This is a genomic window from Intrasporangium flavum (assembly GCF_001956915.1).
In the GTDB taxonomy this organism is placed as follows: Bacteria; Actinomycetota; Actinomycetes; order Actinomycetales; family Dermatophilaceae; genus Monashia; species Monashia flava.
Genome location: NZ_MLJO01000005.1, coordinates 1 through 114,527, shown reverse-complemented (window position 1 = coordinate 114,527; position 114,527 = coordinate 1). Strand labels below are relative to the sequence as shown.

At 73.5% G+C, this 114,527-nt stretch carries 109 protein-coding genes and 2 tRNA genes (1 of these 111 running past the window's edge); 85 read left to right on the top strand and 26 right to left on the bottom strand.

Annotated features, from left to right (window positions below):
* The 3 genes from BIV28_RS05260 to ilvC all read left to right on the top strand — a co-directional run.
* Positions 1-256 carry the 3' end of an acetolactate synthase large subunit gene (locus tag BIV28_RS05260; RefSeq protein ID WP_076259912.1) on the top strand. 1,634 nt of this gene lie to the left of the window's left edge, so 256 of the gene's 1,890 nt are visible here — the last part of the coding sequence; the start codon falls outside the window, past its left edge; its stop codon occupies positions 254-256.
* Positions 257-258: 2 nt separating this feature from the next.
* Complete coding sequence (ilvN, locus tag BIV28_RS05255) at positions 259-771, top strand: acetolactate synthase small subunit (protein WP_076259910.1); 513 nt, start codon at positions 259-261, stop codon at positions 769-771.
* A 68-nt stretch (positions 772-839) separates the two neighbouring features.
* Positions 840-1,868 carry a ketol-acid reductoisomerase gene (ilvC, locus tag BIV28_RS05250; protein WP_076259908.1) on the top strand — a complete coding sequence of 343 codons (1,029 nt, stop codon included), beginning with the start codon at positions 840-842 and terminating at the stop codon, positions 1,866-1,868.
* Positions 1,869-1,953: 85 nt separating this feature from the next.
* On the opposite strand, the gene BIV28_RS05245 is transcribed toward ilvC, so the two are convergent.
* Positions 1,954-2,718 (bottom strand): SDR family oxidoreductase, encoded by a 765-nt coding sequence (locus BIV28_RS05245; protein WP_076259907.1) that lies wholly within the window; start codon positions 2,716-2,718, stop codon positions 1,954-1,956.
* Between the two features lie 246 nt (positions 2,719-2,964).
* On the opposite strand from BIV28_RS05245, the gene serA reads away from it, so the two are divergent.
* A complete protein-coding gene (gene serA / locus BIV28_RS05240; protein ID WP_076259905.1) occupies positions 2,965-4,548 on the top strand; it encodes a phosphoglycerate dehydrogenase in 1,584 nt (527 codons plus the stop codon).
* A 15-nt stretch (positions 4,549-4,563) separates the two neighbouring features.
* Here the strand turns inward: serA and BIV28_RS05235 are convergent, their stop codons facing one another.
* Positions 4,564-5,844 (bottom strand): AI-2E family transporter, encoded by a 1,281-nt coding sequence (locus BIV28_RS05235; RefSeq protein ID WP_076259904.1) that lies wholly within the window; start codon positions 5,842-5,844, stop codon positions 4,564-4,566.
* Between the two features lie 328 nt (positions 5,845-6,172).
* Between BIV28_RS05235 and BIV28_RS05230 the strand changes: the two genes are divergently transcribed.
* The 12 genes from BIV28_RS05230 (at position 6,173) to cimA (ending at position 19,014) form a co-directional block, all read left to right on the top strand.
* Positions 6,173-6,253 (top strand): 3-isopropylmalate dehydrogenase, encoded by an 81-nt coding sequence (locus BIV28_RS05230; RefSeq protein ID WP_141821957.1) that lies wholly within the window; start codon positions 6,173-6,175, stop codon positions 6,251-6,253.
* 116 nt (positions 6,254-6,369) lie between these two features.
* A complete protein-coding gene (locus BIV28_RS05225; RefSeq protein WP_076259901.1) occupies positions 6,370-7,434 on the top strand; it encodes a 3-isopropylmalate dehydrogenase in 1,065 nt (354 codons plus the stop codon).
* A gap of 115 nt (positions 7,435-7,549) precedes the next feature.
* Positions 7,550-8,647, top strand: a complete 1,098-nt coding sequence (locus BIV28_RS05220) for a branched-chain amino acid aminotransferase (protein ID WP_076259899.1) — start codon at positions 7,550-7,552, stop codon at positions 8,645-8,647.
* A 13-nt stretch (positions 8,648-8,660) separates the two neighbouring features.
* Positions 8,661-9,515, top strand: coding sequence for an HAD family hydrolase (locus tag BIV28_RS05215; RefSeq protein WP_076259897.1), 855 nt, complete (start codon positions 8,661-8,663; stop codon positions 9,513-9,515).
* A 100-nt stretch (positions 9,516-9,615) separates the two neighbouring features.
* Positions 9,616-11,202 (top strand): amino acid permease, encoded by a 1,587-nt coding sequence (locus tag BIV28_RS05210; RefSeq protein WP_076259895.1) that lies wholly within the window; start codon positions 9,616-9,618, stop codon positions 11,200-11,202.
* Positions 11,203-11,211: 9 nt separating this feature from the next.
* Entirely contained in the window at positions 11,212-11,964 is a 753-nt protein-coding gene (locus BIV28_RS05205) for a FadR/GntR family transcriptional regulator (RefSeq protein WP_076259893.1), read from the top strand.
* 11 nt (positions 11,965-11,975) lie between these two features.
* Positions 11,976-13,343, top strand: a complete 1,368-nt coding sequence (locus BIV28_RS05200; RefSeq protein ID WP_076259891.1) for a glutamine synthetase family protein — start codon at positions 11,976-11,978, stop codon at positions 13,341-13,343.
* A 29-nt stretch (positions 13,344-13,372) separates the two neighbouring features.
* Entirely contained in the window at positions 13,373-14,746 is a 1,374-nt protein-coding gene (locus tag BIV28_RS05195) for an aldehyde dehydrogenase family protein (protein ID WP_076259890.1), read from the top strand.
* 73 nt (positions 14,747-14,819) lie between these two features.
* The gene (locus BIV28_RS05190; RefSeq protein ID WP_076259888.1) at positions 14,820-15,587 is read left to right on the top strand and encodes a 3-oxoacyl-ACP reductase; all 768 of its coding nucleotides are present in this window, start codon (positions 14,820-14,822) and stop codon (positions 15,585-15,587) included.
* A 25-nt stretch (positions 15,588-15,612) separates the two neighbouring features.
* Positions 15,613-16,359: a gamma-glutamyl-gamma-aminobutyrate hydrolase family protein gene (locus BIV28_RS05185; protein ID WP_076259886.1), complete on the top strand. Its 747-nt coding sequence runs from the start codon at positions 15,613-15,615 to the stop codon at positions 16,357-16,359.
* Positions 16,352-17,191, top strand: a complete 840-nt coding sequence (locus BIV28_RS05180) for a gamma-glutamyl-gamma-aminobutyrate hydrolase family protein (RefSeq protein ID WP_076259884.1) — start codon at positions 16,352-16,354, stop codon at positions 17,189-17,191. Before BIV28_RS05185 ends, BIV28_RS05180 begins: the two co-directional genes overlap by 8 nt.
* A 242-nt stretch (positions 17,192-17,433) precedes the next feature.
* Positions 17,434-19,014, top strand: coding sequence for a citramalate synthase (gene cimA / locus BIV28_RS05175; RefSeq protein WP_076259980.1), 1,581 nt, complete (start codon positions 17,434-17,436; stop codon positions 19,012-19,014).
* 52 nt (positions 19,015-19,066) lie between these two features.
* On the opposite strand, the gene bioD is transcribed toward cimA, so the two are convergent.
* The 4 genes from bioD to bioB are packed head-to-tail and all read right to left on the bottom strand — an operon-like array spanning position 19,067 to position 23,499.
* The gene (bioD, locus tag BIV28_RS05170; protein ID WP_076259882.1) at positions 19,067-19,765 is read right to left on the bottom strand and encodes a dethiobiotin synthase; all 699 of its coding nucleotides are present in this window, start codon (positions 19,763-19,765) and stop codon (positions 19,067-19,069) included.
* Entirely contained in the window at positions 19,762-21,027 is a 1,266-nt protein-coding gene (locus tag BIV28_RS05165) for an 8-amino-7-oxononanoate synthase (RefSeq protein ID WP_076259881.1), read from the bottom strand. The genes bioD and BIV28_RS05165 overlap by 4 nt, the downstream gene beginning before the upstream one ends.
* Positions 21,024-22,421, bottom strand: coding sequence for an adenosylmethionine--8-amino-7-oxononanoate transaminase (locus BIV28_RS05160; protein WP_083707057.1), 1,398 nt, complete (start codon positions 22,419-22,421; stop codon positions 21,024-21,026). Before BIV28_RS05160 ends, BIV28_RS05165 begins: the two co-directional genes overlap by 4 nt.
* Positions 22,414-23,499 (bottom strand): biotin synthase BioB, encoded by a 1,086-nt coding sequence (gene bioB, locus BIV28_RS05155; RefSeq protein ID WP_076259879.1) that lies wholly within the window; start codon positions 23,497-23,499, stop codon positions 22,414-22,416. The genes BIV28_RS05160 and bioB overlap by 8 nt, the downstream gene beginning before the upstream one ends.
* Positions 23,500-23,671: 172 nt before the next feature.
* Here bioB and BIV28_RS05150 point away from each other — a divergent pair, with 172 nt between their 5' ends.
* Both BIV28_RS05150 and BIV28_RS05145 read left to right on the top strand, forming a co-directional pair.
* Positions 23,672-24,226 (top strand): TetR/AcrR family transcriptional regulator C-terminal domain-containing protein, encoded by a 555-nt coding sequence (locus tag BIV28_RS05150; protein ID WP_076259877.1) that lies wholly within the window; start codon positions 23,672-23,674, stop codon positions 24,224-24,226.
* 200 nt (positions 24,227-24,426) lie between these two features.
* On the top strand, positions 24,427-24,876 hold the full coding sequence (locus tag BIV28_RS05145) for a VOC family protein (protein WP_207555783.1): 450 nt from the start codon (positions 24,427-24,429) through the stop codon (positions 24,874-24,876).
* Here the strand turns inward: BIV28_RS05145 and BIV28_RS05140 are convergent.
* Entirely contained in the window at positions 24,795-25,739 is a 945-nt protein-coding gene (locus BIV28_RS05140; RefSeq protein WP_076259976.1) for a 3-methyladenine DNA glycosylase, read from the bottom strand. The genes BIV28_RS05145 and BIV28_RS05140 overlap by 82 nt on opposite strands.
* Before the next feature lie 112 nt (positions 25,740-25,851).
* Here BIV28_RS05140 and BIV28_RS05135 point away from each other — a divergent pair, with 112 nt between their 5' ends.
* The 9 genes from BIV28_RS05135 to BIV28_RS05095 all read left to right on the top strand — a co-directional run bounded on the left by BIV28_RS05135 (position 25,852) and on the right by BIV28_RS05095 (position 33,532).
* Positions 25,852-27,345: a nitroreductase family protein gene (locus tag BIV28_RS05135; RefSeq protein WP_076259876.1), complete on the top strand. Its 1,494-nt coding sequence runs from the start codon at positions 25,852-25,854 to the stop codon at positions 27,343-27,345.
* A gap of 41 nt (positions 27,346-27,386) precedes the next feature.
* Positions 27,387-28,931 (top strand): phospholipase D family protein, encoded by a 1,545-nt coding sequence (locus BIV28_RS05130; protein WP_076259874.1) that lies wholly within the window; start codon positions 27,387-27,389, stop codon positions 28,929-28,931.
* Between the two features lie 59 nt (positions 28,932-28,990).
* Positions 28,991-29,770: a fumarylacetoacetate hydrolase family protein gene (locus BIV28_RS05125; protein ID WP_076259975.1), complete on the top strand. Its 780-nt coding sequence runs from the start codon at positions 28,991-28,993 to the stop codon at positions 29,768-29,770.
* A 27-nt stretch (positions 29,771-29,797) separates the two neighbouring features.
* Positions 29,798-29,965 (top strand): hypothetical protein, encoded by a 168-nt coding sequence (locus BIV28_RS19895; RefSeq protein ID WP_207555782.1) that lies wholly within the window; start codon positions 29,798-29,800, stop codon positions 29,963-29,965.
* Positions 29,966-30,258: 293 nt separating this feature from the next.
* Positions 30,259-31,698, top strand: a complete 1,440-nt coding sequence (gene gltX / locus BIV28_RS05120) for a glutamate--tRNA ligase (protein WP_242652783.1) — start codon at positions 30,259-30,261, stop codon at positions 31,696-31,698.
* A 17-nt stretch (positions 31,699-31,715) separates the two neighbouring features.
* The gene (locus tag BIV28_RS05115) at positions 31,716-32,369 is read left to right on the top strand and encodes a GNAT family N-acetyltransferase (RefSeq protein ID WP_076259972.1); all 654 of its coding nucleotides are present in this window, start codon (positions 31,716-31,718) and stop codon (positions 32,367-32,369) included.
* Positions 32,366-33,238 (top strand): HAD family hydrolase, encoded by an 873-nt coding sequence (locus BIV28_RS05105; RefSeq protein WP_242652781.1) that lies wholly within the window; start codon positions 32,366-32,368, stop codon positions 33,236-33,238. The genes BIV28_RS05115 and BIV28_RS05105 overlap by 4 nt, the downstream gene beginning before the upstream one ends.
* 60 nt (positions 33,239-33,298) lie before the next feature.
* Positions 33,299-33,370, top strand: a tRNA-Gln gene (locus BIV28_RS05100).
* Between the two features lie 89 nt (positions 33,371-33,459).
* A tRNA-Glu gene (locus BIV28_RS05095) sits at positions 33,460-33,532 on the top strand.
* A gap of 61 nt (positions 33,533-33,593) precedes the next feature.
* Here the strand turns inward: BIV28_RS05095 and BIV28_RS05090 are convergent.
* The 4 genes from BIV28_RS05090 to BIV28_RS05075 form a co-directional block, all read right to left on the bottom strand.
* Positions 33,594-35,894: a bifunctional lysylphosphatidylglycerol flippase/synthetase MprF gene (locus tag BIV28_RS05090; protein WP_207555781.1), complete on the bottom strand. Its 2,301-nt coding sequence runs from the start codon at positions 35,892-35,894 to the stop codon at positions 33,594-33,596.
* 104 nt (positions 35,895-35,998) lie between these two features.
* A complete protein-coding gene (gene fgd / locus BIV28_RS05085) occupies positions 35,999-37,006 on the bottom strand; it encodes a glucose-6-phosphate dehydrogenase (coenzyme-F420) (protein WP_207555780.1) in 1,008 nt (335 codons plus the stop codon).
* Positions 37,007-37,077: 71 nt separating this feature from the next.
* Entirely contained in the window at positions 37,078-38,064 is a 987-nt protein-coding gene (locus BIV28_RS05080; protein ID WP_083707055.1) for a L,D-transpeptidase family protein, read from the bottom strand.
* Between the two features lie 202 nt (positions 38,065-38,266).
* Complete coding sequence (locus tag BIV28_RS05075) at positions 38,267-39,019, bottom strand: IclR family transcriptional regulator (RefSeq protein ID WP_076259870.1); 753 nt, start codon at positions 39,017-39,019, stop codon at positions 38,267-38,269.
* A 141-nt stretch (positions 39,020-39,160) separates the two neighbouring features.
* Here BIV28_RS05075 and leuC point away from each other — a divergent pair, with 141 nt between their 5' ends.
* From leuC to BIV28_RS05060, 3 genes are all read left to right on the top strand, one after another.
* Positions 39,161-40,624, top strand: a complete 1,464-nt coding sequence (leuC, locus tag BIV28_RS05070; protein WP_076259868.1) for a 3-isopropylmalate dehydratase large subunit — start codon at positions 39,161-39,163, stop codon at positions 40,622-40,624.
* 3 nt (positions 40,625-40,627) lie between these two features.
* Positions 40,628-41,221, top strand: coding sequence for a 3-isopropylmalate dehydratase small subunit (gene leuD, locus BIV28_RS05065; RefSeq protein ID WP_076259866.1), 594 nt, complete (start codon positions 40,628-40,630; stop codon positions 41,219-41,221).
* 285 nt (positions 41,222-41,506) lie between these two features.
* Positions 41,507-42,286, top strand: coding sequence for an HU family DNA-binding protein (locus BIV28_RS05060; protein ID WP_076259865.1), 780 nt, complete (start codon positions 41,507-41,509; stop codon positions 42,284-42,286).
* Between the two features lie 118 nt (positions 42,287-42,404).
* Here the strand turns inward: BIV28_RS05060 and cofC are convergent, their stop codons facing one another.
* The gene (gene cofC, locus BIV28_RS05055; protein WP_083707054.1) at positions 42,405-43,373 is read right to left on the bottom strand and encodes a 2-phospho-L-lactate guanylyltransferase; all 969 of its coding nucleotides are present in this window, start codon (positions 43,371-43,373) and stop codon (positions 42,405-42,407) included.
* 123 nt (positions 43,374-43,496) lie between these two features.
* On the opposite strand from cofC, the gene BIV28_RS05050 reads away from it, so the two are divergent.
* Together BIV28_RS05050 and BIV28_RS05045 are read left to right on the top strand one after the other, a co-directional pair.
* A complete protein-coding gene (locus BIV28_RS05050) occupies positions 43,497-44,294 on the top strand; it encodes a lysophospholipid acyltransferase family protein (protein ID WP_076259863.1) in 798 nt (265 codons plus the stop codon).
* Positions 44,291-45,286, top strand: coding sequence for an NAD(P)H-dependent glycerol-3-phosphate dehydrogenase (locus BIV28_RS05045; protein WP_076259861.1), 996 nt, complete (start codon positions 44,291-44,293; stop codon positions 45,284-45,286). Before BIV28_RS05050 ends, BIV28_RS05045 begins: the two co-directional genes overlap by 4 nt.
* A 51-nt stretch (positions 45,287-45,337) precedes the next feature.
* Here the strand turns inward: BIV28_RS05045 and BIV28_RS05040 are convergent, their stop codons facing one another.
* A complete protein-coding gene (locus tag BIV28_RS05040; protein ID WP_076259859.1) occupies positions 45,338-46,423 on the bottom strand; it encodes a trans-sulfuration enzyme family protein in 1,086 nt (361 codons plus the stop codon).
* A 49-nt stretch (positions 46,424-46,472) separates the two neighbouring features.
* On the opposite strand from BIV28_RS05040, the gene BIV28_RS05035 reads away from it, so the two are divergent.
* On the top strand, positions 46,473-47,612 hold the full coding sequence (locus BIV28_RS05035; RefSeq protein WP_076259857.1) for a D-alanine--D-alanine ligase family protein: 1,140 nt from the start codon (positions 46,473-46,475) through the stop codon (positions 47,610-47,612).
* A gap of 4 nt (positions 47,613-47,616) precedes the next feature.
* On the opposite strand, the gene BIV28_RS05030 is transcribed toward BIV28_RS05035, so the two are convergent.
* The gene (locus BIV28_RS05030) at positions 47,617-48,051 is read right to left on the bottom strand and encodes a DUF3515 family protein (protein WP_076259855.1); all 435 of its coding nucleotides are present in this window, start codon (positions 48,049-48,051) and stop codon (positions 47,617-47,619) included.
* Positions 48,052-48,109: 58 nt separating this feature from the next.
* Complete coding sequence (locus BIV28_RS05025; RefSeq protein ID WP_076259853.1) at positions 48,110-48,343, bottom strand: Lrp/AsnC family transcriptional regulator; 234 nt, start codon at positions 48,341-48,343, stop codon at positions 48,110-48,112.
* Between the two features lie 196 nt (positions 48,344-48,539).
* Between BIV28_RS05025 and thiL the strand changes: the two genes are divergently transcribed.
* The gene (gene thiL / locus BIV28_RS05020) at positions 48,540-49,613 is read left to right on the top strand and encodes a thiamine-phosphate kinase (protein WP_341350191.1); all 1,074 of its coding nucleotides are present in this window, start codon (positions 48,540-48,542) and stop codon (positions 49,611-49,613) included.
* Positions 49,614-49,833: 220 nt separating this feature from the next.
* Here the strand turns inward: thiL and rpmB are convergent, their stop codons facing one another.
* Together rpmB and BIV28_RS05010 are read right to left on the bottom strand one after the other, a co-directional pair.
* On the bottom strand, positions 49,834-50,022 hold the full coding sequence (rpmB, locus tag BIV28_RS05015) for a 50S ribosomal protein L28 (protein WP_076259851.1): 189 nt from the start codon (positions 50,020-50,022) through the stop codon (positions 49,834-49,836).
* A 175-nt stretch (positions 50,023-50,197) separates the two neighbouring features.
* A complete protein-coding gene (locus BIV28_RS05010) occupies positions 50,198-51,004 on the bottom strand; it encodes a fructosamine kinase family protein (protein ID WP_083707052.1) in 807 nt (268 codons plus the stop codon).
* A gap of 68 nt (positions 51,005-51,072) precedes the next feature.
* On the opposite strand from BIV28_RS05010, the gene BIV28_RS05005 reads away from it, so the two are divergent.
* The 8 genes from BIV28_RS05005 (at position 51,073) to mutM (ending at position 58,824) form a co-directional block, all read left to right on the top strand.
* Positions 51,073-52,821 carry a DAK2 domain-containing protein gene (locus tag BIV28_RS05005; RefSeq protein ID WP_076259847.1) on the top strand — a complete coding sequence of 583 codons (1,749 nt, stop codon included), beginning with the start codon at positions 51,073-51,075 and terminating at the stop codon, positions 52,819-52,821.
* Positions 52,818-55,061: an ATP-dependent DNA helicase RecG gene (locus BIV28_RS05000; protein WP_423221531.1), complete on the top strand. Its 2,244-nt coding sequence runs from the start codon at positions 52,818-52,820 to the stop codon at positions 55,059-55,061. Before BIV28_RS05005 ends, BIV28_RS05000 begins: the two co-directional genes overlap by 4 nt.
* Before the next feature lies 1 nt (position 55,062).
* Complete coding sequence (gene rsmD, locus BIV28_RS04995) at positions 55,063-55,641, top strand: 16S rRNA (guanine(966)-N(2))-methyltransferase RsmD (protein WP_076259845.1); 579 nt, start codon at positions 55,063-55,065, stop codon at positions 55,639-55,641.
* 89 nt (positions 55,642-55,730) lie between these two features.
* Positions 55,731-56,231 carry a pantetheine-phosphate adenylyltransferase gene (coaD, locus tag BIV28_RS04990; protein WP_076259843.1) on the top strand — a complete coding sequence of 167 codons (501 nt, stop codon included), beginning with the start codon at positions 55,731-55,733 and terminating at the stop codon, positions 56,229-56,231.
* Positions 56,232-56,319: 88 nt separating this feature from the next.
* Positions 56,320-56,895 carry a YceD family protein gene (locus BIV28_RS04985; RefSeq protein WP_076259841.1) on the top strand — a complete coding sequence of 192 codons (576 nt, stop codon included), beginning with the start codon at positions 56,320-56,322 and terminating at the stop codon, positions 56,893-56,895.
* A 1-nt stretch (position 56,896) separates the two neighbouring features.
* The gene (gene rpmF / locus BIV28_RS04980; protein WP_076259839.1) at positions 56,897-57,091 is read left to right on the top strand and encodes a 50S ribosomal protein L32; all 195 of its coding nucleotides are present in this window, start codon (positions 56,897-56,899) and stop codon (positions 57,089-57,091) included.
* Positions 57,092-57,110: 19 nt separating this feature from the next.
* Positions 57,111-57,935, top strand: coding sequence for a ribonuclease III (rnc, locus tag BIV28_RS04975; RefSeq protein WP_242652779.1), 825 nt, complete (start codon positions 57,111-57,113; stop codon positions 57,933-57,935).
* 28 nt (positions 57,936-57,963) lie between these two features.
* Positions 57,964-58,824: a bifunctional DNA-formamidopyrimidine glycosylase/DNA-(apurinic or apyrimidinic site) lyase gene (gene mutM / locus BIV28_RS04970; protein WP_076259838.1), complete on the top strand. Its 861-nt coding sequence runs from the start codon at positions 57,964-57,966 to the stop codon at positions 58,822-58,824.
* A 69-nt stretch (positions 58,825-58,893) separates the two neighbouring features.
* Here the strand turns inward: mutM and BIV28_RS04965 are convergent, their stop codons facing one another.
* From BIV28_RS04965 to BIV28_RS04955, 3 genes are all read right to left on the bottom strand, one after another.
* Complete coding sequence (locus BIV28_RS04965; protein WP_076259960.1) at positions 58,894-59,229, bottom strand: hypothetical protein; 336 nt, start codon at positions 59,227-59,229, stop codon at positions 58,894-58,896.
* Between the two features lie 22 nt (positions 59,230-59,251).
* Positions 59,252-61,009, bottom strand: a complete 1,758-nt coding sequence (locus BIV28_RS04960; RefSeq protein ID WP_076259836.1) for a sodium:solute symporter family protein — start codon at positions 61,007-61,009, stop codon at positions 59,252-59,254.
* A 63-nt stretch (positions 61,010-61,072) separates the two neighbouring features.
* Complete coding sequence (locus BIV28_RS04955) at positions 61,073-62,359, bottom strand: NAD(P)/FAD-dependent oxidoreductase (protein WP_076259834.1); 1,287 nt, start codon at positions 62,357-62,359, stop codon at positions 61,073-61,075.
* Between the two features lie 23 nt (positions 62,360-62,382).
* On the opposite strand from BIV28_RS04955, the gene BIV28_RS04950 reads away from it, so the two are divergent.
* Genes BIV28_RS04950 through BIV28_RS04940 form a run of 3 tightly spaced genes read left to right on the top strand, consistent with a single transcriptional unit; the run spans position 62,383 to position 66,556 of the window.
* A complete protein-coding gene (locus BIV28_RS04950) occupies positions 62,383-63,681 on the top strand; it encodes a hydroxyacid-oxoacid transhydrogenase (protein WP_076259832.1) in 1,299 nt (432 codons plus the stop codon).
* A gap of 59 nt (positions 63,682-63,740) precedes the next feature.
* The gene (locus BIV28_RS04945; RefSeq protein WP_242652778.1) at positions 63,741-65,699 is read left to right on the top strand and encodes a M3 family metallopeptidase; all 1,959 of its coding nucleotides are present in this window, start codon (positions 63,741-63,743) and stop codon (positions 65,697-65,699) included.
* Positions 65,696-66,556, top strand: a complete 861-nt coding sequence (locus tag BIV28_RS04940) for an MOSC domain-containing protein (RefSeq protein WP_242652777.1) — start codon at positions 65,696-65,698, stop codon at positions 66,554-66,556. Before BIV28_RS04945 ends, BIV28_RS04940 begins: the two co-directional genes overlap by 4 nt.
* Positions 66,557-66,580: 24 nt before the next feature.
* Here the strand turns inward: BIV28_RS04940 and BIV28_RS04935 are convergent, their stop codons facing one another.
* A complete protein-coding gene (locus BIV28_RS04935; RefSeq protein ID WP_242652776.1) occupies positions 66,581-68,626 on the bottom strand; it encodes an acyltransferase family protein in 2,046 nt (681 codons plus the stop codon).
* 168 nt (positions 68,627-68,794) lie between these two features.
* Here BIV28_RS04935 and BIV28_RS04930 point away from each other — a divergent pair, with 168 nt between their 5' ends.
* The gene (locus BIV28_RS04930; RefSeq protein WP_076259829.1) at positions 68,795-69,085 is read left to right on the top strand and encodes an acylphosphatase; all 291 of its coding nucleotides are present in this window, start codon (positions 68,795-68,797) and stop codon (positions 69,083-69,085) included.
* Positions 69,086-69,103: 18 nt separating this feature from the next.
* On the top strand, positions 69,104-69,424 hold the full coding sequence (locus tag BIV28_RS04925) for a chorismate mutase (protein ID WP_076259828.1): 321 nt from the start codon (positions 69,104-69,106) through the stop codon (positions 69,422-69,424).
* 60 nt (positions 69,425-69,484) lie between these two features.
* On the opposite strand, the gene BIV28_RS04920 is transcribed toward BIV28_RS04925, so the two are convergent.
* A complete protein-coding gene (locus BIV28_RS04920) occupies positions 69,485-70,126 on the bottom strand; it encodes an MSMEG_1061 family FMN-dependent PPOX-type flavoprotein (protein ID WP_076259826.1) in 642 nt (213 codons plus the stop codon).
* A 119-nt stretch (positions 70,127-70,245) separates the two neighbouring features.
* On the opposite strand from BIV28_RS04920, the gene smc reads away from it, so the two are divergent.
* From smc to trmD, 16 genes are all read left to right on the top strand, one after another.
* Positions 70,246-73,827 carry a chromosome segregation protein SMC gene (gene smc / locus BIV28_RS04915; RefSeq protein WP_076259824.1) on the top strand — a complete coding sequence of 1,194 codons (3,582 nt, stop codon included), beginning with the start codon at positions 70,246-70,248 and terminating at the stop codon, positions 73,825-73,827.
* Positions 73,828-73,964: 137 nt separating this feature from the next.
* A complete protein-coding gene (locus BIV28_RS04910; protein ID WP_076259823.1) occupies positions 73,965-74,165 on the top strand; it encodes a hypothetical protein in 201 nt (66 codons plus the stop codon).
* A gap of 43 nt (positions 74,166-74,208) precedes the next feature.
* Complete coding sequence (gene ftsY, locus BIV28_RS04905; RefSeq protein WP_076259821.1) at positions 74,209-75,411, top strand: signal recognition particle-docking protein FtsY; 1,203 nt, start codon at positions 74,209-74,211, stop codon at positions 75,409-75,411.
* A 157-nt stretch (positions 75,412-75,568) separates the two neighbouring features.
* Positions 75,569-76,987 carry an ammonium transporter gene (locus BIV28_RS04900; protein ID WP_076259820.1) on the top strand — a complete coding sequence of 473 codons (1,419 nt, stop codon included), beginning with the start codon at positions 75,569-75,571 and terminating at the stop codon, positions 76,985-76,987.
* Positions 76,984-77,322 carry a P-II family nitrogen regulator gene (locus BIV28_RS04895; RefSeq protein ID WP_076259818.1) on the top strand — a complete coding sequence of 113 codons (339 nt, stop codon included), beginning with the start codon at positions 76,984-76,986 and terminating at the stop codon, positions 77,320-77,322. The genes BIV28_RS04900 and BIV28_RS04895 overlap by 4 nt, the downstream gene beginning before the upstream one ends.
* 77 nt (positions 77,323-77,399) lie before the next feature.
* A complete protein-coding gene (locus BIV28_RS04890; RefSeq protein ID WP_076259817.1) occupies positions 77,400-79,763 on the top strand; it encodes a [protein-PII] uridylyltransferase in 2,364 nt (787 codons plus the stop codon).
* A 161-nt stretch (positions 79,764-79,924) separates the two neighbouring features.
* Positions 79,925-81,535: a signal recognition particle protein gene (gene ffh / locus BIV28_RS04885; protein WP_076259815.1), complete on the top strand. Its 1,611-nt coding sequence runs from the start codon at positions 79,925-79,927 to the stop codon at positions 81,533-81,535.
* A 165-nt stretch (positions 81,536-81,700) separates the two neighbouring features.
* Positions 81,701-81,895: a hypothetical protein gene (locus tag BIV28_RS04880; protein WP_076259814.1), complete on the top strand. Its 195-nt coding sequence runs from the start codon at positions 81,701-81,703 to the stop codon at positions 81,893-81,895.
* A 164-nt stretch (positions 81,896-82,059) separates the two neighbouring features.
* Positions 82,060-83,034, top strand: coding sequence for a S1C family serine protease (locus BIV28_RS04875; protein ID WP_242652775.1), 975 nt, complete (start codon positions 82,060-82,062; stop codon positions 83,032-83,034).
* A 61-nt stretch (positions 83,035-83,095) separates the two neighbouring features.
* Entirely contained in the window at positions 83,096-83,923 is an 828-nt protein-coding gene (locus tag BIV28_RS04870) for an alpha/beta fold hydrolase (RefSeq protein ID WP_076259813.1), read from the top strand.
* Positions 83,924-83,959: 36 nt separating this feature from the next.
* Positions 83,960-85,048, top strand: coding sequence for an amidohydrolase family protein (locus tag BIV28_RS04865; protein ID WP_076259811.1), 1,089 nt, complete (start codon positions 83,960-83,962; stop codon positions 85,046-85,048).
* The gene (locus BIV28_RS04860) at positions 85,038-86,009 is read left to right on the top strand and encodes a GNAT family N-acetyltransferase (RefSeq protein ID WP_076259809.1); all 972 of its coding nucleotides are present in this window, start codon (positions 85,038-85,040) and stop codon (positions 86,007-86,009) included. The genes BIV28_RS04865 and BIV28_RS04860 overlap by 11 nt, the downstream gene beginning before the upstream one ends.
* 193 nt (positions 86,010-86,202) lie before the next feature.
* The gene (gene rpsP / locus BIV28_RS04855) at positions 86,203-86,637 is read left to right on the top strand and encodes a 30S ribosomal protein S16 (RefSeq protein ID WP_076259808.1); all 435 of its coding nucleotides are present in this window, start codon (positions 86,203-86,205) and stop codon (positions 86,635-86,637) included.
* A 2-nt stretch (positions 86,638-86,639) separates the two neighbouring features.
* Entirely contained in the window at positions 86,640-86,882 is a 243-nt protein-coding gene (locus BIV28_RS04850) for an RNA-binding protein (protein ID WP_076259953.1), read from the top strand.
* Positions 86,883-87,010: 128 nt separating this feature from the next.
* Positions 87,011-87,538, top strand: a complete 528-nt coding sequence (gene rimM, locus BIV28_RS04845; protein ID WP_076259806.1) for a ribosome maturation factor RimM — start codon at positions 87,011-87,013, stop codon at positions 87,536-87,538.
* A gap of 44 nt (positions 87,539-87,582) precedes the next feature.
* On the top strand, positions 87,583-88,770 hold the full coding sequence (gene trmD, locus BIV28_RS04840; protein WP_076259952.1) for a tRNA (guanosine(37)-N1)-methyltransferase TrmD: 1,188 nt from the start codon (positions 87,583-87,585) through the stop codon (positions 88,768-88,770).
* Positions 88,771-88,852: 82 nt separating this feature from the next.
* Here the strand turns inward: trmD and BIV28_RS04835 are convergent, their stop codons facing one another.
* Positions 88,853-89,611: an ABC transporter permease gene (locus BIV28_RS04835; protein ID WP_076259804.1), complete on the bottom strand. Its 759-nt coding sequence runs from the start codon at positions 89,609-89,611 to the stop codon at positions 88,853-88,855.
* Between the two features lie 210 nt (positions 89,612-89,821).
* Here BIV28_RS04835 and rplS point away from each other — a divergent pair, with 210 nt between their 5' ends.
* From rplS to BIV28_RS04790, 9 genes are all read left to right on the top strand, one after another.
* Entirely contained in the window at positions 89,822-90,196 is a 375-nt protein-coding gene (rplS, locus tag BIV28_RS04830) for a 50S ribosomal protein L19 (protein ID WP_076259803.1), read from the top strand.
* 58 nt (positions 90,197-90,254) lie between these two features.
* Positions 90,255-90,980 (top strand): signal peptidase I, encoded by a 726-nt coding sequence (gene lepB, locus BIV28_RS04825; protein ID WP_076259801.1) that lies wholly within the window; start codon positions 90,255-90,257, stop codon positions 90,978-90,980.
* On the top strand, positions 90,980-91,849 hold the full coding sequence (gene lepB / locus BIV28_RS04820) for a signal peptidase I (RefSeq protein ID WP_076259800.1): 870 nt from the start codon (positions 90,980-90,982) through the stop codon (positions 91,847-91,849). The genes lepB (BIV28_RS04825) and lepB (BIV28_RS04820) overlap by 1 nt, the downstream gene beginning before the upstream one ends.
* A gap of 74 nt (positions 91,850-91,923) precedes the next feature.
* Entirely contained in the window at positions 91,924-92,724 is an 801-nt protein-coding gene (locus BIV28_RS04815; RefSeq protein ID WP_076259798.1) for a ribonuclease HII, read from the top strand.
* Positions 92,721-93,041, top strand: coding sequence for a DUF2469 domain-containing protein (locus BIV28_RS04810; protein WP_076259797.1), 321 nt, complete (start codon positions 92,721-92,723; stop codon positions 93,039-93,041). Before BIV28_RS04815 ends, BIV28_RS04810 begins: the two co-directional genes overlap by 4 nt.
* A gap of 99 nt (positions 93,042-93,140) precedes the next feature.
* A complete protein-coding gene (locus BIV28_RS04805) occupies positions 93,141-93,506 on the top strand; it encodes a YraN family protein (protein ID WP_076259795.1) in 366 nt (121 codons plus the stop codon).
* Positions 93,506-95,065 carry a YifB family Mg chelatase-like AAA ATPase gene (locus tag BIV28_RS04800; protein WP_076259793.1) on the top strand — a complete coding sequence of 520 codons (1,560 nt, stop codon included), beginning with the start codon at positions 93,506-93,508 and terminating at the stop codon, positions 95,063-95,065. Before BIV28_RS04805 ends, BIV28_RS04800 begins: the two co-directional genes overlap by 1 nt.
* Positions 95,066-95,196: 131 nt before the next feature.
* Positions 95,197-96,372, top strand: a complete 1,176-nt coding sequence (gene dprA / locus BIV28_RS04795; RefSeq protein ID WP_076259792.1) for a DNA-processing protein DprA — start codon at positions 95,197-95,199, stop codon at positions 96,370-96,372.
* Positions 96,373-96,552: 180 nt separating this feature from the next.
* Positions 96,553-97,485: a tyrosine recombinase XerC gene (locus BIV28_RS04790; protein ID WP_076259950.1), complete on the top strand. Its 933-nt coding sequence runs from the start codon at positions 96,553-96,555 to the stop codon at positions 97,483-97,485.
* Between the two features lie 20 nt (positions 97,486-97,505).
* On the opposite strand, the gene BIV28_RS04785 is transcribed toward BIV28_RS04790, so the two are convergent.
* The 3 genes from BIV28_RS04785 to BIV28_RS04775 form a co-directional block, all read right to left on the bottom strand.
* Entirely contained in the window at positions 97,506-98,048 is a 543-nt protein-coding gene (locus tag BIV28_RS04785) for a M23 family metallopeptidase (RefSeq protein WP_076259790.1), read from the bottom strand.
* Positions 98,049-98,222: 174 nt separating this feature from the next.
* Positions 98,223-99,395: a pyridoxal phosphate-dependent aminotransferase gene (locus BIV28_RS04780; RefSeq protein ID WP_207555778.1), complete on the bottom strand. Its 1,173-nt coding sequence runs from the start codon at positions 99,393-99,395 to the stop codon at positions 98,223-98,225.
* Between the two features lie 76 nt (positions 99,396-99,471).
* A complete protein-coding gene (locus BIV28_RS04775; RefSeq protein ID WP_242652774.1) occupies positions 99,472-101,418 on the bottom strand; it encodes a DUF6541 family protein in 1,947 nt (648 codons plus the stop codon).
* A gap of 264 nt (positions 101,419-101,682) precedes the next feature.
* Here BIV28_RS04775 and rpsB point away from each other — a divergent pair, with 264 nt between their 5' ends.
* The 13 genes from rpsB to BIV28_RS04710 form a co-directional block, all read left to right on the top strand.
* Positions 101,683-102,579, top strand: a complete 897-nt coding sequence (gene rpsB / locus BIV28_RS04770; protein WP_076259786.1) for a 30S ribosomal protein S2 — start codon at positions 101,683-101,685, stop codon at positions 102,577-102,579.
* 56 nt (positions 102,580-102,635) lie between these two features.
* On the top strand, positions 102,636-103,466 hold the full coding sequence (gene tsf / locus BIV28_RS04765; protein ID WP_076259784.1) for a translation elongation factor Ts: 831 nt from the start codon (positions 102,636-102,638) through the stop codon (positions 103,464-103,466).
* A gap of 109 nt (positions 103,467-103,575) precedes the next feature.
* Complete coding sequence (locus BIV28_RS04760) at positions 103,576-104,178, top strand: antibiotic biosynthesis monooxygenase (RefSeq protein ID WP_076259783.1); 603 nt, start codon at positions 103,576-103,578, stop codon at positions 104,176-104,178.
* 125 nt (positions 104,179-104,303) lie between these two features.
* Complete coding sequence (gene sqr, locus BIV28_RS04755; protein ID WP_207555777.1) at positions 104,304-105,560, top strand: type III sulfide quinone reductase, selenoprotein subtype; 1,257 nt, start codon at positions 104,304-104,306, stop codon at positions 105,558-105,560.
* Positions 105,561-105,573: 13 nt separating this feature from the next.
* A complete protein-coding gene (locus tag BIV28_RS04750; protein ID WP_076259781.1) occupies positions 105,574-105,888 on the top strand; it encodes a TusE/DsrC/DsvC family sulfur relay protein in 315 nt (104 codons plus the stop codon).
* Positions 105,888-106,415, top strand: coding sequence for a DsrE/DsrF/DrsH-like family protein (locus BIV28_RS04745; RefSeq protein WP_076259780.1), 528 nt, complete (start codon positions 105,888-105,890; stop codon positions 106,413-106,415). Before BIV28_RS04750 ends, BIV28_RS04745 begins: the two co-directional genes overlap by 1 nt.
* Before the next feature lie 115 nt (positions 106,416-106,530).
* A complete protein-coding gene (locus tag BIV28_RS04740) occupies positions 106,531-107,247 on the top strand; it encodes a response regulator transcription factor (RefSeq protein ID WP_076259778.1) in 717 nt (238 codons plus the stop codon).
* Positions 107,244-110,084: a DUF4153 domain-containing protein gene (locus BIV28_RS04735; RefSeq protein WP_083707049.1), complete on the top strand. Its 2,841-nt coding sequence runs from the start codon at positions 107,244-107,246 to the stop codon at positions 110,082-110,084. Before BIV28_RS04740 ends, BIV28_RS04735 begins: the two co-directional genes overlap by 4 nt.
* 15 nt (positions 110,085-110,099) lie before the next feature.
* Complete coding sequence (locus BIV28_RS04730; RefSeq protein WP_083707064.1) at positions 110,100-111,236, top strand: aminotransferase class V-fold PLP-dependent enzyme; 1,137 nt, start codon at positions 110,100-110,102, stop codon at positions 111,234-111,236.
* A gap of 142 nt (positions 111,237-111,378) precedes the next feature.
* A complete protein-coding gene (gene pyrH / locus BIV28_RS04725) occupies positions 111,379-112,107 on the top strand; it encodes a UMP kinase (protein WP_076259775.1) in 729 nt (242 codons plus the stop codon).
* Between the two features lie 98 nt (positions 112,108-112,205).
* Complete coding sequence (gene frr / locus BIV28_RS04720) at positions 112,206-112,763, top strand: ribosome recycling factor (RefSeq protein ID WP_076259774.1); 558 nt, start codon at positions 112,206-112,208, stop codon at positions 112,761-112,763.
* Positions 112,764-112,779: 16 nt separating this feature from the next.
* Complete coding sequence (locus BIV28_RS04715; protein ID WP_083707048.1) at positions 112,780-113,745, top strand: phosphatidate cytidylyltransferase; 966 nt, start codon at positions 112,780-112,782, stop codon at positions 113,743-113,745.
* A partial coding sequence (locus BIV28_RS04710; RefSeq protein ID WP_242652773.1) for an SDR family NAD(P)-dependent oxidoreductase occupies positions 113,742-114,527 on the top strand: 786 nt, incomplete at its 3' end. The genes BIV28_RS04715 and BIV28_RS04710, both read left to right, overlap by 4 nt.

Here is a 114,527-nt window from a genome sequence, read left to right as displayed (position 1 = left end):
CCAGCCGCTCGAGCAGCGCGTGCCCGACTTCGTCAAGCTCGCCGACGCCTACGGCTGCCTCGGCCTGCGGGCCGAGACGCCCGAGGAGGTCGACGCGGTCATCAAGCAGGCGCTCGAGACCAACGACCGCCCCGTCGTCATCGACTTCATCGTCCACCGCGACGCCATGGTGTGGCCGATGGTCCCGGCGGGCGTCAGCAACGACATGATCCAGGCCGCGCGGCACGAGGCGCCGGTCTGGGAGCGGGAGGACTGAGCATGAGCAAGCACACCCTGTCCGTGCTCGTCGAGAACAAGCCCGGCGTCCTGACGCGCGTCGCGGCGCTGTTCTCCCGGCGCGGCTTCAACATCGACTCGCTCGCCGTCGGCCCGACCGAGATCCCCGAGATCTCGCGCATGACCGTCGTCGTCGAGGTCGAGGGCGCGGCCCTCGAGCAGGTGACCAAGCAGCTGAACAAGCTCATCGAGGTGCTCAAGGTCGTCGAGCTCGACCCGACCGCCTCGGTCCAGCGCGAGATCATCCTCGTCAAGGTCCGCGCCGACGCCGCCACCCGAAGCCAGATCGTCGACACGATCCACCTGTTCAAGGCCAAGGTCGTCGACGTCACGACCGACGCCGTCGTCGTCGAGGCGACCGGCAACTCCGACAAGCTGCGCGCCCTGCTCGACGTCCTCGAGCCGTTCGGCATCAAGGAGCTCGTCCAGTCCGGGATGGTCGCCGTCGGGCGCGGCGGCCGCTCCATCACCGACCGCAGCCTGCGCAGCGCCTGAGACCCGCCCGACCAGCAGCACCTGCACCGCACACCGCACCGCACACCCAGCAGAAGGAGAAGGCCACCATGGCCGAGATGTTCTACGACGACGACGCCGACCTGTCCGTGATCCAGGGCAAGAAGGTCGCCGTCATCGGCTACGGCAGCCAGGGCCACGCCCACGCGCTCAACCTGCGCGACTCCGGCGTCGACGTCCGCGTCGGCCTCGCCGAGGGCAGCAAGAGCCGGGCCAAGGCCGAGGCCGAGGGCCTGCCGGTCAGCTCGGTGGCCGACGCCGTCAAGGAGGCCGACCTCGTCGTCATCCTGACGCCCGACCAGGTGCAGCGGACCGTCTACGCCAACGACATCAAGCCCAACCTCAAGGACGGCGCCGCGCTGCTCTTCGGCCACGGCTTCAACATCCGCTTCGGCTACATCAAGCCCGAGGCCGACGCCGACGTCCTCATGGTCGCCCCGAAGGGCCCCGGCCACATCGTGCGGCGCGAGTTCGTCGACGGCCGTGGGGTGCCCGTGCTCCTCGCCGTCGAGCAGGACGCGTCGGGCACCGCGTGGGACCTGGCCAAGGCCTACGGCAAGGCGATCGGCGGCCTGCGCGCCGGCGGGATCAAGACGACCTTCACCGAGGAGACCGAGACCGACCTGTTCGGCGAGCAGGCCGTGCTCTGCGGTGGCGCGAGCCAGCTCGTCATGTACGGCTTCGAGACGCTCGTCGAGGCCGGCTACCAGCCCGAGGTGGCCTACTTCGAGTGCCTCCACGAGCTCAAGCTCATCGTCGACCTCATGATCGAGGGCGGTATCGCCAAGCAGCGCTGGTCGGTGTCCGACACCGCCGAGTACGGCGACTACGTGTCGGGCCCGCGCGTCATCGACCCGCACGTCAAGGAGAACATGAAGGCCGTCCTCGGCGACATCCAGAACGGCGCGTTCGCCAAGCGGTTCATCGACGACCAGGACGCCGGCGCGCCGGCGTTCAAGTCCCTGCGCGAGAAGGGCGCCCAGCACCCGATCGAGGCCACCGGCCGCGAGCTGCGCAAGCTCATGGCGTGGGTCAAGCAGACCGACGCCGACTACACCGAGGGCAGCGCCGCCCGCTGAGGCGCGTCCCCGGACCGGACCTGACGGCCGGCCACCCGTTCGTGGGGTGGCCGGCCGTCGTCGTCCGCGCGCTCCCGACGACCGGTCAGCGGCCGGTGAGCACCGCGGGCTGCTCGGCGAGCCACTCGACGAAGGGGCGGCCCGCGAGGTCGGCGGTGCCGGGCGGCGGCACGGTGCGCCCCCGCGCGAAGGCGTGCATCGTCGCCCCGACGGCCGGCAGGTGCACGACGCGGGGTGCCGACGCGCCACGGTGCGCGCGCACGAGCGTCGCCAGCTCGGGCAGGGACAGCACGTCCGGACCGGCGAGGTCGCGGGCCCGGGTCGGTGCGTCCGGGCGCCGGCCGAGCGCCAGCTCGACGAGCCGGGCGGCGACGGCGTCGGTGTCGACCGGCTGGAAGGCCATGTCGCCGATGGTGAACGTGAGAGGTCCCTTGGTGAGGGCGCGCGCGAAGTACGCTGCGAGAGAATGGAACTGGGTGGCTCGCAGGATGGTTGACGCCCCGCCCGCAGCCAGGATGCCCTGCTCGGCGCGCAGCTTGCGGCGGTAGTACGGGAGCGGGTGGTCGTCGATCCCGACGATCGACACGTGCACGAGGTGGATGCCGCGGGTCGCTGCGGCATCGGCGACCCGGCGGGTGCCGTAGACGGTGACGGCGTCGCCCGCGCCCGTGTCGTCGGCGCAGTGGACGACGGCGTCGGTGCCCTCGAGGACGGCATCGAGGCCCCGGCCGGTCGCGAGGTCGACGCCGGTGCGCCGGCTCGCCGACACGACCTCGTGGCCCCGTCCGGCGAGCCCGCGCACGACGCGGGAGCCGAGGTCGCCGGCACCTCCGGTCACGACGAGTCTCATGCGTCCACGCTAGCCCTCGGTCCCGGCCGGGGGAGCCCGACGGCGACGTGACCTGTCCGCGATCCGGGAACGGGCATCCAGTCCGTGGGACGGCGCCGCTCGCGACCTGCCCGGTTCACATTGTGGTTACAACTCGTGCCAACGGACGACGCAGTCCCTAGACTCGCTCGCGGCACACCGGGGTGCCCCGTCGGCCCGCGTCCCGTCCACGGACGCGCCGCCCCGCCACGTCCGAGAGGGTCCCTCGTGAGCAAGCCCGTCGTCCTCATCGCCGAAGACCTGTCGCCCGCCACGATCGAGGCGCTGGGCCCGGACTTCGAGGTGCGCTCGGTCGACGGGGCCGACCGCGACGCGCTGCTGCCCGCGCTCGCCGAGGTCGACGCCGTCCTCATCAGGTCGGCGACGAAGATGGACGCCGAGGCCATCGCGGCGGGGCGGCGCCTCAAGGTCATCGCCCGGGCCGGCGTCGGCCTCGACAACGTCGACGTGCAGACTGCCACGCGCGCCGGCGTCATGGTCGTCAACGCCCCCACCTCGAACATCACGTCCGCCGCCGAGCTCGCCGTCGGGCTGCTGCTCGCGACGGCCCGCAACATCGCGCCGGCCAATGCGGCCCTCAAGGCCGGCGCCTGGAAGCGCAGCGCCTACACCGGCGTCGAGCTGTACGACAAGACCGTCGGCGTCGTCGGGCTCGGTCGCATCGGGGCGCTCGTCGCCGAGCGCCTCAAGGGCTTCGGCATGCGGATCCTCGCCTACGACCCCTACGCCTCACCCGCCAAGGCCGGCCAGCTCGGTGCCCAGCTCGTCGGGCTCGACGAGCTGCTCGAGCACTCCGACTTCATCACGATCCACCTGCCCAAGACGCCCGAGACGCTCGGGCTCATCGGGGAGGAGGCGCTCTCGAAGGTCAAGCCGACGGTGCGCATCGTCAACGCGGCGCGGGGCGGCATCGTCGACGAGGCAGCCCTCGCGCGCGCCCTCGACGAGGGCCGGGTCGCCGGTGCCGGCCTCGACGTCTTCGCCAAGGAGCCGACCACCGAGTCGCCGCTGTTCGCCCACGAGTCGGTCGTCGTCACCCCGCACCTCGGCGCCTCGACCGACGAGGCCCAGGAGAAGGCCGGCATCGCGGTAGCCCGCTCCGTGCGCTTGGCCCTGGGCGGCGAGCTCGTCCCCGACGCCGTCAACGTCAGCAGCGGCTTCATCGCGGAGGAAGTGCGCCCGGGGATCCCGTTGGTGGAGAAGCTCGGTCGCATCTACACGGCGATCGCTGGCAGCGTCCCGGCGCAGCTGGACGTCGAGGTGCGTGGCGAGATCACGGCGCACGACGTCAACGTGTGGAAGCTCGTCGCGCTCAAGGGCCTGTTCACCGACGTCGTCGAGGACCCGGTCACCTACGTCAACGCCCCCGTGTTCGCCGAGCAGCGCGGCTGCGTCGTGCGACTGGTCACCGACCCCGACTCCGGAGACTTCCGGAACGTCACGACGCTGCGCGGCACCCTCGCCGACGGCACGGTCGTGTCGGTGTCGGGGACCCTGACAGGGCCCAAGAAGGTCGAGAAGCTCGTCGGCGTCAACGGCCACGACCTCGAGGTGCCGCTCTCGGACCACATGCTCGTCTTCGAGTACACCGACCGGCCGGGCGTCATCGGCAACGTCGGCCGCATCCTCGGCGACGCGGCGATCAACATCGGCGGCATGCAGGTCTCGCGCCAGGAGGACCGTGCCATCGGCATCCTCAACGTCGACTCCGCCGTGCCGCCGGCGCTCGCCGCCGAGCTGTCGGACGTCGTCGACGCCAAGACGTTCACCGCGATCGACCTGCAGGGCTGAGCCCTTCGGGCCGGGTCAGTCGGCGTCGGCGGACGCGGCCCGCTCGTTGCGCTGGGCCGGCTCGTCGCCCTCGTCGCCGAGGTCGGCGAGCTCGGGCAGCAGCTCGTGGCGCTTGCTGAACGTGTCGAGGATGGCGAGGGCCACGGCGGCGATGGGGATGCCGATGAGCGCCCCGATCGGGCCCCAGATCGCCGCGCCGGCGATGACGGCGCCGAGGGCCACGGCCGGGTGGACGTCCATGGTGCGCTGGCTGATCCGCGGGGTGAAGACGTAGTTCTCGATCTGCTGGTAGACGGTCGCGAAGATGACGATCCACAGCGCGCTGAGGGGGTTGGCGAGGAGCGTGAAGAGCGCCGGCAGGGCCACCCCGATGTAGGTGCCGATCGTCGGGATGAACTGGCCGACGATGCCGGCGAAGATGCCGAGGGGCAGCCAGAACGGCACGTCGACGAACCAGAAGAAGGCGGCGTGGAAGACCGACGAGAGCGTCGCGAGGAGCAGCTTGGACACGACGTAGCCGCCGGTCTTCTCGACGGAGATCGTCCACACCGTGACGAAGACGCGCTGGTAGCGCTGGGGCAGCCAGGACCCGATGGTCTGGCGCAGCCGGGGGCTGTCGGCCGACAGGTAGTAGGCGAACACGAGGATCGTCAGGGCGTCGAAGGCGAAGGTGAGCACCGAGCCGAACACGCCGAGGATGCCGCCGCCGTACTTTCCGGCGAGCTCGCCGAGCTTGTCGGGCGTCAGCGACAGCGCCTGCTGCAGCTGCGAGAGGTCGAAGGTCGTGTGGAACGTCGCGTTGACCCAGTCGAGCGCGGCGGCCGCGGCCTCGGGCAGCCGGGTGCCCAGCTGCGAGAGCTGCGAGGCGAAGACGGCGCCGAAGAGCTCGGCGAGGCCGGCGAACACGAGCACCATCGCCAGCATCGTCAGGCCGGTGGCCAGGCCCCGCTTGACGCCACGGCGGCTGAGCCACAGCACGATCGGCTCCATCGCGATCGACAGCAGCCAGGCCAGCAGGAGCAGGAAGAGGAACGAGCTCATCGACTGGAAGACCGTGACGCCGACCCACAGCAGCACGAGCGCGGCGAGCGCCGTGGCGACGATGCGCCGGGCGTTGGACGGCGTCACGGCGACCCAGCGGGCGCGTTCCTCGAAGCGCTGCTCCGGGTGCACCGCGTGGGCGGCGTGGACGGCGTGCCCCGCGGGCAGCGACTCGTGGTCCGGCTCGTGCGAGGACGGCGCGGCGTGGGCGCGTCGGTCTCCCGACTCGTGCCCCGGCTGGTGGTCAGCGCTCACCCGCCGAGCGTACGGCGGCGGCCGCGTCGAACGGGGGAGGCCGGAGTGCCGGCCGTCCTCGCGTCGCGTGCGTCACACGCCGGAGGATCTCCTGCACACATGCCGGACGCCGTGTCTCATTTGCTGGAAACCCCCTTTACCCCTCGGTAGCCGCGCGTACCGTCGAACCCATGACGCGGCAGCTCGTACTCCTCATTGCCAGCCGCGGCGAGTCCCAGTAGTCAGCGACCTCGCCGCGGAGATCCCGCGCACCCATCGCTGACGGCTCGCCCACCCGGGCTCGAGCACCTGAGACCACACACGAACTGGCACGAAGGAAGTGATCCCCATGAGCGATGACGCCATGGCCGCCCGACAGGCGCTGCAGGAGTCGATGGACCTGCGCGACCAGGGCCACACGGAGGACTGAGGTCCCGCCGAACCACGACGACGAAGGCCCCCGCCCAGTCTTGGGCGGGGGCCTTCGTCATGTTCATTTGATGAGACGCGCGTTCCACATCACAAGACGGGACCTAGGCTGACGACATGGGAGAGACGCAGGTCAAGGACGCCTACTCGATCGCCGTGATCGGCGGTGACGGCATCGGTCCGGAGGTCGTCGGCGAGGCGCTCAAGGTCCTCGACGCCGCCACGGGCTCCAGCGGCCCGAAGTTCGCCACGACCGACTACGACCTCGGTGCCCGCCGCTGGCACGCGACCGGCGAGACGCTGCCCGACTCGGTCCTCGAGGAGCTGCGTGGCCACGACGCCATCCTCCTCGGCGCCATCGGCGACCCCTCCGTCCCGAGCGGCGTCCTCGAGCGCGGCGTCCTGCTGCCGCTGCGCTTCGCCCTCGACCACTACGTCAACCTGCGCCCCGCCAAGCTCTACCCGGGCGTGGCCAGCCCGCTCGACGTCGCCCGCGTCGCACCCGACGGCATCGACTTCGTCGTCGTGCGCGAGGGCACCGAGGGGCCCTACACCGGCAACGGCGGTGCGCTGCGCGTCGGCACGCCGGCCGAGATCGCCACCGAGGTCAGCGTCAACACCCGCTACGGCGTCGAGCGCGTCGTCCGCGACGCCTTCGCCCGCGCCCAGGCCCGCCCCCGCAAGCACCTGACCCTCGTCCACAAGCACAACGTGCTGACCCACGCCGGGCACCTGTGGCGGCGCACCGTCGAGGAGGTCGGCGCGGAGTTCCCCGACGTGCAGACCGCCTACCAGCACGTCGACGCCGCGACGATCTTCATGGCCACCGACCCCGGGCGCTTCGACGTCATCGTCACCGACAACCTCTTCGGCGACATCCTCACCGACATCGCTGCCGCCATCGCCGGCGGCATCGGCCTCGCGGCGTCCGGCAACATCAACCCGGCCCGCACCACCCCGAGCATGTTCGAGCCGGTCCACGGCTCGGCCCCCGACATCGCGGGCCAGGGCAAGGCCGACCCCACCGCCGCGATCCTGTCGGCGGGGATGCTCCTCGCGCACCTCGGCCTCGAGGCCGCCGCCGCCCGCATCGAGGCCGCGGTCGCCGAGGACCTCGCGCAGCGCGGCGACGCCGTACGGTCCACGACCGCCATCGGCGACGCCGTGGCCGCCCGCCTCTGACACCCCTGACGAGCCGGGCCGGTGCGCGAGCACGACCGGCCCGGCTTCGTCGTCTCACCATGTGGGCGATAGCCTGCAAGAGATCACCGCTGATTGGCTCCCCTGGAGGTTCGAGATGTCCCAGCTGTCCTTCGAGGTCACGCGTCGCGACGCCGTCACGTCGCCCGAGCGCGTCGCCGAGATCCTCCAGAACCCCGGGTTCGGCAAGGTCTTCACCGACCACATGGCCGTCATCGACTGGAGCGCGGACGCCGGCTGGGGCAACGCCCGCATCCAGCCCTACGGGCCCTTCCAGCTCGACCCGGCCGCCGCCGTCCTGCACTACGCGCAGGAGATCTTCGAGGGCATGAAGGCCTACCGGCACGCCGACGGCTCGGTCTGGACCTTCCGCCCCGAGGCCAACGCGGCCCGGTTCGCCCGCTCGGCCCGCCGCCTCGCGCTGCCGGTGCTGCCCGAGGCCGACTTCATCGAGTCGCTGCGCCAGCTCGTCTCCGTCGACCAGGAGTGGGTGCCCGCCGGCGACGCGGGGGAGAAGAGCCTCTACCTGCGCCCGTTCATGTTCGCCTCCGAGGCCTTCCTCGGCGTCCGGCCCGCGCAGCAGGTCACCTACGCGGTCATCGCCTCGCCCGCCGGTGCCTACTTCTCCGGCGGCCTCAAGCCGGTGACCCTCTGGATCTCCACCGACTACGCGCGCGCCGGGGAGGGGGGCACCGGCGCCGCCAAGTGCGGCGGCAACTACGCCAGCTCGCTCGCCGGCCAGCTCGAGGGCATCGAGCACGGCTGCGACCAGGCCGTGTTCCTCGACTCCTCGACGCACACCTACATCGAGGAGCTCGGCGGGATGAACCTGTTCCTCGTCACCAAGGACGGGCGCATCATCACCCCCGAGCTCACCGGCACGATCCTCGAGGGTGTCACCCGCAGCTCGATCCTCGAGATCGCCAAGGAGCTCGACCTGTCGCCCGAGGAGCGCCGCATCCCGATCGAGGAGTGGAAGGAGGGCGCTGCCAGCGGCGAGATCGTCGAGATCTTCGCGTGCGGCACGGCCGCCGTCGTCACCCCGGTCGGTGAGCTGCGCTGGGACGGCGGGTCGGTCGACCACCGCCGCGACGGCCATGAGGACCACTACGCCGAGGCCATCCGCAACAAGCTCCTCGACATCCAGTACGGCCGCGCCGAGGACACGCACGGCTGGCTGACGCGCCTCGTCTGAGGCCACGGCGCCGATGGCAGCCGCCGACGGTGAGGGCGACCCGCGCCCTCACCTGCCCGACTCGGGCCCACCGCGCCTCGTCGCGTCCGACCTCGACGGCACGCTGCTGCACACCGACGGGTCGCTGTCCGGGCGCACGGCCGCGGCCTGGTCGGCGGCCGCCGAAGCCGGCATCGAGACCGTCCTCGTCACGGCGCGGCCACCGCGCTGGCTGCACGACCTCGAGCGGGTCGTCGGTCCACGGGGCACGGCCATCTGCGGCAACGGCGCGTTCGTCTACGAGGTCGCGACGCGTCGGGTCCTCGAGACGCACTGCTTCGAGGGGAGCGTCGTCGACGACGTGGTGGCCGACCTGCGTCGCGCCGTGCCCTCGGTGTCGTTCGCGGCCGAGCGGGCCACCGGCCCGTTCGTCGCCGACGACTACCCGGACCCGCACCGCGACCGTGGCGCCGACCGCGCCGTGCACGGGTCCTGGCGCGAGGTCGCGGCCGAACCGGTCGGCAAGCTGCTGGCGCTGGCCCCGGACCTGCCGGTCGAGGAGTTCCTCGCCGTCGTCGAGGAGGTCGTCGGCGAGCGCGGGCACCTGCACTTCTCGGGGGCCCACGGCCTCGCCGAGATCAACGCACCCGGCGTCACGAAGGCCGCCGGGCTGGAGCGCTGGGCCACGCACCTGGGCATCGAGGCCGCCGACGTGTGGGCCTTCGGCGACATGCCCAACGACCTGCCGATGCTCGCGTGGGCGGGCGTCGGGTGGTCCGTGGCCAACGGGCACGAGCAGGTCCGGCGGGCCGCCGACCGGCAGTGCCCGGCCAACGACGACGACGGGGTGGCGCAGGTCCTCGAGGCAGTCCTCGCGCTAAAGGTTTGATCCAGAACCATTGACGGCGCACCCCGTGCGGGTATGTGATGCCACGCATCACATGACGCGGCGGTCAAAGGTCCGTCGCCTGATGTTTGCGAGGTAGTGCATGAGCGTTCCTCCGTCCCCTCCCGTCGACCCGCCGCTCGACCCGCCCGCCCCGTCCACGCTGGAGCACGACGACGAGGGCATGCTCGCCTCGCTCGGCTACAAGCAGGAGCTGCACCGTGGCATGTCGGGTTTCTCGAACTTCGCCGTGTCGTTCTCGATCATCTCGATCCTCGCCGGCTGCATCACGACCTACTACCTCGCGATGGACGCCGGCGGCCCCCTCGCCATCAACACCGGCTGGCTGATCTGCGGGGCCTTCGTGCTCTGCGTCGCCCTCGCGATGGCCGAGATCTGCTCGGTGTACCCGACCGCCGGCGGCCTCTACTGGTGGGCCGGGCGCCTCGCGCGCCGCAACAAGCGCGAGTGGGCCTGGTTCGTCGGCTGGTTCAACTTCCTCGGCGAGGTCGCGGTCACCGCCTCCATCGACTACGGCGCGGCCCTGACGTGGTCGGCCGTGTGGACGCTCGCCACGGGCGACGCGCTGGAGCTGCCGCAGGTGTTCGTCATCTTCGCGGTCATCCTGCTGCTGCACGCCCTGCTCAACACCTTCGGCGTCAACCTCGTCAATCTGCTGTCGTCGGTGAGCGCGTGGTGGCACGTCGTCGGCGTGGCCGTCATCGTCGTCGCCCTCTGGGTCGCCCCGATCCCGCACCAGTCGCTCGGGTGGACGTTCACGCACTACGTCAACAACACCGGGTTCGCCGGCACCGGAGGGCTCTTCGGCCTGCCGATCTACGCGTTCCTCGTCGGCCTGCTCATGGCGCAGTACACGCTCACCGGCTACGACGCGTCGGCGCACGTCGCCGAGGAGACGAGGAACGCGTCCGTCGAGGCGCCCAAGGGCATCGTGCGCAGCGTCTGGGTGTCGATCATCGCCGGCTCGGTGCTGCTCGTGTCGGTGACCGCTGCGATCCAGGACTACGACACCGCCCGCAAGGCCGCCGACGCCAACGGCCTGCCGCCCGCCCAGATCTTCCTCGACGCCCTCGGCGAGCGCGGCGGTCTGGCGCTCGTCGTCATCTGCGGGGTGGCCCAGTTCTTCTGCGGCATGGCCTCGGTCACCGCGAACTCCCGCATGTCGTACGCGTTCTCCCGCGACAACGCCCTTCCGGGCTCGCCGCTGTGGGCCCGGATCAACCCGCGCACCGGCACGCCGACGAACTCGATCTGGCTCTGCGCCGCGCTCTCGTTCGTCCTGACGATCCCGGCGCTGTGGAACCAGGTCGCCTTCTTCGCTGTGACCTCGGTGGCGGTCATCGGCCTCTACATCGCCTACGCGACGCCGATCCTGCTACGCCGCCTCGACCCCGAGTTCCGCCAGGGACGGTGGAACCTCGGGCGCTGGAGCGCGCCGATCGGGTGGGTCGCGGTCGTCTGGGTCGCGTTCATCGTGGTCCTGTTCCTGCTGCCCCAGTACGCCCCGGGCACGTTCGGCGACCCGACGTTCAACTTCGCGCCGATCACCGTGGCCGTCGTGGGGCTCTTCGCCATCGGGTCGTGGTTCCTCGGCGGACGCCGGCACTTCATGCGCGACGTCCCGGAGGGGCACGACACGAAGCCCGCCGACGAGCTGCTGCTCGACTGAACGGTCGGCATGAGCGAGCACAGGGGATCCCACGAGACGGCGGCGACGAGCCTGCCGGACGCGGTGCTGCGCCCCGCGTCCGGCAACGCCTTCGAGCACGCCGTCGAGCAGCTGGCCCGGGCGATCCGCCTCGGCGTGTTCCCGGACGGCGAGCAGCTGCCGCCCGAGCGCGAGCTGGCCGAGCGCCTCGGCATCGGGCGCAACACCCTGCGCGAGGCCATCGCGGCGCTGCGCGAGTCGGGGCTCGTCACGACGCGTCGCGGCCGCGGCGGTGGCACCTGGGTCACCTACGACGGCTCGGTGCGTGCGGCCACGTGGGAGCCCAAGGACTCTCCGGTCCGCAGCGGCGCGGCCATGCTCGACGCGCTGACCTTCCGTCGCGTCGTCGAGCCCGGCGCCGCCTGGCTCGCGGCGTCGCAGGCCCTCGCCGGCGACCAGCGCGCCTGGCTGGTCGACAGCCTCCGCGACGTCGACGAGGCACCCGACGCCGCGGCCCACCGCGTCGCCGACTCGCGGCTGCACCTGGCGATCGCGACCCTGTCGGGCTCGCCGATGCTCGTCGACGCCGTGACGCGCGCCCAGGCGGCCCTGCACGACATGCTGACGGCCATCCCCGTCCTGACCCGCAACATCGAGCACTCGAACAGCCAGCACCACGACGTCGTCGCGGCGATCCTGCGAGGCGACCCGGACCGCGCCCGGGCCGTCATGGAGGAGCACTGCGACGCCACCTCCGCCCTCCTGCGCGGCCTCATCGGATAGGACAGCCCACCATGGCACCAGCACCGAGGTTCACCCTCGACGAGCTCCGGTCGGAGATCGAGGACGGCACGATCGACACGGTCGTCGTGGCCTTCACCGACATGCAGGGCCGGTTGCAGGGCAAGCGCCTGCACGGGCACTACTTCCTCGACCACGTGCTCGAGGACGGCACGGAGGGCTGCAACTACCTGCTCGCCGTCGACGTCGACATGAACACCGTCGAGGGTTACGCGATCTCCTCGTGGGAGCGCGGCTACGGCGACATGTTCTTCGACCTCGACCTCGACACCCTGCGCCGCACCCCGGGCACTCCGCACTCCGCGACCGTGCAGTGCGACCTCACCTGGCTCGACGGCAGCGGTCCCGTGGTGCAGTCGCCCCGGTCGGTGCTCAAGGCCCAGGTCGACCGGGCCGCGGCCATGGGGATGGCGGCGCACTGCGGCACCGAGCTCGAGTTCATCGTGTTCCAGGAGTCCTACGAGCAGGCCTGGGACGCCGGCTACACCGGCCTGACGCCCGCCAACCGGTACAACGTCGACTACTCCATCCTCGGTGGCGACCGCGTCGAGCCGCTGCTGCGCGAGATCCGCAACGAGATGTACGCCGCCGGGGCCGTCGTCGAGAGCGCGAAGGGCGAGTGCAACCTCGGCCAGCACGAGATCGGGTTCCTCTTCGACACGGCCGTGCGCACCTGCGACAACCACGTCGTCTACCGCAACGCCGCCAAGGAGATCGCCGCCCACCACGGGCAGTCGATCACGTTCATGGCCAAGTTCGACCAGCGTGAGGGCAGCTCGTGCCACATCCACCTGTCGCTGCGCGGGCTCGACGGCGAGACGGTCTTCGCCGACGACCAGCGAGAGCACGGGCACAGCGCGATGTTCGAGCACTTCCTCGCCGGCATCCTCGCCACGCAGCGCGAGCTGACCTACTTCTACGCGCCGAACATCAACTCCTACAAGAGGTTCGCGTCGGCGAGCTTCGCCCCGACCGCCGTCGCGTGGGGCCGTGACAACCGCACGTGCGCCCTGCGCGTCGTCGGCCACGGTGCGGCCCTGCGCGTCGAGAACCGCGTCGGGGGCGGTGACCTCAACCCCTACCTCGCCGTGGCGGCCATGCTCGCCGGAGGCCTGCACGGGATCGAGCAGCAGCTCGAGCTCGAGCCCGCCCTCGAGGGCAACGCCTACACCTCCGACAAGCCCCACGTGCCCTCGACGCTGCAGGAGGCGCGCGACCTGCTCGCGGGCTCGGCGGTCGCGCGGGCGGCCTTCGGCGACGAGGTCGTCGACCACTACGTCAACGCGGCCGACGTCGAGATCACGGCCTTCAACGCCGCCGTCACCGACTGGGAGCGCCGCCGCGGCTTCGAGCGCCTGTGACCCCGCCCACCGACACGAGGACGAAAAGCATGACCACGACGCACGACGTCATCAACCCGGCCACCGAGCAGGTGGTGCGCTCCGTCGAGCTGGCCTCCCTGGAGGACGCCGACGCCGCGATCGCCCGTGCGGCAGCGGCCTTCCCGGCCTGGCGCGACGTGGCACCCGGCGACCGGGCGCTGCTGCTGCGCCGGTTCTCCGACCTCGTCGGCGATCACCAGGAGGAGCTGGCGCGGCTCGAGGTGGAGAACGCCGGCCACACGATCGGCGACGCCCGCTGGGAGGCCGGCAACGTCCGCGACGTCCTCGCCTACTACGCCGGGGCCCCGGAGCGGAACCTCGGCCAGCAGATCCCGGTCTCTGGCGGCATCGACGTCACGTTCCGCGAGCCGCTCGGCGTCGTCGGCATCATCGTGCCCTGGAACTTCCCGATGCCGATCGCCGGCTGGGGGTTCGCGCCGGCGCTCGCGGCCGGCAACACCGTCGTGCTCAAGCCCGCGGAGCTGACCCCGCTCACGGCGATGCGCCTCGGCGAGCTCGCCCTCGAGGCAGGGCTGCCCGAGGGCGTCTTCACCGTCGTGCCGGGCAAGGGCTCGGTCGTGGGGGAGCGGTTCGTCACCCACCCGCAGGTGCGGAAGGTCTGCTTCACCGGGTCCACCGAGGTGGGCCAGCGGATCATGCGCGGCGCCGCGGACCAGCTCAAGCGCGTCACCCTCGAGCTCGGCGGCAAGAGCGCCAACGTCGTGTTCGACGACGCCGACCTCGAGCTCGCTGCGGCCCGGGCGCCCTACGGGGTGTTCGACAACGCCGGCCAGGACTGTTGCGCCCGCAGCCGGATCCTCGTGCAGCGCAACGTCTTCGACCGCTTCATGGAGCAGTTCGAGACGGCCGTGCGCGGCGTCGTCGTCACCGACCCGACCGACGAAGCCGCCGAGATGGGACCGCTCATCAGCGCCGACCAGCACGCCCGCGTGCGCTCGTACGTCGAGGACGCGTCGGAGGGCGTCGAGGTCGCCTTCCGCGGCGAGGCCCCCGAAGGGGCCGGGTACTGGTATGCGCCGACGGTGGTGCTGCCGCGGGCCACGAGCGACCGCGTCTGGCAGGAGGAGGTGTTCGGCCCGGTCGTCGCGGTCATGCCGTTCGACGACGAGGCCGACGCGGTGGCCAAGGCCAACGACACCGCCTACGGGCTCTCCGGCTCGATCTGGACCCGCGACGTCGGACGGGCCCTGCGGGTGGCGCGTGGCGTCGAGGCGGGCAACCTCTCGGTCAACTCCCACAGCAGCGTGCGTTACTGGACGCCGTTCGGCGGGTTCAAGCAGAGCGGCATCGGGCGCGAGCTCGGACCGGACGCGCTCGAGCCCTTCACCGAGGTCAAGAACGTCTTCATCTCGACCGACTGAGACCCACGACCCAACCCGCGACACCCCCGACCAATCACGACGACCACGACAGAACGGCAAGGAAAGAGGACTCATGGCAGGCAGGCTCGACGGCAAGGTCGCGGTCATCACGGGCGGGTGCTCCGGCATCGGCCTGGCCACGGTGCGGCGCTTCGCCGAGGAGGGCGCGAAGGTCGTCATCGGCGACCTCGACGAGGCCAACGGCCCCCGCATCGCGCAGGAGGTGGGTGGCACCTTCGTCCGGACCGACGTCGTGAGCAAGGAGGACGTCGACGCGCTCTTCCGCACCGCCAAGGACACCTACGGCTCGGTCGACATCGCCTTCAACAACGCCGGCATCTCCCCGCCCGAGGACGACTCGATCCTCGACACCGACCTCGACGCCTGGCGCAAGGTGCAGGAGGTCAACCTCACCTCGGTCTACCTGTGCTGCAAGGCCGCCCTGCCCTACATGCTCGAGCAGAAGAAGGGCTCGATCATCAACACGGCCTCGTTCGTCGCGGTCATGGGCGCGGCGACGAGCCAGATCTCCTACAGCGCGAGCAAGGGCGGCGTCCTGTCGATGAGCCGCGAGCTCGGCGTGCAGTTCGCCCGCGAGGGTGTGCGCGTCAACGCGCTCTGCCCCGGCCCGGTCAACACGCCGCTGCTGCAGGAGCTCTTCGCCAAGGACGAGGAGCGGGCGGCGCGGCGGCTCGTCCACGTGCCGATGGGCCGGTTCGGCGAGCCCGAGGAGATGGCCAACGCCGTGCTCTTCCTCGCCTCCGACGAGTCGAGCTTCATCACGGCCTCGACGTTCCTCGTCGACGGCGGCATCTCCGGCGCGTACGTCACGCCGCTCTGACCTTCACCGGGAAGGAGGAGGAGCCTTGTCCGACAGACCGGTCCGCCCGATCATCGGCATCACCGCGTACGTCGAGCCGGCGACCCGCGGGGACTGGGTCGACGTGCCCTCGACGCTCGTGCCGCACAGCTACGTGCGCAAGGTCGAGGAGGCCGGCGGCATCGCCCTCGTCGTGCCGCCGCGCCTCGACGGCTCCGAGGGCCTCGCGCGCGAGGTGCTCGAGCGGCTCGACGGCGTCGTCATCGCGGGCGGGGCCGACGTGGCTCCCGAGCTCTACGACGCCGAGCGGCACCCGACGGTCCAGGCCTCGCGTCCGGACCGCGACGCCACCGAGGTCGCCCTCGCCCGGGCCACGGCGGAGCTCGACGTGCCGGTCCTCGGCATCTGCCGGGGCATGCAGGTCATGGCGGTGGCGGCGGGCGGCTCGCTCGAGCAGCACACCCCCGAGCGCGTCGGGCACGACGAGCACTCGCCGGGCCCCGCGACCTACGGGAGCCACCCGGTGCGCACCGTGGCCGGCACCGTGCTCGCCGACGTGCTCGGCCCGGCCGTCGACGTGCCGAGCTACCACCACCAGTCGGTGCTGAGCCACCCCGGCTACGTCGCGTCGGCCTGGGCCGACGACGGCACCCTCGAGGCCATGGAGGACCCCTCCGGCTCCTTCCGCCTCGCGGTCCAGTGGCACCCCGAGGAGGGAGCGGACCCGCGGCTGTTCGAGGCGCTCGTCGCTGCGGCCCGGGTCCGCGCCGAGGGCAGGTCGGCGCGTGGCTGAGCTCCGACCCAAGGTCTCCGCGACGGCCGGGGGCGCTGCTCCCGCGCGCCCGGTCGTCGCGGTGTCGGCCCACGAGGAGCGCGTCGTGCGCCAGGGGGCGCGCGAGCCGTCCTCCGTGCGGCTCGCGGGCAGCCGCTACGTCGACGCGCTCGGACGCGTCGGCGCCGTGGCGCTGCTCGTGCCCGCCCGCGACGACCTCGACGACGCCACGGCCCGACAACTCGTCGCGTCGGTCGACGCGCTCGTGCTCACCGGGGGCGGCGACGTCGCCGGCCACTGGTTCGGCGAGCCGGACCACCCCGAGATCGGCCCGGTCGACGCGGCCCGCGACGTCACCGAGCTGGCCCTGGCCCGGGCGGCGCTCGAGGCGGGCCTGCCCGTCCTCGGCGTCTGCCGGGGCATGCAGGTCATGGCGGTGGCGGCGGGCGGCACGGTCGAGCAGCACCTGCCCGACCGGCTCGGCCACGACGACCACCGCGGTGGCGCGGGGCCCGACGGGCTCCACCGGCACGAGGTCGCGACGGTCGCGGGCAGCCGCGCCCGCGCGCTCCTCGGCCCCTCGTTCGCGGCGCGCTGCCACCACCACCAGGGCGTCGGCGCCCTCGGCCCGTTCGTGGCCTCGGCCTGGTCGGCCGACGGCGTCTGCGAGCTCATGGAGCTGCCGGCTGACAGGAGCGAGGGGAGCGCCTTCGCCGTCGGCGTGCAGTCGCACCCCGAGACGGTGCCGGACGACCGGCTCTTCGCCGCCCTCGTGGACGCCGCGCGCTCGCGAGACGCCGGTCCCAGCATCCGGACCGGGTGTTTCGAGGACGTTTCGACCGCCCTACATTGACGAGCGTGACGACGCACCTCGTGCCCACCAGCACGCTCATTATCGACTAGCGCGACGAGACAACCCTCGTCGCGCAGACCTCCCGCACCTCGGGGGGTCTTTTTGTTTCCCGAACCACCGTGACGGAGACCGCGGCCCACGCCACACCCCGGCGCAGGCGGCACCCGGCCCACCGGCCCGATGACGAGCACCCGAGAGCGACGCACACGGAGCCATCCCCGAGATCGAGGACAATGAAGGTCATGGAAGCGCTGCACGTCTACGACACCACCCTGCGCGACGGCGCCCAGCAGGAGGGTCTCAACCTGTCGGTGTCGGACAAGCTGGCCATCGCCGCGCTGCTCGACGACCTCGGGGTCGACTTCATCGAGGGTGGCTGGCCGGGCGCCAACCCGAAGGACACCGAGTTCTTCGAGCGCGCCCCGGGCGAGCTGCGCCTGCGCCACGCGACGCTCGCCGCCTTCGGGGCCACCCGTCGGGCGGGGGGCGCCGCGGCGCAGGACCCCCTCGTGCAGGCCCTCGTCGACTCCGGCGCGTCGGTCGTGTGCCTCGTCGCCAAGTCGCACACCGGCCACGTCGAGCGCGCCCTCAGGACGACGCTCGAGGAGAACCTCGCCATGGTCCGCGACACCGTGTCGCACCTCGTGGCCGAGGGCCGACGCGTGTTCGTCGACTGCGAGCACTTCTTCGACGGCTGGCACCTCGACCACGACTACGCGCTCTCCGTCGTGCGCACGGCCCAAGAGGCCGGCGCCGAGGTCGTCGTGCTCTGCGACACCAACGGCGGCATGCTGCCCCACCAGGTCGAGCAGGTCGTCGCCGACGTCATCGCCTCCACCGGCGCGCGCATCGGGGCCCACTGCCACAACGACACCGGCTGCGCGGCCGCCAACTCCGTCGCCGCGGTGCGCGCCGGAGCGACCCACGTGCAGGGCACCGTCAACGGCTACGGCGAGCGCACCGGCAACGCCGACCTCGTCACCGTCGCGGCCAACCTCCAGTTCAAGCTGGGCCTGCCCGCCATGGCGCCGGAGTCCTTCCGGCGCGCCATGCACATCGCCCACGCGATCAGCGAGGTGACGAACGTGCCGGCCTACAGCCGCCAGCCCTACGTCGGCGCGAGCGCCTTCGCGCACAAGGCGGGCCTGCACGCGAGCGCCCTCAAGGTCGACCCCGACCTCTACCAGCACATGGAGCCCGAGCTCGTCGGCAACGGGATGCGGACGCTCGTGTCCGACATGGCCGGCCGGGCCAGCATCGAGCTCAAGGCCCGCGAGGCCGGCCTCGACCTGTCCGAGCGCCCCGACGTCGTCGCGAGCGTCCTCGCCGAGGTCAAGGACCTCGAGCTGCGCGGCTGGACCTTCGACGCCGCCGACGCCACCGTCGAGCTGATGATCCGCGAGGCCCTCGAGCCCGGCTGCACGCACTACTTCGAGGTCGAGTCGTGGCGCGTCATCACCGACTCCTCGGGCACCGGCGACGCGACGTCCGAGGCCACGGTCAAGCTGCGCGCCGACGGCTCGCGCCTCATCGCCACCGGTGAGGGCAACGGTCCGGTCAACGCCCTGGACCACGCGCTGCGCGACGCCCTCTCGCGGGCCTACCCCGAGATCGAGAAGCTCGAGCTCATCGACTTCAAGGTGCGCATCCTCGACGCCTCGCACGGCACCGACGCCGTCACCCGCGTGCTCATCGAGACCTCCGACGGCGAGACCTCGTGGGACACCATCGGCGTGGCGGGCTCGATCCTCGCGGCGTCGTGGCGCGCCCTGACCGACGGCATCGTCCGCGGCCTGATCCGCCAGGGCATCCCGCGCCGTTGACCGCCGCTGCGCCGGTCCGGGCCGGCCGGTGAAGCACCGGCGCGGACGGGCGTCAGGCGTTCTCGCGCAGTCGTGCCGCGAGGCCGGGGAGCCAGTCGGACGCCGACGCGCGGAAGGCCTCGGGGCCCAGGGAGGGCGCGCCGCTCGGGACGACGCCGAGCAGGCCCTCCGGGAGGCCTGAGAAGACCTCGAGGTTCGTCGTCTCGACGGGTCCCGGGTCGTCGGGCCAGGCGCCGACGACGACCCCGAGCTGACGGATCGCCCGGTGCGCGAGTGCCTCCCGAGTCAGCATCGTGTGGTTGAGGGTGCCGAGCGCGGCGCGTACGACGAGCACCACCCCGGCGTCGGGCAGGGCGCAAGTGAGGTCGGCGAGGGTCTCTCCGGCCTCGGTCAGCTCGACGAGCAGCCCCCCGGCGCCCTCGACGAGCACGTGGTCGTGCTCGTCGGCGAGGCGGCGCACGGCGTCGAGGTGGTCCCGGCGGGTCGGCAGCGTCGCACCCTCCGACGCGGCGGCCGGCCGTGGCGCCATCGGGGCCAGCAGCCGGACCCCCTCGCTGCCGGGCACGCCGGAGAGCCGGGTCACCTCCGCGACGTCGCCCGGCTCGCCGGGGCGGACGCCCGTCTGCGTCGGCTTGTGGACCGCGACGCGCCGGCCCGCGCCGGCGAGCACGGCGGCGAGGGCCGCGGTGGCGACCGTCTTGCCGACGTCGGTGTCGGTGCCGGTGACGACGACGACCCGGGGCAGCGTCACGGCGCCTCACCCGCTCCGGCGAGGGTGGGACGCGCATCGTCCGGTGCGCCCACGGCCGGCGCGGCGGGGGAGCCAGCCGAGCCGCTCGGGGTGCTCGGGCTGCTCGGGCTGCTGGGTGCCGCGTGCGCGGCCGCGACGACGGCGACGAGCTCGGCCGCCTCGGCGACGGTCTCGGGCGGCACGTCGGCGCGTGCGGTGATCCGCAGCCGGGAGACCCCGTCGGGCACGCTGGGCGGGCGGAAGCAGCCGACGAGGATGCCCTGGGTGCGCAGGTCGAGCGCCGCCCCGACCGCGGCGTCGGGGGAGGGCATCGGCAGCGACTGGACGGCTCCGGCGGCCGGCTCGATGCCGCACCGGGCGGCGATGACGCGGGCGTTCTCCCGCACTCGTGCGGGCAGGCCGGGGTCTGCCTCGACGATGCCGACGGCGGCGAGCGCCGCACCGGCGGCGGCAGGGGCGAGCCCGGTGTCGAAGATGAACGGCCGGGCGGTGTTGACGAGGTGCTCGCGCAGCGCCACGGGGCCGAGCACGGCGCCGCCCTGGGAGCCGAGCGCCTTGGACAGGGTGAGCGTGACGACGAGGTGCTCGGCGCCTGCCAGGTCCAGGGCGGCGACGAGTCCGCGGCCACCACCCACGACACCGACGCCGTGCGCCTCGTCGACGACGAGGAGCGCGTCGTGGCGTCGGCAGACGGCGTGCAGCTCGCGGAGCGGGGCGGCGTCGCCGAGCACGGAGTACACCGACTCCACGGCCACGACGACCCGATGCCCGGCGCGCTCGGCCAGCCGGGCGTCGAGCTCGGCGGCGTCATTGTGCGCGAACGTCGCGTAGGGCACCCGCGACATGCGGGCGGCGTCGTGCAACGACGCGTGGGCGTGGGCGTCGAGGAGGATCTGTGCCCCGCGCCCGGACAGCGCCGTCAGGACGCCGAGGTTCGCGGCGTAGCCGGTCGAGAAGGCGAGGGCGCCGCGCTGGCCCGTGAGCCGGCACAGGGCGGCCTCGAGCTCGCGGTGCACGGGCAGGGTGCCGGTGACGAGGCGGCTGGCCGTGGCCGACGTGCCGTACCGGTCGAGGGCCTCGTGGGCGGCGGCCACCACGCGGTCGTCCTGAGACAGCCCGAGGTAGTCGTTGGAGGCGAGGTCGAGCAGTTCGTGGGTCCCCGGCCCGCGGCCGCCGAGGCGCAGCACCGGGTCGAACCGCACGGTGCCGCGCTCCTGGCGCAGGTCGGCCCGCTCGCGCAGCCACGCGTCCCAGGCGCTCATCCGTGCACCTGGGCGACGGCGCCGACGACGGCGCGGGTGACGGTGTCGACGTCGGCGTCGGTGCTGACGTAGGGCGGCATCGTGTAGACGAGGTCGCGGAAGGGCCGCACCCACACGCCGCGCTCGAGGGCCGCGCGCGTGACGGCCGGCACGTCGACCGGCCGGTCGAGCTGGACGACGCCGACCGCGCCGAGGGTGCGCACGTCGTGGACCGCGGCGAGGTCGCGGGCCGGCGCCAGGCCGTCGGCGAGGCGCCGCTCGATGCGCGGCACGTCGTGGTGCCAACCCGCCTCGACGAGGTCGAGCGACGCGGCGGCCACGGCGCAGGCGAGCGGGTTGGCCATGAAGGTCGGGCCGTGCAGCAGGGCCCGGAACTGCGAGCGCGTGACCGTGGCGCCGACCGTCTCGGTCATGAGCACCGCTGCGAGAGTGAGGTACCCACCGGTCAGGGCCTTGCCCACGCAGATGACGTCCGGGGACACGCCGGCCCACTCGGAAGCGAAGAGGTGGCCGGTGCGGCCGAACCCCGTGGCGATCTCGTCGGCGACGAGCAGCAGGCCGTGCTCGTCGGCGACCTCCCGCATCACCCGCAGGCAGCGCGGGTCGTACACGTGCATGCCACCGGCCCCCTGCAGGACCGGCTCGACGACGACGGCCGCGAGCTCGTCGGCATGCTCCCGGGCCAGCGCACGGAAGTGCGTCTCCCACGCGTCCAGCTCCGCGGCGTCCGAGGCCCACACGCCGGTGACGGCGTCGCGGCGGGCCGCCGGCGGCCGGGGCGCGAAGACGTGCCGGGCCAGGACGCCCGGGAAGGCCGAGTGCATGCCGTCGACGGGGTCGCATACGCTCATGGCCGCGAAGGTGTCGCCGTGGTACCCGCCGCGGACGGTGAGGAACCGCTGGCGTGCCGGCCGGCCCGAGGCCGCCTGGTACTGCAGCGAGAGCTTGAGGGCCACCTCGACCGACACCGAGCCGGAGTCGGCGAAGAAGACGTGCGCCATGGGGCCGGGCGCGATCGCGGTGAGGCGCTCCGCCAGCGTCACGGCCGGCTCGTGGGTCAGCCCGCCGAACATGACGTGGCTGAACCGGTCCACCTGGGCGTGCGCCGCGGCGTCGAGGTGCGGGTGGCGGTAGCCGTGCACGGCGCACCACCACGACGCCATGGCGTCGACGGCCTCGAACCGCGTGCCGTCGGGTGCCGTCAGCTCGAGGCGCACGCCGTGGGCGGCGGTCACCGCGTACGGGGGTGTGCCGTCGAGGGGTGCGTACGGGTGCCACACGAGCCCGCGGTCGCGCTCGACGGCGCCGACACCGTCGCCGGTACCGACGCCGGTACCGACATCCGTGCCGACGCCCGTGGCGCCGTGGGTCAGCACGTCGGCCGGTTCACGCATTGGGGAGGGCGGCGGTGCCGGCGCCGCGACGTCGCTTGGCCGGGTCGTGGGAGGCGCTCGCGGCTTCATTGCTCGAGTCGCCCGCTGCCGCAACGGGTTCGGCGCCGAGCACGACGAAGCCGTTGTCGCGGATCAGCTCGAGGTCGGCCTCGGCGGCCTGGCCCTCGGACGTGAGGTAGTCGCCGAGGAAGATGGAGTTGGCCACGTGGAGCGCGAGGCCCTGCAGCGACCGCAGGTGCATCTCGCGACCGCCGGCGACGCGCACCTCCCGGTCGGGGCACACGAAGCGCGCGGCGGCGAGGATGCGCACGCACCGCGACGGTGTCAGCTCCCACGTGCCCTCCAACGGGGTGCCGTCGAAGGGCATGAGGAAGTTGACGGGGATCGAGTCGGACCCGAGGTCGCGCAGCGCGAACAGGGCCTCGACGAGCTGCTCGTCGGACTCGCCGAGCCCGGCGATGAGCCCCGAGCACGCCGACAGGCCCGCGGCCTGCGCCCGGCCGACGGTCTCGACGCGGTCGGCGTAGGTGTGGCTCGTGACGATGGAGTCGTGGTGCGACTCGGCCGTGTTGATGTTGTGGTTGTAGGCGTCGACGCCGGCGGCACGCAGGCGTTCGGCCTGGCCGTCCTTGAGCAGCCCGAGGCAGGCGCACACCTCGACGTCGGGGTGCTCGGCCTTGAGCGCCCCGACCATGCCGGCGACGCGGTCGACGTCGCGGTCCGTCGGGCCGCGCCCGCTGCTCACCATGCAGACGCGGCTCGCGCCGCCGCGGAGGCCGGCCCGGGCCTGCTCGATCGCCTCGTCGTTCTTGAGCCACGTGTAGCGCAGGATGTCGGCCGTCGAGCCGAGGCGCTGCGAGCAGTAGTGGCAGTCCTCCGGGCACAGGCCCGACTTGAGGTTGACGAGGTAGTTGACCTTGACGGTGTCGCCGAAGTGCTTGCGGCGCAGGCGAGCCGCCGCGGCGACGACGTCGAGCAGCTCGTCGTCGGTCGACCGCAGCACGTCGAGGGCGTCCTCGGTGGTGGCCGGCGTGCCGGACAGGACGGCGTCGGCGAGGTCGTCGAAACGGCGGGTCATGCGGGCTCCTTGCGCTCGGCACTGAACGGTGTTCAACTTGAACGGCGTTCAGTATGCCGAGTGGCTAGGCTCCGGTGTCAACGTGGTCCGCACCGGTCGGGGTGCGAGACCGGTCACGCGCCGCCGGACGGTGTCATCGGGCGGCGGCATCGGGCGGACAGGGGAGGCGGGCATGGCCCTGAGCAGGGAGCAGGTCGTGACGACGGCCGTCGACATCCTGCGCCGCTACGGCCTGGCCGACCTCACGATGCGCCGCCTCGCCCGCGAGCTCGACGTGCAGCCGGGGGCGCTCTACTGGCACGTCGCCAACAAGCAGGAGCTGCTCGTCGAGGTCGCCGGGCGGCTGCTCGCCGCGATCCCCGAGCCCGACCCGGAGCGTCCGGCCGAGGAGGCGCTCGCCGCGCACGCCCACGCCCTGCGCGAGGCCGTGCGACACGTCCCCGACGGCGCCGACGTCGTGGCCCTCGCGCACGCTGTCGAGCCGGGCTCGCTGCGTCCGGTCGAGGACCTCGTGGGGCTCGTCGGGCGTGCCGGCGTGCCACTGCGCGAGCGCGAGGCCGTCGCCGAGGTCGTGCTGCACCACGTGCTCGGCTCGGTGACCACGGAGCACAACCAGCGGATCGCCCTCGACCTCGACCCCGACTTCCGGGCACGCGACGCCGCGGCGGTGGCCAAGGCGTTCGAGGTGGGGCTTGAGGTCGTCCTCGCCGGCCTGCGCCGGGCCTGACGCCGGTCGGCGGGTCGGCGCAGGCGGCCGAGTCGCCGGGCACCCCACGTGCTGGACGGTCCAGGCCCCGTCCAGCACCAGCCCCCCTGCCGGGAGCATGTCGTCGACGCGCGCGCCTGGACCTTCGCCGACACCCCTCAGTGGCGGACGGGCGGGTCCTGATACGCCCATCCGCACCGGATCCGGTACAGACTCGGTGGATGCCGCTGCGTACCCGCACCCACTGGTTCGGCGTCGTGCTCGATGCCCCCGACGCGTCCGAGCTGGCGCACTTCTACCAGCGCCTGCTCGGGTGGACGCTCTTCAAGGACACCCCGGGCTGGTCGACGCTCGCGCCGTCGGCCGACCACGGCTACAACCTGGCCTTCCAGCAGGAGCCGAACTACGTGCGACCGGTCTGGCCGAGCGAGCCGGGCCGGCCGCTCATGATGCTGCACCTCGACCTCGAGGTCGACGACCTCGAGGAGGCCGTCGCCTTCGCCGTCGGGGTCGGCGCGGAGGTCGCGGCGTTCCAGCCGCAGGACGACGTCCGGGTGCTGCTCGACCCGGCCGGCCACCCGTTCTGCCTCTACGTCGACGGCGGGGACGACGGTGAGGTGGACGGCGCAGAGGCCGAGGCTGCCGGGGCCCCGGCGGGCTCGACCGCCTGACCCAGCGCGCGGTCCAGCGCTGCGACGAGCCGGACTCGCAGCGCCTGACCGCGTTCGGCGAACCCCCGCTGCTCGGCGACGTAGGTGGCCTTGCCCTCGGCCGTCTCGATCGGTACCGGCTCGTAGCCGAGCTCGCGCAGGTCGTAGGGCGCGGCGCGCATGTCGAGCGAGCGGATGTCGCGGGCCAGCTCGAAGCAGTCGGCCACGAGGTCGGACGGCACGACGGGCACGAGCTTGTGAGCCCACTTGTAGAGGTCCATCCCGGCGTGGAGGCAGCCCGGCTGTTCGAGCTCGACCTGGCTCGCCCGCGTCGGGCTCAGGGCGTTGCGGGGTGCGGCGTCCGGTGTGAAGAAGCGGTAGGCGTCGAAGTGCGAGCACGCCACCTGGTGCGACTCGACCACCGCGTCGGTGCCCTCGGGCCCGAGGCGCAGCGGCCACGCGGAGTGCCGCACGTCGGAGGGGTCGAGCCGGTAGACCATGGCCCACTCGTGCAGCCCGAAGCAGCCGAACCGGCCGGGCCGTCCGGCGGTGCGCGTCAGCAGCTCGCGGACGAACCGGACCGTGTCGCCCCGGCGCTGGAGGAACGCGTCGACGTCGACGGTGACGCCGCCCGACGCGTCGTCGTGGATGCGGTAGAAGCGCCAGTCCCGTTGTGGCGCAGGGCCGTCCAGCACGACGCCGGGGCCCGGGTGCCAGCGCCGCAGCTGGGAGGGCGTGAACGAGTAGTACGTGAAGAGGAAGTCCTCGACCGGGTGCCGGCGCCCGTCGTGGCGCCGCGACCGGTGCCCGGCGGTCGCGGCGTCGACCCGGGCCTCGTGGGCGCGGGTCCGCTCGCGCCACTCGGGCTCGGTCAGGACGTGCACCCGTCGAGGGTAGGTGATCGACGCGTCGGGCCCCTCACGCCGGATCGCCCACGCCCCGCCGCGGTCCGGCGACGGCCGCGCGCCGGGCGCGGTGCGGGAGCAGGATGGGCCCATGGCACCCGCCGACGAGCTGCCCACCCACCTGCTGCACCGCCTCACCTCCTACTCGCCCGACCGCGAGTGGACCGAGGTGCCGCCCGACGACCGCCTCGTGCAGGACCTCGTCCCGAACGACCTCGCGCACCGGCCCCGCTGGTACAAGGACTACGTCGACGACCTGCCGCGCACCCTGCTGCCCCCCGAGCTGCCGGCGAGCAGCGTGCCGGCCACGGCCGTCCTCGCAGGCACCGCCGACGTCGCGACCGCCCGACTCGACCTGCCGGCCCTGGCCCGCCTGCTCTACCTGTCGGCCGGGGTGACCCGCCGCACGACGCGCCCGGGCGCCGGCACGCTGCTCTTCCGGGCCGCGGGCTCGGCCGGCGCGCGGTTCCCGCTCGAGCTCTACGTCGCGGTGCCGCGCACCGCGGGCACCGGCACGGGCACAGACGCAGGCGAGGTCGCCGCCGACGTCCCGCCCGGCCTGCACTGGTACGACCCCGAGGCCCACGCGCTCGTCACCGTCGGCCCGCCCCCGTCCGGGGAGTCGGTGACCCTCGTCGTCACGGGCGTCCCGTGGCGCACCGGCTGGCGCTACCGCGAGCGCGGGTTCCGCCACGTGTACTGGGACGCCGGCACGATGCTGGCCCAGACGCTCGCCCTCGCCGACTCCGCAGGACTGCCGGCCCACCTCGTCACGACCTTCCCCGACGCCGAGGTCGCCGCCCTCGTGGGCGCCGACCGCGTCCGCGAGTGGCCGGTCGCGCTCGTCGTCCTCGGTGACGGGCGCCCCGCCGTCCACCCGACCGGTGACGCGTTCCCGGGTCGCCACGACGCCGACGGGCGCGACTTCCCGCTCGTCACCGCCGCGCAGCGGGCGGGGGAGCGCGACGCGCTCGGGCCGGCCCACGCGCGGGGGCCCGCCGTGCCGGTGCTGTCGACCGAGCCCGGGCCGAGCACCGACGAGGTGGTCGCGAGCAAGGGCTCGATCCGTCGCCTGCACCGCGACCGGTCGGTGCCGCGGGTCCTGCTCGTCGACGCGATGGCGGCCGCGACGCGTGGCGTCGGGGTGCCGCACTGGGTCGGGGTCAGCGCCGTCGACGGCGTGCCCACCGGCATCCACCGCTGGCCCGACGTCGCCGAGGCGGTGCGGCCGCTCGAGGAGGCCACGGTCCGCGACGAGCTGTACTCGGTCGCCCTCGAGCAGGGCCTGGCCGGCGACGCGTCGTTCGTGGCGATGAGCGGCGTCGACCTCGCGACGCTCGACGACCACGGCTACCGCGACGCCCAGCTGCTCGCCGGCCTCGTGGAGGGCCGGCTGCACCTCATGGCGTACGCGCTCGGGGCGGCGGCGTCCGGGATGACCTTCCGCGACAGCGACCTCGCCCACCTGCTCGGCACCGACGTCGCCGGGCTGTTGTGGACGTGCGTCGGCGTGCCCGAGTACCGGACGCGTCCGAGCGGGCTGCCCGGCTCGCCCGCGGACGTCACCATCGTCTGGCCGCGCTGATCGCGCCCCGCTGCGATCCGGGTCGGCCTACGCTCGGTCCCGTGGGCGCCGCCGAGTGGTACCTCACCGCCGACGAGCGGGGCAACCCGGCGACGCGCCTCGACCGCCGCCATCCCGGCGGGCGTGCCTGGACCGAGGGCAACCTCGTCACGCCGCTCGTGCACGGCGCGACGTACTTCGCCGCGCTCACCGACCACGTCGCAGCGATGTTGGCCGGCGACCTGCTGCTCTTCGTCGACTGGCGCGGCGACCCGGACGAGCGGCTGAGCGGCGAGCCCGGCAGCGAGGTGGGTGCCCTCTTCGCCGACGCCGCCCGCCGCGGCGTCGACGTGCGCGGCCTCGTCTGGCGCTCGCACTGGGACCGGCTGGCGTTCTCGGCCGCGGAGAACCGCCACCTCGGCGAGGACATCGACGCGGCGGGCGGCGAGTGCTACCTCGACATGCGGGTGCGGCTCGGCGGGTCGCACCACCAGAAGTTCGTCGTACTGCGCCACCCGGGCCGGCCCGAGCGGGACATCGCCTTCCTCGGCGGCATCGACCTGTGCCACAGCCGGCGCGACGACGCCGGCCACGCGGGTGACCCGCAGCCCCAGCCGATGGCCGAGGTCTACGGGCCGCGTCCGCCCTGGCACGACGTGCAGCTGGCCGTCACCGGTCCGGCCGTCGGCGACGTCGAGACGGTGTTCCGGGAGCGGTGGGAGGACCCGCAGGCGCTGAGCCGCTCACCGCTGCGGTGGGCCGTCGACACGGTGCGCGGGGACCGTCCTGCCCGTCGCCCGCTGCCGCCCCAGCTGCCCGACCCGGTGCCCACCGGACCGCACCCGGTGCAGCTGCTGCGCACCTACGGCCACCGTCTCGGCGGCTACCCGTTCGCACCACGGGGCGAGCGGAGCGTCGCGCGGGCCTACGCCAAGGCGTTCGCGCGGGCCCGGCGCCTCATCTACCTCGAGGACCAGTACCTGTGGTCGCCGCAGGTGTGCGCGGTGCTCGAGGCGGCGCTGCTCCGGGCGCCCGACCTGCGCGTCGTCGCCGTCCTGCCGCACCAGCCCGACCAGGACGGCGCGGTGAGCCGCGCCCCCAACCTCGTGAGCCGGGCCCGTCTGCTCCGGCAGCTCGAGGCGGCCGCGCCGGGACGCGTCGCGGCCTACGGCATCGAGAACCCGCAGGGCACGCCGGTCTACGTCCACGCGAAGGTCTGCGTCGTCGACGACACGTGGGCCACCGTCGGCTCGGACAACTTCAACCGGCGCTCGTGGACGCACGACTCCGAGCTGTCGGCCGCCGTCGTGCACGAGTCGTTCGCCCGCGACCTGCGGCAGCGGCTCGCCCGCGAGCACCTCGACGCCGAGCAGGCACCGGCGCTCGAGGACCACTTCGAGGCCTACGCCGACAGCGCGCGGGCGCTCGCGGCCTGGGACCGCGCCCCGGCGTCGGCACCGCGACCCCCGCGGCCCTGCGGACGGCTGCGCCCCCTCGACAGCCCCGACCAGACGCGTCTGACCCGGCTCTGGGCCGACCCGCTGTACCGGCTCGTCTACGACCCCGACGGACGCCCGCTGGGCCTGCGGCTGCGGCGCACCGTCTGAGCTGCGCCGAGGGACGGACCGCCCGGGCGCCCAGCGGCCGGGTGGCTAGGGTGGTGCCCGTGCGCATCGCGAGGTACACGACCGGGGAGGACCCGGCATACGGCATCGTCCAGGGCGACCCGGGGCAGGAGGTCATCACGCCGCTCGCCGGCGACCCCCTCTACGTCGGCCTCCAGCCGAGCGGCCAGGGCCCCGTCATGCTCGACGACGTGCGTCTGCTCGCGCCGGTCATCCCGCGCTCGAAGGTCGTGGCCATCGGCAAGAACTACGCCGACCACGCCAAGGAGATGGGCGGCGAGGCACCGGCCGAGCCGATGATGTTCTTCAAGCCCAACACCGCGGTCGTCGGCCCGTTCGACCCGGTCGTCCTGCCGGCCGGCAGCAACGAGATCTCCTACGAGGGCGAGCTCGCCGTCGTCATCAAGACGATCACCCGGGGCGTCAAGGCCGAGAACGCCGCCGAGTGCATCTACGGCTACACCATCGCCAACGACGTCACGGCCCGCGACTGGCAACGCACCGACGGCCAGTGGGCCCGCGCCAAGGGCTTCGACACCAGCTGCCCGCTCGGCCCGTGGGTCGAGACCGAGCTCGACCCGGCCGACCTGTCGATCGTCACGACGCTCGACGGCGAGGTCAAGCAGGACGGCACGACCGCCGACATGATCCACGGCATCGCCGCGATCATCGAGTACGCCTCGGCCGCCTTCACCCTGCTGCCCGGCGACGTCATCCTCACCGGCACCCCCGCCGGCGTCGGCCTCGTCGAGGCCGGCCAGCAGACGACCATCGAGATCGAGGGCATCGGCTCGCTGACGAACACCTTCGTGCGACGCTGAGCCGCCGACCGCCTAGGGTGGCGGCCCATGAGCAACCACGACCAGACCGCCGCCGACGTCGCCGAGAACCCGGACGACGCCTACATCGGCCGCCACGCCAAGCCGGGCAAGCCCGACCAGGGCCCCGATGAGGACGCCACGTACGACGCGCGCCACGACGACGTCGACGGCCCTCCCGGAGCCGTCCAGCGCTGAGACGTCCGGCGCGCCGAGCCGGAGCCTGCGACGCCGCCCGGAACCGCACGGTCCGGGCGGCGTCGCCGCGTGCGGGCCCCGGTGCCCTGCCCACTAGGCTGGGCCGCACCATGAGCGAGAACAGCAGCAGCACCGGCACGTCGTCGTCCACCGTCCCGACCACCGCGGGGTCCCCGCAGGTGGAGGTCCGTTCCGAGCCGGCGGCCCGGGTGTCCACCTCCGACGGCTCGGGGCCGGTTCGCACGCGCGTCGCGCCCTCGCCCACCGGCGACCCGCACGTCGGCACCGCGTACATGTCGCTGTTCAACCTCGCCTTCACCCGCCAGCAGGGCGGCCAGTTCGTGCTCCGCGTCGAGGACACCGACCGCGCCCGCTTCCGCGAGGACTCCGAGGCCCAGCTCTACGACACCCTCGCGTGGCTCGGGCTGCACTGGGACGAGGGCCCCGACATCGGCGGCCCCTTCCGGCCCTACCGCCAGAGCGAGCGCCTCGACACCTACCGGCCCTACGTCGAGCGGCTCCTCGCCGACGGCCACGCCTACTACTGCTGGTGCTCCAAGGAGCGCCTCGACGAGATGCGCGAGATCCAGCAGAAGACGAAGCAGCCCACCGGCTACGACCGGCTCTGCGTCGGCAAGACCCGTGAGGAGCGTGCCGCGCTGCCCGGGTTCACCGAGACCCCCGTCGTGCGCATGCTCATCCCCGACGACGTGCCGCTCGTCTTCGACGACGTCATCCGCGGCAAGGTGTCGGCGCCCCGCCCCGACGACCAGGTCATCCTCAAGGCCGACGGTTTCCCGACCTACCACCTGGCCGTCGTCGTCGACGACCACGAGATGGGCATCACCCACGTCGTGCGCGGCGAGGAGTGGATCTCCTCGACGCCCAAGCACGTCCTGCTCTACCGGTGGCTCGGGCTCGAGGCGCCGCGGTTCGCGCACATGCCGCTGCTGCGCAACACCGACAAGTCGAAGATCTCCAAGCGCAAGAACCCCGCTGCGCGCCTCACCTGGTTCCGCGAGCAGGGCTACCTGCCCGAGGCGCTCGTGAACTTCCTTGCGCTGCTGGCCTACCCGCCGCAGCAGGACACCGAGGGCAACGACGTCGAGGTCTTCACCTTCGCGGACTTCAGCCGCACCTTCGACTGGGCCAAGGTCAACCCGATCGGTCCGATCTTCGACCTCAAGAAGCTCGAGTGGCTCAACGGCGTCTACATCCGCCAGCTCGAGGTCGGCGAGTTCGCGAGCCGGCTGCTGCCCTACCTCGTCGACGCCGGCATCCTCGGCGAGACCCAGTCGCTCGGCGAGCTCGCGCGCCTCAAGGCCGTCGCCGAGCTGATCCAGACCCGCATGGCGCTGCTCACCGAGGCCCCGGCGCTCGTGGGCCCGTTCTTCGTCGCCGACGACCAGCTCGAGATCCACGACGACGCCCGGGCCCAGCTCAAGGACGACGCCGGCGACGTGCTCGACGCCGCCCTGCGCGTCCTCGGCGACATCGACGACCACGGTCCGGGCGTCCTCGGCACCGGCAGCGCGTGGAACGCCGCGACCATCGAGGAGGCGCTGCGCACCGCGATCGTCGAGGGCCTCGGCATCAAGCCGCGGTTCGCCTTCGGTCCGCTGCGCACCGCCGTGTCGGGCCAGCGCATCTCGCCGCCGCTCTTCGAGTCGATGGAGATCCTCGGCAAGACCTCGACCCTGGGCCGCCTCCGGGCCCTGCGCGACTCGCTCTGAGCGACGGGGTGCTGGAGGTGCTCGACCGCGTCTGGCCGCTGCACGGGATCCGGCTGGCCACGGCCGACCTCGACCTGCGGGTCATGACCGAGGCCGACCTGCCGGAGGTGTGCGACGTCCTGCCGCCCGACCTCGAGCTCAACCCGCACGCCACGACCTACGCCGGCCTCGACGTGCCCGCCAACCGGCGGGCCGTCGTCGGCCAGGGCTACTGGCGCGCCCTCGGCATGTGGTCGCCCGACGACTGGGCGCTGCCCTTCACGGTACGGCGGGCCGGGCGGATCATCGGCGGCCAGTGGCTCGAAGGCCCCGACTACCGGGCCGACCGCACCGTCGACTCGTCGTCGTGGCTCGTCCGGGAGGCCCGTGGACAGGGGTACGGCCGGCAGATGCGTGCTGCCGTCCTCGAGCTGGCCTTCGGCCACCTCGGCGCCCGCGCGGCGATCTCCTCGGCGGTGCTCGACAACGCGGCCTCGCTCGGGGTCTCCTACCGGCTCGGCTACAGCGACACCCACACCTCGGTGCTCGAGCACTCGGGGGAGCGCCTCCAGCACGTCCGCCTCGAGCGTGCCGCCTGGCGCCGCGCGGGCCACGGTCGCGACGTGAGCGTCGAGGGCGTCGAGGCCGCCCTGCCGCTCTTCGGCCCGCTCGCCGGGGAGGAGGGCCCGTGAGCCCCGCCGACGCGTCAGGTCGCGACGCCCCCGGCACCGGCGCCGGGCCCGACGCCGGGCCCGACACCGGGCCCGACGCCGGGCCCGACACCGGGCCCGACGCCGGGCCCGACGCCGGGCCCGACGCCGTCGCGCTCGTGCTCGACGGGGCCCGGGCCCTGCTGCTCGACGTCGACGACACGATCGTCGACACCCGTGAGGCGATGGTCGTGGCCGGCACGGAGGCGCTCGGCGCGCTGTGGCCCGGGCGCGAGGGGGACCACCGCGCCATGGCCGAGCGCTACTACGCCGACCCGGAACGCTGGTTCCCGCGGTACGCCTCGGGGGCGATCGGGTTCGAGGCGATGCGTTCCGGCCGCCTCGCGGAGGTGGCCCGGGCGTTCGCCGCCGATCTGCCGGGGGAGGCGTACGACGCCTTCGAGGACGCGTACGCGCCCGCCTTCCGGGCCGCCCAGCGGCTCTTCCCCGACGTCCCGCACCTGCTCGCGTCGGCCGAGGACGCCGGGCTGCCGGTGGCCCTGCTCACGAACTCCGCCTCGGCCCCGACCCGGGTCAAGCTCGAGGCGCTCGAGCTCGCCGCGCGGTTCGACGTCGTCGTGACGACCGACACCCTCGGCTTCGGCAAGCCCGACCGGCGCGTCTACCTCGAGGCGTGCCGGCTCGTCGGCGTCGAGCCGGGCGAGGTCGTGTGCATCGGCGACAACATCCCCTGGGACGTCCTCGGCGCCCGCGACGCCGGTCTGCGGGCGCTGTGGCTCGACCGCGCCGGCCTGGGCACCGACGAGGACGTCGTGGCCGTCGGCGGGCTCGACGTCGTGGCCGAGGCGCTGGCCGCGACCCGATTTGGGGGTTCGGTGGTCGACCGGTAACATTTCCACTCGGTTCACCACCGCAGAAGGCCGCAAGGCGCGCTCGGGAGTGAAACCCCTTGGGGTATGGTGTAATTGGCAACACTACGGTTTCTGGTTCCGTCATTCTAGGTTCGAGTCCTGGTACCCCAGCTCTGGTTCTCCCTCGGGAGAGCCGATTCGGAGAAATCCTCACCAGCCGGTAAGGTTCTCTCCTGTGCCGAGTGATCGGCACCGCTCACGGCCCCGTTGTGTAGCGGCCTAGCACGCCGCCCTCTCAAGGCGGTAGCGCGGGTTCGAATCCCGTCGGGGCTACGTGATGCTCGCAGGAGCAGCTGAAGACCCCGGTCCACCAGGACCGGGGTCTTCGTGCATCTCAGGGGCCTGCCGAGTCGCGGCGGGCCCGCATCCCGGCGAGGGCGAGCTCACGCATCGAGGCACCCGGCAGGTAGGCCGAGGTCAGGGCCAGGCCGATGCGGGGGAGCGCCGCCTCGTCGCGGAAGACGAGGTGCAGCGGCACGCCGCGCGGGGAGAACTTCTGCTTGAAGCTCTCCAGCGACCGGAACCCGTAGAGCGGCTCCAGGGCCTCGCCGAGGCCGCCGAGGAGGCGGTCGAGCGGCTCGACCCCGACACCCGCGTCGGTCCGCGCGTCGGCGCCCGCGTCGGCGCCCCCGGCGTGCGCCAGCGGCGCCCCGGACAGCGAGACCACCTCGGCACCGGCGTCGCGGAAGGACAGGCAGGCGCTCGCGATGAGGAACTCGGTGACCGGGCGGAAGCCGTCGGGCAGGCGGCGCATGACATCGAGGGTCCAGCCGCGCACGACGCCGCCGCCGGCGTGCACCGGCAACCACGACGTGACGCCGTGGACCGTGTGCTGGGTGTCGACGGCGAGCCCGACGAGCGTGTGCGGGTCGAGCGCCTCGTCGACGCCGCCGAGCGTGAAGCCCATCTCGGGCAGGCCCTTGTCGCCCACCCACAGCTCGGAGATGGCGCGGACCTGGCTCAGGACGCCGCGCGGCATGGCGGCGAGGTGGCCCTGGCGGTAGGTGATGCCCTCCTTGGCGGCGCGGTTGAGGGCGGTGCGGACGTCCTGCCAGCGCTTGCCGGTGAACTGGAGCGCCGGCAGGTCGATGAGGGCCTCCTCGGCGACCGTGACGGACCGGTAGCCCCGGTCGGCGCCCCAGGCGCGCACCTCCTCGCTCACCGAGAAGAAGCAGACCTGGTGGCCACGCGACTCCTGGTCGTCGACGAAGGCCGCGAGGACGCGTGCCCGGGTGTCGGCGTCGGCGGCCACGGGGTCACCGAGCGCCACGGCGACGCCGCGGTGCACCTGGTGGGCGAGGTAGCCGAGCGGCCACCCCGACGCGTCGCCCCCGTCAGGCGTCGTGGCGGCGTGGGGTGCGTCGGCGGGCAGGAGGAACCAGTCGTTGTCCTCCCACGTGCCCATCCACGAGGTCGTCGTGCCGCCGTGCTGCTCGAGCAGCGCGATCGCCGTGTCACGGTCGTCGGCGCCGGCGTGCCCGCCCTGCCCGCCCTGCCCGCTACGGCCGGCCGCCTGGGCGGCGAGCTCGGCCCGCTGGCGTCGGTGCGTCCGGGCCCGGAAGGCGGAGCGTCCTGCCACGAGGACCCACAGCTGCACCGACCACAGCAGCACGTCGACGACGAGCTGCGGCACCGCCGAGACCACCTCGTCGCCCGGGCCGAGCCGGTCGGGTGCGACCGCCTCGATGACGAGCACCGCGAGGCCCGCGAGCAGGCCGAGGGTCGTCAGGGCGCCGGCGAGGGTCCACACGCGCCGCGAGCCCTGCCGCAGGCCGTTGGCGAGCAGCACCGAGACGCCTGCCCCGGCGAGGACGCTGACGACGTCGGCATCGGTCGTCGTCGCACCGAGCGGCCCGTCGGACGGCACGACGTAGAGGACGACCCGCACCGCGGCCGCCACGAGGAAGAGCGTGAACGCGAGCACCCGCCACTCGTGCCGCGTGAACCGCACGTGCGGGCGCATCGGCGTCCGGCCGACGAGGTAGGGGCCGAGCAGGAGGCCGGCGCCGATGGCGAGGAGGTGCTCGAGGTCCCAGAGCAGGCCGATGTAGAGGAACGAGAGCACGGCGTAGAGCGACAGGACCGCGCGCAGGCGTCCGCGCCACGGCGGCCGCAGGGTCGCCGACGCGGCCGCCACGGCGCCGAGGGCTCCCGCGCTGAACCCGACGTCGAGGACCGCGGCGGTCGTGTGCGCCCAGGACCACGTCGTGCGGGCCAGGGGCCAGAGCAGGACCGAGGCGCCGAGGACCCCGGCCAGGTGGCAGGTCGTGGCCGCGAGGGCCGCCCCGCGCGTGCCGAGCCGCAGCTCGGACCAGCCGAGCAGCACGAGCGCACCGCCGGCGACCGGCAGGTACTGGGCCGGCACCAGGGCGAAGAAGGCGCCGGTGACCGGCGTCCACCACCGGCCGGCCTCGAGGGCTGGGAGGCCGTAGGCCACGACGTCGAGCAGCGGGCGCTCGCGCAGCGGCGACCACAGGGTCTGCGTCGCCACTCCGAGCACGAGCATGAGCGCCACGACGCCGAGCGTGAAGGGCACCCGGCGTCCGAGCGCGACGAGCGCTTCGAGCGCCGCGGGGGGCCCGCGTCGATCGGCACCGTCGGCGGTGTCGGCGTCTGGGGTCACTGGCTCCGGCACGCGTCCTCCCCGGGTGCGCAGGGTCCGGCTCCTCCGGACCCTAGCCCCGGCCCCGCCCCGTCGGGGCCGTTCCGTCGGGGCGGTTCCGCGCGGACGCCGCCGCGTCAGCCGAGCTCGCGCAGCCCCGGCAGGACGTCGGCGGCGAACTGGTCGAGGAACCGGGCCTGGTCGTGGCCGGGCGCGTGGAAGACGACGTGGTCGAAACCCCAGTCGACGTACTGGCGCACCGCGTCGACCGCCTCCTGCGGGTCGCTCGTGACGATCCACCGCTTGGCGATCTGCTCGTCGCTCAGCTCGTCGGCGAGGCGCTCCATCTCGACGGGGTCGTCGACGCCGTGCTTCTGCTCCGCGGTCAGCGACAGCGGCGCCCAGAACCGCACGTTGTGCAGCGCCTGGTCGGGGTCGCGGTCGTAGGACAGCTTGATCTCGATCATCCGGTCGATGTCCTCGCGGGTGCGTCCCGACTTCTCCAGGCCCTCGTCGACGGCCGGGACCAGCTGGTCCTCGTAGAGCTCGCGGCCCTTGCCGGACGTGCAGATGAAGCCGTCGCCGGAGCGTCCGGCGTAGCGCGCCACGAGCGGGCCCCCGGCCGCGACGTACACCGGGATCGGCTGGTCGGGGCGGTCGTAGACGGTCGCGGCGTGGGTGCGGTAGTACTCGCCCTCGAAGTCGACGCGCTCCTCGGTCCAGAGGCGGCGCATGAGCCGCACCGCCTCGCGCAGCCGGGCGAAGCGCTCCTTGAACTCCGGCCACGGCGAGCCGGCGGCGCCGACCGCGACCTCGTTGAGGGCCTCGCCCGTGCCGATGCCGAGGACGATGCGCCCGGGGTTGAGGGCGCCGAGCGTGCCGAAGGCCTGCGCGACGACGGCCGGGTTGTAGCGGAAGGTCGGCGTCATGACCGACGTGCCGAGGGTGATGCGCTCGGTGCGCTCGCCGGCCGCGGCGAGCCAGCTCATCGCGAAGGGCGCGTGCCCGTCGTGGTGGCGCCACGGCTGGAAGTGGTCGGAGATGAACGCCGAGTCGAGCCCGACCTGTTCGGCTCGGGCGGCGAGCGTGACGAGCTCACGCGGACCGAACTGCTCCGCGGACGCCTTCCAACCAACCTTGAGCACGATGCCTCCTGCGACTCGGGAACCGGTCCGGCCAGCCTACGACCGAGCAGACCGGCTCCCGCAGGGGCCGCTCACCAGTGGATGACGACCTTGTCGCCGATGCGCGACTCCCCGTAGAGCCGGACGATCCCGTCCCAGTCGCGGACGTTGACGCAGCCGTGCGACGAACCGGCGTAGCCGAGGCGCGCGAAGTTCGAGGAGTAGTGCACCGCCTGGCCGCCCGAGAAGAACATCGAGTACGGCATCGGCGTGTGGTACAGGTTCGAGATGACGTCCTTCTTCTTCTTGTAGACCGTGAAGACGCCCTCGCGCGTGGGCAGCTCGTCGCTGCCGAACCGGACGTCGAAGCCGTACTGGGGGACGCCGTCGATGACCCACGTGAGGTGGCGGGTCGTCTTGCTGACGCACATGACGCGCCCGGTCATGCAGCGCGGGTCGAGGTCGGCCGCGGCGGTGTCCGAGGTCGGTGTCGGCTTCGGCTTGACGTTGTTCAGCTCGTCGGCCGTGGGGCGCCGGGTCATCGACACGAGCTTGTCCCACGTCGGCTCGTCGAGGCTGCCGGTGGCGGTGTAGCCGCGCTTGGCCTGGAAGCCGCGGACGGCGGTCTCGGTGCGGCTGCCGTAGAGGTCGGAGACGTCGCCGCTGAACCAGCCGATCTGGCGCAGCCGGGCCTGCAGCGAGCGGACCTTGGGACCGGAGTCGCCGCGGCGCAGCAGGACGACCGGAGCGGGGGTGGGCGTGGCGCTCGGGGTCACGGTCGGTGTCACGGTCGGTGTCACGGTCGGCGTCGGCACCGCAGGTGCGCTCGTCGGGGGAGCGGTGGTGGGCTCGGGCGACGTCGGCTCGGGCGTCGACGCGTCGGTGGCCGTGGACGTCGTCGACGACGGGCTCGGGGTCGACCCGGCGACATGGGTCGCCGCCGCCGGGCCGCCGGCGTCGGAGGAGCAGGCCGCGATCGAGGCGACGAGCGCGCACGCGAGGGCGGCGAGCGCGGCCCGGGACCGCACGGGGCGGCGGACGTGACGCGTCGGGCGGACGGGCGAGGTGTGAGCCGGCATGGGGACCCCTGACCAGGACGATGGGTGCGGACTCCTGCTCGCACCGCGGTAGCACGAGGGTGACGCGCCGGGTGTCCCTGAGGTTGTCCGAGCGGACGCCCCGCGCCGGATCGTGACCGATCCGTTGCGAAACGTCCGCTCGGGGCGCTCGGGGCGCTCGGGTTCGTCGGGCCCATCGAGCCACACGAGGTGGCCCGATGCGTCAGGCGTTGTGCTGCTGCTGTTGCTGCTGCTGCATCGCGTGGTGGCGGCGCAGCACCTCGGTCAGCTTGTTCGCGCCGGCGACGACGGTCGCCGCGTGCAGCCGCCCGGGCTGGCGGGAGAGCCGCTCGATGGGCCCGGAGATCGACACGGCCGCGACGACGCGCCCGGACGGGCCGCGCACGGGCGCCGAGACCGACGCGACGCCGGCCTCGCGCTCGGCGACGCTCTGGGCCCAGCCGCGCCGGCGCACCGCCGAGAGCGTCGTGGCCGTGAACGACGCGCCCTGCAGGCCGCGGTGCAGCCGGTCGGGCTCCTCCCAGGCGAGCAGCACCTGGGCGGCCGAGCCGGCGAGCATCGACAGCGTCGCGCCCACGGGGATCGAGTCGCGCAGGCCGACGGGCCGCTCGGCGGCCGCGACGCAGATGCGCTGGTCGCCCTGGCGCCGGAACAGCTGGGCGCTCTCGTTCGTGTGGTCGCGCAGGGCGCCGAGGACGGGCCCGGCGGCCGCGAGGAGCCGGTCCTCGCCCGCCGCCGACGCGAGCTCGCCGAGCCGCGGGCCGAGGACGAAACGGCCCTGCATGTCGCGCGAGACGAGCCGGTGGTGCTCGAGGGCGACGGCCAGGCGGTGCGCCGTGGGGCGCGCCAGACCGGTGGCGCCGACGAGCTGTGCGAGCGTGGCCGGACCGGCCTCGAGGGCGCCCAGCACCGTGGCCGCCTTGTCGAGGACGCCGACCCCAGAAGAGTTGTCCATGCACTGATATTGACGTCTCAGGCACTGAGACGTCAATCCATGACGCGCACAAAAGGGCGAGGCTTTCAGGACAGCGACGTTGCGAGCCGGTCCTCGGTGGCGCACGCGCTGGAGCAAGCGAACGCCGCCCGGAGGGATGAGATGGCAGGGACACTGGCCGAGAAGGTCTGGGACGCACACGTCGTCAGGCGCGCCGAGGGCGAGCCCGACCTCCTCTACATCGATCTGCACCTGCTCCACGAGGTGACGAGCCCGCAGGCCTTCGACGGCCTTCGGCTCGCGGGCCGCCCGGTGCGTCGCCCCGACCTCACCCTCGCGACCGAGGACCACAACGTCCCGACGACGCCGGGCCCCATCACCGACCCGGTCTCGAAGGTCCAGGTCGAGACGCTGCGTCGCAACTGCGAGGAGTTCGGGGTCCGCCTCTACCCGATGGGCGACGCCGACCAGGGCATCGTCCACGTCGTCGGCCCGCAGCTGGGCCTGACGCAGCCGGGCATGACGGTCGTCTGCGGCGACAGCCACACCTCCACACACGGCGCGTTCGGCGCCCTGGCCTTCGGCATCGGCACCTCCGAGGTCGAGCACGTGCTCGCCACGCAGACCCTGCCGCTCAAGCCGTTCCGCACCCTTGCGGTCAACGTCGGGGGCACGCTGCCCGACGGCGTCACGGCCAAGGACATCGTCCTGGCGGTCATCGCCAGGATCGGCACCGGCGGCGGCCAGGGCTACGTCATCGAGTACCGCGGCGAGGCCATCGAGGCCCTGTCGATGGAGGCCCGGATGACGGTGTGCAACATGTCGATCGAGGCCGGTGCCCGCGCCGGCATGATCGCGCCCGACCAGACCACCTTCGACTACCTGCAGGGCCGCCCCCACGCGCCGACCGGCGCCGACTGGGACGCCGCCGTCGCCGAGTGGACCGCGCTGCGCACCGACCCCGACGCCGTCTTCGACGCCGAGGTCGACATCGACGCCGCGAGCCTGACGCCCTTCGTCACGTGGGGCACCAACCCCGGCCAGGGCCTCCCGCTCGGCGACTCCGTGCCCGACCCGGAGTCCTTCGCCGACGAGAGCGACCGCCTCGCCGCGGCGAACGCGCTGGCGTACATGGGTCTCGAGGCCGGTACGCCGCTGCGCGACATCAGGGTCGACACCGTCTTCGTCGGCTCCTGCACCAACGGCCGCATCGAGGACCTCCGGGCCGCCGCCGACGTCATCAAGGGCCGTCGCGTGGCCGACGGCGTGCGGATGCTCGTCGTGCCCGGCTCGGCCAAGGTGCGCCTGCAGGCCGAGTCCGAGGGCCTCGACGCCGTCTTCACCGATGCCGGTGCCGAGTGGCGCCTGCCCGGCTGCTCGATGTGCCTCGGCATGAACCCGGACACCCTGGCGCCGGGGGAGCGCAGCGCCTCGACGTCGAACCGCAACTTCGAGGGACGTCAGGGCAAGGGCGGGCGCACCCACCTCGTCAGCCCGCTCGTCGCCGCCGCCACCGCCGTGCGCGGCACCCTGTCGAGCCCGTCCGACCTCCGCGCGCCCGCGGGGGCGGGCGCGTCCGCGTCGTCCGTATCGTCCAGCACGTCCGGCCCGACCGGGGAGGCCTGAGCCATGGAGAAGTTCGAGACCCACACCGGGGTCGGCGTGCCGCTGCGGCGCAGCAACGTCGACACCGACCAGATCATCCCGGCCGAGTACCTCAAGCGCGTCACGCGCACCGGGTTCGAGGACGGTCTCTTCGCGGCCTGGCGCAAGGACGAGGCGTTCGTGCTCAACAGCCCGGTCTACGCGAACGGCTCGGTGCTCGTGGCCGGCCCGGACTTCGGCACCGGCTCGAGCCGTGAGCACGCCGTCTGGGCGCTGATGAACTACGGCTTCCGCGTCGTCATCTCCTCGCGCTTCGCCGACATCTTCCGCGGGAACAGCGGCAAGCAGGGGCTGCTCACCGCCGTCGTCGCCCAGGACGACGTCGAGCTCATCTGGAAGCACCTGGAGAACAACCCGGGCGCCGAGGTCGAGGTCGACCTCGTGGCGCGCACGGTCCGCGCCGGCGAGATCGTGGCGGCCTTCGACATCGACGACTACACCCGCTGGCGGCTGCTCGAAGGTCTCGACGACATCGGCCTGACCCTCCGACACGAGGACGAGGTGTCCGAATTCGAGAAGCGTCGGCCGAGCCACAAGCCGGTGACCACCCCGGCCTGACGGCACAGCCCGAAAGGGCCCGACAACCTGCTCAGACAGACGGATCCCACTGTGACACAGTGGGATCCGTCTTCTGTTACCCCTTTCGCGCGTCGCCCCCGGGCGCCAGGGCAGAGATCTTCGCGCCGGCCCGGGAGGCGTCAAAGTCCTTGCGACACAACGAAAAGCCCACCCCGGGGTGATGGACGAACCTGCCGGACGGGCCTAACGTCATGTCGTAGCCGGACGTGTTCCGGATGCCCACGTCGGGTCGCCTGACACCGACAGTCCTCTGGAGGGGAAGACGTGAACAAGGCAGAACTGGTCGACGCGCTGGAGAAGAAGCTCGGCAGCAAGAAGATGGCCTCCGACGCCCTCGAGGCCTTCCTCGACGTCGTCATCCGCGAGGTCGCCAAGGGCAACAAGGTCGGGATCACCGGCTTCGGCACCTTCGAGCGCGCCGACCGCGCGGCCCGTACCGGGCGCAACCCCAAGACGGGTCAGACCGTGCGCATCAAGAAGACGCGCGTCCCCAAGTTCCGCTCGGGCACGAACTTCAAGGAGATCGTCTCCGGCGCCAAGAAGGTCTCGCGCACCGAGTCCGCTGCGGCGCGCGCCACCGCCGGCACCGCCGCTGCCGCTCCGGCGACGAAGACGGCCGCGAAGAAGACGACCGCCAAGAAGGCGGCCACCACCACGAAGGCGGCGGCCACGAAGACGGCCGCGAAGAAGACCGCGACCAAGGCCGCCCCGGCCAAGACCGCGGCGAAGAAGGCCACGACCACCCCCCGGAAGACGACGGCCACCAAGGCCGCCCCGGCCCGCGCTGCCACGAAGACCACGGCGAAGAAGACCGCGACCAAGGCCGCCCCGGCCAAGACCGCGGCGAAGAAGGCCACGACCACCACGGCCCGGAAGACGACGGCCACCAAGGCCGCCCCGGCGCGCGCCGCCACGAAGACCACGGCCACGAAGACCACGGCGAAGAAGACCGCGACCAAGGCCGCCCCGGCCAAGGCCGCCGCCAAGAAGACGACCACCAAGGCCGCGGCGAAGAAGACGACGGCGCGCAAGAGCGCCCGCTGACCCGTCGGTCCCACCGGTCGGACCGGTCGGGACCGCGGACGGCGACGAGGGCCCGGCCAGGCGGCCGGGCCCTCGTGCGTGCCGGGGGTGCGGCGTGGGCCGCGTGGACGGGCCGGGCTCAGCGGATGCGCTGTCCCGGACCGATGCCGACGATCCGCAGGGCCACGACGACGTCGTCGACGACGTCGACCGTCAGGCGCTGCCCGACGCGCAGCAGCCGCAGGCCGCTCGCCTCGAAGGCCGGCGCCCCGAACGTCAGCTCGAGGCCGTCGTCGCGCAGGAGGCTGCCGGTGCGCGTCTCGGGGTCGTAGCGGTGGACCGTGGCCTGCATGCTCCTGATCCAAGCAGATCCGCGGTGCTCGAGCACCGCGCGGGTGGCGGCTCCCGGGCCGAGGCGCCGCGCGGCGGCCAGGCCCGCGGCGTCGTCGACGTCGGTGCGCAGCCGGGGCAGGTCGAGCTCGAGCCGCACGGCGCCGTCGGACTCGTGGCGTGCGGCGCTGCCCTCGCCGAACCGCGGCGTGAAGCGTCGCCCGGTGCGCAGCACCGTCCCGGTGCCCTCGGCGTCGGGGACGAAGGCGTCGTCGTGCCGCGCGGCCTCGACGAGCGCCGCCCGCAACGACGCCGCGTCGAGCGCGGGCAGGTCACCGAGCAGGACCCCGACCCGGGGCGCGCCGTCGGCCCCGTGCGCCGCGTCGATACCTGCGGCGACGGCGTCGTTGAGCCCGGAGCCCGGGTCTGCGACGACACGGACGCCGCGGGCGCCCCACGCGGCGCCCAGGGTCGGGTCGGTGGTGACGAGGACGACCGAGGTGCCCCCGACGGCGTCGACGACGGCCTCCAGGGTGTCGGCCGCGATGGCGCGGCTCAGCGTCTCACGATCGGCCCCGACCGCGCGGGCGAGGCGCGACTTGCCGTGCCGGGGGTCCTTGACCGGGACGACGACCCGCCAGGCCGACGCGTCTGGCCGGGCGGCCGCGTCGGGCCGGGCGGCCGCGTCGGGGGCGGGGGCGCCGCCCGGTGCCGCTGTCGGTCCCGCTGGCTGGGCGGCTGTCTGGGCGGCTGTCTGGGCATCCGGGGGAGTCGTCATGCTGGGGCCATCGTCCCACTCGCCGCGGGCCCGCTCGACACCGCGCCACGGACCGCCGCGCGAAATGACAAGATGAAGCCCAGCCTCGCCGAAGGGCGGGCACGACGAGGAGGACGTGACCACGTGACGGGTGCCCGACCCCAGCGGCTTCCGTGGGCCTACCGGTTCGCGGCGCTGCTGCTGCGCCGGCCGCTGCTGCTGCTCACCAAGCGTGACTGGCGCGGCATCGAGAACCTGCCCCGGGAGGGCGGCTTCGTCGTCTCGCCGAACCACATCTCCTACGCCGACCCGCTGCCGTTCGCGCACTTCCTCTTCGACAACGGCCGCGCCACCTACTTCCTGGCCAAGGACAGCCTCTTCACCATCCCGTTCGTCGGGATGATCCTGCGCCGGTCGGGCCAGATCCCGGTGTACCGCAACTCGGCAGCGGCCACCGACGCCTACCGTGCCGCCGTCGAGGGCGTGCGCGCCGGCAAGGCCCTCGGGATCTTCCCCGAGGGGACCATCACCCGCGACCCCGACCTGTGGCCGATGCGCGGCAAGACCGGCGCCGCCCGCGTCGCGCTCGAGACGCGCTGCCCGCTGATCCCGGTGGCGCAGTGGGGCGCCCACGAGATCCTCTCGCCTTACGGCCACCGGCCCTCGCTCTTCCCGCGCAAGACGATGCACGTCATCGCCGGGCCGCCCGTCGACCTCTCCGACCTCTACGACCGGCCCATCGACACCAAGACCCTGCGCGAGGCCACCGACCGGCTCATGGACCGCATCACCGAGCTGCTCGAGGAGATCCGCGGCGAGAAGTCGCCGCACGAGCGCTTCGACCCGCGCCAGCACGGGGTCCCCGAGATCGGCCACCCGATCAAGCACGACGACATCGGCCGCACGACGCGGTCGCGGATCCACCGGGAGGATGGCTCGTGACCCGCGTCGCCGTCATGGGCAGCGGCAACTGGGGCACGGCGTTCGCCGTGATCCTGGCCGACGCCGGCTCCGAGGTGCGGATGTGGGCCCGGCGGCCCGAGCTCGTCGAGAGCATCAACGCCGGCCGCAACGCCGAGTACCTCCCCGAGCTCGCGCTGCCGCCGACCGTCCGTGCCACCGCGGACCCCCTGGAGGCGCTCGCGGGCGCCGAGGTCGTCGTGCTCGCCGTGCCGTCGCAGACGTTGCGGGGCAACCTCGACCAGTGGGGCGCCGCGCTGCCGTCGGGCGTGCCCGTCGTGTCCCTCATGAAGGGCGTCGAGCTCGGCACGACGCTGCGGATGAGCCAGGTGATCGCCGATGCCGGCGTCCGCGAGGACCGCATCGTCGTCGTCTCGGGGCCGAACCTCGCGCCCGAGATCGCCCTCAGGCAGCCGGCCGCCGGCGTCGTCGCCTGCACCGACATGGACACCGCCGAGCTCGTCGCGTCGGCGTGCGCCACCCCGTACTTCCGCCCCTACACCGACACCGACGTCATCGGCGCCGAGGTGTGCGGGGCCACCAAGAACGTCGTCGCCCTCGCGTCGGGCATGGCCGAGGGCCTCGGCTTCGGCGACAACACCAAGGCGACGATCATCACCCGCGGGCTGGCCGAGACCACCCGCCTCGGACTCGCGCTCGGCGCCCACCCGCAGACGTTCATGGGACTGGCCGGCGTCGGCGACCTCATCGCCACGTGCATGTCCCCGCTGTCGCGCAACCACTCCTTCGGCGTGCGGCTCGGCCGCGGCATGAGCGTGGCCGAGGCCACCGCCGAGATGCGCACGACCACCGAGGGCGTCAAGTCGTGCGAGTCGATCCTGACGCTCGCGCGCGAGCACGACGTCGACATGCCGATCTGCGAGCAGGTCGTCGCCGTCATCCGCGACGGCCACCCTGCCAAGGAGGTCGGGCCCCGCCTCATGTCGCGCGACCTCAAGGCCGAGAAGCACTGACCCGCGGTCCGATCCGGAGCGCGCGGCCAGACGCCTGACGCGTCCGGTCGGTCAGACGGTGTGCAGCGCCCGGTCGAGGTCGGCCCAGAGGTCCTCGACGTGCTCGATGCCGACCGACAGGCGCAGCAGGTTGACCGGCACCTCACGTGACTCCGAGGGATGGCGGCGGCGGCGCTCGACCTGCGACTCGACACCACCGAGGCTCGTCGAGTGCAGCCACACCCGCGTCGAGGCACAGACGCGCTCGGCGGCGGCGGCGTCGCCGGCGACGTCGATCGCCAGGATGGCGCCGGCCCCGGCGTAGCGCACGCGTTCGACGCACGGGTGGTCCGCGAGGCGTACGGCCAGCTCGGCCGCGCTCGCGCACGCGCGCTCGAACCGCACCGAGAGGGTCCGCAGCCCGCGGAGCGCGAGGTAGACCTCCATCGGGCCGGCGATGGCGCCGTGCAGGGTCCGGTGACGGCGCAGCCGCTCGCCCAGGCCGCGGCCGCGGTCGGTGTCGGCCGTGACCGTCGCGCCCAGCACGACGTCACTGTGACCGGACAGGTACTTCGTCACCGAGTGGACGACGACATCGGCACCGAGCCCGAGCGGGCGGCACAGCAGCGGCGTCTGCAGGGTGTTGTCGACGACGCTCGTGACACCGAGCTCGCGCGAGCGCGCGAGGACGACGTCGAGCTCCGTGACGTCCATGAGCGGGTTGGTCGGCGACTCGAGCCACAGCAGGTCGGCCGAGCCCAAGGAGTCGAGGAAGCCCGCGGTGTCGGTGGCGTGGACGCGCACGACCGTGCCGCCGGCCTCCTCGTGGGCCGCCAGCAGGTCTCCGGTGCCGTTGTAGGTCGTGTCGGGCGCGACCACCGTGCCGCCGGGAGGCAGCAGCGACAGGGCGGCCGAGATGGCCCCCATGCCCGACGCGTGGACGAGGGCCCGGCCGCCCTCCAGGCCGCCGAGCGCCTCCTCGAACGCGTTCCACGTCGGGTTGCCGACGCGGGCGTAGTTGACCTCGCCCTCCGCGGCATAGGTGGAGGTGAGCTCGACGGGCACGTTCACCGACGCGCCGGGCGAGCGGCCCGGTCGACCGGACGCCACGAGGAACGTCTCGACGTGCAGCTGGCGCGCATCCTCTTCCCTGACCACGGCGTCAGCGTACGAGGGGCGCCCGGGGCCTTCGATAGAGTCTCGTCTGATGACCACGGACCAGCCCCAGCCCGCCCAGGACAGCCGCCGCCCGCGCGTCGCCATCGTCTTCGGAGGCCGTTCCTCCGAGCACGCCGTGTCGTGCTCGACGGCCGCGAGCGTCCTGCGCTCCATCGACCGCGACAAGTACGACGTCGTGCCGGTCGGCATCGCCCGCGACGGGCACTGGGTGCTCGTCGCCGACGACCCCGAGCCGCTGCGGCTCCTGCCGGGCCAGACTCCCGAGGTCGACGGCGCCGGCGCGTCGGTCGTCGTGCCGCTCAGCACGGGGGACCGCTCGCTGACCGTCCTCGAGCCCGGCCGGCCGCCGCGCGCGCTCGGCGACGTCGACGTCGTCTTCCCGCTCCTGCACGGCCCGTTCGGCGAGGACGGCACCCTCCAGGGCCTGCTCGACCTCGCCGACGTGCGCTACGTCGGCTCGGGCGTCACGGCCTCGGCGGTCATGATGGACAAGGCGATGATGAAGGTCGTCTTCGAGGCCGCCGGGCTCAAGGTCGGCCCGTACGTCGTCGTCACCGACCGCGAGTGGAACCGCGACCCCGAGGCCGCGCTCGCGCGCGTCGAGCCGCTCGGCTGGCCGGTCTTCGTCAAGCCCGCCCGCGCCGGCTCGAGCATGGGCATCTCCAAGGTCGACGACGCGTCGGGCCTGCGTGCCGCCGTCGAGGCCGCCCGCGAGCACGACCCGAAGGTCGTCATCGAGGCCGCCGTCGTCGGCCGCGAGATCGAGTGCGGCGTTCTCGACGGGCACGGCACCGACGCGCCGCGCACGAGCGAGCTCGGCGAGGCCGTCGTCGTGTCGGGTCACGCGTTCTACGACTTCGAGGCCAAGTACCTCGCCGAGGGCGACGTGCGCCTCGACTGCCCGGCCGACGTGCCGGTCGAGGTGGCCGCCCGGATCCGCGAGATGTCGCTGCTCGCCTTCGAGGCGGCCGGCTGCGAGGGTCTGGCCCGCGTCGACTTCTTCTACACGCCCTCGGGCGACGTCGTCATCAACGAGATCAACACGATGCCCGGGTTCACGCCGCACTCGATGTACCCGCGGATGTGGGCGGCCTCGGGCCTGGCCTACCCGGACCTCATCGACGAGCTCATCTCGCTCGCGCTCGAGCGCCGCACCGGCCTGCGCTGACGCCTCAGCTGCAGTGCCGCCCGGTGGCGGGCAGCGAGCGGGCGAGCTCGCCGAAGGCGGGCAGCAGCAGTGGCACCGGGCCGTAGGCGGCCGGGGCGAGCACCTCCACCGCGGGGTCGCGGCCGTACGTCGTGGCCATCGTGCCGTCGCTGAGGCGGCGCACCACCCAGTCGACGCCGTCGACCGTGACGCACTCGTCGGTCGTCGGCGCGAGGGGCTCGAGCCCGCAGCGGGCGATGAGCGCCGGGTCGCCCCAGGCTGCCACCGACGGGTCGGCGGGGCTCGTGTCGACGCGGGCGTGGCCGCTGAGGTTCGCCGGCCACTCGGCGGCGCGGCACACCGGGGCCGACGCCTGCGGGGCGAGGGCCACCTCGGTGGCCCGGCTGCATGCGCCGAGCGCCAGCGCCGCGAGCCCGGCCAGGCAGGCCCGGGACAGCACGACGGCGGCGCCCTGGGGCGCCGCCGTCGGAAGCCTGCTGCTCAGGGTCGGCCGGTCCTCAGACGTGGACGACGGTGCAGGTGAGCGTCCGGGTGATGCCCGGGACGTCCTGCAGCTTGGCGATGACGAGCCGGCCGAGGTCGTCGACGTTCGGGGCCTCGACGCGCGCGATGACGTCGTAGGGACCTGTGACGTCCTCGGCGAGCGTCACCCCCGAGATGCCGGCGATCTGCTCCGCGACGCTGGCCGCCTTGCCGACCTCGGTCTGGATCAGGATGTAGGCCTGGACCACGTGTCACCTCACTGTGTTGGGAGCATCTGTGCGGGGTGCCGCGGCGCGCGGCGTGGAGGACACCTCGGTGTGACGGTGCCGCTGCCCTGACGCTACCTTGCCATGGGACCTCACGTCCCGGGGAAGCCGGCCCCCTGCCCGGCATGCAGACGCCACAGGGACGCCGGAGGCGTGCCGGAGACGAGGAGGGGCTACGGTGACCGATCCGCACGCGAGCACGCCGGCCGAGGCGGCGCCCCGGGGGCCCGTCGACGACCACGCCGTCGCGCCCGCTCCGGACCGGTCGGCCCGCGGCCCGATGCTCACCGGTGGCACGCCGCTGCGCTCGCTCGACGAGGACGCGCTGCTCGCGCGGATCCTGCCGCTCTTCCCGGCCGGCACCGACCTCGACGTCGCGCCCGGCGACGACGCCGCGGTCCTGCGCACGGGAGCCCGCACCATCGCCACCACCGACACGGTCGTGCTCGGCCGCGACTGGCTCGACGCGTGGTCCTCCGGCGCCGACGTCGGGCACAAGGTCGTCCTGCAGAACCTCGCCGACGTCGCGGCCATGGGCGGGCGTCCGACCGGCGTCCTCGTGACGCTCGTCGCCGACCCCGCCGTCGCCCTGGAGTGGGTCCTCGACCACGCGCAGGGGGTCGCCGACGCGTGCCGCGCGGCCGGCGTCGACGTGCTCGGTGGCGACCTGTCCTCGGCGCCGGCCGGCGTCGTCATGGCGTCGGTGACCGCCCTCGGCGCGCTCGAGGGCGGCCCCGTGCTGCGCTCCGGGGCGCGACCCGGCGACGTGCTCGCGGTCCGGGGCTCGCTCGGCCTGGCCGACGCGGGGCTGCGCCTGCTCACGGCCGGGACGGGGGAGCGGCTGCCGCAGGCCGTGGACCGGCAGCGTCGACCGCAGCCTCCGCTCGCCGACGGACCGATCGCGGCCCGCGCCGGCGCGACCGCGATGCTCGACCTGTCCGACGGGCTGCTGCGCGACGGAGGCCGCATCGCGCGCGCCAGCGGCGTCGTCGTCGACCTCGACCCGGCCGCCCTCGAGCCGTTCGTCGCGGCGCTCGAGCAGGCCCTGGGCCGCGAGGCCGCCCTCGACTGCGTGCTCGCGGGCGGGGAGGAGCACTCGCTCCTCGCGACGTTCGCGGCGGAGCTGCCCGAGGGCTGGACGCGCCTCGGGACGGTGCGGGCGCCCGCGGCGGGGGAGCGTCCCGGCATCGTCGTCGGCGGACGCGTCGTGACGCACACCGGCTGGGACCACTTCCACGGCGACCCCGCCTGATCGACCCCACGGCGCAGCCGCGCCCGGGTGGTCACCGGAACGGCCCCTCGCCCCCACCCGAAGCAACACACCGAGTAGTTGCCAACCCGTTCGGGTATTCCAACCGCGGTTGGCAACGACTCGGTGTGTTGCGGGGTCAGGCCGGGACGCGTCGGGGCCCGGGTACACGAAAGGCCGGCTCCCGAGGGGGCCGGCCTTCAGCGTTGGGGGTGTCGTTCGCTCAGCGCGCGACCTTGCCCGCCTTGAGGCAGGACGTGCACACGTTGAGTCGCTTCGGCGTCACACCGTTGACCAGCGTACGAACGCGCTGGATGTTCGGGTTCCAGCGGCGCTTCGTGCGGCGGTGCGAGTGCGAGATGTTGTGACCGAAGCCCGGCCCCTTGCCGCAGACGTCGCAGTTGGCAGCCACGGGTATCTCCTGAAAGCTCGATGATGAGAAAGTGCGTCTCCAGCCCGTCCCCGGTGGACGCACGTGAGCGTGCGTCACCCCGGTCGATGGACGGGGGAACCGGTCAAGAGTAGCCGACGAGCCGCGTGGACGACAAAACGGCGTCGGTGGCGCCCCCGACGCGCGGGCGAGGGGATCACGAGAACGCCCGCGCGGTGTCGACGAGCTGCGCCGCGTAGGCGGGCCCGTGCGAGGACGCGTGGGTGGCGAGCGGGTGCAGCTGGTGCAGGTCGAGGCGCTCGCGCCAGCCGCGCTCGAGGCCGGCCGCCTCTGCGTAGGCCGCCGTGACGCGGTCGAGGCCGGGGCAGCCGAAGAGCGCGAGCATCGCGACGTCGGTGAGGCCGTGGCCGCCGTGCGCGGCCGGGTCGATGACGACGGGTCCCTCCACCGTGAAGACGACGTTGCCCGACCACAGGTCGCCGTGGATCCGGGCCGGTGGCCGGTCGTCGTCGAACTCGCCGCCGGCGATGCGGTCGCACAGCCGCTCCACGACCTGCGCCCCGGCCGGGTCGAGGTGGCCGACGCGGACCGCGTTGCGCACGAACGGGCGCACCCGCTGCTCGGCGTAGAAGAGGCCCCACGACGCGGTCGGCTCGTTGGACTGCACCTGCCGCCCGATCCACGCCTCGCCCGTCCAGCCGGGAGGGGGCGCGCCGAAGGCCGGTGCGCCGGCGCCGTGGGTGGCCGCCAGGTTGCGGCCGAGCGACTCGGCCGCTGCCGCGGACGGCGCGGCCGGGTGGAGGCGGGCGAGGTCGATGTGGTCGGGCCCGACGTCGCGCACCTCGACCACGCGGACGCCGCCCGGGGCGTCGGCGAGCCAGCGCAGGCCGGCGGCCTCGACCTCGTAGAAGCCGTCGGGGGCTCCGGGCCACGACTTGCGGTGGACGGCGGTGGAGGCGCTCGACACAGGGCCAACGTAGCCGCAGGGCCGGGCCGGGTGCATGCGACCGTCGGGTCGAACCGCTAGCCTGCCGAGCACCCGCACGAGCACGAGACGAGCAGGAGGACCGTGTGCCCGGCGCCGAGCCGCAGCCCGACGGGGCCCTGACGCTCCTCGACCTCGTCGCGGTGCGCCGGTGGGCCGTGCTGACCCGCTCGCTCTACGCCGCACGGCGCGCCGAGATCGACGCGCTCAACGTGTTCCCCGTGCCCGACGGCGACACCGGCACGAACCTCTACCTCACCTTCGACGGCGCGGTCGAGCGCACGCTCGCGGCCGAGGAGCCCGCGTCCGCCGGCGCCCTCCTGACGACGTTCGCCCGGCACCTGCTGTGGACCGCCCGGGGCAACTCCGGGGTCATCCTCAGCCAGCTCGCGCGCGGGCTCGCCGAGGGCTGCGAGGCCGCCGAGCAGATCGACGGCGCCGTCCTCGCCGCCGGGCTGCGCCGGGCGGCCGAGCGGGCCCAGCAGGCCGTGACCGACCCCAAGGAGGGCACGATCCTCACGGTCGCCCGGGCCATGGCCGACGCCGCCGAGCAGGCGGCAGAGCAGGCAACGGAGCAGGCCGCGTCCCCGGTGCCGGTCCACGTCGTGGCGACCGGTGCGCTCGACGCGGCTCGCGTCGCGCTCGCAGCCACGCCCGACCAGCTCGAGGTGCTGGCGCGCGCCGGGGTCGTCGACGCCGGTGGCGCGGGGCTCGTCGTGCTGCTCGAGGCCCTCGAGCGCGTCTGCGCCGGCCAGCGCGGGCGGCCCTCGCCCGACGCGTCCGACCGGCGCTCGCGGCTGCGGCCCGGACGGTCCCACCCGCTGCTCGGTCCCGGGCCCGACGACGCCCGTGGCGCCGACGAGCTGCCCGACTACGAGGTCATGTACCTGCTCGCCGACTCCGACGACGACGCGGTCGACGCCCTGCGCGAGCGCCTCCTCGGCCTCGGCGACTCCGTCCTCGTCGTCGGCGGCGACGGCGAGTGGAATGTCCACGCCCACGTCCACGACGCCGGTGCCGCCGTCGAGGCCGGCATCGAGGCCGGGCGCCCGCACCGGCTGCGCATCACGCGCCTCGTCGACGCGCACCCCGGCCACGAGCCCGCGCCGGCCCGCCACCCGGGCCAGGCCAGTGCGGGTGCGGCGGGCGAGGCCCGCACCGGCTCGGCGTCGGGGATCGTCGCGTGCGCGGCCGGCGCCGGCCTCGAGTCGCTCTTCGAGGACGCCGGTGCCGTCGTCGTGCGCTCCGGCCCCGGGCGCCGCGCCTCGACCGGTGGCCTCATCGACGCCATCCGGGCCCAGCACGCGCGCGGAGCCGGCGGCGTCGTCCTGCTGCCCAACGACGGCGACACCCTGCTCGCGGCCGCGGCGGCCGCCCGTGCCGTCGCCGACGACGGCATCGAGGCCCACGTCGTCCACGTCCGCACCGCCGTCCAGGGCATCGCCGCGCTCGCCGTCTTCGAGCCCGACGCCGCGGCGTCCGACAACGTCCTCGCGATGCAGGCGGCGGCCTCGGCCACGCGGCACGGGGCCGTCACCGTCGCCAACCGCGCGGCGCTGACGAGCGGCGGCCCATGCAGCCCCGGCGACGTGCTCGGCGTCGTCGACGGCGACGTCGTCATCGTCGGCTCCGACGAGCTCGACGTCGCCCGGGAGGTCGCGCGGCGCCTGCTCGGCAGCGGCGGCGAGCTCGTCACCGTCGTCGCCGGCGAGGACGCCCCGGGCGGGCTGCTCGAGGCGGTCACGAGCGAGGCGCGCGGCGCCCACCACGGCATCGAGGTCACCCTCATCGACGGTGGCCAGTCGGTCTACAGCGTCCTGCTCGGGGTGGAGTGACCGTGCCCGCCCTGACGCTCACCGAGGACTCGCCCCTGACCAAGCTGCTCAAGAAGCCGGAGGCCGAGCAGCTGGCCCGCACCAAGGGCCTGCTCAGCGTCGCCGACCTCTTCGAGTTCGCCCCGCGCCGGTACGTGCGGCCCGGACAGCTCACCGACCTCTCCTCGCTGCACGTCGGCGAGGACGTCCTCGTCGTCGCCGAGGTCGTCGCGGCGACCACGCGGAGCATGCGCAACCGCCGCGGCAAGATGCTCACCGTCGTGATCGGCGACGACCGCGGCAACCAGCTCGACGTCACCTTCTTCAGCGCCTACGGCCACGAGGGCAAGCTCAAGCCCGGCGTCCGCGGGTTCTTCGTCGGCACGATCGGGGCCTACGGCCGCCGCCTCCAGCTGACCCACCCCGAGTACGAGCTGTTCGACGACGAGGAGCAGGGCGAGGCCGCCGTCGAGTGGTACCGCACGCACCGCGTCCCGGTGTACTCGACGACCGGCAAGCTCAACTCGCTGCGGCTGCGCAAGCTCGTGCACCTGGCCCTCGACTCCGTCGACCGGGTCCGCGAGCCGGTGCCCGACGACGTGCGCGAGCGGCGCGGCCTGCCGCCGCGCAAGGTCGCCCTCGAGCTCGTCCACCGCCCGAGCGTCGAGGACCGGCCCGCCCGTGGCCTCGACCGGCTCAAGTACGACGAGGCGTTCGTCCTGCAGACGATCCTCGCGCAGCGGCGCAAGGCGGCCGAGGCCGAGCTCGCCACGCCGCGCCCGCCCCGCCCGGGCGGCCTGCTCGCGGCCTTCGACGAACGACTGCCGTTCGAGCTGACCCAGGGGCAGCGCGACGTCGGTGAGGTGCTGGCCTCCGAGCTGGCCTCCGAGCGGCCGATGAACCGGCTGCTCCAGGGCGAGGTCGGCTCGGGCAAGACGATCGTCGCGCTGCGCGCCATGCTCGCCGCCATCGACGCGGGCGGCCAGGCCGCGCTGCTCGCCCCCACCGAGGTGCTCGCGGCGCAGCACCACCGCTCGATCACCGCCATGCTCGGCGACCTCGCCCAGGGCGGGATGCTCGGCGGTGCCGAGCACGGCACGACCGTCACGCTGCTCACCGGCAGCCAGAACGCCGCCACGCGCCGCAAGGCGCTCCTCGACGCCGCGTCGGGGGAGGCCGGCATCGTCGTCGGCACGCACGCCCTCATCCAGAAGCACGTCCAGTTCGCCGACCTCGCGCTCGTCGTCGTCGACGAGCAGCACCGCTTCGGCGTCGAGCAGCGCGACGCCCTCCGCGAGAAGGGCGTGCGGCCGCCGCACGTGCTCGTCATGACGGCCACGCCGATCCCGCGCACCGTCGCCATGACCGTCTTCGGCGACATGGAGACCTCGACGCTGCGCGAGCTGCCCCGCGGCCGCTCGCCGATCGCGACGCACGTCGTCGACGCCCAGCGCGCGGGCTGGGTCGAGCGCACGTGGCAGCGGGTCGCCGAGGAGGTCGCCAAGGGCCACCAGGCCTACGTCGTGTGCCCGCGCATCGGGGGAGACGACGCCCGTACCGACACCGGCTCCGGGGCCGACTCCGAGGACGCCGGCGACTGGGACGGCCAGTGGGATGGCGAGGACGCCGACGCGCCCCGCCGCGAGCTCACGGGCGTCCACGAGATGCTCGAGGAGCTCGGCTCGACGCCGGCGCTCGCCGGCCTGCGGCTCGGCCTGCTCCACGGCCGGCTCGACGCCGACACCAAGGACACGACGATGCGCGCCTTCGCCGCCGGCGAGATCGACGTGCTCGTGGCCACCACGGTCATCGAGGTCGGCGTCGACGTGCCGAACGCCTCGGTCATGGTCGTCGTCGACGCCGACCGCTTCGGCATCTCCCAGCTGCACCAGCTGCGGGGCCGCGTCGGCCGCGGCTCTGTCCCCGGGCTGTGCCTGCTCATGACGAACGACCCGGGCGAGCGGGCGATCGAGCGCCTCGACCAGGTGGCCGCCACCACCGACGGCTTCGAGCTGGCCCGCGTCGACCTCCAGCTGCGCCGCGAGGGCGACGTCCTCGGCGCGCGGCAGAGCGGCCGCGGCAGCTCGATCCGGCACCTGCGCCTCGGCCGGGCCGAGGACGAGCAGATCATCGCCGACGCCCGCGAGGACGCCTTCGCGATCGTCGACGCCGACCCGCAGCTGCGCGAGCACCCGGCCCTCGCGGCCGCGGTCGCCATGCGCCTCGACGACGAGCAGGCCGCCTGGCTGGAGAGAGGCTGACATGACGCGCGTCATCAGCGGGACGGCCGGCGGCCGGCGCCTGCGCACCCCGCCCGGGTCGGGCACCCGCCCGACGTCCGACCGGGTCCGCGAGGCCCTCTTCAGCCGCCTCGAGCACCGCGGGCTGCTCGAGGGGCGGCACGTCCTCGACCTCTACGCCGGCTCGGGCGCCCTCGGCCTCGAGGCCGCGAGCCGCGGCGCGAGCATCGTGCTGCTCGTCGAGTCGAACGCCGCGGCCGGCAAGGTCATCCGGGCCAACATCGGCGTCGTCGGCGTGCCCGGGGTGCGGCTGCTGCCGACGTCCGTCGAGAGGGCGCTTGCCGCAGGGCCGCCCGCGGACGTCCGCATGGACCTCGTGCTGCTCGACCCGCCCTACGACGTCGACGAGCCGACGCTCGCGGCCGTGCTGCGCTCGCTCGTCGAGCACGAGTGGCTCGCCGAGGACGCCTTCGTCGTCGTCGAGCGCTCGAGCCGCACGCCGCAGCCCACGTGGCCGGAGGGGCTCGAACTGTCGGGGGAGAAGCGCTACGGCGAGACCACGATGTGGTTCGCCGAGCCGCCCACGGGCGGGGCCGCCTGAGCGCCACCTCGAACGCCACCCCCGGGCGCGAGACCGTGTCGCCCGGCCCGCGCCCTGCCTGAGCCACTGCCGGCCGGTAGGTTGGGCGCGTGAGCACCGAGACGCGTCGCTGCGTGTGCCCCGGTTCCTACGACCCCGTGACGAACGGGCACGTCGACGTCGTCACGCGCGCGAGCCGCCTCTTCGACGAGGTCGTCGTCGCGATCCTGCACAACCCGGCCAAGGAGGGCACCTTCTCCGTGGCCGAGCGCACGACCCTGCTCGAGGCGTCGGTCGGGCACTTGCCCAACGTCCGCATCGGCGACTGGGCCGGCACGCTCGTCGTCGACGTGTGCCGCGAGGTCGGCGCCGAGGCCATGGTCAAGGGGCTGCGCGGCGGCACCGACTTCGCCTACGAGCTGCCCATGGCGCACATGAACCACCACCTCACCGGCGTCGAGACGCTCTTCCTCGCCTCCGACCCGACCCTCCAGCACGTGAGCAGCTCGCTCATCAAGGAGGTCGTGCGCTACGGCGGCGACGTCAGCGGGCTCGTCCCCGACGCCGTCCTCGCGGCGCTGCGCGACCGGCTGGGCGGCGAGACCGCCTGATTTGGGTGCCGGGGACCGCTCCGGTAGCCTTGGAGGTCGGTCCACGTCCGTCTGGCGCGGACCGAACCTACGACCGTGCGCAGGAGACATGAGCCGCCCCCATCCCCGTTCTTCGCTGGTGATCGACACCAGGGACCTGAACCGGCGACCGGGGACGATGCATGAGCTCTCGCGCACGGTGACGTTCCCCGACGACCTCGGCACCGACGTCATCGCGATCAAGGCCGGTTCACCGGTCGAGATCGAGGTGCGGCTCGAGTCGGTCGTCGAGGGCGTCCTCGTCACGGGTTCGGTCAGCGGCACGGCGACCGGCGCCTGCGTGCGGTGCCTGGACCCCGTCGACCTCGAGGTCGACGGGACCTTCCAGGAGCTGTTCGCCTACGCCGACCGGGCGGCGCACCACCACGAGGTGGGAGCCGACTCGGACGAGGACGAGGTGCACGAGCTGGTCGATGACCTCATCGACCTCGAGCCCGTGCTCCGGGACGCGGTCGTTCCGACGCTGCCGTTCCAGCCGGTGTGCCGGGAGGACTGCCCGGGACTGTGCTCCGAGTGCGGAGCGCGGTTCGCGGACGACCCGGACCACCACCATGAAGTGATCGACCCGAGGTGGTCGGCTCTCGGCGGACTGCTGGGAGACGACCCGCAAGAGAAGAGGAACTGACGTGGCTGTCCCGAAGCGGAAGATGTCGCGCTCCAACACCCGTTCGCGTCGTGCGAACTGGAAGGCTACGCCGACCACCCTGACCACGTGCCCGTCGTGCGGCGCCGCGGCCCAGCCGCACATCGCCTGCCCGTCGTGCGGCACCTACAAGGGTCGTCACTACGCCGCCGCCGAGCGCACCGAGCACCAGGCCTGACCCGCCCGTGAGCGGCCCCGTGAGCGACATCGACGCCGGGGGTGTTCCGGCGGTGACGCAGGAGCCGCAGCGGCCCGTCGACGCCCTGCTCGACCACCTCGACGAGGTGGTCGGCCAGGGAGTGGACGAGCCGCTGCTCCTGCGTGCCCTGACCCACCGCTCGTACGCGTACGAGAACGGCGGCCTGCCCAACAACGAGCGCCTCGAGTTCCTCGGCGACTCCGTGCTCGGGCTCGTCGTCACCGAGAGCCTCTACCGCGAGCACCCCGACCTCGCCGAGGGGCAGCTGGCCAAGCTGCGCGCGGCCGTGGTCAACATGCGAGCCCTCGCCGACGTCGCGCGCACCTTCGACCTCGGCGGCTACGTCATGCTCGGCAAGGGCGAGGAGGCGACGGGAGGCCGCGACAAGGCCTCGATCCTCGCCGACACCCTCGAGGCCGTCATCGGCACCGTCTTCCTCAGCGTCGGCATCGAGCGGGCGGGCACCTTCGTGCACCACCACTTCGACGCCCTCATCGAGGAGGCCGCCACCCTCGGGGCCGGCCTCGACTGGAAGACCAGCCTGCAGGAGATGGCCGCCGGGGCCACGCTCGGCACGCCCGAGTACCGCGTCGGCGAGCAGGGTCCGGACCACGAGAAGGAGTTCCACGCCCAGGTCTTCGTCGGCGACGAGGTCCTCGGCGAGGGGCACGGCCGGTCCAAGAAGGAGGCCGAGCAGAAGGCCGCCAAGCAGGCCTGGCACACGCTCGACGGCCGCCGCTCCGCCGCCGCCTCCGAGGTCGCCGGCGCGTCCGGCTCGTCCGACGCGTCTGAGGCCACGCGCGCGACGCGAGCCCTCGGCTGACGCGTCGGGACCACCCACCGCACCTGCCATGCCCGAGCTGCCCGAGGTCGAGGTCGTCCGCCGCGGCCTCGAGGGCCACGTCGTCGGCCGCCACGTCACCCGCGCCCGGATCACCGGGGTCCGGGTGGCGCGGCGGCACGACGCCGGCCCCGAGGACCTCGCGGCCCGGCTGCACGACGTCACCGTCACGGCCGCGTCGCGCCGCGGCAAGTACCTCTGGCTCGCCCTCGACGGCGAGGACGCGCTCATCGTCCACCTCGGGATGAGCGGGCAGATGCTCGTCGAGCCGGCCGACGCGCCCCTGGAGAAGCACTGCCACGCGCAGTTCGACTTCGCCGACGGCGACCCGCAGCTGCGGTTCGTCGACCAGCGCACCTTCGGCGGGCTGCAGCTCTCGCCGCTCGGGCCCGACGGCGTCCCGGAGGTCGTCGCCCACATCGCGCCCGACCCGTTCGAGGCCGCCTACGACCAGGCCGCCGTCGTGCGCCGGATGAAGCAGCGCGACAGCGCCGTCAAGCGGGCGCTGCTGGACCAGACCCTCGTCTCGGGCGTCGGCAACATCTACGCCGACGAGGCGTTGTGGCGCGCGAAGGTGCACGGGGAGCGGCTGTGCTCGGCCCTGACCAAGCCGACGCTCTCCCGCATCCTCGACCACGCCCGCGAGGTCATGGCCGAGGCCCTCGGCCAGGGCGGCACGAGCTTCGACGCGCTCTACGTCAACGTCAACGGCGCGAGCGGCTACTTCGACCGGTCCCTGCACGCCTACGGCCGCGAGGGCACGCCGTGCGACCGGTGCGGCGCCCTCATGCGCCGCGAGCAGTTCATGAACCGCTCGTCCTTCTCCTGCCCCGTGTGCCAGCCGCGCCCGCGCCGCCGCGCGTCGACCTGACCGACGCGCCGGCGTCCGCGCACGCGAACGGCCCGGTCCCCGTGGGGGACCGGGCCGTTGCGCGTCGGGTCAGTGCCCGCCCGTGCGACGCTTCGGTGCCGGACGCGTCGGGTCGTCGTCGTAGGCGTCGACGTGGTCGGGCACGACGATCGGCCGCAGCCGCGCCCACACCATGAACGCCGCCGCGCCGACGAGCATGATGAGGCCCGCCCACAGGTTGGCGTTGACGCCTCCGGTCTTGTCGAGGGACTGCTCGCCGAACAGGCCCATGAGCACGAGGATGATCCCGTAGATGCCGATGAGGCCGCCGATGAAGTTGCGGATGTCGAAGGCGCCCGCCGTGTGACGCCGGGTGCGGCCGTCGGCCTGCCCGCTGCCGTCGGGACGGCCGGTGTTGTCGGTCATGTCGGTCACTGGAGGACTCCTCTCAGAAGGCCACGTTGAGGATGGTGACGAGGACGAGCGCGGCGATCGCGAGCGGGATCGTGCGCCGGTACCACGGGTAGCGGTGCTCCTCCGGGTCGATGAGGTCCTCGCGCGGGGTCTCGGAGTAGACGAGGCCGCGCAGCTCGTCGGCCGGCTTGGGCTCGGTGCCGAGGCTGACGACGACGCTGACGAGGATGTCGACGACGAAGGCCGCTGAGGCGGCGACGAACGCGGCGCCCTGGCCCGACAGGGGGAGCACCCCGAGGCTCACCGACCCGAAGGCGTCCTCGGACAGGAACGCGATGGCCACCGCCGAGAGCGTGCCGCTGACGAGGCCCGCCCAGCCGGCCGTCGCCGTCATGCGCTTCCAGAACATGCCGAGGATGAACGTCGCGAACAGCGGCGCGTTGAAGAAGCCGAAGAGGGTCTGGAGGTAGTCCATGACGTTGCTGAAGGAGCTGGCCACGACGGCGGTGCCGATGGCGATGATCGTCGCGCCGACGGTGGCGAGCCGGCCGATGCGCAGGTAGTAGTCGTCGGCGTGGTCCTTGCGGATGTAGCGCTGCCACAGGTCGTAGCTGAAGACGGTGTTGAACGCCGAGATGTTGGCGGCCATGCCGGCCATGAACGCCGCGAGCAGGCCGGCGATGGCGATGCCGAGCAGGCCGTTGGGCAGCACGTCGCGCATGAGCAGCAGCAGCGAGTCGTTGTACTTCACGCCCTCGCCCGACGCGCCTCCGGGCGGTGCCCCGCCGTTCTTCAGCTGGCCGATCTCGGGCACGAGGACCGCCGCGATCATGCCGGGGATGATGACGATGAACGGCACGAACATCTTCGGGAAGGCACCGATGATCGGCGCCTTGCGCGCGGAGGAGAGCGAGTCGGAGGCCATGGCGCGCTGCACCTCGACGAAGTTCGTCGTCCAGTAGCCGAAGGACAGCACGAAGCCGAGGCCGAAGACGATGCCGACGACGGACCAGAACGGCGAGCTGAAGCCGGAGAGTGCCTCTCCGGGCCAGGAGTGCAGCTGCTGGTCGGCCGGAGGCACGCCGGCCTTGGCCGGAGCGGCGGCCGCGAACTGAGTGATCTTGTCCTGCAGGCCCTGCCAGCCACCGACGCGGTGCAGGCCGATGAGGGTCAGGGGCAGCAGGGCCGCCAGGATGACGAAGAACTGGAGCACCTCGTTGTAGATCGCCGCCGACAGCCCACCGAGGGTGATGTAGGACAGGACGATCGCGGCGGCCACCAGCAGCGCGACCCAGAGGGGCCAGCCGAGCAGGGCGTGGACGATCGAGCCCAGCAGGTAGAGGTTGACCCCGGCGATGAGCAGCTGGGCCACCGCGAAGCTCAGCGCGTTGACGAGGTGCGCGCCGGTGCCGAAGCGCCGGAACATGAACTCCGGGACCGAGCGCACCTTGGAGCCGTAGTAGAAGGGCATCATGACGACGCCGAGGAACACCATCGCGGGGATGGCGCCCACCCAGAAGTAGTGGACGGTCGAGATCCCCAGCTCCGCGCCGTTGGCCGACATGCCCATGATCTCGACCGCGCCGAGGTTGGCCGAGATGAAGGCCAGGCCCGTGACCCAGGCCGGCAGCGAGCGTCCGGACAGGAAGAAGTCGATGGAGTCGGACACCGCCCGTCGCGCCATGAGGCCGATGCCGAGGACGAAGACGAAGTACAGCGCGATGATGACGTAGTCGACGGGATTGGCGCTGATGAGCGTGTCGGCGCTCGGCAGGCCCGCGAGTGAGTGCATGCGTTCGGTCCCTTCGTTGGGCGACGGTTCACGACGCTAGTGCAGGTGGGCTCGCAGCGCGTGTCAGGACGCCTCGTGGTTGGCAGGGCCGGGAACGGGGCGCAAGGCACGCTTGAGGGGAGCAGTGGCGTCGGCCGCCGCCTCGACCGGAATCGTCATACCCTTTTCGAGCGCCCGCTTCACGGCGAGGTAGTCGCCGCTCGCGTTGACCGCCTCGATCGCCACGAGCAGGCCGTCGCGGTAGCTGAGCAGCGAGAACGACTCTGTCGCAACGTCGCCGCGCACCACGGTGGTGTCGGCGCCCTGCGGCAGGCCCGCGATCTGCAGGCGCAGGTCGGCCTGGTCGCTCCAGAACCACGGCACGGCGTCGTACGGGACCGGGTGGCCGGCGAGCGTCGCCGCCGCGGCCCGGGCCTGGTCGGTGGCGTGCGGCACGCTCTCGAGGCGCGTGGGGGCGGCGATCCCGCGGGAGAAGGGGTTCGGGCCCACGGTGCAGTCGCCGGCGGCGACGGTGAGCCCGTCGGACGCGCGGGCGTACCGGTCGACGACGATGCCGCGGGGCTCGACCTCGAGGCCGAGGCCCCGGGCGAGGTCGGTGCGGGGCTCGACACCGGTGCCGACGACGACGAGGTCGGCCTCGAGCTCGGTGCCGTCGTCGAGGACGACCGCCTCGGCGCGGCCCGACGTCCCGTGGATCCGGGTGGCGCGGGCGCCGAGGTGGATCCGCGTGCCGCGACGACGGTGGGCCTCGAGGTAGAAGGCGGACAGCTCGGGGGTGGCGGCGCGGGACAGCAGCCGGTCGGCGACCTCGACGACGGTGACCTCGGCGCCCAGCGCCCGCGCGCTCGCGGCCACCTCGAGGCCGATGAAGCCGCCGCCCACGACGACCACCGAGCGGGCGGCCCGGACCGCCGGGGCCAGCACGTCGGCGTCGGCGAGCGTGCGCAGCGACAGGACGCGATCGAGGTCGGCGCCCTCGACGGGCAGGGTGCGGTTGGTGGCCCCGGTGGTGAGGGCGAGGCGGTGCCACGCGATCTCACGGCCGTCGTCGGTCGTGGCCGTGCCCCCGGGCTCGCCCGGCCGGTGGCGCGAGAGGTCGACGACCCGGCGTCCGGTCAGCAGTTCGACGCCCTGCTCGGCGAACCACCAGGGCGGGCGGAAGACGAGCGTGTCGCGGTCGTGCTCGCCGCGGAGGTAGGTCTTCGACAGCGGCGGCCGCTCGTAGGGCGGTTCGGGCTCCTCGCCGACGAGGACGACGGGCGAGTCGTCGCCGAGCTCGCGCAGCGCCGTGACGAGCGAGATGCCCGCCTGCCCGGCGCCGACGACGAGGATGGTGCGGTCGGCGGCCATGCCTCCCACCCTAGGGTGGCGCCATGACGTGGACGCCGAGCACCCCGGAGACGGTCTTCACCTACGGCGCCCCTGCGCTCAAGTTCGGACCCGGCGCCGCCGACGAGGTCGGGCACGACGTCGCCTCGCTCGGGGCCCGCAGGGTGCTCGTCGTCACCGATCCCGGCGTCCTCGCCACCAGCGCGCCCGAGCGCGTCGCCGAGGGGATCCGTGCGGCGGGCCTCGAGGCCGTCGTCCACGACTCCGCCCGTGTCGAGCCCACCGACGCCGCGCTCGTGGCCGCCGCCGAGCGCGCCCGCGCCGACGGCCCCTTCGACGCCTACGTCGCGGTGGGCGGTGGCTCGGCCATCGACACCGCCAAGGCGGTCGACCTGCTGCTGACGGACGGCGGCGACCTCATGGACTACGTCAACGCGCCGATCGGGGCCGGTCGGGCGCCGTCGCGCCCGCTCGCCCCTCTCGTGGCCGTCCCGACGACGACCGGGACCGGCGCCGAGAGCACGACCATCTGCGTCCTCGACGTGCTCTCGCTGCGCGTCAAGACCGGCATCAGCCACGTGCGGCTCCGGCCGGTGCTCGCCGTCGTCGACCCGCGGCTCACGACGACCCAGCCCGCCGGCGTCACCGCGAGCGCCGGCATGGACATCCTCTGCCACGCCCTCGAGAGCTGGACCGCCCGGCCCTACACCTCCTTCGAGCGAAAGACTCCGGGGGAGCGGGTGCCCTACTGCGGCGCCAACCCGATCTCCGACCTCTGGGCCCAGCGCGCGATGTCGCTGCTGGCCACCTCCTTCCGGGCCGCCGTGCACGACGGCGACGACGAGGCGGCGCGCGGTGAGATGGCACTGGCCGCCACGTTCGCCGGCCTGGGCTTCGGCAACGCCGGCGTGCACGTGCCGCACGCCAACGCCTACCCCGTCGCCGGACGCGTCCGCGACCACCACCCGGCCGGCTACCCGTCGGGCGAGCCCCTGGTCCCGCACGGCACCGCCGTGGCGCTGACCGCCCCCGAGTCGTTCCGCTGGACGTTCGAGGCCGACCCGGCCCGGCACCTGGAGGCGGCCCGGCTGCTCGAACCCGGCGTCGACACCGCCTCCGGCGACCCCGCGGACGTGCTCCCGGGCGTGCTGCGGCGGCTCATGCACGACATCGGGCTGCCCGACGGGCTCGCCGGCGTCGGCTACGGCGAGGCCGACGTCGACGCCCTCGTCGAGGGGGCGATGAAGCAGCAGCGGCTGCTCGCCACGAGCCCGCGGCCGGTGTCCGAGGACGACCTCGCCGGGATCATCGGCCGCTCGCTCCACACCTACGACGCCCTCTGAGGGGACGCCTCCACCAAGGAGTCGACGCGGCGTCGGGGGACCGGCATAGGGTGCCGTACGTGACGACAGCGACCCCGGCGCCCGAGGCGCAGCAGCCCAGCACCCCCACGCCCCTGCCGATGCCTGGCGACGGCGACTGGCTCGAGTGGGTGGCCACCCGCGGCGAGCAGCAGCTGGCGCTCGTGCGCGAGCTCGTCGACGGCCTCAAGGCCGACCCGCCCACCGAGGCGCTCGAGGTGCTGCGCGTCTGGAACGAGGCCCAGGTGGCCCTGTCCAACGCGGCCTCGGTCGGTTCGCTGTTCGCGGAGGTGCACCCCGACGCGTCGGTCCGCGAGCGTGCCGAGGGCGTGGCGCAGGAGGTGCAGAAGCTCGACACCGACCTCGGCCTCGACACCGATCTCTACGCCGTCCTCGCCGGCATCGACGGCTCGGGCCTCGACCGCGACGCCGCGCGCGTCCTCGAGCGCACCCTGCGCGACTTCCGCCGTTCCGGCGTCGACCGCGACGAGGCGACGCGTGAGCGGCTGCGGGCCCTGAGCGAGAAGGCGATCCTGCTGAGCCAGGAGTTCAGCAAGAACATCCGCGAGGACGTCCGCAGCATCACCGTGACGCCCGACCGGCTCGAGGGCATGCCTCAGGACTGGGTCGACGCCCACCCGGTCGGTGCCGACGGCCTCGTCACCGTCACGACCGACTACCCCGACGTCGTCCCGTTCCGCACCTTCGCCCGCGACGCCGAGGCGCGGCGCGCCATCACCTCGGAGTTCCTCACGATCGGCTGGCCGGCCAACGACCGCGTGCTGCAGGACCTCTTCGCCGTGCGCCGTGAGCACGCGTCGCTGCTCGGCTACGACACGTGGGCCGACTACGACGCCGAGATCAAGATGATCGGGAAGGGCTCGGCCATCGGCGAGTTCGTCGACCGCATCACCGAGCTGTCCACCGACAGCGCGGAGCGCGACAAGGGCGTGCTGCTCGAGCGGATGCGCCAGGACGTCCCCGACGCCACCGACATCGACGGTGCCGACGTCTTCTACTACGCCGAGCTCGTCCGCAAGGAGCAGCTGGCGGTCGACGCCCAGCTGGTGCGCACGTACTTCCCCTTCGAGCAGGTGCGACAGGGCCTGCTCGACGTGACGGGCCGCCTCTTCGGCCTCGAGTGGACGCCGGTGACCGCGGGCGAGGCCGGCACGTGGCACGCCGACGTGGCCACCTACGACGTGTCCTCCGGCGGCCAGCGCATCGGGCGCATCCACCTCGACCTGCACCCGCGCGAGGGCAAGTACAAGCACGCGGCGCAGTTCGACCTCGTCCGCGGTGTCACCGACACCCAGCTGGCCGAGGGCGTGCTCGTCTGCAACTTCAACCGCGGGCTCATGGAGCACGACGAGGTCGTCACGCTCTTCCACGAGTTCGGCCACCTCGTGCACCACGTCGTCGCCGGCCGGCAGCGGTGGGTGCGCTTCTCCGGCGTCGCCACCGAGTGGGACTTCGTCGAGGCGCCGAGCCAGATGCTCGAGGAGTGGGCCTGGGACGCCTCGGTGCTGGCCACCTTCGCCCGCAACGCCGAGGGCGACACGATCCCCGCCGACCTCGTCGACGCGATGCGCCGCGCCGACGACTTCGGCAAGGGCTACCAGGCGCGCACCCAGATGTTCTACGCCGCGCTGTCCTACGACTTCCACACCCGCGAGACCGACGACCTCACCGCGAGGCTGCGCGAGCTCATGGGCCGGTACTCGGTGTTCCCCTACCTCGAGGGCACCCACATGCACTGCGCCTTCGGCCACCTCGACGGCTACAGCTCGGCGTACTACACGTACATGTGGTCCCTCGTCATCGCCAAGGACATGTTCTCGGCCTTCGACAAGGACGACCTCTTCGACCCGGAGGTGGCCGGCGCCTACCGCGACAAGGTGCTGGCCCAGGGCGGCCGGCGCGACGCCGCCGACCTCGTCGAGGACTTCCTCGGCCGGCCGTACACGTTTGACGCGTACGCCGCCTGGCTCGCCGAGTGACGGCGCCGACGGCGCAGCGGGGCCTGCGCGTCGTCTCGCTGCACGTCCACCCGGTCAAGTCGCTCGCGGGGGTCGCGCCGGCCGAGGCGGACCTCGACGAGCGGGGCATCGGTGGCGACCGTCGCTGGGCCGTCGTCGACCCCGACGGGGCCAAGGTCACGGCCCGCGAGGAGCACGCGCTGCTCGGCCTGCGTGCCGAGCCCCTGCCGAACGGGGACGTCCGCCTCCTCGACGCGTCCGGCGCCGCCCTCGACGTGCTGCGGCCGGTGCACGCCGAGCCGGTGCCGGTCGGCTTCTCCGGCCAGTCGCTGGCGCGGCCTGCCGGCGACGCTGCCGACGCGTGGCTCACCGAGCGCGTCGGGCGCCCGCTGCGCCTCGTGTGGCAGGACGACGCCACGGTGCGCCCGATCCGGCCCGACCTCGGCGGGGAGGCCGTCGACCGCAACTCGCTGTCCGACGCCGCGCCCCTGCACGTCACGACCGACGCGTCGCTCGCACGGCTCAACGACTGGCTTGTCGAGACGGCCCTCGAACGGGGCGAGGAGCCCCGGGAACCCTTGGGGCACGACCGGTTCCGGCCCAACGTCGTCGTCGACGGCGACGAGCCGTTCGCCGAGGACGCGTGGCGCCACGTGACGATCGGCGGCGTGCCGTTCCGGGCGACGATGGTGTGCGACCGCTGCGTCATGACGACCATCGACCGCGCCGCGCTCACGACGGCCAAGGAGCCGATCCGGACCCTCGCGCGGCACCGCCGGTGGGAGGGCGCCACGTGGTTCGGCATCCGGCTGACGCCGGTGCTGCCCGTGGCCGCGGGCGCGGTGCTGCGTGTCGGCGACGCCGTCGTCGCGTCCTGAGGCGCGGTCCGCCGCGGCCGGTCCTCAGGGGATCGGCAGCTCCTTGAGCACGACCTTCCTGCCGGTGCTGCGCTCGGAGAGGTCGGCGAGGGCCTGGCGCACGGTCTTGGAGAACAGGTGGGCGCCGGTGAGGGTCGGGTGCACCCGGTCGGACTGCACCTGGTCGGGGTGGGCGCGCACGGCGTCGGCCCAGTCGGCGACGACGACGTTCGGGTGCCGGCTCGCGACGAGCGCGAGCGCCGCGTTGTCGCCGTCGATGCGCGAGAACGGGCCCATGACGTTGACGAGGACGACCATCCGGCCGGGCCCGAGCACCGTCAGGACGTCCTCGACGCGGTCGGCGTCGACACCGGCGTTGGTGCCGAAGGCGAGGACGACCGCCCGGCGGTTGCCCGCGCCGCGGGCCTTGACCTCGGCGAGGCCGTCGGACCAGCGCCGGTTGGACTTGGCGTCGATGCGGATGCCGGGGAAGTAGTAGCGCAGGGCCTGCAGGCTGCCGACCATGATCGAGTCGCCGTACGCGTCGATCTCGGGACCGCTCGGCATCGTGAACGCCGCGGTCCTCGCGGTCGAGGAGCCGGACCCCGAAGGCCGCGCCGTGGCCGACGCCGCGGGACGGGTCGATGCCGCGGTGGCGGAGGCGCCCGGGCTCGGGGTGGTCGCCGTGGCCGGGCCCGACGCCTTCGGAGTCGGGGCGGACGCGTCGGCCGCGGCCTCGTTGGCGGCGAGCATCCGCGCGGTCTCGGTCATGTCGGGTGCCGTGACGACGACGACCGTCGTGCCGACGACGAGCACGGCCGCGACGCCCGCGACGATGCGCCGCCCGCGGGTGGTCAGGCCGGTCAGGAGGCCACCGACGCGTCGGGCCACGCCGCGGAAGCCGAGGGTGCGGAACGGGGTCTCGACGAAACGGAAGGTGAGGTCGGCGAGGGCGAGGGTCACCAGGACGCACCAGAGGCGCGTCAGGCCGTGCCAGGTCGTGCCGGGCGCCGACGGGTTGTCGAGGCCGACGAGGAGGATGACCGGCCAGTGCCAGAGGTAGATCGAGTAGGACCGGGCCCCGACCCACGTGGCGAGCGGGTGGCGCACGACGCGCTGGAAGGCGTCGGGCCCGGTGGAGCGACGGTCGAGGACGCCCATGACGAGGACCGTCGTGGCGAGCGAGGCGAGGACGATGCCCCCGCGGAACGTCCACGGCGACTGCTCGTCGAGCAGGAGCATGGCGGCCACGAGCACGGCACCGGCCGCCGGCACGGCCCAGCCGCCGTACCGTCCCCAGCGCGAGGGGGCGACGCGGAGCGCGAGCGAGGGGCTCGACCACGCGAAGGCGAGGGCTGCGCCGGCCATGAGGCCCACGAGGTGCGTGTCGGTGCCGTAGTAGACGCGCGTCGGGTCGGCGTCGGGGGAGAAGGGCGCGGCCATGAGCAGGGCCGAGGTGCCGCCGACGGCCACGGCCGTGCCGACGCGGACGCGTGCCGAACCGAGCGCGAGCAGGCCGAGGGTCAGCGCCGGCCACAGCAGGTAGAACTGCTCCTCGACGGCGAGCGACCAGAAGTTCATGAACAGCTGCGGCGCGGTCTGGTCGAAGTAGCTCGACCCGGCGGTGATCTCGACCCAGTTCGTCGAGAAGGTCAGGGCGCCGGCGATCTGGCGGCCGACGTGCACGAGGAGGTCCTGGCTGACGAGCCGGGCGATGAGCACGCTCGTGACGACGCAGAGCACGAGGGCCGGCAGCAGGCGCCGGGCCCGTCGGAGCCAGAACTGCCCGAAGGCGATGCGCCCCGTGCGGCCGTGCTCGCGCACGAGGAGCGTCGTGATGAGGAAGCCGGAGACGACGAAGAACACGTCGACGCCGAGGAAGCCGCCCGGCAGCCAGGCCGCGTCGAGGTGGTAGACGAGGACACCGACGATGGCGAGGGCGCGCAGGCCGTCGAGGCCCTCGATGCGGCCCGAGCGCGAGGAGCCACGGCTGGGGCGGGACGCCTGGTGCGGCGCCCGTGCGGAGGCGTCGTCGACCCCAGGCCGGTCGACCGACCGGTCCCTCGCCCTGTCCATCGTCGACGTCGCCACGTCGCCTCCTCGTGGGGCCGCGGTGAGTGGAGTCATCGCTCGTGCCTGGAGTGAGCATAGGGACGCCTGGTGGCTGCGTTGCGGCGCCACGCGGGCAACCCGCCGTCATACCCCGTCGCGGGGAGGTCCGGACACGGGTCGTCGTCCCGGTCGTCGTACCGTGTCGCCATGGCGGGAACGGTGCGCGCGAGGATGTTCGTCCGGGGCCGGGTGCAGGGCGTCGGCTTCCGGTGGTGGACCCGCGCCCGGGCCCTCGAGCTCGGCCTCGTCGGGCACGCCCGCAACACCGCCGACGGACGCGTCGAGGTCGTGGCCCAGGGAACGGACGACGCCGTGGACCGGCTCGAGGAGCTGCTCCGCGAGGAGCCCACGACGACGCGCCGTCCCGGTCACGTCGAGTCCGTCGTCCGGCAGGAGGCCGTCCCGAAGGACGGGACCGACGGCTTCGTCGAGCGGTGACCGACCTAGGCTGACGGGGTGAGCGAGCAGCCGTCCCCGACCGCCGACGACGCGACCCCCGCCGAGCTGGTGCGCCTGCGCAGCAGCATCGACAACATCGACGCGGCGCTCATCCACCTGCTCGCCGAGCGCTTCAAGTGCACCCAGCAGGTCGGCGTCCTCAAGGCCGAGCGTCACCTGCCGCCGGCCGACCCGGCCCGCGAGGAGCGCCAGATCGCCCGCTTGCGGGTGCTCGCCGACGAGGCCGGCCTCGACCCGGTCTTCGCCGAGAAGTTCCTCGGCTTCATCATCGCCGAGGTCATCCACCACCACGAGCGCATCGCGGGCGGCGTCGAGTGACCGACGCGTCCGGCCGGACCGTCCCGCCGGCAGCCCGCCGCTGAGGCAGGCCCGGGCGCGTCAGTAGAGCGTTGCGTCCTGGCGCGCGTCGAGCGCCGCGTCGTAGGCCGCCGCCTCGGCGTCGGAGCCGAACCCGCCGGCCTCGCGCGTCATGCGCCCCGCCGTGGGCACGGCGCTCCGCTCCGCGTGCGCGGCCGGGTCCCAGAGCCGGCTGCGCTTGATGGCGCGGGCGCACTGGAAGTAGACGCGCTCGACGGTGACGACGAGCACCGACGCCGGGAGCACGCCGCGCACGGCGTGCAGCGCCAGCTCGTCGGGGTCGGTGGACACGGCGGCGGTGCCGCGCACCCGCAGCTCCTCGCCGATGCCGGGCACGAGGAAGATCAGCCCCACCCGCGGGTCGGCGACGACGTTGCGCAGGGTGTCGAGCCGGTGGTTGCCGCGCCGGTCGGGGAGGACGAGCGTGTGCTCGTCGCGGACCCGCACGAAGCCCGGGGCGTCGCCGCGGGGCGACTGGTCGAGGCCGCCCTGCCCGACGGTCGCCACGACGACGAACGGCGAGGCGGCGACGACCTCCCGGTGGCTCGGGAGCAGCACCCGCGACTCCTTGGCGACCGAGTTCGGGGCCGGCTCCGTCGGGTAGATCTCGAGGAGGCGCTCGAGGGAGGTCACGGCGTGCTCGTCGTCGGGGGCGTGCGTCACGGGCCCACGCTACGCCGCGCGCCGGGATGTCCAGCGGCTCGCCTCCCGGGGGTCGGGCCGCGCGGCTAGTACGCTGACCGGGATCGCCGCCCGGTTGGACCACAAAGGACCGTCTCTTCGTGTACGTCAAGAGCCTCACCCTGAAGGGCTTCAAGTCCTTCGCCTCGGCGACCCACATGCGGCTCGAGCCCGGGATCACCTGCATCGTCGGCCCCAACGGGTCGGGCAAGAGCAACGTCGTCGACGCCCTCGCCTGGGTCATGGGCGAGCAGGGCGCCAAGTCGCTGCGCGGCGGCAAGATGGAGGACGTCATCTTCGCCGGCACCGCCGGCCGCGCGCCGCTCGGCCGCGCCGAGGTGGCCCTGACGATCGACAACTCCGACGGCGCGCTGCCCATCGACTACACCGAGGTCACCATCGCGCGGACGATGTTCCGCAACGGCGGCTCGGACTACTCCATCAACGGCACCCCCTGCCGCCTCCTCGACGTGCAGGAGCTGCTCTCCGACAGCGGCATCGGCCGCGAGATGCACGTCATCGTCGGCCAGGGCCAGCTCGACACCGTCCTGCGGGCCACCCCCGAGGAGCGCCGCGGCTTCATCGAGGAGGCCGCCGGCGTCCTGAAGCACCGCAAGCGCAAGGAGCGCGCCCTCCGCAAGCTCGAGACGATGGAGGCCAACCTCACCCGCGTCCAGGACCTCACGAGCGAGATCCGCCGCCAGCTCGGCCCGCTCGGCCGCCAGGCCGAGACCGCGCGCCGCGCCGCGGTCATCCAGACCGACGCCCGTGACGCACGGCTGCGCCTGCTCGCCGACGACCTCGTGCAGCTGCGGTCGACGCTCGAGCAGGAGGTCGCCGACGAGTCGGCGCTCATCGCCCGCCGCACCGAGGTCGAGGAGGCCATGGCCGACCTCGCCACCCGCCTGTCGGCCCTCGAGGCCGAGGCCGAGGCGGCCCGCCCGCGGCTGAGCCGGGCCCAGGACGAGTACGTCTCGCTCGGCCGGCTCGTCGAGCGGATGGCCTCGACGCGCTCGCTCGCCGCCGAGCGCGTGCGCCTGCTCTCCGAGGACGACGCCGGCGACGACACGGGCCCCACCCGCGACCCCGACGAGCTGCGCGCCCAGGCCGCGACCGTCCGCGAGCAGGAGGAGATCCTCCTCGCCGAGATCGAGGAGGCCGGCAACGCCCTCGAGGAGGCCGTCCTCACCCGCAACGACGCCGAGCGCCGCCACGCCGAGGAGACCTCCCGGCTGGCACGCGCCTCCCGCGCCGCGGCCGACCGCCGCGAGGGTCTGGCCAAGCTCGGCGGCCAGGTCGGCGCCAAGGCCTCGCGCATCGAGGCCCGCGAGGCCGAGCTCGGCCGGCTGCGCCAGACCATCGAGCAGGCTGCCGCGCGCGCCGCCGAGGCCGAGCGCGAGTTCAACCGCCTCGAGGCCGGCGTCGCCCAGGAGGAGGAGGGCGAGCAGGGCCTCGACACCGCCTACGAGGAGGCCGCCGAGCGGCTCGAGGGCGTCGAGTCCGAGGTCGCTCGCTGGAAGGAGGTCGAGACCGAGGCCGACCGCGCGCGCACTGCCGCGTCGGCCCGCGTCGAGGCCCTCGAGATGAGCCTGAGCCGCAAGGACGGCGCGGCGGCGCTCCTCGCCGCCGCCGAGGACGCCCACGACATCGTCGGGTCGGTCGCCTCGCTGCTCACCGTCGAGCCCGGCCTCGAGAACGCCGTGGCCGCCGCCCTCGGGTCGGCCGCCGAGGCGCTCGCCGTCGGGTCGCTCGACGGCGCCCGCGCCGCGCTGCGCTCGCTGCGCGACGACGACGGCGGGCGTGCGAGCCTGCTCGTCGCCGAGTCCGCGGCGCCCGTCGACCCGGCCGGCTGGCCGGCGCTGACCGACGGGGCCCGCTGGGCCCGCGACGTCGTCACGTGCCCCGACACGCTGCGTCCGGCGCTCGAGCAGGTGCTCGACCGCGTCGCCCTCGTGGCCGACGCCGACGCCGCGTCGACGCTCGTGCGTCGCCACCCCGGCGTCACCGCCGTCACGGGCGAGGGCGACGTCTACGGCCCCGGCTGGGTGCGCGGCGGCAGCCACGCCGCCCCGAGCCTCATCGAGCTGCAGGCCACCCTCGACGAGGCCCGCGCCAAGGTCTCCAGCGCCACCCGTGAGGCCGAGGAGTCCCGCTTCCGCCTCGCCGGGCTCGAGGCCACGCGCGTCGAGCTGACCGAGGCCGTCGACGAGGCGCTCGAGCGTCTCAACGAGAGCGACGCCCGGATGGCCGCCGTGGGCGAGAAGCTCGGCTCGCTCGGCCAGTCGGTCCGCACGGCACGGGCCGAGGTCGAGCGCACCGAGCGCGCCATCGCCGACGCCACGGCGGCCCTCGAGGCCGACCAGGCCGAGCACGCAGAGCTGCTCGAGCGCCTCGAGACCGCGAGCGGCGAGGGCGAGTTCGCCGACGAGCCCTCCACCGAGGAGCGTGACCAGTTCGAGGAGCTCGCCCGGGAGGCGCGCGCCACCGAGACCGAGCTGCGCCTGGCGCTGCGCACCCGCGAGGAGCGCGCCCGCGCGCTCAAGGACCGCGCCGACGCCCTCGAGCGCAGCGCCCGCCACGAGGAGGAGGCGCGCGAGCGCCTCGCCGCCCGGCAGGAGCGCCGCCGCCGCGAGGCCGCCGTCGCCGACGCCGTCCGCATCGCCGCGCAGTGGGCCCACGGCCTGCTCGTCGAGTCGGCCGAGGAGGCGGGCCGGGCCCGCGCCGCCGGCGAGGCCGAGCGCACCGAGCGCGACGCCGAGCTCGCCGTGGTCCGCAAGGACATCGCGACCCTGCAGGCCGAGCTGCGTGAGCTCACCGACTCCGTGCACCGCGACGAGGTCGCCCGCACCCAGCAGCGGCTGCGCATCGAGCAGCTCGAGACGAAGGCCGTCGAGGAGCTCGGCATCGCCCCTGACTCCCTCGTCGAGGAGTACGGGCCGCACCAGCCGGTGCCGTTCGTGCCCGACCCCGACGCCGACCCCGACGCCCCGCAGCCCGAGCCGGTGCCGTTCGTGCGCGAGGCGCAGGAGAAGCGCCTGCGCCAGGCCGAGCGCAAGCTCAATGCCCTCGGGCGCATCAACCCGCTGGCCCTCGAAGAATTCTCGGCGCTGGAGGAGCGGCACAAGTTCCTCACCGAGCAGCTCGAGGACCTCAAGAGCAGCAAGCGCGACCTGCTCGACATCGTCAAGGAGGTCGACGAGCGGGTCGAGCGCGTCTTCGCCGAGGCCTTCGAGGACACCGCGGTGCAGTTCGAGCGCGTCTTCCAGCGACTCTTCCCCGGTGGTGAGGGACGCCTGGTCCTCACCGACCCCTCGAACATGCTGACGACCGGCCTCGAGGTCGAGGCCCGCCCGCCGGGCAAGAAGATCAAGCGGCTCTCGCTGCTCTCCGGTGGCGAGCGCTCGCTCGTCGCGGTGGCGCTGCTCGTGTCGATCTTCAAGGCCCGCCCCTCGCCCTTCTACATCATGGACGAGGTCGAGGCCGCCCTCGACGACGCCAACCTCGGGCGCCTCATCACGCTCTTCGAGGAGCTGCGCGACAGCTCTCAGCTCATCGTCATCACCCACCAGAAGAAGACGATGGAGATCGCCGACGCCCTCTACGGCGTCAGCATGCGCGGCGACGGCGTCACGACGGTCGTGAGCCAGCGCCTGCGCGACGTCGCCGACCAGCAGTCCGCCTGACGCGTCGGCAACCGCAGGGGCCGGGCGCTGCGGCACCGAGGTCCGGCGCGTGCTGCCGACGCATGCCCCACGACACGTCCTGACGCGTCATTTGCGTGTATTTGCTTCACAGCAGTCACATGCGTCACTCTTGTCACATGGTCTTCCTCGTCATCTCGATGCTCGTCGTCACCGTCCTCGGTGTCGCGGTCGTCGGCGTCGTGGCGGTGCCCGCGCACCGCGGCGGCCGGGACCTGCTCACCGCCAAGGGTGAGGGGGTGGCTCGCGAGGCACGTCGTCGGGCCACGTCCATCGCCGCCTCCCGGGGCCCACGGGGGACCCGCGCCCGCACGCACTGACACCGCCCTTGGCCCTCCGGGGTCCATCCGGCCCCGTGGTTGGATGGCTGTCGTGGACACAGTCTGGATCTACGTCATCATCGGCGCGCTCGTGCTCGTCGGTGGCATCGTCTACGGCGTCACGCTGACGCGCGGCCGCGGCCGCGACACGACGCTCGAGCGCGAGGCCCCGCCGGCACCCGGGCTGCCCACCGAGGACCTCGACCGCCGCCCTCCGGTCACGGAGGACACCACGGCACCGCCCGTCGAGACGTCGCCGGCTCCGGCCGAGGTCGAGGTCGTCGAGCCCGAGGTCGCCCCGGCGCCCGCCGTCGAACGCCCCGAGTCGGCCCGCGGCCGCCTCCAGCGCCTGCGCGCCCGCCTCGCCCGCTCCAACTCTGCCCTCGGCCAGGGCCTGCTCGCGCTGCTCTCGCGCGGCACTCTCGACGAGGAGGCGTGGGAGGAGGTCGAGGACACCCTCATCGCCTCCGACCTCGGCGTCGAGGCGTCCACCGAGCTCGTCGACTCCCTGCGTACCAAGGTCAAGGTCGAGGGCAAGGCCGACGAGGCCACCGTGCGCGGCTGGCTCCGCGAGGACCTCCTCGCCCTCGTCCAGCCCGACATGGACCGGCGCATCGCCAGCAGCCGCGTCGGTGACCGGCCCGCCGTCGTCCTCGTCGTCGGCGTCAACGGCGCCGGCAAGACGACCACCGTCGGCAAGCTCGCCCGCGTCCTCGTGGCCGAGGACCGCGAGGTGCTCCTCGGCGCCGCCGACACCTTCCGCGCCGCCGCCGCCGACCAGCTCGAGACGTGGGGAGCCCGCGTCGGCGTGCCGACCGTGCGCTCCGACCGCGACGGCGCCGACCCCGCCGCCGTCGCCTTCGACGCGGTCAAGGCCGGTATCGAGGAGGAGGCCGACGTCGTCATCATCGACACCGCCGGTCGCCTCCACAACAAGGTTGACCTCATGAACGAGCTCGGCAAGGTCAAGCGGGTCATCGAGAAGCAGAGCGAGATCGACGAGGTGCTCCTCGTCCTCGACGCGACGACCGGCCAGAACGGCCTGCAGCAGGCCAAGGTCTTCTCCGAGGCCGTCGCCGTCACCGGCATCGTGCTGACCAAGCTCGACGGCACCGCCAAGGGCGGCATCGTCGTGGCGGTCCAGCGCCAGCTCGGCGTGCCGGTCAAGCTCGTCGGGCTGGGGGAGGGGCCCGACGACCTCGCCCCCTTCGACCCCGAGGCGTTCGTCGACGCGATCCTGGCCTGAGGCGCGCCCCCGGCGCCGTCCGTCCCGTGAACGGGCCCGTCCACATCGTGGACGGGCCCGTTCAGCGCAACCACGGGTTCACACAGCGTCGACGTTGTTGACATGCCCGTAACACGACGCGCGTCCGGGTGAAACGGCCCGTCCCCAGACTCTCCGCATGACACCAGCACTGATGCCCCTCGCGGCAGAAGCTCCACAGATCAACGAGGCCGCGACCGCGTTCATGCTCGTCGCCTCCTCGATGGTCCTGCTCATGACGCCGGCTCTCGCCTTCTTCTACGGTGGCATGAACCGGTCGAAGTCCGTCCTCAACATGATGATGATGAGCTTCGGGGCCCTGGCCGCCGTCGGCATCGTCTACGTGCTCTGGGGCTACTCGATGTCGTTCGGCAACCTGCAGGACGCCACGAGCGACGTCGGAGGCATCTTCGCCAACCCGTTCCACCTCTTCGGCCTGTCGGCACTGACCGACGCCAGTGGTGCCGCCCGCCTCATCGACCCGTTCGGGGTCGGCGTCTGGATCCCGGAGTACGTGTACGTCGGGTTCCAGCTGACCTTCGCCGTCATCACCGTGGCCCTCATCAGCGGTGCCATCGCCGACCGCGTCAAGTTCGGCACGTGGATGGTCTTCTCCGTGGTGTGGGTGACGATCGTCTACTTCCCGCTCGCCCACATGGTCTGGGGCGGCGGCTTCCTCTCCAGCTCCGCGAACGGCCTGTCGGCCAAGCTCTTCGGCGTCACCGACGGCCTCGCCTCGGTCATCCCGATCGACTTCGCCGGCGGCACGGTCGTGCACATCAACGCCGGCGCGGCGGGCCTGGCCCTCGCGATCCTCGCCGGCAAGCGGCTCGGCTTCGGCAAGGTCGCGATGCGCCCGCACAACCTGCCGCTCGTCATGATCGGCGCCGGCCTGCTGTGGTTCGGCTGGTTCGGCTTCAACGCCGGCTCCGAGCTCGCCGCCGACGGCGTCGCCTCGAAGGTCTGGCTCAACACCACCGTCGCCACGTGCGCCGCCGCGGCCGGCTGGCTCATCGTGGAGAAGCTGCGCGACGGCCACGCCACCTCGCTCGGTGCGGCGTCCGGTGTCGTCGCCGGCCTCGTGGCCATCACCCCGGCCTGCGGTGCTCTGACGCCGGTCACCTCGATCATCCTCGGCGTCGTCGCCGGTGGCCTGTCCGCCGTCGCCGTCGGCCTCAAGTACAAGCTCGGCTACGACGACTCGCTCGACGTCGTCGGCGTCCACCTCGTCGCCGGCCTCTGGGGCACGATCGGCGCGGGCCTGCTCGCCACCGGAACGGGCCTGTTCCTCGGCGGCGGCTGGCAGCAGACCGCCCTGCAGGTCATCATCGCCCTGATCTCGGTCGTGTGGTCCCTCGTCCTCACCTTCGCCATCGGTCTGGCCCTCAAGGTCACGCTCGGTTGGCGGATCAGCGAGGATGCGGAGTCCGAGGGCATCGACCAGGTCGTCCACGCCGAGACCGGCTACGAGCTCGGCGGGTTCCCGGCCTCGGCCGGCCGCTCCGCCGCCGCCCGTCCCGTCGCCACCGCTTCGCAGGTCGAAGGAGCCAACGCATGAAGCTCATCACCGCCATCATCAAGCCCCACCAGCTCGACGAGGTGAAGGAGGCCCTCGAGGCCTTCGGGGTCGCCGGCATGACGATCAGCGAGGCGAGCGGCTACGGCCGCCAGCGCGGCCACAGCGAGGTCTACCGCGGCGCCGAGTACACCGTCGACTTCGTGCCGAAGGTCCGCCTCGAGGTGCTCGTCGACGACGTGGACGCCTCCGACGTCGTCGACGTCATCCTCAAGGCGGCCCAGACCGGTCGCATCGGTGACGGCAAGATCTGGGCCGTCCCCGTCGACGAGGTCGTCCGGGTCCGCACCGGGGAGCGTGGCGTCGACGCTCTCTGAGCGCCGGCCGACCCTCCTGCACGACCACGCACCACCGCACGCAACGCACGCACACAAGGGGACGGCGAGAACCTGACATGACGGATGTGACCACCCGACGTCTGGACCTCGCCGGCACCCGGACCTTCGCGACGCCCGGCGCCGGCCCCACCCGGCGCCGGGCGCTCGCGGAGTTCGGCTTCGGCTGGCTCCAAGAGCTCTGGCGCGAGGCCTGCGCGGGACGACGCCACGCCGGCGTCGCGCTCGCCGCGGTCGGGTCGCTCGCCCGGGGCGACGGCGGGCCGCTCAGCGACTACGACCTCGTCCTCGTCCACCACCCGCGGGGCCTGTCGGGCAAGGAGGTCGGCGCCTTCGCCGACAAGCTCTGGTACCCGATCTGGGACGCCGGGGTGAAGCTCGACCACAGCGTCCGCACCGTGGCCGACTGCCGGGCCGTGGCGTCCGAGGACCTCTCGGCGGCCGTCGGCCTGCTCGACCTGACGCACGTCGCGGGCGACGCCGACGTCGTCAACGCAGCCCGCTCCACGGTCGCCCACGACTGGCGGGCCAACGCCCGCACCCGCCTCGGCGAGATGCAGGACTCGGTGCTCCAGCGGCACGCCCGCCAGGGCGACCTCGCCCACCTCATCGAGCCGGACCTCAAGGAGGCCCACGGCGGCCTTCGCGACATGTCGGTGCTCCGCGCGCTGACCGCGGCGTGGCTGACCGACCGCCCGCACGGCGAGGTCGACGAGGCCTACGAGCGCATCCTCGACGTGCGCGACGCCATCCACGTCGCCACCGGCCGCGGCCGCGACCGGCTGACCCGCGACGACCAGGACGCGTGCGCCGCCCTGCTCGGCTACACCGACGCCGACGACCTGCTCACCGACCTGTCGACCTCGGCCCGCACCATCGCCTACGCCGTCGACGGCACCGTGCGCCGGGCCATGCAGTCGCAGCGGGCCCGCACCTTGCGCGTCGGGCCGCGCCGTCCGCAGCTCGCGCCGCTCGGCTACGGCCTCTACCGCCACGACGGCGAGGCCGTCCTCGGGCCCTCGGCCGACCTCGCGTCCGACCCGATCATCCCGCTGCGCGCGGCCGTCGTCGCGGCCCGTGGCGGCATCCCGCTCTCGCCGACCACGCTGAAGAACCTTGCGGCACAGGCCCCTCCGATGCCGGAGCCGTGGCCGGAGGTCGCCCGCAACCTCTTCGCGGACCTCCTCGCGGCCGGGCCCGGGCTCGTCACCGTGTGGGAGGGTCTCGACCTGTCCGGCGTCATCGAGCGGTGGATCCCCGAGTGGGGCGTCGTGCGCAGCCGGCCGCAGCGAAACGCCGTGCACCGGCACACGGTCGACCGGCACCTCATCGAGACCGTCGTGGCCGCGAGCGGCATGGTCCGCGACGTCGCGCGCCCCGACCTGCTCATGCTCGCCGCGGTGCTCCACGACATCGGCAAGGTGCCCGGCGCGCAGGACCACGCGGTCACCGGCGCGGAGATCGCCGACGGCGTCCTGCGCCGCATGGGGGTCACCGACGCCGACCGCGCGACGGTCGTGCGGCTCGTCCGCGAGCACCTGACCCTCGTCGACCTCGCGACCCGGCGCGACCCGGAGGACCCGGCCACCATTACGGCCCTGTCCGACGCCGTCGACGGGTCGGTCACCACGCTCGACCTGCTGCGCGCCCTCACCGAGGCGGACGCGTCGGCGGCCGGCCCGAAGGCCTGGAGCGACTGGCGGGCCGGGCTCGTCACGCGCCTGCACGAGGCCTGCCGGTCGGCCCTCAGCGCCCGCACGGATGGAGAGGGGCCCATCGTCGTGGAACCGATGGAGAGCGTGCCGCTCTCGGCGGAGGCGCAGGGACGCGTCGCCTCGGGGGAGCCGTACGTCACCGTGTCGTCCCTGGGCGGCGCCCACCGCATCGACATCGTCGACCGCGACCGCGCCGGGCTCTTCGCCGACACCGCCGGCCTGCTGGCCGCGCACGGGTTCGTCGTCCGCTCGGCCATCGTGCGCACGCTCGAGGGTCTGGCCGTCAACGAGTGGTGGGTCGACTCGCCGGGCAGCGAGTCGCCCCTGCCCGAGGTCATCGCCCGCGACCTGACCCGCGTCGCGGCGGGGGACCGGGCACCGCTCGGCAAGCTGCAGCGTCGGCGGTCGGCCGGGGTGCGCAGCCCCGGCTCGGGCTCGGTCGACTCGACGCGGGCCATGGTCATCAGCAGCGCGTCCGAGACGGCGACCGTCATCGAGGTGCGCGCCACCGACCGGCCCGGCCTGCTCCAGGACATCGGGATCACGCTGGCGCGGGCGTCGCTGTCGGTGCGCTCGGCCCACATCGCGACGTACGCGGGGCAGACGCTCGACACCTTCTACGTCACCGAGTTCGGCGGCGGCCAGCTCGCGCCGGCTCGGGCGGCCCAGGCCGTCGCGATGATCATCGACACCTGCGACGCCGACTGATCGCTTCCCGCTGTCCGCTGGTTCGAGGTATCAGGCGACTCGATACGGTCGTCGATGACCTCGAACCGGGCGGGGAGGGGGCGCGTCAGTCGAGGAGGTCGACCACCGCGGCCACGGTGGCGGCGGTCTGAGCACGACGCCGCGGCGGCTAGAGTTGCCGGGTGTTCGCATCCCTGTCTGACCGGCTGACCGCCACCTTCAAGAACCTGCGCGGCAAGGGCAGGCTCTCGGAGTCCGACGTCAACGCGACGATCCGTGACATCCGGCTCGCCCTGCTCGACGCCGACGTGGCCCTGCCCGTCGTCAAGCGCTTCACCTCGCGCGTGCGCGAGCGGGCGCTCGGCTCCGAGGTCAGCCAGGCGCTCAACCCGGCCCAGCAGGTCGTCAAGATCGTCAACGAGGAGCTCGTCGGGATCCTCGGCGGGCAGACCCGCCAGCTGCAGCTGGCCAAGCAGCCGCCGACCGTCATCCTCCTCGCCGGCCTGCAGGGCTCGGGCAAGACGACCTTCGCCGGCAAGCTCGGCCACCGCCTCAAGGAGCAGGGCCACACGCCCGTCCTCGTCGCGGCCGACCTCCAGCGCCCCAACGCCGTCACCCAGCTCGAGGTCGTCGGCGAGCGCGCCGGCCTGCCCGTGTTCGCGCCCGAGCGCGGCAACATGGGCGGCCACGACGCCGTCCTCGACTCCGGTGAGGGCACCCGCTCCTTCGGCGACCCGGTGGCGGTCTCGCGGATGGGCATCGAGCACGCGCGGGCCAAGCAGTACGACGTCGTCATCGTCGACACCGCCGGCCGCCTCGCCGTCGACGCCGACCTCATGCAGCAGGCCGCCGACATCCGCGACGCCGTGCAGCCCGACGAGGTCCTCTTCGTCATCGACGCCATGATCGGCCAGGCCGCGGTCGAGACCGCCCAGGCCTTCCACGACGGCGTCGCCTTCACCGGCGTCGTGCTGTCCAAGCTCGACGGCGACGCCCGCGGTGGCGCCGCGCTGTCGGTCGCCGAGATCACCGGCGAGCCGATCATGTTCGCCTCGGTCGGTGAGAAGGTCACCGACATCGAGGTGTTCCACCCCGACCGCATGGCCAGCCGCATCCTCGACATGGGCGACGTCCTGACGCTCATCGAGCAGGCCGAGAAGGCGTTCGACAAGCGCCAGGCCGAAGAGATGGCCCGCAAGTTCCTCGCCGAGGAGGACTTCACCTTCGAGGACTTCCTCGAGCAGATGAACGCCATCAAGCGCATGGGCTCGCTCAAGTCGATGCTCAAGATGATGCCGGGCATGCAGGGCATGCGTGACCAGCTCGACGCCTTCGACGACCGCGAGTTCGACCGCGTCGAGGCCATGGTCCGCTCGATGACCCCCTTCGAGCGCACCCACCCCAAGCAGATCAACGGCTCGCGCCGCGCCCGCATCGCCAAGGGCTCGGGCGTGACCGTCACCGACGTCAACCAGCTGCTCGAGCGCTTCGGCCAGGCCCAGAAGATGATGAAGTCGATGGCGCGGGGTGGCGGCGGCGGCCTGCCCGGCATGCCGGGCATCCCCGGCAAGGGCAAGCGCGGCCGGCCGCAGCAGCCGCAGCGCAAGAAGAGCAAGAGCGGCAACCCGGCCAAGCGGGCCGCGGAGGAGCGCGCGGCCCTCGAGCGCGCGAGCGCGCCGCGCCAGCCGTCCGGCAGCTCGTTCGGCGGCAGCGACGGCTCGGCCAACCCGCTCGCCGACCTCGACCCGTCGAACCTGCCCAAGGGCTTCGAGAAGTTCCTCGGCAAGGGCTGACTTCTCGAGGGCCCGCCGCGACGTCACGGCCGCATCCGCGGCACGTCGACGCCGCACCGGGAGTGACCTCGGGATCATCCTCCGGAGTGGATCCGCGCGCCCGTCCCCGGGGGGACGATGGGTTGGGACAGAGGAGCAACCCGAGCCCGAAGAAGGTGGCCCTCGATGACCACAACCACTCCGCCGAACCCGGTTCACCCGCCGGCGGTCGGCGACGCACCGTCGACGAAGCGGCCGGTCCCGCAGAAGAGCCACGGCTGGGTCCTCCCCGTGGCCGTCGGCGCCGTCGCCTTCGGCGCCGGTGTCGGCGTCGGATCCAGGCTGACCTGGAGGTTCTCGGGCTGGTGGAAACCGGGCTGACGGCAGGACCCGGTCTGCGGGTCGCTCAGCCGACCGGCCGGGCGTGCTGCCGTGCCTGACCGGCGTTCGCCCACGGTGAACCGGGCTACCCGGCCGGAATGCCGGTCGGCTCCCGTTCGCTGCACCGGGTGAGACGGCCCGGTGCCGATCGGCGAGGAGGAGCGATGGGGATCTTCGAGATGCCGGCGGCCCCCGAGCCCGCCGAGGACGACCTGCTCGACGCGTACTCGCGCACCGTCAGCTCCGTCGCCCGCCGCCTGGCCCCGGTCGTCGCGAGCCTGCGCGTCAGCAGGCGGGTGCGCGGTGGAACGGTCGAGGGCGGCGGCTCGGCCGTCGTGCTCACCGAGGAGGGCCTGCTGCTGACCAACGCCCACGTCGTCGACGGCGTCGACCACGGCACGGCGCACTTCACCGACGGCACCTCGGTGCCGGTCCACCTCGTCGGCACCGACCCGCTGTCCGACCTCGCCGTCGTGCGCGCCGAGTCGACGCTGCCGAGCCCGCCCGCGTTCGGCGACGCCGACCGGCTCGAGGTGGGCCACGTCGTGGTCGCGATCGGCAACCCGCTCGGCCTGGAGGGGAGCGTCACGGTCGGCGTCGTGAGCGCGCTGGGCCGGTCGCTGCCGACGAGGTCCGGCTCCGCCTCCCGGTTCGTCGAGGACGTCATCCAGACCGACGCCGCCCTCAACCCGGGCAACTCCGGCGGGGCGCTCGCCGACTCGCGGGCCCGGGTCGTCGGCATCAACACCGCCGTGGCCGGCGTGGGGCTCGGCCTCGCGGTGCCCGTCAACGCGACGACGCGCCGGATCGTCGAGGCGCTCGTCGACGACGGCCACGTCCGGCGCGGCTACCTCGGGCTCGTCACCGCCCCCGTGCCGGTGTCCGACGCCGTCGCCGCACGGCTCGGGCGTCGCACGGCCCTGCGGATCGCCGAGGTGGTGCCCGGGAGCCCGGCGGAGCAGGCGGGCCTCATGCGTGGCGACGTCGTCGTGGCAGCCGACGGGCGACCGCTCGTCGACGCGCAGTCGCTCCAGCGGATCCTGCTCGACGAGGCCATCGACCGGTCGATGGAGATCACCGTCCTGCGCGGCTCCGCCCTCGTCGACGTCTTCGCGGTACCTCGGCTGCTCCGCGGCTGACCGGCCCCTCGCCCGGCCGTCAGGCCTGTCCCGCTCCCGGGCCCGCGCCTACGCTCGTCCCGTGGTCACGACGAACGGGCTGCGCCGCCTCGCGCTCGCCGACGGCCGCCGCGTCGACACGTGGGAGGGCGGCGACCCGCACGGCCGGGCCGTCGTCTACTGCCACGGCACGCCCGCCGGCCGGCTGCAGGCCGCGCTCGGCGACGGCGCCGCCCGGCGGGTCGGCGTCCGGCTCGTCGCCGCGTCGCGGCCCGGCTACGGCGGCACGAGCGACACCGCCACGACGCTGACCTCGGTGGCGCGCGACACCGTCGAGGTGGCCGACCGCCTGGGACTCACGGACAACTTCGCCGTGCTCGGGGTGTCCGGCGGCGGGCCCTACGCCCTCGCGCTCGCGGCGGTCGCCCCGGACCGCGTCGAGGCCGTCGGGGTCGTGGCCGGCGTCGGCCCCCTCGCCGAGCTGGAGCCGCGGTCCGTCGACGCGGAGGCCGCCGGGTACCTGCGCGCCGGACGCGTCGAGGCCGCCGTCGCACGCCAGGACCACGTGCACCGCGACGGCGGTGGGCACCGTGTCGGCACCTTCGTCGCACCGGAGCTGCTCGAGCCGTGGACCCCGACCGGCCGACCGGGCCTCCCGCCCTACCGCGGGGTCTCCCGCGACGCGCTCGCCGTCGGCCCCGGCTGGGACCTCGACCTCACGGGCGTCCGCGCGCCGGTCCACCTCTGCTACGGCGACCGGGACCGCGCCGTGCCGCTCGTGCACGGCCTCTGGCTGCACGAGCACCTGCCGTCCTCCACCCTCGTCGTGCGAGAGGGGGCCGGTCACCTCGGCACCCTCGTGCCGTACTGGGCCGAGGTGCTCGCGACGCTCCGAGGGCCCGAGCGCTGAGCCCCGCCGGTCGGGTGCGCGGCTAGGGTCGGAGCCATGACAGCGCCGGTGCTCCACGTCCGCGGTCGCGTGCTCGTCGGGCCGGAGGAGACGGTCGACGAGGTCTGGGTCGTCGACGGCCGCCTCACCTTCACCGCCCCCGCGTCGACCGCCGACGTGCAGACGCTCGAGGGCTGGGTCGTGCCCGGCATCGTCGACGCCCACTGCCACGTCGGGCTCGGACCGCACGGCGAGGTGCCCCGCGACGTGGCCGAGCAGCAGGCGATCACCGACCGCGACGCCGGCACCCTCCTCATCCGCGATGCCGGCCAGCCCGGCGACACCCGCTGGGTCGACGAGCGCGAGGACCTGCCGAAGATCATCCGGGCCGGGAGGCACATCGCCCGCACGCGTCGCTACATCCGCAACTTCGCCCACGAGGTCGAGGAGGAGGAGCTGACCCGCTACGTGCGGCTCGAGGCGCACCGCGGCGACGGCTGGGTCAAGCTCGTCGGCGACTGGATCGACCGCGACCTCGGCGACCTCGCCCCCAGCTGGTCCCGGGAGGCCGCGGCGGCCGCGGTCGCCGCGGCTCACGAGGAGGGCGTACGCGTCACCGCCCACTGCTTCGGCGAGCAGTCGCTGCGCGACCTCGCCGACGCGGGCATCGACTGCGTCGAGCACGCCACCGGGCTGCAGGAGGACACCATCGAGGCGTTCGCCGCGCAGGGGATCGCCATCGTCCCGACGCTCGTCAACATCGCGACCTTCCCGGCCATCGCCGAGCCTGCCAAGGCGAAGTTCCCCGGCTACCACCGGCACATGCTCGACCTGCACGCGCGCCGGCACGCCACCGTCGGCGCGGCGCACGAGGCCGGTATCCCGATCTACGTCGGCACCGACGCCGGCGGCAGCCTCCCGCACGGACTGGCCGTGCAGGAGATGGTCGAGCTGACCCTCGCCGGCCTGACCCGGCTCGAGGCGCTCGCCGCCGGCACGTGGTCGGCGCGGGCGTGGCTGGGGCAGCCGGGGCTCGAGGAGGGCGCCGACGCCGACCTGCTCGTCGTGCCCGGCGACCCGCGCGAGGACCTCGCCGTCCTCGCCGACCCCACCGGCATCGTCCTGAGGGGGCGCGTTGTCCGCTGAGCAGCCCCACGAGCCAGCACCGGCCGACCCGCCGCTGTCGGCCGTCGGCGACCGCGTCGAGGTGCGCCCCCCGCGCGAGTCCGACACCCCGGCCTACGCCGAGGCCGTGACGCGCTCGATGCGGCGCCTGTCGGACTTCGCGATGCCCGACCCGACGAACTTCCCGATCGTCCTGCACAACCAGTCGCCGACCTACCGCACCTTCCTCGTGCTCGCGCGCGACCCCGAGGGCGACCACGGCCTCGTCGGACGCGTCAACGTCGCCAACGTCGTCGGCGGTGCGTTCCGCAGCGCCACCGTCGGCTACGACGCCTACGACCCGTACGTCGGTCGGGGCCTGTTCGCCGAAGGCCTCGAGCTCGCCGTCGACCTCGCCTTCGCCGACGAGCCGCACGGCATGGGCCTGCACCGTCTCGAGGCCAACATCCAGCCGGCCAACACCCGCTCGGCCGGCCTGGTGCGCTCCCTCGGGTTCGTCCACGAGGGCTTCTCGCGCGACTTCCTGCACCTGCCGGGCATCGACGGGCGCCGCGCCTGGCGCGACCACGACCGCTACACAGCGCTGTCCTCGGACTGGCCGGCGGCTCCCTACCGGGCCCTCGGGCTCCGACGCCTCGCCTGCGTGGTCCTCGGCGGCGCCGGCTACGGAGCCTCGGGGCCAGGCCTGGCCCCGGCGCTCGCCGCCGAGCTCGGGGTGCCGCTGCTGTCCGCGGCGGCGTTCGTCGAGCCGGGGGCCCCGGGCGCGCGGGACGACCACGTGACCGCCGTGCTCTTCGAGATGCTGCGCACCTCGCCGGTCGGCGGTGTCGTCGAGTGCCGGGCCAGCGCCCCCGAGGTGCGGATGGGCTTGGCGCGCAGCGGTTTCGACCCGTCGGTGGTGCCGGTCCTCGACGCTGCGGTTGACGTGCCCCGTCGCGAGGTGGTGCGCCTGGCGCTCGAGGTGCGGGCGGCGTTCGCCTGACCGGCGTCGGCGTCCGGACGCGGGGGCGCCCCCGGCGCGGTTCGGAGCACGGTGCGGGGTCTGGCAGAATGGACGGCTGTACCCGTCCGGCCGCAGCCCGGCTGGACCGGACGCCTACACCCGAGCCATGGCTCCCCGCCCGATCCTGCGGCGGTCTCGCCGTGCTCACGACCTGATTGAGGAGACCGCCACCGTGGCTGTCAAGATCCGTCTGAAGCGCATGGGCAAGATCCGTGCGCCGTTCTACCGCGTCGTCGTCATGGACTCGCGCACCAAGCGCGACGGCCGTGCGATCGAGGAGATCGGCAAGTACCACCCCACCGAGGAGCCGTCGGTCATCGAGATCGACATGGACCGCGCCAAGTACTGGCTCGGCCAGGGCGCCCAGCCGACCGAGGCCGTCGCCGCCCTCATCAAGGTCGTCGACGAGGGCAAGGTCCGCACCGCCGAGGCCAAGCCGTCGAAGAAGGACCTCTACGAGGCCGCGATCGCCGCCGCGGGCAAGGGCTCCGACGCGGGCACCTCCGGCGCCACGACGCCGAAGAAGAAGGCCGCCAAGAAGGCCGACGCCCCGGCCGCCGAGGCCGAGGCCGCTCCCGAGGCCGCCGAGGCCGAGAAGAGCGAGTGACCGTGCTCGAGGAGGCGCTCGAGCACCTCGTCAAGGGCATCGTCGACCACGACGAGGACGTCGTCGTGCGTCGCAAGGAGCTGCGCCGCGGTGAGCTGCTCGAGGTGCGGGTCCACCCCGACGACCTCGGCCGCGTCATCGGCCGCTCCGGCCGCACGGCCAGCGCCCTGCGCACCGTGGTCAGCGCCCTCGCGGGCGGCGCGAACGTCCGGGTCGACATCGTCGACACCGACCGCGTCCGCTGAGCGGGCCGCACCGGCCTCAGGCTCAGCTGCAGCACCTGCACCATCCGACGCCGAGGGGCGTCCCGGGTCCGCCCGGGGCGCCCCTCGGTGCGTTCCGGCCCACCCGCACGACCTGAGAGGATCTGCGCATGAACGTCGTCCTCGCGCGCATCGGCAAACCCCACGGCCTGCGGGGAGAGGTCACGGTGCAGCTGCACACCGACGACCCCGAGACCCGCTTCGCCGTCGGCGCCGTCGTCGACACCCAGGCCGAGCCGGGCTCCGGCGTCCCGCGGCAGCTGACGGTCGCGAGCACCCGGGTGCACCGCGGCATCTGGCTGATCCGCTTCGAGGAGGTCCCGGACCGCACCGGCGCCGAGGGCCTGCGCGGCACGCGTCTCGTCCTGCCCGAGGCCGCGCCGCAGGCCGAGGAGGACGCCTACTACGAGGAGGACCTCGTCGGCCTCGAGGTGCGCGACACCACCGGTGCCCGCCTCGGCACGGTCAGCGGCCTGGAGATCGGGTCCGCCCAGGACCGGCTCGTCCTCGCCCTCGACGAGGGGTTCACCGCGTGGGTGCCGTTCGTGCGCCGCATCGTGCCGACCGTCGCGGCCGACCACGTCGTCGTCGACCCGCCGCCCGGGCTCTTCGACCTCTACCGCGAGGCGGGCGAGTGAGCGACGCCCCCCACGTGCCCGACGCGTCCGGCACCGTGCCCGCCCTGCGCGTCGACGTCGTCTCGATCTTCCCCGAGTACCTCGCCGCGCTCGACCTCTCGCTCATCGGCAAGGCCCGCGCCGACGGCCTGCTCGACGTGCGCGTCCACGACCTGCGCGAGCACACCCACGACCGGCACCGCACCGTCGACGACACCCCGTACGGCGGCGGGGCGGGCATGGTCATGAAGCCGCAGCCGTGGTCCGAGGCCCTCGACGCCGTCGTCGCGTCCGGGCCTGCCGGCAACGGCGGAGCCACGCGCCCACGCCTCGTCGTGCCCGGCCCCGGTGGCACCCCGTTCACCCAGGCGCTGGCGCGCGAGCTGGCCCAGGAGCCGTGGCTCGCCTTCGCCTGCGGCCGCTACGAGGGCATCGACGAGCGCGTCTACGAGTACGCCCGCGAGGACCTCGGCCTCGAGGTGTCGGTCGTCAGCCTCGGCGACTACGTCCTCAACGGCGGCGAGGTCGCCGTGCTCGCCATGGTCGAGGCGGTCGGTCGCCTGGTGCCGGGCGTCATCGGCAACGCCGAGTCGCTCGTCGAGGAGTCGCACGAGGACGGCTTGCTCGAGTACCCGATCTACACCAAGCCCCGGGAGTGGAAGGGCCGGGTCGTGCCCGACGTGCTCCTCTCGGGCAACCACGCCGCCATCGCCGACTGGCGACACGCGCAGCGCCTCGAGCGCACGGCGGCCCGGCGCCCCGACCTGCTCCACGCCTCGCACGGCGCGGGGGAGGCCGACATCCGGCTCGCGACGCCGGCCGACGTGCCCGAGCTGCACGTGCTGACCCGCGCCTGCTGGGTGGAGGAGGCGCTGGCCAACGACACCCTCGCCATCCCCGCGCTCACCGAGACCCTCGAGGACGCCCGGGCCGCGCTCGACGCCCACGCCACGTGGGTCGCCGTCAAGGGCGGTCGGGTCGTCGGCTCGGTGCGCACGTCACGCCACGGCGACGAGTGGTACGTCAGGCGGCTCTGCGTCGTGCCGGACCTCCGGGGCCAGGGCCTGGGCCGGCGCCTGCTCGAGCACGCGGAGTCGACGGCCCCCGACGACGTCCGTTCGTTCGCCCTCGACACCGGCGAGCACAGCGCCGACAACCTGCGCCTCTACAAGCGGGCGGGCTACCGCGTCGACGCCTCGGCGCGGCCCGACGTGCCGGGCGCCGTCCGGCTGCGCAAGCGCCGCCGGCGCTGACGCGTCGGGGCGGGCTGACGCGCCGGGGCGGGCTGACGCGCCGGGCATGCCCGACGCACGAGGGCGTGGCTGACGCGTCGGGTCAGGACACGAGCGCGGTGCGGAGGTCGTCGGGCAGGATCCGGCGCTCGCGGATGAACCGGGCCTGAACGCCGGCCGTGATGGCCTGCGTGGCCATGATGGCGAAGAGGACCACGACCTGCGCCGTGGCCGCCTGCACGGCGCTGCCGCCGCCGAGCATGACGCCGATGAAGGCGCCCGGCAGCGTCACCAGGCCGGAGGTGCGCACCTGGTCGAGGCTCGGCACGATCCCCTCCGGCACGCGTCGGGCGATGATCTCGTCGATGGCCTGGTCCGAGGTCAGGCCGAGCGACAGGGCCGCCTCGTACTGGCCGTGCTCCTCGCGCAGCGCCGCGAAGGTGCGCCGGCCCACGAGCGTGTGCACGGTCATGGTGTTGCCGATGACGATGCCCGCCACGGGGATGAGCGCGATGCCGGTGAACGGCACGGTGCCCGACGCCACGACGATCGTCACGACCGGGACGACGCCGCTGGCCATCGCGACCGCCGCCCACGGCCACGACCCCGGTGCACCGACCCGCCGGGCCGTCGTCACGACCGCCGTCGCGAACATGACGCCGACGGCGAGCAGCGACAGCCAGATCGAGCCCACGACGGCCGTGATGACGAGCGCCACGAGCGAGAGCTGGACGATCGCGCGCACCCCGGCCACGACGGCCTGCCGGTCGAGCGGGATGCGGCCGAGGCGCTGGGCCACGACCGTGACGGCGAGGAGCACGACCAGTGCGAGGGCCACGGGCCAGCCGGGGGAGACGTCCACGCCGCCACCGTAGACTCGTCCTCGATTTCAGGTCTGCGCCGCGCTCTGGCAGACTTGCTCCTTGCGTCCGGCACACGACGGCCCCTGCCACAGGGGGAGTCGGGTCACCACCACGCGGGTCCGTCCCGCCGGTGACCCGTCGCGGCCCGGTCGGCGCGCACCATGACCTTGCGAGGGGTGGCCTGTGGCACCCAGGAAAGCGAACCAACCATGCACACGTTCGACGAGCTCAACGCCGCCTCGATGCGCACCGACGTCCCGGAGTTCCGCGCCGGCGACACCGTGAAGGTCCACGTCAAGGTCGTCGAGGGCACGCGCTCCCGCATCCAGGTCTTCCAGGGCATCGTCATCCGTCGCCACGGCGGCGGTGTCGGCGAGACCTTCACGGTCCGCAAGATCTCCTTCGGTGTCGGGGTCGAGCGCACCTTCCCGCTGCACACGCCGATCATCGAGAAGATCGAGCTCGTGACCCGCGGTGACGTCCGTCGCGCCAAGCTCTACTACCTGCGCGGCCTGCGCGGCAAGGCCGCCAAGATCCGCGAGAAGCGCGACAGCGTCCCGGCCAAGGCCGACGCCAAGAACTGACGCGCGGCGTCAGGTTGACCACCCGAGGCGCGGTGGGTCCCCACCCGGGGGTGCCGGCATGACCGCCGACACCCCGCACGACGAGGGATCCGCCGCGCCTTCGGCGTCCCAGTCTCACCAAGGGGTCTCCCGGTCGCGCACCGCGCTGCGCCGGCACCGCTGGATGATCGGCCCGGCCGTCCTGCTGCTCGCCGTCGTCGTCGTGCGGGCCTTCCTCGTGACGCCGTTCGGCATCCCGAGCGAGTCGATGGAGGACACCCTCCTCGTCGGCGACCGCATCCTCGTCTCGCGCACCACGGCGCCCGAACAGGTCCAGCGGGGCGACATCATCGTCTTCGACGCCTCGCAGGCCTTCGGGCTGCGGGTGCCCGAGCGCGGCTTCCTGCAGACGCTCGTCGAGGCCGCCGAGAGCATCATCGGCAAGGGCCAGCCCACCGACTACGTCAAGCGCGTCATCGGGCTGCCGGGCGACCACGTCCGCTGCTGCGCGGCCGACGGGCGCCTCGAGGTCAACGGCGTCGCGATCGACGAGCCCTACCTCGCACCCGGCCAGAAGCCGAGCCTCGTGCCCTTCGACGTCCGGGTCCCGGCCGACCGGTTCTGGGTCATGGGCGACAACCGTGGCTCCTCCTCGGACTCGCGGGCGCACCTCGGCGACCCCGGGGGCGGCATGGTCCCGGGGGAGGACGTCATCGGCAAGGTCTGGGTGCGATACTGGCCGCTCGGTCGGCTCGGCCCGGTCGACCAGGGCCAGATCTCCTCCGTCCCACGAAATGGTGAGTGATGTCGCAGTACACCGGACGCTCCGAGGACCCGACGCGCGGGCGCTCGGCTGACGACGTCGACGAGGGCTACCTCGACGACGACTACGACGACGAGCCGCGTCGTGGGTTCGGGGCCACCCTGCTCGCGGGCCTCAAGGAGATCGTCATCGTCGTCGTCCTGGCGATGGCCCTGTCGTTCGTCGTCAAGACCTGGCTGTTCCAGGCCTTCTACATCCCGTCCGGGTCGATGGAGAACACCCTCGTCAAGGACGACCGCGTCATCGTCAGCAAGCTGACCCCGGGGCCGTTCGACCTCAAGCGCGGCGACGTCGTCGTCTTCGAGGACCCCAACGACTGGCTGTCCGGCGACCTCAACGCCCACAGCACCGTCGGCGGACCGTTCCACGACGCCCTCGTCTTCGTCGGCCTGCTGCCCGAGGACGCCGAGAACCACCTCATCAAGCGCGTCATCGGCCTGCCGGGCGACCACGTCCAGGCCGACGGCAGCACCGGCAAGATCAAGGTCAACGGCGTCGAGATCACCGAGCCGTACGTCAAGCCGGGCGACTTCCCGAGCCAGGGCAAGCCCTTCGACATCGTCGTCCCGGCCGGCAAGGTCTGGGTCATGGGCGACCACCGCTCCGACTCCTCCGACAGCCGCTGGCACGACGACGGCAGCGGCGCCACCGGCTCGGTGCCGATGGACAAGATCGTCGGGCGCGCCCTCTTCGTCGTGTGGCCCATCGACCACGTCACCTGGCTCGGCGTCCCCGAGCGCACCTTCGGCTCGGTGCCGGCCCCGTCGGGCACCCCGACGCCGAAGTCGACGACCAACCCGGCGCCCACGAAGACGACCGCCAAGCCGAAGGTCTCGACGCCGGCCGGCTGACGCGCCGAGCCTCCGCCGCCGCAGCCCCGCGTCCCGACCGACCTCCCGAGAACCGCCCGAGACCCCAGCCCAAGATGCCTCGTCCCGCACCGTCGAAGAAGCCCTCGCTCCGCGTCGAGCGCGCGCTGCAGCGCTCGGGCCACCGGCTGCTCGCCGGGATGGACGAGGTCGGCCGCGGGGCGCTCGCCGGGCCGGTCAGCGTCGGCGTCGTCGTCATCGACGAGACGGTCCGGTCGGCGCCGATGGGGGTCAAGGACTCCAAGCTGCTCACCGAGAAGGCGCGGCACGGGCTCGTCCCGCGGATCCAGCGGTGGGCGGTCGCGCACGCCGTCGGGCACGCGTCGGCCGACGAGATCGACGCCATCGGCATCATGGCCGCGCTCCGGCTCGCGGGCCTGCGGGCGCTCGGGGCGATCGAGGTCGTGCCCGACCTCGTCATCCTCGACGGCAACCACGACTGGTTGACGGCACCGGGCGAGGTGGGGCTGCTCGCGTTCGCCGGTGACGCCGGTGGGCCCTCGACACCGCCGGTCACGACCATGATCAAGGCCGACATGAAGTGCTCGTCGGTCGCGGCCGCGAGCGTCCTGGCCAAGGTCGAGCGCGACACGATGATGGTCGGCTTCGCGCAGGCCCACCCGGAGTACGGCTGGAGCCTCAACAAGGGCTACGCCGCACCGGAGCACATGGACGCCCTGACGCGCCTGGGGCCCTGCGAGCTGCACCGACGCTCGTGGCGTCTGCCCGGCGTGGGCCCCGAGGCGGGGCCCGGGGTGTTGAATGAGGTGACGGACGCGTCGCTGCCGCCGCCGGCGGCCGACGAGGAGCAGGTGCGGCTGGCCCTGCACGAGCAGACAGGAACGGCATTCACGTGAGCTCGGAAGACCTCGAGAAGTACGAGACCGAGATGGAGCTGCAGCTCTACAAGGAGTACCGCGACGTCGTCGGCCTGTTCACGCACGTCGTCGAGACCGAGCGCCGCTTCTACCTGGCCAACTCCGTCGACGTGAAGGTGCGCACCGACGGCGGCGAGGTGTTCTTCGACGTGACGATGTCGGACGCGTGGGTCTGGGACATCTACCGGCCCGCACGCTTCGTCAAGAACGTGCGCGTCGTGACGTTCAAGGACGTCAACATCGAGGAGCTGCCCAAGCCCGACATCAAGCTCCCGGAGTCGGGCGACTTCTCCTGAGGCGCCCGCCGTCCACACCCCCCTGACGCGGTCGCGGGTCGTCCACAGGCCGGCGGCCGGCCGTGGTCGGCGGACGCCGCGCCGACGACGCTGGTCGGCATGGACCTCCCGACCCGCGTCCTCGGCGACTACGGCGAGCGGCTCGCCGCGCGCTACCTCGCCGAGCACGGCCTGACCATCCTCGACCGCAACTGGCGCTGCGTCCGCGGCGAGATCGACATCGTCGCCGCCGACGCCGGCTGCCTCGTCGTGTGCGAGGTCAAGACGCGCACCAGCGAGGCCTACGGTGCCCCGTTCGAGGCCGTCACGTGGCGCAAGCAGCGTCGGCTGCGCCGCCTGGCCGGCCTGTGGCGCGACGCGCACCCGGAGCACCCGGTGGGCGGACCGCTGCGCATCGACGTCGTGTCGATCCTGTGGGCCGCCGGCGGGCGGCCACGGCTGCAGCACCTGAAGGGGGTCTGCTGATGGGCCTCGGGCGCACCCGTGCGGTCGGCCTGCGCGGGGTCCGTGGCTACCTCGTGCGGGTCGAGGCGCACGTGTCCTCCGGGCTGCCGGGCTTCTCCATCAGCGGCCTCGGCGACTCCGCCATCGGGCAGTCGGCCAACCGCATCAAGGCGGCCGCCTCGCTCGTCGAGGAGATGCCGGTCAGCCAGCGGCGCGTCATCATCAACCTGTCGCCGGCGGGGGAGCGCAAGGTCGGCACGGCCTTCGACCTCGCGATCTTCGTCGCGGTCGCCGCGGCCATGGGCAAGATCCCCGCCGAGGTCGTGCGCTCGGTCGTGCACATCGGCGAGGTGGGGCTCGACGGCACGGTGCGCCCGGTCCCGGGGGTCCTGCCGCTCGTGCACGCGGCGGCCCAGTCCGGGGCCCGGCACGTCGTCGTCCCGGTGGCCAACGCGGCCGAGGCGCGGCTCGTGGCCGGTATCCACGTGCACCCGGCCGCCGAGGTCACCGAGCTGGTCCGGCGCTACGAGGCGCTGAAGAAGGGGCGCCCCACCGAGGAGGTCGTGGTGCCCGAGTCCCCGGCCGTCCTCGAGGAGGAGGTCAGGGACCTCTGCGACGTCGTCGGGCAGGCCGAGGCCAAGCTCGCGCTCGAGATCGCCGCGGCCGGCGGCCACCACCTGCTGCTCGCAGGTCCGCCCGGGGCCGGCAAGACGATGCTGGCCGAGCGACTCCCGGGCATCCTGCCGCCGCTCGATGCCACCGAGTCGATGGAGGTCACCGCGATCCACTCCGTCGTCGGCGGCTTCCACGACGGCGACTCCGGTGCCGCACGGCTCATCACGCGTCCGCCGTTCGTGGCGCCGCACCACGGTGCCTCGCAGGCCGCGGTCATCGGGGGCGGCAGCGGGCGCATCCAGCCCGGTGCGATCACCCGTGCCCACCACGGCGTCCTCTTCCTCGACGAGACCCCGGAGTTCGACAAGCACGTCCTCCAGGCGCTGCGCACGCCGCTCGAGCGAGGGATCGTCGCCATCGCCCGGGCCCACGACCACGTCGTCTTCCCCTCCCGCTTCCAGCTGGTCCTCGCCGCCAACCCCTGCCCGTGCGGCCACGGCTGGGGCAAGGGCCTCGACTGCACGTGCACGCCGATGGCCCGACGCGCCTACTTCGGCAAGATCAGCGGTCCGCTGCTCGACCGCGTCGACCTCCAGGTGCACGTGCAGCCCCCTGGGCTCTCGATGGTCGGGCAGCCGCCGGGGGAGCGCAGTGCCGCCGTCGCCGCCCGGGTCGCGGAGTCGCGAGCGGTGCAGCAGGCGCGGTGGGCCCCGCACCTGCCCGGGCGGGCCCTCAACGCCGACGTGCCCGGCTCGATGATGCGGGAGGGCCGCTGGCGGCTGCCGGCGTCGGTCACGGCCCGGCTCGACCGGGCCCTCGAGTCCGGCACCATCAGCCTCCGCGGTTACGACCGCACCCTCCGCTGCGCGTGGACCGTCGGCGACCTCGCCGGTCTGCAGCGCCCCGGTGGCGACCAGGTTGAGCTGGCGCTGTCGCTGAGACGGCAGGCGGTGGCCGCCGCATGAGCGCCACCACAGGCCCGGAGTCCGGCCGCGCCGGGCTCCGCCTCCTACCGCGCGCATCCGTCGCAGGGTCGCCCCCGGCCGATGACCGGGCCACCGACGACGTCCGCCGAGCCAGGGCAGCACTCTCGCGCGTGGTCGAGCCACGCGACGTCGAGGTGGCCGCACTGCTGCAGGAGGTGGGTCCGCTCGAGGCGATGGCCCGCATCCGCAGCGGGCACGGCACGCTGGCCCGGTTCGCGGCGCGCGTCCGAGCCCTGCACGTCGAGCGCGACCTCGAGGTCGCCGCCAAGGTGGGGGCCCGCGTCGTCGTGCCCGGCGACGCGGAGTGGGCGGAGGCGCTCGACAGCCTCCCGATCCCGCCCTGGTGCCTGTGGGTCGTGGGCCGGCTCGACCTCGTCGACACGACGCGCAGGTCGGTCGCGGTCGTCGGTGCGCGGGCCGCCACGTCCTACGGCGAGCACGTGACCACCGACCTCGCTGCGGGCCTGGCACGGCGGCAGTGGACCGTCGTGTCGGGGGCCGCCCTCGGCATCGACGCCGCGGCGCACCACGGCGCCCTCGCCGTCGACGGCACGACCGTGGCCGTGGTCGCGGGCGGCGTCGACCGGCCCTACCCGGCGGCGAACGCGACCCTGCTGCGCCGGATCGCCGAGGTGGGGCTGGTCGTGTCCGAGGCGGCGCCGGGAGCCGCACCGATGAAGTCGCGCTTCCTCTCGCGCAACCGGCTCATCGCAGCGCTGACGCGGGGCACGGTCGTCGTCGAGGCCGACCTCCGGTCCGGCTCGCGCAACACGGTCACCCACGCCACTGGCCTGTCCCGGCCGGTCGGTGCGGTTCCCGGGCCGGTCACCTCGATGATGTCGGCCGGCTGTCACCAGGAGATCCGCGACCAGAAGGCCGTCCTCGTCACGTCCGTCGACGAGATCATCGACCTCGTCGGCGACATCGGCGACGACGCGTGCGACGAACCGCGGGCGCCCGACACCGTCGTGGACCGGCTCAGCACCGAGGACCGGGCCGTGCTCGAGGCGGTCCCGTTCCGGCGGCCGGTCGCCCTCGACGTCATCGCCCGCGACGCGGCGCGCCCGCCCCTCGTGGTCCGTGCGGCTCTGGCGCGGCTCGAGCAGGCCCGGCTCGTCATCGGCGAGTCCGGTACCTGGCGCAAGGCCCCGGCCCCGCGCCGCAAGACCGCCTCGACGGGCTCGGCGGGCTCGGCGGGCTCGGCGGGCTCGTCGGGCTCGTCGGTGCGAGCACCGTCGAGGCCGCGACCTGCGCTGGACGCCGGCCCCACGCTGCCCCTCGGCTGAGCGCACCGCTCTCCGTCGCGTCGCGCCAGGAGAAGCTGCGCGAGGCGGCCCGCTGAGCGGAGGGGCGGGTCGCTTGCGGTGGCGCCGTAGATGCGTCATGGTGCGGGAGTGACGGGTGTGGCGATCGAGAACGCGTCGGACGGCGCGGGTGCCGTGGTGCCCTCCGCGTCGGCCGAGCCGGTGACCCCCGCACCCGGCCCGCCGGTCCAGGAGCTGCACGGCGAGGTCCTCCACGCCTTCTCGCGGCACCTCGGCGCCGAGCGCGGACGCTCGGTCCACACGCGCCGTGCCTACCTCGGCGACGTCCGGCACCTGCTGACCTTCGCGGCGGCGCGGGGCGTCACCGACGTCGCCGACCTGCGCATCGGCGACCTGCGCGGTTGGCTCGGGGAGCAGGCCGACGCCGGTGCTGCGCGGGCGACGATCGCCCGCCGGGCCGCAGCCGCGCGGACCTTCCTGCGCTGGGCCGAGCACACCGGGCGCATCCCCACGGACCCGTCCGTGCGGCTCGTGGCGCCGAAGCGGTCGTCATCGCTGCCGGGGGTCCTCAAGCAGGGCGAGGCCAGCGAGCTGCTCACCCTCGCCGCCACCCGGGCCGACGACGACGACCCGATCCACGTCCGCGACCGCGCCGTCCTCGAGCTGCTCTACGCCACGGGCATCCGGGTCGGTGAGCTCGCGGCCCTCGACATCGACGACCTCGACCTCGGCCAGGGCACGGTCCGGGTCATGGGCAAGGGCGCCAAGGAGCGCATCGTCCCGTTCGGGGCGCCGGCCGGCCGTGCCGTGGAGTCGTGGCTCGCGGTCCGGTCGCGGCTCGTCGGGGAGCACTCCGGTCCGGCCCTGTTCCTCGGGCGCCGCGGTCGACGCGTCGACGCGCGCCAGGTGCGCAGCGTCGTGCACGAGCTGCTCTCGCACCTGCCCGACGCACCCGACCTCGGTCCGCACGGGCTGAGGCACAGTGCGGCGACGCACCTGCTCGAGGGCGGCGCCGACCTACGCATGGTGCAGGAGATCCTCGGCCACGCGAGCCTGGCCACGACCCAGATCTACACGCACGTGTCGGTCGACCGCCTCCGCCGCAGCTACGAACAGGCCCATCCCAGAGCCTGATCCGGGCGAGCGGTGCCGGGTCAGTCGAGGGGGAGCAGCACGATCGGCGCCCGCCCGACGAACGAGAGCGGGTCGAGGTACTGCCGGCCGCGCTGCACTCCCCAGTGCAGGCAGGTGCCCGGTGCGCAGTGCCCGGGCGCGGCGGTCACGGCGCCCACCGGACCACCACGGGCGACGGTGGTGCCGACCCGAACGGTGGCGGTGACGGGTTCGAACGTGCTGCGCAGCCCGCCTGGATGGGTGACGACGACGACGCCGCGTCCGGCCACCACGCCGGCCCACGTGACGGTCCCGGCCTCGGGGGAGCGGACCGGCTGCCCGACGGTTGCTGCGAGGTCGACGCCGCGGTGTCCGGCGCCCCATGGCCGGTCCGGCGGGTCGAAGGCGCGCTCGACGCGTGGCTCCGGGTCGAGCGGCCAGGCCCAGGTGGCGTGAGAGGCCGATACTGATGAACCGGCCTGCGGCGCAGGCGTTCTCGAGGTCGTCGGCGGGTGGCCGGCGACGGCGCTGACGCCGAGGACGGCACTCGTGACGAGCGCGGTCAGTCCGGATCCGAGGGCCATGAACCCATGGTCGCGACGCCGGCCAGTGTCTTGAGGCCCCTCCCGGTGACGCTGTGGACGAGCGGCCGCCGCGACGTCGGGATGTGGACAGTCGCACCAGGGTGCGGCGTCAGCCGTGGGGCTGGTGGGGTTCGGTGCTCACTCGACGGGACGGTCAGGCAGGGGAGGGTGGGGTCAGGCGGGGGAGTGGTGGCCGGCCGCTGCGAGGCGACGGCTGGCCTCGTGCAGCACCTCGTCCTTCTTGCAGAACGCGAACCGGATCAGCGTCCGGGCGGCCTCGGTGTCGTCGTGGAAGACCGACACCGGTACGCCGACGACGCCCGCGAGGTCGGGCAGCCGGCGCGCGAACTCGAGCCCGTCGACGGCACCGAGCGGCGCCGCGTCGGCGATGACGAAGTATGTTCCGCTCGGACGCGCCACCTGCAGGCCCGACTCGACGAGGGCCGCGCAGAGCAGGTCGCGCTTGGCCTGCAGCGAGGACCGGAGCGCGGCGTAGACGTCGTCGCCGAGTCCGAGGGCCACGGCGACGGCCGGCTGGAACGGCCCCGAGGCGACGAAGGTGAGGAACTGCTTGACGGTCCGCGCGGCGGCCACGGCCTCGGCCGGACCGGTGAGCCAGCCGACCTTCCAGCCGGTCGCCGAGAAGGTCTTGCCCGCCGAGCTGATGGTGATCGTCCGCCCGGCCATGCCGGGCAACGTGGCCATGGGCACGTGCACGGCGTCGTCGAACACCAGGTGCTCGTACACCTCGTCGGTGACGACCCACGCGTCGTGCTCGCGCGCGAGCGAGGCGATGAGCTCGAGCTCGGCCCGGGTGAAGACCTTGCCGGTGGGGTTGTGCGGCGTGTTGAGCAGCACGAGCCGGGTGCGGGCCGAGAACGCGGCGCGCAGCGAGGCCTCGTCGACGGCGAAGTCGGGGAAGCGCAGCACCGAGGTCCGACGCGTCGCGCCGGCCAGGGCGATCGTCGCCGCGTAGGAGTCGTAGTACGGCTCGAAGGTGACGACCTCGTCGCCGGGCTCGCAGAGCGCGAGCACGACGGCCGCGATCGCCTCGGTGGCTCCCGCGGTGACGAGCACCTCCGATGCGGGGTCGACGTGCAGCCCGTAGAACCGCTCCTGGTGGGCGGCGACCGCCTCGAGCAGCTCGGGCACGCCGGGCCCGGGCGGGTACTGGTTGCGGCCGGCGTCGATCGCGGCCTTGGCGGCCTCGAGCATCTCGCGCGGGCCGTCGGTGTCGGGGAAGCCCTGGCCGAGGTTGATGGCCCCGGTGCGCGTGGCGAGGGCCGACATCTCCGCGAAGATCGTCGTGCCGAACGGGGTCATGCGGGAGATCAGCGGCGAGCCCATACGGCCGACACTACCCAGCGGGGAGCGCGCGCCCCGGCCCGGCGCGGCCGCGCGCCGCCACCCGGTCGGTGCGGCGTCAGGACCCGAGGCCGCACCCGGTGATGCGGTAGAGCGTGTAGTCGCCGACGGTGCGCACCGGCTGGACGCTCCGGTTGGCGGCGAGGTCCTCCAGGCCCGAGCTGCGCTCGGGACGGTCGAGCCAGTAGACGTGGGGCGAGCCGATCGCCCAGCGGACGTCGTGCCGGGCCAGCGCGGTGCAGACGTCGGGCCGGTGCTCGAGGTCGTTGAAGCCGGTGCCGATGACGATCTCGTCGCCGGTGGTCGGGATCGGCAGCGATCGGTAGAGCGTGTTCGTGCCGAAGAGCGCGTACATGAGCGGCGTGCCGTTCTCGGGCCGGCCGACGACGCCCTGGCCGGCCGGGATGTTGGCAGCGAGCTGGCGCAGGGCGTCCTGGGCCTCGAAGGAGAGGATGACGCGTCGGGCCTCGCCGGGGCGGAAGAAGCCGGACAGCATGGCGTTGCGGGTCGACCCGTTCCACACGACCGTGAGGAGCGGCAGCAGCGCCAGGGCGGTCACTGACGCGACGAGCGGCCGGGCGCGGACCGCGGGGACGCGGAGCAGGAGGGCGCGCGCCGCCGGGGCGGCCGCCGCGACGAGCACGACGCCGGGCACCGCTGCGAGGGAGGCGAGCCGGACCTTGTCGTTGTACCAGTAGCCGGTGATGAGCGCGGTCCATGACGCCGTCGACGACGCCGCCATGACGTAGAGCGCCACGGCCGCCAGCCACATGGCCACGACGGGGATCGCGGCGCGGGCCCGCAGCACGATCCACCCGATGCCGAGCGCGATGAGCAGCAGCAGCCCCCAGAGCACGACCGTGATCTGGAGCCGGCCGCCGACGACCTCGACGAGCGCGGTCCACACCGACACCTGGCCGGTCCACTCGTAGGACTGCGTCGACGCGAGACGCGCGGACACCGTGGGCGCCGCGACGAGCCCGGCCACCCCGACGACCGCCACGACGGCGAGGTCACGGCCCACCTTCCACCACGGCGTGTGGCCCAGCCAGCCGGCCCGCAGCCGCGCGGTGACGAACCAGACGAGCGCGAAGACGACGAGCGCCACGAGCGCGTTGGGCTGCACGAGCGCGAGCCCGGGCAAAGCCGCGGCGAAGCCGAGCCACTGCCCGACGCGTCGGGACCGCGCCGCCTGGAGCATGAGCGCGAGGGCCCCGGGCGTCAGGGCGTTGGCCATGAGGTTGGGCCACAGCACGCCCCAGCCGAGCAGGATCGTCGGGAAGGAGATGAAGGCGGCCGAGGCGAACCCGGACGCGTACGTAACCAGCCGCGAGGTGCCGAGCGCGTGCCTCACGAGGGCGACGCAGCCGAGCGGCCACACGAAAGCGGCCAGCACGACCGTGGCGACGTTGGTGCCGGGCAGCACCTGCTCGCCACCCCACGGCAGCAGCCCGGTGGCGATCCAGGAGTGGAAGCCGTTGGGGTAGAACGTCGGGTTGGCGATCGAGAAGTTGCCGGTCTCGAGGAAGAGCCGGATGCGGTCGAGGTGGTAGACGGCGTCGGGGCTGTCGACGAGCTCGTCGGGCCGCCCGATCGCGGGCAGGATCGTCGCCAGCGACACGGCGACGCCGATGAGGACGGCCACGACGGCGTCGGGGTTGGGCCGGCCGAGCACGCGGCGGGCCACGCCGACCTCGGGCTCCGGGCGCCGCACCCGCTGCAGGACGCGTCGGGCGACGAGGGCGACGAGCCAGGCGAGGCCGGCCGCCGCCGCGGTGACGGCGACGAGCAGTCCCAGCCCCCACCGCAGGCCGATGCGCTGGGCCACCGTGGCCGCCGTCGCGATGATGCCGACCGAGACCGCGGGGGCGACGGCGAGGGCCTCCATGCCGCGCGTGCCGAGGGCCCGCAGGACGAGCCAGCCGGGCACGACGAGGACGGCGGTGAGGACGACGAAGACCGGGATCGTCTGGAACCAGCTGTCCCAGCCCGTCGAGTGAGGCATGGCCGCCATTCTCGCCCGTCCGCGCGATTTCCCCGCAACCCGGGTCAGGACGTACGATGGACGGCGGTCACGCGTGCCCCCACGCGCGACCGAATTCGCGCGTCTTCGACCGGGCCTCGAGCCCGGGGCACGTCACGGCAGTCCCGACCTCGTCGGGCGGGACGGGTCAAGGCGCCAGGAGAGCGGCCAGCCAGGGCCGGGGAGACCCGACCGGACGCGACGCCGCCGGACAACTGTCGACAACCACACAAGGGAGAACACGGCATGGCCGTCGTCACCATGCGCCAGCTCCTCGAGAGCGGCGTCCACTTCGGGCACCAGACCCGTCGCTGGAACCCGAAGATGAAGCGCTTCATCATGACCGAGCGCAACGGCATCTACATCATCGACCTCCAGCAGTCGCTGACGTACATCAACAACGCGTACGACTTCGTCAAGGAGACCGTCGCCCACGGCGGCACGATCCTCTTCGTCGGTACGAAGAAGCAGGCCCAGGAGCCCATCGCCGAGCAGGCGACGCGCGTCGGCATGCCGTACGTCAACCACCGTTGGCTCGGTGGCATGCTCACCAACTTCCAGACGGTCTCCAAGCGCCTCACGCGCCTCAAGGAGCTCGAGGAGATCAACTTCGACGACGTGGCCGGCTCGGGCCGCACGAAGAAGGAGCTCCTCGTCCTCAAGCGTGAGAAGGACAAGCTCGAGAAGACCCTCGGCGGCATCCGCTCCATGGCCAAGGTCCCCTCGGCCGTGTGGATCGTCGACACGAAGAAGGAGCACCTCGCCGTCGACGAGGCCCGCAAGCTCGGCCTGCCGGTCATCGCGATCCTCGACACGAACTGCGACCCCGACGAGGTCGACTACAAGATCCCGGGCAACGACGACGCGATCCGCTCCGTCACGCTGCTGACGCGCGTCGTCGCCGACGCCGTCGCCGACGGTCTCGTCCAGCGCTCCTCCGGCAAGTCCGGTGGCGACGCGCAGGCCGAGGAGCCCCTGGCCGAGTGGGAGCGCGAGCTCTACGCCGACGCCGCTGCCACCGAGGCCACCGAGGCCGCCGGGGCCCCGGTCGAGACCCCGGCCCCCGAGGTCGCTGCCGAGATCGCGGTCGACGCGCCCGCCGAGGCGCCCGCCGCCGAGGCTGCTCCGGCCGAGCAGGCCTGAGCCTGCCCGGACCGCGTACCAGTCGAATCCCACTGACGAAAAGAGCGATACAGAGCATGGCGAACTACACCGCCGCTGACATCAAGGCCCTGCGCGAGCAGACCGGCGCCGGAATGATGGACGTCAAGAAGGCGCTCGACGAGGCCGAGGGCGACCGCGCCAAGGCCGTCGAGATCCTGCGTGTCAAGGGCCTCAAGGGCGTGACGAAGCGTGAGGGCCGCACGGCCTCCAACGGTCTCGTCACCGCGAAGGCGACCGACGGCGTCGGCACCCTCGTCGAGGTCCTCTGCGAGACCGACTTCGTCGCGAAGGGCGAGAAGTTCATCGCCCTCGCCGACCAGGTCCTCGAGCAGGCCATCGCCTCGAAGGCCGGCAGCGCCGAGGAGCTCCTCGCGAGCTCGACGCCCGACGGCCGTACCGTCCAGCAGCTGCTCGACGACGCGAACGCGACGATCGGCGAGAAGATCGAGATCAAGCGCGTCGCCCGCGTCGAGGGTGCGAACGTCGCCGCCTACCTCCACAAGACGAGCCCCGACCTGCCCGCGCAGATCGGTGTCCTCGTGGCGATCGAGGGTGGCGACGACCAGGTCGGTCGCGATGTCGCGATGCACGTCGCGGCCTTCAGCCCGTCCGTGCTGACCCGTGACGAGGTCGCGGCCGAGACGGTCGAGAACGAGCGTCGCGTCGCCGAGGCCACGGCCCGCGAGGAGGGCAAGCCCGAGGCTGCCCTGCCGAAGATCATCGAGGGTCGCGTCAACGGCTTCTTCAAGGAGAACGTCCTGCTCGAGCAGCCGTTCGCCAAGGACGCCAAGAAGTCCGTCGGCAAGGTCCTCGAGGAGGCCGGCGCCACGGCGACGTCCTTCGCCCGCTTCCGCGTGGGTCAGTGAGGTCCTGCTGACGCCTCTCGCGTAGCACCACGTGCCACGACCGATGCCGGTCGCCCCTCGGGGCGGCCGGCATCGTCGCGTTTCCCGCCCGCTCGGAAGAGGAGCCCCGATGACCAGCGCCGCCACCCCTGCCTCGCCCGTCGTCACCGCAGTCGCCGACGACGGTCCGCTGACCGTGTCGATCACCCGCCGGGTCGCGCCCGAGGACGAGCTGCTCATGCAGGCGTGGGTGCACGCCGGCACGTCGATGGCCGAGCGGTTCGAGGGCTTCCTCGGGGCCGGGTGGGTGCGCTCGGGGACCGAGGACTGGCACATGCTCTACCGGTTCGACTCGCGCGAGCACCTCGACGCGTGGGAGCGCTCGCCAGAGCGCCTGCGGTGGCTGCGCTCGGCGGCCGACCTCGTCGAGCACCGGCGCACCGAGTACCGCACGGGCATCGAGGGCTGGTTCGGCGAGCCGGCGACGTCGGCGGTGCACGAGGCGGGCCCGGGCGTCCCGGCGGCTCCGCCGCGGTGGAAGCAGGCGAGCGTCATCTGGATCGCGTTCTTCCCGACGAGCCTGGCGCTGACCTACCTGCTCTCGCCCTTCAGCGGCGGCTGGCCGGCCGCCGTCCGCGTCCTCGTGACCACCCTCGTCGCGACCCCGTGGATGACCTACGTCCTGCTGCCGTTCGTGACCCGGCTCTTCGGGCGGTGGCTCAAGGCCACCTGAGAGTCCCGGGTCCCTACCCCCGGGGCCGGATCTGCTTGTGAGGCAAGCCTTCTGTCTCCGAGGTCACAGCCGCGCTGTCTGCTGGCTCACAGCCGACGGCATACCCTCCGGGGTACCGTCGAGACATGACCACCACCATGAGGTCACTCGTGGTCCTGGGAGCGGGCACGGCCGGCACCATGGTCGTGAACAAGCTGAGGCACCGCCTCCCCACCAGCGAGTGGCGTATCACCGTCGTCGACAAGGACGACGTCCACGACTACCAGCCGGGCTACCTCTTCCTGCCGTTCGGGCTCATCGAGCCCGACCAGGTCAGGCGCAGCCGGCACGCCCTCATCACGGACGGCGTCGAGCTCGTCCTCGGTGACGTCGACCGCATCGACCCGCAGGCCCGCGAGGTCTCCCTCGTCGACGGACGCACGCTCGGCTACGACGAGCTCGTCATCGCCTCGGGCACGACGCCGCGTCCGGACCAGACGCCGGGGATGCTGGGCCCCGAGTGGCACCGCAGCGTCGGCGAGTTCTACACCTACGAGGGCGCCACGGCGCTGCGTGCGTCGCTCGCCTCCTTCGGGGGCGGACGCCTCGTCGTGCACGTGACGGAGATGCCGATCAAGTGCCCCGTGGCCCCGCTCGAGTTCACGTTCCTCGCCGACGACTTCCTGCGGCGCCGCGGTCTGCGTGACCGCACCGAGATCGTCTTCGTCACGCCGCTCGACGGTGCCTTCACCAAGCCGGTCGCGAGCCGCGAGCTCGGCCACCTGCTCGCCGACAAGGGGATCACGGTCGAGACGGACTTCATGGTCGAGCACGTCGACCAGGAGCGTCGCGTCCTCGTGTCCTACGACGAGAGGGAGGTCGCCTACGACCAGCTCGTGACGATCCCGCTCAACATGGGCGCCGACTTCATCGCGCGGTCGGGCCTCGGGGACGAGCTGAACTACGTGCCCGTCGACAAGCACACGAGCCAGTCCACCGAGCACCCGTCGATCTTCGTCCTCGGCGACGCGAGCAACATCCCGACGTCGAAGGCCGGCTCGGTCGCGCACTTCTCGGTCGAGGTGTTCGTGGAGAACTTCCTCGAGCACGTCGAGGGCAAGCCCATGACGCACTCGTTCGACGGGCACGCCAACTGCTTCGTCGAGTCCGGTGGCGGCAAGGCCATGCTCCTCGACTTCAACTACGACACCGAGCCCCTGACCGGCACGTTCCCGCTGCCGCGCCTCGGCCCGATGACCCTGCTCAAGGAGTCGCGCGCCAACCACATCGGCAAGCTCGCGTTCCGCCACGTCTACTGGAACCTCCTGCTCCCCGGACGACCGCTCGGCCTGCCCGCGCAGATGTCGATGGCGGGGAAGGTCCCCGCTCCCGCGAGCGCTTGAAAGGAGCGTCACCATGCCCACCACGACGATCGCCGGCCATGCCGTCGAGGTCAACGACGAGGGCTTCCTCACCCACCCGGACCAGTGGTCGGACGACCTCGGTGTCGAGCTCGGCCGCCTCATCGGGATCGAGCTCACCGACGAGCACTGGAAGCTCGTGCACTTCCTGCGGGACGACTTCGCCCGCCAGGGCGAGACGGCGACCCTGCGACGGGTCAGCACGCAGACCGGAACCCCCGTCAAGGCCCTCTTCGAGCTCTTCCCCGGCAAGCCCGCCAAGAAGATGGCCTACGTCGCGGGCCTGCCCAAGCCGAAGGGATGTGTGTGATGACCACCCAGACCACCCGGGCCACCGAGACCGAACCGCTGGTGCCGTCGTTCGACGCGCCGGAGTCGCAGGGCCGCAAGCTCGCGATCATCTGCAGCAAGGGCAACCTCGACATGGCCTACCCGGGCCTGATCCTCGCGAACGCCGCGCTCGGTGAAGGCGTCGAGACGCACCTGTTCTTCACCTTCTGGGGCTTCGACATGATCAACAAGAAGACGTCCGGCGACCTGAAGTTCACGATGCTCGGCAACACCGCCACGCACCTGCCCCAGGGCCTCGGCGGCATCCCGGGCATGACGCACCTGGCCACCTCGCAGATGAAGAAGGCCATCGCCGACCTCGACGTCCCCGAGGTCCCGGAGTTCCTCGACCAGATCGTCGCCTCGGGGGGCCACCTGTGGGCCTGCCGGATGTCGGCCGACATGCAGCACCTGGGCGAGGAGGACCTGCGTGACGACGTCGAGGGCATCATCTCGGCCTCGGACTTCATCGAGCTGACGGAGGGCGCGCAGCTGCTCTTCATCTGAGCCACCGTGGTGGGTGGGAGTGCCCGGCCGGGCCGGTGTGGGCCCGGCCGGGTTTCACAGGATCTCCACACGTCGCACCCTCGCCGCCCGCGCGCCCGCTCCTAGGCTCGGGGGCATGAACCAGGGGAGTGCGACACCGCCGCCCGGACAGGCGACGCTGCTCGTCGTCGAGGACGACGTCACGATCAACCAGGCCCTCACGGACCGCCTCGTGGCAGAGGGCTTCCGGGTCATCCAGTCCTACGACGGGCCCAGCGCCGTGGCCCAGCACGACGAGCACCGCCCCGACCTCGTGCTCCTCGACCTCATGCTGCCCGGCTTCGACGGGCTCGAGGTGTGCCGCCGCATCCAGGCCGAGCGGCCGGTCCCCGTCCTCATGCTCACGGCCCGCGCCGACGAGACCGACCTGCTCGTCGGTCTCGGTGTCGGGGCCGACGACTACGTCACCAAGCCCTTCCGGATGCGCGAGGTCGTCGCGCGCATCCGCACCCTCCTGCGACGCGTCGAGCGGGCCCGCGAGCTGGCCACGACGCAGCCGGAGCTGCTCGTGCTCGGCGCGCTCGCCGTCGACCGCGGGTCCCGACGCGTCACCGTCGACGGCGTCGACGTGCACCTGACGCCGCTCGAGTTCGACCTGCTCCTCGCGCTGTGGGCCGAGCCCGGTGTCGTGCGCACCCGCGACGAGCTGATGCGCGAGGTCTGGGGGTGGGCCGACGCCGGCCGCACCCGCACGCTCGACAGCCACGTCAAGGCGCTCCGGGCCAAGATCGGCGGGGACCGGGTCCGCACCGTCCACGGCGTCGGGTACGCCCTCGGCACGGACGCGTCGTGAGCGCGCCCGCGACCCCGCGTCCCGACGCGTCCGGCGACGCCCCGGGAACGCCCGACGCGCGCGCTGGCGCCCACCCGCGTCCGCACTTCGACACCGAGCGCCCGCTCGACGGGATCCGCTCCGTCAAGGCCAAGCTGGGCCTGCTCGTCGGTGCGAGCATCGTCGCTGCCATCGTCGTGGCCGAGATCGGCGACCGGGCCGGGGTGCCGGCCTGGCTCACCCTCCCGGTCACCGTGGCCGCCGCGCTCGGGGTCACGCAGTGGCTCGCCCGCGGCATGACCTCCCCGCTGCGCGAGATGACCGACGCCGCCGCCCGGATGGCCACCGGCGACTACTCCCGCCGCGTCACGGCCACGTCGTCGGACGAGGTGGGCACCCTCGCCCACGCGTTCAACACCATGGCGAGCGACCTCGCCTCGGCCGACCAGCAGCGGCGCCAGCTCGTCGCCACGGTGTCGCACGAGCTGCGCACGCCGCTCGCGGCGCAGCAGGCCCTGCTCGAGAACCTCGTCGACGGCGTCGTGCGGCCCGACGACGCGGTCCTGCGCACGGCCCTCGCCCAGGCCGAGCGGCTCGGTTCCCTCGTCGGCGACCTGCTCGACCTGAGCCGGCTCGACGGCGGCGCCGACCGTCTCGCCCTCGCGCCCGTGCGGGTGGCCGACCTCGTCGAGCGCGCCGTGGGGGAGGCCCGCGTCGGCGCCACGGGCGCCGTCCGCAGCACGCGCAGCGTCCGGCACGTCGTGTCGGTCGAGCCCGCCGACCTCGCCGTCACCGCCGACCCGGCCCGGCTCGCGCAGGTTCTGGCCAACCTCCTCGACAACGCCGCCCGGCACAGCCCGGTCGACGGCACCGTCACGGTCAGCGCGGGGCGAGAGGGGGAGGACCGCTGGTGGCTCGAGGTCGCCGACGAGGGGCCCGGCATCCCACCCGAGCGCGCCGAGCGGGTCTTCGACCGGTTCGGTTCGGGCGACGACGCCGGCGGCGGCACCGGCATCGGCCTGGCCATCGCGAGCTGGGTGTGTGAGCTGCACGGCGGCTCCATCCATGCCCTGCCCGCCGAGCCCGGCCGCCCGGGCGCCCGGGTGCGCGCCGTCCTGCCGTGCCGGCCCGACACGGGCCCGCACGACCCCGCCGACGCGTCGGCCGCGTCCCCCCGCGTCCCGGCATCGACCCCGGCGCCCGTACCAGTCACCTCACGAGTCACGTCACCAGTCACTGCAGCCGTCCCGACGAAGGAGAGCCCCATGCCGACCGCGCCCACCCCGAGCCCGGCAGGAGCCGCGGGAACGCCGGCGCTACCGCCCCCTCCCTCGTCGTCCCCTCCCGCGTCGCCGCACCCCGCGACCCGGCCCGTGACGCTCCCCGGACCCCTCGTCGACACGCTCTTCGGCGACCTCTGGCCCGAGTCCGGCCTGCGCCCCCAGCCGCGCCTGCTGCTCACCGCGCTCGGCGTCGGCGTCCTCTCGGCCGTGCTGCTGCCCTACCGCAACCTCGGGCTCGCCCTGTTCGCCGTGCTCCTCGTCGGCGGCGCGGTGCTGTGGCGCACGACGGAGCGGCGCCTGAGCCGGTGGACCACGGCGACGACCGTCATGTGCGTGGCCCTCGCCTCGCTCGCGGTGCTGCGCGCCGCACCCTGGCTCACGATCCTGGCCGTGCTCGTCGGTCTCGTGCTGACCGCCACGGCCCTCACCGGCGCCAAGCCGCTGACCTCGATGGTCGCCGCCGTCGCCTCGGGACCGCTCGCGGCCCTGCGCGGGCTGCCCCTGCTCGGACGCACCGTCGCCGCCACGAGCCGCGTGTCGATCGTGTGGCCGGTCCTGCGCACCGCCGCCATCTCGCTCGTGGCCCTCGTCGTGTTCGGCGGCCTCTTCGCCTCGGGCGACGCGATCTTCGGCACGTGGGCGAGCCACCTCGTGCCGCAGCTGGCCTGGGACAGCCTCATCTTCCGGTTCTTCGTCGGCTTCGTCATGGGCGGTGCCCTCCTGGCCGCCACCTACGTGGCCCTCAACCCGCCGCGGGTCGAGCGCGTCGTCCTGCCCCACGGGCGGCCCGTCGCGCGGACGTGGGAGTGGGCCGTGCCCGTCGGGATGGTCGTGGGCGTGTTCGTCGCCTTCGTCGTCGCCCAGGCAGCAGCGCTCTTCGGCGGGCACGACTACGTGCAGCGCACGACCGGTCTCACCTACGCCGACTACGTGCACCAGGGCTTCGGGCAGCTGACCGTGGCGACGCTGCTGACGCTCGCGACCGTCGCCCTCACCGTGCGCAAGGCTCCTCGTGAGGGTGCCCGCGACCGCCTCGTGCTGCGCGTCGTGCTCGGTGCCCTCTGCGCCCTGACGCTCGTCGTCGTCGGGTCGGCGCTGCACCGGATGGACCTCTACCAGCAGGCCTACGGCTTCACCGTGCTGCGGCTGCTCGTCGTCGCGTTCGAGCTGCTGCTCGGCCTGCTCGTCGTGCTGGTCATGGTCGCCGGCATCCGGCTCGACGGCTGGTGGCTGCCGCGGGCGGCCCTGGTGTCGGTGGCCGCGTTCGTCCTCGTCGGCGGGCTCGCCAACCCCGAGGCGTGGGTGGCCCAGCGCAACGTCGACCGCTACGCCGCCACCGGCAACCTCGACGTCGCCTACCTGTCGACGCTCGGCCCCGACGCCGCCCCGACGATCGTCGCCGGGCTGCCCCGTGACGTCGCGATCTGCGCGGTGACGCCCGACCCGGCTGCCGACGACGACGCGCTCGCGTGGAACCTCGGCCGGTCGCGGGCCTCCGCGCTCGGTGTCGCGCCGGCCACCGGGGCCGAGGCGGACCGGTGCGCAACCCTGCGCACGACGGGCCTGACCCGCTGAGGCAGGATGGGCCGGGTGCGTCGTGACATCGCCGAGCGCTTCGAGCTCGACCCGGCCCTGACCCACCTCAACCACGGCGCGTTCGGCGCGGTGCCGCGGTCCGTGCGCGAGGCGCAGGACCGCGCCCGCACCCGCATCGAGGGCGCGCCGATGCGCGCCTTCCGCGACGACCTGCCCGACGCGCTCGCCGCTGCCCGGCGCGACGCCGCGGCCTTCGTCGGGGTCGACGCCGACTCGACGGCGCTGGTGCGCAACGTCACCGAGGCGGTGGGCGTCGTGCTCCAGGGCCTCGGCATCGGCCCCGGCGACGACGTCGTCGTCAGCAACCACGGCTACCTCACGGCCGGCTGGTCGGCGCAGGCGCGGGGCGCGACCCTGCGCACGGCGTCGTTCCCCGTCGACGCCGACCCGGCCGAGGTCGTCGCGGCCTTCGCGGCGGCGGTCACCGAGCGCACCCGGCTCGTCGTCATCGACCAGATCACCTCCCCGACGGCGCTCGTGCTCCCGGTCGCCGAGGTCGCCGCGGCGGTGGCGCCGGTGCCCGTCCTCGTCGACGCCGCCCACGTGCCCGGCGCGCTGCCCGGCCTCGACGTCGAGGCGCTCGGCGTCGCCTTCTGGGCCGGCAACCTCCACAAGTGGGCCTACACCCCGAGGGCGGCCGCGACGCTCTGGGCGGCGCCCGAGCACCGCGAGCCGCTACGTCCGCTCGTGACGTCGTGGAGCCACGGCCTGCCCTACCCGGAGCGCTTCGACCTGCAGGGCACCGTCGACCACTCCGCGTGGGTCGCCGTGCCCGACGGCCTCGCCGCCTGGCGCGACCTCGGTGGCTGGGACCAGGTGGGCCGCAACGCCGAGCTGCTCGTGCGGGGCGCGGCCGTCGTCCGCGACGCCCTCGGCACCGCTGCGCCGCACGGCGGCCTCGCGGCGGCCCCCTGCCTGCACCTCGTCGCCCTGCCGGACGGCGTGGCCACGAGCACCGAGGACGCCGAGGCCCTGTGGCAGCGGTTGCACGCCGCCGGGTTCGTCGTGCCGCCCGTCGCGTTCGAGGGGCGCGGGTACCTGCGCCTCGCGGCCGCCCCCTACAACGACGAGGACGACTACCAGCGGCTCGCGCAGGCGCTGCCGGGCGTGCTCGGCGTGCTGGGTGCCTGAGCGAGCCGGCGGCCACACCTCGGCCGGACCCGCCGCCCAGGGGCGGCCCGGGCAACTCCGGGGCTCGATGCAGTCGATCCCGACGGGATGTGGAAAGATCGATCGACCCTGCGAACGGATCCCACGAGGAGGCCCCGCGCCCATGACCGACGCCCAGACCACCCCGTTCCACCGGGTTCTGCTCAAGCTCTCCGGCGAGGTGTTCGGCGGCGGAGCCATCGGGCTCGACCCCGCCGTCGTGGCCGGGATCGCCAAGCAGATCGCCGAGGCCGTCCGTGGCGGCGTGCAGGTGTCCGTCGTCATCGGCGGCGGCAACTTCTTCCGCGGCGCCGAGCTGCAGCAGCGCGGCATGGACCGCACGCGCGCCGACTACATGGGCATGCTCGGCACGGTCATGAACTGCCTGGCGCTGCAGGACTTCCTCGAGAAGGAAGGCATCGAGACGCGCGTCCAGTCGGCGATCGCGATGCAGCAGGTCGCCGAGCCCTACATCCCGCGCCGCGCGATCCGCCACCTCGAGAAGATGCGCGTCGTCATCTTCGGCGCCGGCGCCGGCATGCCGTACTTCTCCACCGACACCGTGAGCGCCCAGCGCGCCCTCGAGACCAAGTGCGACGCGCTGCTCATCGCCAAGAGCGGCGTCGACGGCGTCTACACCGCCGACCCCAAGACCGACCCGACGGCGACCAAGTACGACACGCTGACCTTCGAGGAGGGCCTCGCGAGCGGCCTGCGCATCGTCGACGCCGCCGCGTTCAGCCTGTGCATGGAGAACAAGCTGCCGATGATCGTCTTCGGCATGGAGGGCCCGGGAAACATCACGCGCGCCCTGCTCGGTGAGAGGATCGGCACGCTGGTCACCAACGCCTGACCAGCCCCGACACCCGCGCCACGCGCTCACGCGCCGCCACCGCAGCACCCCAGACACCGCCAGCCACCCGACACCAGGGACGAGGAAGCCACACCGCCATGATCGAAGAGACGATGTTCGAGGCCGAGGAGAAGATGGACAAGGCCGTCGAGGTCCTCAAGGAGGACTTCGCGGGCATCCGCACCGGCCGTGCCAACCCGGGCCTGTTCAACAAGCTGACGGTCGAGTACTACGGCGCCCCGACGCCCCTGCAGCAGCTCGCCTCGTTCCAGAACCCCGAGCCACGCACCATCCTCGTCATCCCGTTCGACAAGTCGGCGATGCACGAGATCGAGAAGGCCATCCGCGACTCCGACCTCGGCGTCAACCCGAGCAGCGACGGCCACCAGATCCGGTGCGTCATGCCCGAGCTCACCGAGGAGCGCCGCCGCGAGTACATCAAGCTCGCCCACGGCAAGGCCGAGGACGCCCGCGTCTCGGTGCGCAACATCCGCCGCAAGGCCAAGACCGACCTCGACAAGCTGGTCAAGGACGGCGAGGTCGGCGAGGACGACGGCTCGCGCGCGGAGAAGGAGCTCGACGGCCTGACCAAGAAGCACACCGACCTCGTCGACGGGCTCGTCAAGGCCAAGGAGGCCGAGCTGCTCGAGGTCTGACCTCGCGGCTCCACCCATGATGACGACCGACTCGCCGTCGGAGCCCGAGGACCACGTGTCCGCGGCGCACCCCGACGACGGCGACGGGCTGCTCGAACCCGTGCCCTACGACCCCGCCCTCGACGACGTCGCCGGCCTGCCCGCCGAGCAGGTCATCGAGAAGCGCCCCAGCCGCGCCGGCCGCGACCTGCCCGCCGCCATCGGCGTCGGGGTGGGGCTCGGCGTCGTCATCGTCGCGAGCCTGCTCCTGCTCAAGGAGTCCTTCCTCGTCGTCGTCGTGCTCGCCGTCGGCGTCGCGATCTGGGAGATGAGGGGCGCGCTGCGGCACGCCGGCGTGCACGCCCCGATCGTCCCGGCGCTCGCCGGGTCGGTCGGCATGGCGTGGGCCGCGTACGTGCACGGGCCCGGCGCGCTCACGGTGGCCTGGGCGCTGACCTGCCTGGCCGTCGTGCTGTGGCGCGGCACCGGGCGCCTCGACGGCGCCGGGCGCGACGTGCTCGGCGGCATGTTCGTCGCGACGTACCCGACGTTCCTCGTCGGGTTCGCCGTCATGCTGCTGTCGGCCGAGGACGGCGTCGGGCGGATGTTCGTCTTCCTCATCACGACGGTGTGCAGCGACGTCGGCGGCTACGCGGCCGGCGTCCTCTTCGGCAAGCACCCGATGGCCCCGACGATCAGCCCGAAGAAGTCGTGGGAGGGCTTCGCCGGCTCGGTCCTGCTGTGCATGGTGGGCGGCGCGCTCACGGTCCACTTCTTCCTCGGGCACGCGTGGGTCATCGGCGTCCTGCTCGGCGTCGGGGTGGCCGTGGCGGCCACGGTCGGCGACCTCATGGAGTCGCTCATCAAGCGCGACCTCGGGGTCAAGGACATGTCGAACATCCTCCCGGGCCACGGCGGCATCATGGACCGGCTCGACTCGCTCGTCGTCGTCGCGCCGATCGTCTGGGCCGTGCTGACGCTCCTGGCCGCGCAGCCGTCGTGACGCCGGTCGCTCCGGCCCGGCAGGTCATGGACCCGGACGCGCCCTTCGGGCAGCGCGGACGCGTCGCCGTCGTCACCGGGGCCGGCAGCCCCACCGGCATCGGCCTGGCCACCGCCCGCCTGCTCGGTCGGCTCGGCGCCGCCGTGGTCCTCACCGCGACGACCGACCGCGTCCACGAGCGGGTGGCCTCGCTCCGCGCCGAAGGGGTCGACGCGTCGGCCGTCGTCGGCGACCTGACGCGCCCGGAGGACGCCGACGCCCTCGTCGCCGCCTGTCTCGAGCGCCACGGGCGGCTCGACGTGCTCGTCAACAACGCCGGCATGGTCAGTGCCGCCGAGCTGGACGCCCTCGGTGGCGACCTCGAGGCCACCGACCCCGACCGGTGGCGCCGGTCGATGGCCCGCAACCTCGACACCGCCTACCTCGTCACGCGGGCGGCCCTGCCTGCCCTGCGGGCCTCCGGGGCCGCCCGCGTCGTGCTCGTCAGCAGCGTGACCGGACCGGTCATGGCGATGCGCTCGGAGGTGGCCTACGCCACGGCCAAGGCCGGGCTCGTCGGCCTCGCCCGCGCCCTCGCCGTCGACGAGGGCCGGCGCGGCGTCACCGTCAACACCGTCGCCCCGGGGTGGGTGGCGACCGGGTCACAGGCGCCCGACGAGGCCCGCGAGGCCGCCGCGACGCCGCTGGGCCGCTCGGGCACGCCGCAGGAGGTGGCCGCGGCCGTGGCCTTCCTCGCCAGCCCGGAGGCCGCCTACGTCACCGGCCAGGTGCTCGTCGTCGAC

Bases quoted from the DNA above. Each gene is read 5' to 3' on its own strand.
- ilvN (WP_076259910.1), top strand. From the start codon at position 259: ATGAGCAAGCACACCCTGTCCGTGCTCGTCGAGAACAAGCCCGGCGTC.
- ilvC (WP_076259908.1), top strand. From the start codon at position 840: ATGGCCGAGATGTTCTACGACGACGACGCCGACCTGTCCGTGATCCAG.
- BIV28_RS05245 (WP_076259907.1), bottom strand. From the start codon at position 2,718: ATGAGACTCGTCGTGACCGGAGGTGCCGGCGACCTCGGCTCCCGCGTC.
- BIV28_RS05230 (WP_141821957.1), top strand. From the start codon at position 6,173: ATGAGCGATGACGCCATGGCCGCCCGACAGGCGCTGCAGGAGTCGATG.
- BIV28_RS05225 (WP_076259901.1), top strand. From the start codon at position 6,370: ATGGGAGAGACGCAGGTCAAGGACGCCTACTCGATCGCCGTGATCGGC.
- BIV28_RS05220 (WP_076259899.1), top strand. From the start codon at position 7,550: ATGTCCCAGCTGTCCTTCGAGGTCACGCGTCGCGACGCCGTCACGTCG.
- BIV28_RS05215 (WP_076259897.1), top strand. From the start codon at position 8,661: ATGGCAGCCGCCGACGGTGAGGGCGACCCGCGCCCTCACCTGCCCGAC.
- BIV28_RS05210 (WP_076259895.1), top strand. From the start codon at position 9,616: ATGAGCGTTCCTCCGTCCCCTCCCGTCGACCCGCCGCTCGACCCGCCC.
- BIV28_RS05205 (WP_076259893.1), top strand. From the start codon at position 11,212: ATGAGCGAGCACAGGGGATCCCACGAGACGGCGGCGACGAGCCTGCCG.
- BIV28_RS05200 (WP_076259891.1), top strand. From the start codon at position 11,976: ATGGCACCAGCACCGAGGTTCACCCTCGACGAGCTCCGGTCGGAGATC.
- BIV28_RS05195 (WP_076259890.1), top strand. From the start codon at position 13,373: ATGACCACGACGCACGACGTCATCAACCCGGCCACCGAGCAGGTGGTG.
- BIV28_RS05190 (WP_076259888.1), top strand. From the start codon at position 14,820: ATGGCAGGCAGGCTCGACGGCAAGGTCGCGGTCATCACGGGCGGGTGC.
- cimA (WP_076259980.1), top strand. From the start codon at position 17,434: ATGGAAGCGCTGCACGTCTACGACACCACCCTGCGCGACGGCGCCCAG.
- BIV28_RS05165 (WP_076259881.1), bottom strand. From the start codon at position 21,027: ATGAGCGCCTGGGACGCGTGGCTGCGCGAGCGGGCCGACCTGCGCCAG.
- BIV28_RS05160 (WP_083707057.1), bottom strand. From the start codon at position 22,421: ATGCGTGAACCGGCCGACGTGCTGACCCACGGCGCCACGGGCGTCGGC.
- bioB (WP_076259879.1), bottom strand. From the start codon at position 23,499: ATGACCCGCCGTTTCGACGACCTCGCCGACGCCGTCCTGTCCGGCACG.
- BIV28_RS05150 (WP_076259877.1), top strand. From the start codon at position 23,672: ATGGCCCTGAGCAGGGAGCAGGTCGTGACGACGGCCGTCGACATCCTG.
- BIV28_RS05145 (WP_207555783.1), top strand. From the start codon at position 24,427: ATGCCGCTGCGTACCCGCACCCACTGGTTCGGCGTCGTGCTCGATGCC.
- BIV28_RS05135 (WP_076259876.1), top strand. From the start codon at position 25,852: ATGGCACCCGCCGACGAGCTGCCCACCCACCTGCTGCACCGCCTCACC.
- BIV28_RS19895 (WP_207555782.1), top strand. From the start codon at position 29,798: ATGAGCAACCACGACCAGACCGCCGCCGACGTCGCCGAGAACCCGGAC.
- gltX (WP_242652783.1), top strand. From the start codon at position 30,259: ATGTCGCTGTTCAACCTCGCCTTCACCCGCCAGCAGGGCGGCCAGTTC.
- BIV28_RS05080 (WP_083707055.1), bottom strand. From the start codon at position 38,064: ATGCCGGCTCACACCTCGCCCGTCCGCCCGACGCGTCACGTCCGCCGC.
- BIV28_RS05075 (WP_076259870.1), bottom strand. From the start codon at position 39,019: ATGGACAACTCTTCTGGGGTCGGCGTCCTCGACAAGGCGGCCACGGTG.
- leuC (WP_076259868.1), top strand. From the start codon at position 39,161: ATGGCAGGGACACTGGCCGAGAAGGTCTGGGACGCACACGTCGTCAGG.
- leuD (WP_076259866.1), top strand. From the start codon at position 40,628: ATGGAGAAGTTCGAGACCCACACCGGGGTCGGCGTGCCGCTGCGGCGC.
- cofC (WP_083707054.1), bottom strand. From the start codon at position 43,373: ATGACGACTCCCCCGGATGCCCAGACAGCCGCCCAGACAGCCGCCCAG.
- BIV28_RS05035 (WP_076259857.1), top strand. From the start codon at position 46,473: ATGACCACGGACCAGCCCCAGCCCGCCCAGGACAGCCGCCGCCCGCGC.
- BIV28_RS05010 (WP_083707052.1), bottom strand. From the start codon at position 51,004: ATGCACCCGGCCCGGCCCTGCGGCTACGTTGGCCCTGTGTCGAGCGCC.
- rsmD (WP_076259845.1), top strand. From the start codon at position 55,063: ATGACGCGCGTCATCAGCGGGACGGCCGGCGGCCGGCGCCTGCGCACC.
- BIV28_RS04985 (WP_076259841.1), top strand. From the start codon at position 56,320: ATGAGCCGCCCCCATCCCCGTTCTTCGCTGGTGATCGACACCAGGGAC.
- mutM (WP_076259838.1), top strand. From the start codon at position 57,964: ATGCCCGAGCTGCCCGAGGTCGAGGTCGTCCGCCGCGGCCTCGAGGGC.
- BIV28_RS04965 (WP_076259960.1), bottom strand. From the start codon at position 59,229: ATGACCGACAACACCGGCCGTCCCGACGGCAGCGGGCAGGCCGACGGC.
- BIV28_RS04960 (WP_076259836.1), bottom strand. From the start codon at position 61,009: ATGCACTCACTCGCGGGCCTGCCGAGCGCCGACACGCTCATCAGCGCC.
- BIV28_RS04955 (WP_076259834.1), bottom strand. From the start codon at position 62,359: ATGGCCGCCGACCGCACCATCCTCGTCGTCGGCGCCGGGCAGGCGGGC.
- BIV28_RS04950 (WP_076259832.1), top strand. From the start codon at position 62,383: ATGACGTGGACGCCGAGCACCCCGGAGACGGTCTTCACCTACGGCGCC.
- BIV28_RS04930 (WP_076259829.1), top strand. From the start codon at position 68,795: ATGGCGGGAACGGTGCGCGCGAGGATGTTCGTCCGGGGCCGGGTGCAG.
- BIV28_RS04910 (WP_076259823.1), top strand. From the start codon at position 73,965: ATGGTCTTCCTCGTCATCTCGATGCTCGTCGTCACCGTCCTCGGTGTC.
- ftsY (WP_076259821.1), top strand. From the start codon at position 74,209: ATGGCTGTCGTGGACACAGTCTGGATCTACGTCATCATCGGCGCGCTC.
- BIV28_RS04900 (WP_076259820.1), top strand. From the start codon at position 75,569: ATGACACCAGCACTGATGCCCCTCGCGGCAGAAGCTCCACAGATCAAC.
- BIV28_RS04895 (WP_076259818.1), top strand. From the start codon at position 76,984: ATGAAGCTCATCACCGCCATCATCAAGCCCCACCAGCTCGACGAGGTG.
- BIV28_RS04890 (WP_076259817.1), top strand. From the start codon at position 77,400: ATGACGGATGTGACCACCCGACGTCTGGACCTCGCCGGCACCCGGACC.
- BIV28_RS04880 (WP_076259814.1), top strand. From the start codon at position 81,701: ATGACCACAACCACTCCGCCGAACCCGGTTCACCCGCCGGCGGTCGGC.
- BIV28_RS04875 (WP_242652775.1), top strand. From the start codon at position 82,060: ATGGGGATCTTCGAGATGCCGGCGGCCCCCGAGCCCGCCGAGGACGAC.
- BIV28_RS04865 (WP_076259811.1), top strand. From the start codon at position 83,960: ATGACAGCGCCGGTGCTCCACGTCCGCGGTCGCGTGCTCGTCGGGCCG.
- rimM (WP_076259806.1), top strand. From the start codon at position 87,011: ATGAACGTCGTCCTCGCGCGCATCGGCAAACCCCACGGCCTGCGGGGA.
- rplS (WP_076259803.1), top strand. From the start codon at position 89,822: ATGCACACGTTCGACGAGCTCAACGCCGCCTCGATGCGCACCGACGTC.
- lepB (WP_076259801.1), top strand. From the start codon at position 90,255: ATGACCGCCGACACCCCGCACGACGAGGGATCCGCCGCGCCTTCGGCG.
- lepB (WP_076259800.1), top strand. From the start codon at position 90,980: ATGTCGCAGTACACCGGACGCTCCGAGGACCCGACGCGCGGGCGCTCG.
- BIV28_RS04815 (WP_076259798.1), top strand. From the start codon at position 91,924: ATGCCTCGTCCCGCACCGTCGAAGAAGCCCTCGCTCCGCGTCGAGCGC.
- BIV28_RS04805 (WP_076259795.1), top strand. From the start codon at position 93,141: ATGGACCTCCCGACCCGCGTCCTCGGCGACTACGGCGAGCGGCTCGCC.
- BIV28_RS04800 (WP_076259793.1), top strand. From the start codon at position 93,506: ATGGGCCTCGGGCGCACCCGTGCGGTCGGCCTGCGCGGGGTCCGTGGC.
- BIV28_RS04785 (WP_076259790.1), bottom strand. From the start codon at position 98,048: ATGGCCCTCGGATCCGGACTGACCGCGCTCGTCACGAGTGCCGTCCTC.
- BIV28_RS04780 (WP_207555778.1), bottom strand. From the start codon at position 99,395: ATGGGCTCGCCGCTGATCTCCCGCATGACCCCGTTCGGCACGACGATC.
- BIV28_RS04775 (WP_242652774.1), bottom strand. From the start codon at position 101,418: ATGCCTCACTCGACGGGCTGGGACAGCTGGTTCCAGACGATCCCGGTC.
- rpsB (WP_076259786.1), top strand. From the start codon at position 101,683: ATGGCCGTCGTCACCATGCGCCAGCTCCTCGAGAGCGGCGTCCACTTC.
- tsf (WP_076259784.1), top strand. From the start codon at position 102,636: ATGGCGAACTACACCGCCGCTGACATCAAGGCCCTGCGCGAGCAGACC.
- BIV28_RS04760 (WP_076259783.1), top strand. From the start codon at position 103,576: ATGACCAGCGCCGCCACCCCTGCCTCGCCCGTCGTCACCGCAGTCGCC.
- sqr (WP_207555777.1), top strand. From the start codon at position 104,304: ATGACCACCACCATGAGGTCACTCGTGGTCCTGGGAGCGGGCACGGCC.
- BIV28_RS04750 (WP_076259781.1), top strand. From the start codon at position 105,574: ATGCCCACCACGACGATCGCCGGCCATGCCGTCGAGGTCAACGACGAG.
- BIV28_RS04745 (WP_076259780.1), top strand. From the start codon at position 105,888: ATGACCACCCAGACCACCCGGGCCACCGAGACCGAACCGCTGGTGCCG.
- BIV28_RS04740 (WP_076259778.1), top strand. From the start codon at position 106,531: ATGAACCAGGGGAGTGCGACACCGCCGCCCGGACAGGCGACGCTGCTC.
- pyrH (WP_076259775.1), top strand. From the start codon at position 111,379: ATGACCGACGCCCAGACCACCCCGTTCCACCGGGTTCTGCTCAAGCTC.
- frr (WP_076259774.1), top strand. From the start codon at position 112,206: ATGATCGAAGAGACGATGTTCGAGGCCGAGGAGAAGATGGACAAGGCC.
- BIV28_RS04715 (WP_083707048.1), top strand. From the start codon at position 112,780: ATGATGACGACCGACTCGCCGTCGGAGCCCGAGGACCACGTGTCCGCG.